This is a genomic window from Amycolatopsis sp. NPDC003865, assembly GCF_053605345.1.
The window spans coordinates 222,845-336,873 of sequence record NZ_JBSGJA010000005.1 but is presented as its reverse complement, the minus strand read 5'-3'; the positions used below and the strand labels follow the sequence as shown (position 1 = coordinate 336,873).

General features: G+C 71.1%; 101 protein-coding genes, 3 tRNA genes and 2 pseudogenes (2 of these 106 running past the window's edge). 67 read left to right on the top strand and 39 right to left on the bottom strand.

What is annotated here, in order from left to right; translation table 11 throughout:
• Together ACWEVP_RS15695 and ACWEVP_RS15690 are read right to left on the bottom strand one after the other, a co-directional pair.
• Positions 1-1,406 carry the 5' portion of a 4-hydroxyphenylacetate 3-hydroxylase family protein gene (locus tag ACWEVP_RS15695; protein WP_452063313.1) on the bottom strand. Its footprint begins 115 nt before the window's first position, so the window shows 1,406 of its 1,521 coding nt (coding positions 1-1,406); it begins with the start codon at positions 1,404-1,406; its stop codon lies off the left edge, out of view.
• Positions 1,407-1,709: 303 nt separating this feature from the next.
• On the bottom strand, positions 1,710-2,327 hold the full coding sequence (locus tag ACWEVP_RS15690) for a dihydrofolate reductase family protein (protein WP_452063231.1): 618 nt from the start codon (positions 2,325-2,327) through the stop codon (positions 1,710-1,712).
• A gap of 234 nt (positions 2,328-2,561) precedes the next feature.
• Here ACWEVP_RS15690 and ACWEVP_RS15685 point away from each other — a divergent pair, with 234 nt between their 5' ends.
• From ACWEVP_RS15685 to ACWEVP_RS15655, 7 genes are all read left to right on the top strand, one after another.
• On the top strand, positions 2,562-3,950 hold the full coding sequence (locus ACWEVP_RS15685; RefSeq protein WP_452063230.1) for a condensation domain-containing protein: 1,389 nt from the start codon (positions 2,562-2,564) through the stop codon (positions 3,948-3,950).
• 73 nt (positions 3,951-4,023) lie between these two features.
• Positions 4,024-4,836, top strand: a complete 813-nt coding sequence (locus ACWEVP_RS15680; RefSeq protein WP_452063229.1) for an SAM-dependent methyltransferase — start codon at positions 4,024-4,026, stop codon at positions 4,834-4,836.
• A 214-nt stretch (positions 4,837-5,050) separates the two neighbouring features.
• Positions 5,051-5,623, top strand: coding sequence for a YceI family protein (locus ACWEVP_RS15675; RefSeq protein WP_452063228.1), 573 nt, complete (start codon positions 5,051-5,053; stop codon positions 5,621-5,623).
• Between the two features lie 79 nt (positions 5,624-5,702).
• Positions 5,703-7,304, top strand: coding sequence for an MFS transporter (locus ACWEVP_RS15670; RefSeq protein ID WP_452063227.1), 1,602 nt, complete (start codon positions 5,703-5,705; stop codon positions 7,302-7,304).
• 254 nt (positions 7,305-7,558) lie between these two features.
• Positions 7,559-7,987, top strand: a complete 429-nt coding sequence (locus ACWEVP_RS15665) for a DUF6069 family protein (protein ID WP_452063226.1) — start codon at positions 7,559-7,561, stop codon at positions 7,985-7,987.
• 26 nt (positions 7,988-8,013) lie between these two features.
• Positions 8,014-8,370, top strand: a complete 357-nt coding sequence (locus tag ACWEVP_RS15660) for a YciI family protein (RefSeq protein WP_452063225.1) — start codon at positions 8,014-8,016, stop codon at positions 8,368-8,370.
• Between the two features lie 4 nt (positions 8,371-8,374).
• Positions 8,375-9,568: an RNA polymerase sigma factor gene (locus tag ACWEVP_RS15655; RefSeq protein WP_452063224.1), complete on the top strand. Its 1,194-nt coding sequence runs from the start codon at positions 8,375-8,377 to the stop codon at positions 9,566-9,568.
• Positions 9,569-9,631: 63 nt separating this feature from the next.
• Here the strand turns inward: ACWEVP_RS15655 and ACWEVP_RS15650 are convergent, their stop codons facing one another.
• From ACWEVP_RS15650 to ACWEVP_RS15630, 5 genes are all read right to left on the bottom strand, one after another.
• Positions 9,632-11,062 carry a trehalose-6-phosphate synthase gene (locus ACWEVP_RS15650; protein ID WP_452063223.1) on the bottom strand — a complete coding sequence of 477 codons (1,431 nt, stop codon included), beginning with the start codon at positions 11,060-11,062 and terminating at the stop codon, positions 9,632-9,634.
• Positions 11,059-12,273, bottom strand: a complete 1,215-nt coding sequence (locus ACWEVP_RS15645; protein WP_452063222.1) for an MFS transporter — start codon at positions 12,271-12,273, stop codon at positions 11,059-11,061. The genes ACWEVP_RS15650 and ACWEVP_RS15645 overlap by 4 nt, the downstream gene beginning before the upstream one ends.
• A 4-nt stretch (positions 12,274-12,277) precedes the next feature.
• Positions 12,278-13,054 carry a hypothetical protein gene (locus tag ACWEVP_RS15640; protein WP_452063221.1) on the bottom strand — a complete coding sequence of 259 codons (777 nt, stop codon included), beginning with the start codon at positions 13,052-13,054 and terminating at the stop codon, positions 12,278-12,280.
• A gap of 187 nt (positions 13,055-13,241) precedes the next feature.
• Complete coding sequence (locus ACWEVP_RS15635; RefSeq protein WP_452063220.1) at positions 13,242-14,786, bottom strand: 4-hydroxyphenylacetate 3-hydroxylase family protein; 1,545 nt, start codon at positions 14,784-14,786, stop codon at positions 13,242-13,244.
• Positions 14,783-16,033, bottom strand: coding sequence for an acyl-CoA dehydrogenase family protein (locus ACWEVP_RS15630; RefSeq protein ID WP_452063219.1), 1,251 nt, complete (start codon positions 16,031-16,033; stop codon positions 14,783-14,785). The genes ACWEVP_RS15635 and ACWEVP_RS15630 overlap by 4 nt, the downstream gene beginning before the upstream one ends.
• Positions 16,034-16,344: 311 nt before the next feature.
• Here ACWEVP_RS15630 and ACWEVP_RS15625 point away from each other — a divergent pair.
• Positions 16,345-16,725, top strand: a pseudogene (locus tag ACWEVP_RS15625) (epoxide hydrolase N-terminal domain-containing protein); the annotation flags it as partial.
• Between the two features lie 861 nt (positions 16,726-17,586).
• The gene (locus ACWEVP_RS15620; protein WP_452063312.1) at positions 17,587-18,819 is read left to right on the top strand and encodes a cytochrome P450 family protein; all 1,233 of its coding nucleotides are present in this window, start codon (positions 17,587-17,589) and stop codon (positions 18,817-18,819) included.
• 217 nt (positions 18,820-19,036) lie between these two features.
• Here the strand turns inward: ACWEVP_RS15620 and ACWEVP_RS15615 are convergent, their stop codons facing one another.
• The 4 genes from ACWEVP_RS15615 to ACWEVP_RS15600 form a co-directional block, all read right to left on the bottom strand.
• Entirely contained in the window at positions 19,037-19,243 is a 207-nt protein-coding gene (locus ACWEVP_RS15615) for a hypothetical protein (RefSeq protein ID WP_452063218.1), read from the bottom strand.
• Between the two features lie 341 nt (positions 19,244-19,584).
• Positions 19,585-19,661 (bottom strand) — tRNA-Arg (locus ACWEVP_RS15610).
• Between the two features lie 1,326 nt (positions 19,662-20,987).
• Complete coding sequence (locus ACWEVP_RS15605) at positions 20,988-21,362, bottom strand: peptidase inhibitor family I36 protein (protein ID WP_452063217.1); 375 nt, start codon at positions 21,360-21,362, stop codon at positions 20,988-20,990.
• A 174-nt stretch (positions 21,363-21,536) separates the two neighbouring features.
• On the bottom strand, positions 21,537-22,580 hold the full coding sequence (locus ACWEVP_RS15600; RefSeq protein WP_452063216.1) for a LacI family DNA-binding transcriptional regulator: 1,044 nt from the start codon (positions 22,578-22,580) through the stop codon (positions 21,537-21,539).
• Between the two features lie 52 nt (positions 22,581-22,632).
• Here ACWEVP_RS15600 and ACWEVP_RS15595 point away from each other — a divergent pair, with 52 nt between their 5' ends.
• The 3 genes from ACWEVP_RS15595 (at position 22,633) to ACWEVP_RS15585 (ending at position 25,826) form a co-directional block, all read left to right on the top strand.
• Positions 22,633-23,814, top strand: coding sequence for an MFS transporter (locus tag ACWEVP_RS15595; RefSeq protein ID WP_452063215.1), 1,182 nt, complete (start codon positions 22,633-22,635; stop codon positions 23,812-23,814).
• Positions 23,815-23,866: 52 nt separating this feature from the next.
• A complete protein-coding gene (locus ACWEVP_RS15590; RefSeq protein WP_452063214.1) occupies positions 23,867-24,436 on the top strand; it encodes a TetR/AcrR family transcriptional regulator in 570 nt (189 codons plus the stop codon).
• A gap of 238 nt (positions 24,437-24,674) precedes the next feature.
• Positions 24,675-25,826, top strand: a complete 1,152-nt coding sequence (locus ACWEVP_RS15585; RefSeq protein ID WP_452063311.1) for a sensor histidine kinase — start codon at positions 24,675-24,677, stop codon at positions 25,824-25,826.
• On the opposite strand, the gene ACWEVP_RS15580 is transcribed toward ACWEVP_RS15585, so the two are convergent.
• Entirely contained in the window at positions 25,800-26,438 is a 639-nt protein-coding gene (locus tag ACWEVP_RS15580) for a phosphoglycerate mutase family protein (protein WP_452063213.1), read from the bottom strand. The two genes, ACWEVP_RS15585 and ACWEVP_RS15580, sit on opposite strands and share 27 nt — an antisense overlap.
• 56 nt (positions 26,439-26,494) lie before the next feature.
• Between ACWEVP_RS15580 and ACWEVP_RS15575 the strand changes: the two genes are divergently transcribed.
• From ACWEVP_RS15575 to ACWEVP_RS15540, 8 genes are all read left to right on the top strand, one after another.
• Positions 26,495-28,513: a cytochrome c oxidase assembly protein gene (locus tag ACWEVP_RS15575; protein WP_452063212.1), complete on the top strand. Its 2,019-nt coding sequence runs from the start codon at positions 26,495-26,497 to the stop codon at positions 28,511-28,513.
• Between the two features lie 117 nt (positions 28,514-28,630).
• Positions 28,631-30,307 carry an energy-dependent translational throttle protein EttA gene (gene ettA / locus ACWEVP_RS15570; RefSeq protein WP_452063211.1) on the top strand — a complete coding sequence of 559 codons (1,677 nt, stop codon included), beginning with the start codon at positions 28,631-28,633 and terminating at the stop codon, positions 30,305-30,307.
• Between the two features lie 16 nt (positions 30,308-30,323).
• Complete coding sequence (locus tag ACWEVP_RS15565; RefSeq protein ID WP_452063210.1) at positions 30,324-32,945, top strand: hypothetical protein; 2,622 nt, start codon at positions 30,324-30,326, stop codon at positions 32,943-32,945.
• Between the two features lie 451 nt (positions 32,946-33,396).
• Positions 33,397-38,391: an NAD-glutamate dehydrogenase gene (locus ACWEVP_RS15560; protein ID WP_452063209.1), complete on the top strand. Its 4,995-nt coding sequence runs from the start codon at positions 33,397-33,399 to the stop codon at positions 38,389-38,391.
• Positions 38,388-38,807 (top strand): acyl-CoA thioesterase, encoded by a 420-nt coding sequence (locus tag ACWEVP_RS15555; RefSeq protein WP_452063208.1) that lies wholly within the window; start codon positions 38,388-38,390, stop codon positions 38,805-38,807. Before ACWEVP_RS15560 ends, ACWEVP_RS15555 begins: the two co-directional genes overlap by 4 nt.
• On the top strand, positions 38,800-39,435 hold the full coding sequence (locus ACWEVP_RS15550) for a hypothetical protein (RefSeq protein WP_452063207.1): 636 nt from the start codon (positions 38,800-38,802) through the stop codon (positions 39,433-39,435). The genes ACWEVP_RS15555 and ACWEVP_RS15550 overlap by 8 nt, the downstream gene beginning before the upstream one ends.
• 265 nt (positions 39,436-39,700) lie before the next feature.
• Complete coding sequence (locus ACWEVP_RS15545) at positions 39,701-39,949, top strand: hypothetical protein (protein WP_452063206.1); 249 nt, start codon at positions 39,701-39,703, stop codon at positions 39,947-39,949.
• Between the two features lie 52 nt (positions 39,950-40,001).
• Entirely contained in the window at positions 40,002-40,436 is a 435-nt protein-coding gene (locus ACWEVP_RS15540) for a hypothetical protein (RefSeq protein WP_452063205.1), read from the top strand.
• On the opposite strand, the gene ACWEVP_RS15535 is transcribed toward ACWEVP_RS15540, so the two are convergent.
• The 3 genes from ACWEVP_RS15535 to ACWEVP_RS15525 form a co-directional block, all read right to left on the bottom strand.
• Positions 40,433-41,983 carry a glycoside hydrolase family 13 protein gene (locus ACWEVP_RS15535; protein ID WP_452063204.1) on the bottom strand — a complete coding sequence of 517 codons (1,551 nt, stop codon included), beginning with the start codon at positions 41,981-41,983 and terminating at the stop codon, positions 40,433-40,435. The two genes, ACWEVP_RS15540 and ACWEVP_RS15535, sit on opposite strands and share 4 nt — an antisense overlap.
• The gene (locus tag ACWEVP_RS15530; RefSeq protein WP_072477289.1) at positions 41,980-42,363 is read right to left on the bottom strand and encodes a globin; all 384 of its coding nucleotides are present in this window, start codon (positions 42,361-42,363) and stop codon (positions 41,980-41,982) included. Before ACWEVP_RS15530 ends, ACWEVP_RS15535 begins: the two co-directional genes overlap by 4 nt.
• A gap of 144 nt (positions 42,364-42,507) precedes the next feature.
• Positions 42,508-43,494, bottom strand: a complete 987-nt coding sequence (locus ACWEVP_RS15525) for a mechanosensitive ion channel family protein (protein ID WP_452063203.1) — start codon at positions 43,492-43,494, stop codon at positions 42,508-42,510.
• 358 nt (positions 43,495-43,852) lie between these two features.
• Between ACWEVP_RS15525 and ACWEVP_RS15520 the strand changes: the two genes are divergently transcribed.
• Positions 43,853-44,350: an HNH endonuclease gene (locus ACWEVP_RS15520; RefSeq protein ID WP_329044121.1), complete on the top strand. Its 498-nt coding sequence runs from the start codon at positions 43,853-43,855 to the stop codon at positions 44,348-44,350.
• 160 nt (positions 44,351-44,510) lie between these two features.
• Here the strand turns inward: ACWEVP_RS15520 and ACWEVP_RS15515 are convergent, their stop codons facing one another.
• Entirely contained in the window at positions 44,511-44,882 is a 372-nt protein-coding gene (locus ACWEVP_RS15515; protein ID WP_452063202.1) for a hypothetical protein, read from the bottom strand.
• Between the two features lie 278 nt (positions 44,883-45,160).
• Between ACWEVP_RS15515 and ctaJ the strand changes: the two genes are divergently transcribed.
• Both ctaJ and ACWEVP_RS15505 read left to right on the top strand, forming a co-directional pair.
• The gene (ctaJ, locus tag ACWEVP_RS15510) at positions 45,161-45,415 is read left to right on the top strand and encodes an aa3-type cytochrome oxidase subunit CtaJ (RefSeq protein ID WP_452063201.1); all 255 of its coding nucleotides are present in this window, start codon (positions 45,161-45,163) and stop codon (positions 45,413-45,415) included.
• The gene (locus ACWEVP_RS15505; protein WP_452063200.1) at positions 45,402-45,890 is read left to right on the top strand and encodes a DUF5130 family protein; all 489 of its coding nucleotides are present in this window, start codon (positions 45,402-45,404) and stop codon (positions 45,888-45,890) included. The genes ctaJ and ACWEVP_RS15505 overlap by 14 nt, the downstream gene beginning before the upstream one ends.
• A gap of 258 nt (positions 45,891-46,148) precedes the next feature.
• Here the strand turns inward: ACWEVP_RS15505 and pepN are convergent, their stop codons facing one another.
• On the bottom strand, positions 46,149-48,716 hold the full coding sequence (gene pepN, locus ACWEVP_RS15500; protein ID WP_452063310.1) for an aminopeptidase N: 2,568 nt from the start codon (positions 48,714-48,716) through the stop codon (positions 46,149-46,151).
• A 161-nt stretch (positions 48,717-48,877) separates the two neighbouring features.
• Here pepN and ACWEVP_RS15495 point away from each other — a divergent pair, with 161 nt between their 5' ends.
• Complete coding sequence (locus ACWEVP_RS15495; protein WP_452063199.1) at positions 48,878-49,498, top strand: mycothiol-dependent nitroreductase Rv2466c family protein; 621 nt, start codon at positions 48,878-48,880, stop codon at positions 49,496-49,498.
• Here ACWEVP_RS15495 and ACWEVP_RS15490 read toward each other — a convergent pair.
• Together ACWEVP_RS15490 and ACWEVP_RS15485 are read right to left on the bottom strand one after the other, a co-directional pair.
• On the bottom strand, positions 49,495-50,304 hold the full coding sequence (locus ACWEVP_RS15490) for an MBL fold metallo-hydrolase (RefSeq protein WP_452063198.1): 810 nt from the start codon (positions 50,302-50,304) through the stop codon (positions 49,495-49,497). The genes ACWEVP_RS15495 and ACWEVP_RS15490 overlap by 4 nt on opposite strands.
• Complete coding sequence (locus ACWEVP_RS15485; protein WP_452063197.1) at positions 50,301-51,023, bottom strand: 2-phosphosulfolactate phosphatase; 723 nt, start codon at positions 51,021-51,023, stop codon at positions 50,301-50,303. Before ACWEVP_RS15485 ends, ACWEVP_RS15490 begins: the two co-directional genes overlap by 4 nt.
• A 45-nt stretch (positions 51,024-51,068) precedes the next feature.
• Between ACWEVP_RS15485 and ACWEVP_RS15480 the strand changes: the two genes are divergently transcribed.
• Complete coding sequence (locus tag ACWEVP_RS15480; protein WP_452063196.1) at positions 51,069-51,542, top strand: ribose-5-phosphate isomerase; 474 nt, start codon at positions 51,069-51,071, stop codon at positions 51,540-51,542.
• Complete coding sequence (locus tag ACWEVP_RS15475) at positions 51,542-52,348, top strand: Fpg/Nei family DNA glycosylase (protein ID WP_452063195.1); 807 nt, start codon at positions 51,542-51,544, stop codon at positions 52,346-52,348. The genes ACWEVP_RS15480 and ACWEVP_RS15475 overlap by 1 nt, the downstream gene beginning before the upstream one ends.
• Positions 52,349-52,414: 66 nt before the next feature.
• Here the strand turns inward: ACWEVP_RS15475 and ACWEVP_RS15470 are convergent, their stop codons facing one another.
• Positions 52,415-53,233, bottom strand: a complete 819-nt coding sequence (locus tag ACWEVP_RS15470; protein ID WP_436386935.1) for a hypothetical protein — start codon at positions 53,231-53,233, stop codon at positions 52,415-52,417.
• A gap of 146 nt (positions 53,234-53,379) precedes the next feature.
• Between ACWEVP_RS15470 and ACWEVP_RS15465 the strand changes: the two genes are divergently transcribed.
• The 3 genes from ACWEVP_RS15465 (at position 53,380) to ACWEVP_RS15455 (ending at position 56,352) form a co-directional block, all read left to right on the top strand.
• Positions 53,380-54,255, top strand: a complete 876-nt coding sequence (locus ACWEVP_RS15465) for a TIGR03619 family F420-dependent LLM class oxidoreductase (RefSeq protein WP_452063194.1) — start codon at positions 53,380-53,382, stop codon at positions 54,253-54,255.
• A 5-nt stretch (positions 54,256-54,260) separates the two neighbouring features.
• Positions 54,261-54,707, top strand: a complete 447-nt coding sequence (locus ACWEVP_RS15460) for a nuclear transport factor 2 family protein (protein ID WP_452063193.1) — start codon at positions 54,261-54,263, stop codon at positions 54,705-54,707.
• A gap of 82 nt (positions 54,708-54,789) precedes the next feature.
• On the top strand, positions 54,790-56,352 hold the full coding sequence (locus ACWEVP_RS15455; RefSeq protein ID WP_452063192.1) for a carbohydrate-binding protein: 1,563 nt from the start codon (positions 54,790-54,792) through the stop codon (positions 56,350-56,352).
• On the opposite strand, the gene ACWEVP_RS15450 is transcribed toward ACWEVP_RS15455, so the two are convergent.
• On the bottom strand, positions 56,331-56,690 hold the full coding sequence (locus ACWEVP_RS15450) for a winged helix-turn-helix transcriptional regulator (protein ID WP_452063191.1): 360 nt from the start codon (positions 56,688-56,690) through the stop codon (positions 56,331-56,333). The genes ACWEVP_RS15455 and ACWEVP_RS15450 overlap by 22 nt on opposite strands.
• Positions 56,691-56,757: 67 nt before the next feature.
• On the opposite strand from ACWEVP_RS15450, the gene ACWEVP_RS15445 reads away from it, so the two are divergent.
• Together ACWEVP_RS15445 and ACWEVP_RS15440 are read left to right on the top strand one after the other, a co-directional pair.
• Positions 56,758-57,537, top strand: a complete 780-nt coding sequence (locus ACWEVP_RS15445; RefSeq protein WP_452063190.1) for an NAD(P)H-binding protein — start codon at positions 56,758-56,760, stop codon at positions 57,535-57,537.
• A complete protein-coding gene (locus ACWEVP_RS15440; RefSeq protein ID WP_452063189.1) occupies positions 57,534-58,340 on the top strand; it encodes a haloalkane dehalogenase in 807 nt (268 codons plus the stop codon). The genes ACWEVP_RS15445 and ACWEVP_RS15440 overlap by 4 nt, the downstream gene beginning before the upstream one ends.
• 98 nt (positions 58,341-58,438) lie before the next feature.
• Here ACWEVP_RS15440 and ACWEVP_RS15435 read toward each other — a convergent pair whose 3' ends face one another.
• Positions 58,439-58,639, bottom strand: coding sequence for a hypothetical protein (locus tag ACWEVP_RS15435; RefSeq protein WP_452063188.1), 201 nt, complete (start codon positions 58,637-58,639; stop codon positions 58,439-58,441).
• A 146-nt stretch (positions 58,640-58,785) separates the two neighbouring features.
• On the opposite strand from ACWEVP_RS15435, the gene ACWEVP_RS15430 reads away from it, so the two are divergent.
• Positions 58,786-59,142, top strand: coding sequence for a hypothetical protein (locus ACWEVP_RS15430; RefSeq protein ID WP_452063187.1), 357 nt, complete (start codon positions 58,786-58,788; stop codon positions 59,140-59,142).
• Positions 59,143-59,404: 262 nt separating this feature from the next.
• On the opposite strand, the gene ACWEVP_RS15425 is transcribed toward ACWEVP_RS15430, so the two are convergent.
• Positions 59,405-59,481, bottom strand: a tRNA-Pro gene (locus ACWEVP_RS15425).
• 78 nt (positions 59,482-59,559) lie between these two features.
• On the opposite strand from ACWEVP_RS15425, the gene ACWEVP_RS15420 reads away from it, so the two are divergent.
• A tRNA-Gly gene (locus ACWEVP_RS15420) sits at positions 59,560-59,633 on the top strand.
• Here ACWEVP_RS15420 and ACWEVP_RS15415 read toward each other — a convergent pair.
• A complete protein-coding gene (locus ACWEVP_RS15415) occupies positions 59,585-64,249 on the bottom strand; it encodes a HAMP domain-containing protein (protein WP_452063309.1) in 4,665 nt (1,554 codons plus the stop codon). The genes ACWEVP_RS15420 and ACWEVP_RS15415 overlap by 49 nt on opposite strands.
• 139 nt (positions 64,250-64,388) lie before the next feature.
• Between ACWEVP_RS15415 and ACWEVP_RS15410 the strand changes: the two genes are divergently transcribed.
• From ACWEVP_RS15410 to ACWEVP_RS15400, 3 genes are all read left to right on the top strand, one after another.
• Entirely contained in the window at positions 64,389-65,942 is a 1,554-nt protein-coding gene (locus ACWEVP_RS15410; protein WP_452063186.1) for a SpoIIE family protein phosphatase, read from the top strand.
• 75 nt (positions 65,943-66,017) lie between these two features.
• Positions 66,018-66,560 carry a type 1 glutamine amidotransferase domain-containing protein gene (locus ACWEVP_RS15405; RefSeq protein WP_452063185.1) on the top strand — a complete coding sequence of 181 codons (543 nt, stop codon included), beginning with the start codon at positions 66,018-66,020 and terminating at the stop codon, positions 66,558-66,560.
• Positions 66,561-66,683: 123 nt separating this feature from the next.
• The gene (locus ACWEVP_RS15400) at positions 66,684-66,851 is read left to right on the top strand and encodes a hypothetical protein (RefSeq protein ID WP_452063184.1); all 168 of its coding nucleotides are present in this window, start codon (positions 66,684-66,686) and stop codon (positions 66,849-66,851) included.
• Between the two features lie 60 nt (positions 66,852-66,911).
• On the opposite strand, the gene ACWEVP_RS15395 is transcribed toward ACWEVP_RS15400, so the two are convergent.
• A complete protein-coding gene (locus tag ACWEVP_RS15395; protein ID WP_452063183.1) occupies positions 66,912-67,328 on the bottom strand; it encodes a hypothetical protein in 417 nt (138 codons plus the stop codon).
• Positions 67,329-67,485: 157 nt separating this feature from the next.
• On the opposite strand from ACWEVP_RS15395, the gene ACWEVP_RS15390 reads away from it, so the two are divergent.
• The 3 genes from ACWEVP_RS15390 (at position 67,486) to ACWEVP_RS15380 (ending at position 70,045) form a co-directional block, all read left to right on the top strand.
• Positions 67,486-67,908 (top strand): helix-turn-helix domain-containing protein, encoded by a 423-nt coding sequence (locus ACWEVP_RS15390; RefSeq protein WP_452063182.1) that lies wholly within the window; start codon positions 67,486-67,488, stop codon positions 67,906-67,908.
• Between the two features lie 64 nt (positions 67,909-67,972).
• Positions 67,973-69,067: a hypothetical protein gene (locus ACWEVP_RS15385; RefSeq protein WP_452063181.1), complete on the top strand. Its 1,095-nt coding sequence runs from the start codon at positions 67,973-67,975 to the stop codon at positions 69,065-69,067.
• A gap of 138 nt (positions 69,068-69,205) precedes the next feature.
• Positions 69,206-70,045 carry an SAM-dependent methyltransferase gene (locus tag ACWEVP_RS15380; RefSeq protein ID WP_452063180.1) on the top strand — a complete coding sequence of 280 codons (840 nt, stop codon included), beginning with the start codon at positions 69,206-69,208 and terminating at the stop codon, positions 70,043-70,045.
• A gap of 50 nt (positions 70,046-70,095) precedes the next feature.
• Here the strand turns inward: ACWEVP_RS15380 and ACWEVP_RS15375 are convergent, their stop codons facing one another.
• Positions 70,096-70,929, bottom strand: a complete 834-nt coding sequence (locus ACWEVP_RS15375) for an aldo/keto reductase (RefSeq protein ID WP_452063179.1) — start codon at positions 70,927-70,929, stop codon at positions 70,096-70,098.
• A gap of 23 nt (positions 70,930-70,952) precedes the next feature.
• Positions 70,953-72,137 carry an MFS transporter gene (locus ACWEVP_RS15370; protein WP_452063178.1) on the bottom strand — a complete coding sequence of 395 codons (1,185 nt, stop codon included), beginning with the start codon at positions 72,135-72,137 and terminating at the stop codon, positions 70,953-70,955.
• 136 nt (positions 72,138-72,273) lie between these two features.
• Between ACWEVP_RS15370 and ACWEVP_RS15365 the strand changes: the two genes are divergently transcribed.
• The 11 genes from ACWEVP_RS15365 (at position 72,274) to ACWEVP_RS15315 (ending at position 86,025) form a co-directional block, all read left to right on the top strand.
• On the top strand, positions 72,274-72,735 hold the full coding sequence (locus tag ACWEVP_RS15365; protein ID WP_452063177.1) for a MarR family winged helix-turn-helix transcriptional regulator: 462 nt from the start codon (positions 72,274-72,276) through the stop codon (positions 72,733-72,735).
• Positions 72,736-72,980: 245 nt separating this feature from the next.
• Positions 72,981-74,252 carry an ROK family protein gene (locus tag ACWEVP_RS15360; protein ID WP_452063176.1) on the top strand — a complete coding sequence of 424 codons (1,272 nt, stop codon included), beginning with the start codon at positions 72,981-72,983 and terminating at the stop codon, positions 74,250-74,252.
• A 142-nt stretch (positions 74,253-74,394) separates the two neighbouring features.
• Entirely contained in the window at positions 74,395-75,504 is a 1,110-nt protein-coding gene (locus ACWEVP_RS15355) for an inositol-3-phosphate synthase (RefSeq protein ID WP_452063175.1), read from the top strand.
• The gene (locus ACWEVP_RS15350) at positions 75,489-76,328 is read left to right on the top strand and encodes an SCO3242 family prenyltransferase (RefSeq protein ID WP_452063174.1); all 840 of its coding nucleotides are present in this window, start codon (positions 75,489-75,491) and stop codon (positions 76,326-76,328) included. The genes ACWEVP_RS15355 and ACWEVP_RS15350 overlap by 16 nt, the downstream gene beginning before the upstream one ends.
• Positions 76,325-77,146 (top strand): sugar phosphate isomerase/epimerase family protein, encoded by an 822-nt coding sequence (locus ACWEVP_RS15345; protein ID WP_452063173.1) that lies wholly within the window; start codon positions 76,325-76,327, stop codon positions 77,144-77,146. The genes ACWEVP_RS15350 and ACWEVP_RS15345 overlap by 4 nt, the downstream gene beginning before the upstream one ends.
• Positions 77,143-77,688 (top strand): EboA domain-containing protein, encoded by a 546-nt coding sequence (locus ACWEVP_RS15340; protein ID WP_452063172.1) that lies wholly within the window; start codon positions 77,143-77,145, stop codon positions 77,686-77,688. Before ACWEVP_RS15345 ends, ACWEVP_RS15340 begins: the two co-directional genes overlap by 4 nt.
• Positions 77,688-78,539: a TatD family hydrolase gene (locus tag ACWEVP_RS15335; RefSeq protein WP_452063171.1), complete on the top strand. Its 852-nt coding sequence runs from the start codon at positions 77,688-77,690 to the stop codon at positions 78,537-78,539. The genes ACWEVP_RS15340 and ACWEVP_RS15335 overlap by 1 nt, the downstream gene beginning before the upstream one ends.
• On the top strand, positions 78,536-79,663 hold the full coding sequence (gene eboE / locus ACWEVP_RS15330) for a metabolite traffic protein EboE (protein WP_452063170.1): 1,128 nt from the start codon (positions 78,536-78,538) through the stop codon (positions 79,661-79,663). The genes ACWEVP_RS15335 and eboE overlap by 4 nt, the downstream gene beginning before the upstream one ends.
• Positions 79,660-81,030 carry an alkaline phosphatase family protein gene (locus ACWEVP_RS15325; protein WP_452063169.1) on the top strand — a complete coding sequence of 457 codons (1,371 nt, stop codon included), beginning with the start codon at positions 79,660-79,662 and terminating at the stop codon, positions 81,028-81,030. The genes eboE and ACWEVP_RS15325 overlap by 4 nt, the downstream gene beginning before the upstream one ends.
• Positions 81,031-81,051: 21 nt before the next feature.
• A complete protein-coding gene (locus tag ACWEVP_RS15320) occupies positions 81,052-82,053 on the top strand; it encodes a sugar phosphate isomerase/epimerase family protein (protein ID WP_452063168.1) in 1,002 nt (333 codons plus the stop codon).
• 102 nt (positions 82,054-82,155) lie between these two features.
• Complete coding sequence (locus ACWEVP_RS15315; protein WP_452063167.1) at positions 82,156-86,025, top strand: carbohydrate-binding protein; 3,870 nt, start codon at positions 82,156-82,158, stop codon at positions 86,023-86,025.
• Between the two features lie 48 nt (positions 86,026-86,073).
• On the opposite strand, the gene ACWEVP_RS15310 is transcribed toward ACWEVP_RS15315, so the two are convergent.
• Positions 86,074-86,463 carry a VOC family protein gene (locus tag ACWEVP_RS15310; protein ID WP_452063166.1) on the bottom strand — a complete coding sequence of 130 codons (390 nt, stop codon included), beginning with the start codon at positions 86,461-86,463 and terminating at the stop codon, positions 86,074-86,076.
• 16 nt (positions 86,464-86,479) lie between these two features.
• Entirely contained in the window at positions 86,480-87,628 is a 1,149-nt protein-coding gene (gene xylA / locus ACWEVP_RS15305) for a xylose isomerase (RefSeq protein WP_452063165.1), read from the bottom strand.
• Positions 87,629-87,726: 98 nt separating this feature from the next.
• On the opposite strand from xylA, the gene ACWEVP_RS15300 reads away from it, so the two are divergent.
• On the top strand, positions 87,727-88,890 hold the full coding sequence (locus ACWEVP_RS15300; RefSeq protein WP_452063164.1) for an ROK family transcriptional regulator: 1,164 nt from the start codon (positions 87,727-87,729) through the stop codon (positions 88,888-88,890).
• Here ACWEVP_RS15300 and ACWEVP_RS15295 read toward each other — a convergent pair.
• Positions 88,878-89,900: a glycoside hydrolase family 99 protein gene (locus ACWEVP_RS15295; RefSeq protein WP_452063163.1), complete on the bottom strand. Its 1,023-nt coding sequence runs from the start codon at positions 89,898-89,900 to the stop codon at positions 88,878-88,880. The two genes, ACWEVP_RS15300 and ACWEVP_RS15295, sit on opposite strands and share 13 nt — an antisense overlap.
• Positions 89,901-90,033: 133 nt before the next feature.
• Positions 90,034-93,267 carry a S8 family serine peptidase gene (locus ACWEVP_RS15290; RefSeq protein WP_452063162.1) on the bottom strand — a complete coding sequence of 1,078 codons (3,234 nt, stop codon included), beginning with the start codon at positions 93,265-93,267 and terminating at the stop codon, positions 90,034-90,036.
• Positions 93,268-93,503: 236 nt separating this feature from the next.
• Between ACWEVP_RS15290 and ACWEVP_RS15285 the strand changes: the two genes are divergently transcribed.
• From ACWEVP_RS15285 to ACWEVP_RS15265, 5 genes are all read left to right on the top strand, one after another.
• Complete coding sequence (locus ACWEVP_RS15285) at positions 93,504-94,118, top strand: TetR/AcrR family transcriptional regulator (RefSeq protein ID WP_452063161.1); 615 nt, start codon at positions 93,504-93,506, stop codon at positions 94,116-94,118.
• Positions 94,119-94,120: 2 nt separating this feature from the next.
• Entirely contained in the window at positions 94,121-95,029 is a 909-nt protein-coding gene (locus ACWEVP_RS15280; protein WP_452063160.1) for an ABC transporter ATP-binding protein, read from the top strand.
• Positions 95,026-96,579: an ABC transporter permease gene (locus tag ACWEVP_RS15275; RefSeq protein WP_452063159.1), complete on the top strand. Its 1,554-nt coding sequence runs from the start codon at positions 95,026-95,028 to the stop codon at positions 96,577-96,579. Before ACWEVP_RS15280 ends, ACWEVP_RS15275 begins: the two co-directional genes overlap by 4 nt.
• Positions 96,580-96,890: 311 nt before the next feature.
• Positions 96,891-98,339: an amidohydrolase gene (locus ACWEVP_RS15270; protein ID WP_452063158.1), complete on the top strand. Its 1,449-nt coding sequence runs from the start codon at positions 96,891-96,893 to the stop codon at positions 98,337-98,339.
• 82 nt (positions 98,340-98,421) lie between these two features.
• The gene (locus tag ACWEVP_RS15265; protein WP_452063157.1) at positions 98,422-100,749 is read left to right on the top strand and encodes a GH92 family glycosyl hydrolase; all 2,328 of its coding nucleotides are present in this window, start codon (positions 98,422-98,424) and stop codon (positions 100,747-100,749) included.
• Positions 100,750-100,795: 46 nt separating this feature from the next.
• Here the strand turns inward: ACWEVP_RS15265 and ACWEVP_RS15260 are convergent, their stop codons facing one another.
• A complete protein-coding gene (locus tag ACWEVP_RS15260) occupies positions 100,796-102,160 on the bottom strand; it encodes an MFS transporter (RefSeq protein WP_452063156.1) in 1,365 nt (454 codons plus the stop codon).
• Between the two features lie 125 nt (positions 102,161-102,285).
• Between ACWEVP_RS15260 and ACWEVP_RS15255 the strand changes: the two genes are divergently transcribed.
• The gene (locus ACWEVP_RS15255) at positions 102,286-102,876 is read left to right on the top strand and encodes a TetR/AcrR family transcriptional regulator (RefSeq protein ID WP_452063155.1); all 591 of its coding nucleotides are present in this window, start codon (positions 102,286-102,288) and stop codon (positions 102,874-102,876) included.
• Here ACWEVP_RS15255 and ACWEVP_RS15250 read toward each other — a convergent pair.
• The gene (locus ACWEVP_RS15250; RefSeq protein ID WP_436387002.1) at positions 102,850-103,008 is read right to left on the bottom strand and encodes a DUF397 domain-containing protein; all 159 of its coding nucleotides are present in this window, start codon (positions 103,006-103,008) and stop codon (positions 102,850-102,852) included. The genes ACWEVP_RS15255 and ACWEVP_RS15250 overlap by 27 nt on opposite strands.
• Positions 103,008-103,853, bottom strand: a complete 846-nt coding sequence (locus tag ACWEVP_RS15245; RefSeq protein ID WP_452063154.1) for a helix-turn-helix domain-containing protein — start codon at positions 103,851-103,853, stop codon at positions 103,008-103,010. Before ACWEVP_RS15245 ends, ACWEVP_RS15250 begins: the two co-directional genes overlap by 1 nt.
• A 78-nt stretch (positions 103,854-103,931) precedes the next feature.
• Here ACWEVP_RS15245 and ACWEVP_RS15240 point away from each other — a divergent pair, with 78 nt between their 5' ends.
• The 3 genes from ACWEVP_RS15240 to ACWEVP_RS15230 are packed head-to-tail and all read left to right on the top strand — an operon-like array spanning position 103,932 to position 105,042.
• Entirely contained in the window at positions 103,932-104,126 is a 195-nt protein-coding gene (locus ACWEVP_RS15240; RefSeq protein WP_452063153.1) for a zinc finger protein, read from the top strand.
• On the top strand, positions 104,120-104,536 hold the full coding sequence (locus ACWEVP_RS15235; protein WP_452063152.1) for a hypothetical protein: 417 nt from the start codon (positions 104,120-104,122) through the stop codon (positions 104,534-104,536). The genes ACWEVP_RS15240 and ACWEVP_RS15235 overlap by 7 nt, the downstream gene beginning before the upstream one ends.
• Before the next feature lie 26 nt (positions 104,537-104,562).
• Positions 104,563-105,042 carry a DUF2127 domain-containing protein gene (locus ACWEVP_RS15230; RefSeq protein WP_452063151.1) on the top strand — a complete coding sequence of 160 codons (480 nt, stop codon included), beginning with the start codon at positions 104,563-104,565 and terminating at the stop codon, positions 105,040-105,042.
• Here ACWEVP_RS15230 and ACWEVP_RS15225 read toward each other — a convergent pair.
• Positions 105,039-105,749 (bottom strand): PP2C family protein-serine/threonine phosphatase, encoded by a 711-nt coding sequence (locus ACWEVP_RS15225; RefSeq protein ID WP_452063150.1) that lies wholly within the window; start codon positions 105,747-105,749, stop codon positions 105,039-105,041. The two genes, ACWEVP_RS15230 and ACWEVP_RS15225, sit on opposite strands and share 4 nt — an antisense overlap.
• Positions 105,750-105,845: 96 nt before the next feature.
• Here ACWEVP_RS15225 and ACWEVP_RS15220 point away from each other — a divergent pair, with 96 nt between their 5' ends.
• Both ACWEVP_RS15220 and ACWEVP_RS15215 read left to right on the top strand, forming a co-directional pair.
• On the top strand, positions 105,846-106,268 hold the full coding sequence (locus ACWEVP_RS15220) for a nuclear transport factor 2 family protein (protein ID WP_452063149.1): 423 nt from the start codon (positions 105,846-105,848) through the stop codon (positions 106,266-106,268).
• 50 nt (positions 106,269-106,318) lie between these two features.
• Positions 106,319-106,876, top strand: a complete 558-nt coding sequence (locus ACWEVP_RS15215; RefSeq protein WP_452063148.1) for a hypothetical protein — start codon at positions 106,319-106,321, stop codon at positions 106,874-106,876.
• Between the two features lie 39 nt (positions 106,877-106,915).
• Here ACWEVP_RS15215 and ACWEVP_RS15210 read toward each other — a convergent pair whose 3' ends face one another.
• Positions 106,916-108,763: an ArnT family glycosyltransferase gene (locus tag ACWEVP_RS15210; protein ID WP_452063147.1), complete on the bottom strand. Its 1,848-nt coding sequence runs from the start codon at positions 108,761-108,763 to the stop codon at positions 106,916-106,918.
• A complete protein-coding gene (locus ACWEVP_RS15205; RefSeq protein ID WP_452063146.1) occupies positions 108,763-110,019 on the bottom strand; it encodes a glycosyltransferase in 1,257 nt (418 codons plus the stop codon). Before ACWEVP_RS15205 ends, ACWEVP_RS15210 begins: the two co-directional genes overlap by 1 nt.
• An 87-nt stretch (positions 110,020-110,106) precedes the next feature.
• On the opposite strand from ACWEVP_RS15205, the pseudogene ACWEVP_RS15200 reads away from it, so the two are divergent.
• Positions 110,107-110,286: pseudogene (locus ACWEVP_RS15200) on the top strand (XRE family transcriptional regulator); the annotation flags it as partial.
• A 67-nt stretch (positions 110,287-110,353) separates the two neighbouring features.
• Complete coding sequence (locus tag ACWEVP_RS15195) at positions 110,354-110,584, top strand: hypothetical protein (protein ID WP_452063145.1); 231 nt, start codon at positions 110,354-110,356, stop codon at positions 110,582-110,584.
• Between the two features lie 44 nt (positions 110,585-110,628).
• Here the strand turns inward: ACWEVP_RS15195 and ACWEVP_RS15190 are convergent, their stop codons facing one another.
• Complete coding sequence (locus ACWEVP_RS15190; RefSeq protein WP_452063144.1) at positions 110,629-111,195, bottom strand: hypothetical protein; 567 nt, start codon at positions 111,193-111,195, stop codon at positions 110,629-110,631.
• Entirely contained in the window at positions 111,192-111,515 is a 324-nt protein-coding gene (locus ACWEVP_RS15185) for a hypothetical protein (RefSeq protein WP_452063143.1), read from the bottom strand. Before ACWEVP_RS15185 ends, ACWEVP_RS15190 begins: the two co-directional genes overlap by 4 nt.
• A gap of 280 nt (positions 111,516-111,795) precedes the next feature.
• Here ACWEVP_RS15185 and ACWEVP_RS15180 point away from each other — a divergent pair, with 280 nt between their 5' ends.
• The 3 genes in view from ACWEVP_RS15180 to dcd are tightly spaced (at most 11 nt apart) and all read left to right on the top strand, a layout consistent with a single transcriptional unit that may run on beyond the window.
• The gene (locus ACWEVP_RS15180; protein WP_452063142.1) at positions 111,796-113,073 is read left to right on the top strand and encodes a helix-turn-helix transcriptional regulator; all 1,278 of its coding nucleotides are present in this window, start codon (positions 111,796-111,798) and stop codon (positions 113,071-113,073) included.
• Positions 113,074-113,084: 11 nt separating this feature from the next.
• Positions 113,085-113,834, top strand: a complete 750-nt coding sequence (locus ACWEVP_RS15175; RefSeq protein ID WP_452063141.1) for a hypothetical protein — start codon at positions 113,085-113,087, stop codon at positions 113,832-113,834.
• Positions 113,835-113,839: 5 nt separating this feature from the next.
• Positions 113,840-114,029, top strand: partial view of a dCTP deaminase gene (dcd, locus tag ACWEVP_RS15170; protein ID WP_452063140.1) — the start only. The gene runs 395 nt beyond the window's last position; only the first 190 of its 585 coding nucleotides appear in the window; it begins with the start codon at positions 113,840-113,842; its stop codon lies off the right edge, out of view.

The window sequence follows — 114,029 nt, the reverse complement described above, 5'->3', positions numbered from 1 at the left end:
CCGTCGAGCTGCCCGTCGGCGAGCTGGCCGAGCAGCAACGCCACCCGGGTGTTTTCGTGGCTGCCCGTGTAGTTGCGTTCGTAGAGTTCGTGGCGGCCGCCGAATTCGGTGCCGACGGAGTCCCAGAGCAGCTTCATGACCTTGACGCGTTCGGTGGCGTCGATGCCGTGCGAGCCGCGGAGGTACTTGTCCAGGTATGGCCGGACGTCGGGGTTCTCGAAGTCCTTCGCGCTGGAATTGAGGTAGATGAGGCCGCTGGCGACGTCCTGGAGGACGATCTCGCGGATCCGGGCGTAGCCGAGCTGGGAGAACCAGCGGTAGGCCATCCCGTAGTCCGGGTTGGGGAGCACCGACCCGTTGCGCCATGGCACCGGGTTGCGGGCGGCCGCGTCGGAGAGGCCCCAGAGCAGGTTGCGCCAGGCGAGGACTTCGCCCAGCCGGGACTGCACGCCGCGGAAGTCGCTGACACCGGTGATCTCCAAGGCTTTCGCGAGCAGGCCGGCGAGGAATTCGAACTTCACGGCGAGCCGCGTGGCGCCGTGGAACTGGGCCCGCTCGTTGAAGCCCGACTGCCCGGCGAACATGCCCACCTTGGCCACGTCGCCGTAGATGAACACGTTCTCCCAGGGGACCAGCACCTTGTCCATCACGAGGACGGCGTCGTTTTCGTCCATCCGGGACGACAGGGGGTAGTCGAAGGGGCTGCCGGTGAGGGCGGAGGCCGCGGTGTAGGACTGGCGGCAGATGAGCTTCATGCCGGGTGCGTCCATCGCCACGGTGGCCACGATGTTGAACTTCCGGTCCTTGACCGGCAGCCGATCGTGGGCGATGAAGTTGTAGTGCGTGAGAGCCGACCCGGTGGCGACGACTTTCGCGCCGGAGACGATCAGGCCGTTGTCGGTTTCGCGCTCCACGTGGACGAAGACGTCGGCGACTTCGTGGGGCGGCCGGTCGCGGTCGACCGGCGGGTGCACGAAAGCGTGGTTCCAGTAAAGGACCTTCTCCTGCGATTCGCGGTACCAGCGGCGGGCGTTGTCGGCGAAGGGGTTGTAGAAGTCGGCGTTGGCGCCGAGGGTGCCGAGGAAAGCCGCCTTGTAGTCGGGCGATCGCCCCATCCAGCCGTAGCTGAGGCGGGACCAGGCGGCGATGGCCTGCTGGTCGGCGACGAGGTCTTCGGCGCTGTGCGGGGTGGTGAAGAAGCGGTGGGTGTAGCCGGTGCCGCCGGTGTCGGTGGCGGTGGTGAGCACGTCTTTGTGTGCCGGGTCGTGGAGGGCGTCGTAGAGCCGGGCGACCATCCGCGCCGGGTTGCGGAACGCGGGGTGTTCGGTGATGTTCTTGACGCGCTCGCCGTAGAGATAGATCTCGCGGTCGTCGCGCAGGCTCTCGAGGTATTCCGCCCCCGTCATCGGACGCGTCGGCTCGGTCACCGGGCCACCTCCGCCCCGGACTCGGCGTCCGCCGCCGGGTGAGTGCCGCGCTCTCGCGATGCGGGCCGGTGGTCGGCGTCCGGTACTGCGAGCGGTTGGGCCATCTGTCCCGTCTCCTCTGTCGGGCCGCCGGGTCGTCCGGCCGCTGGGCGAAGGTCTGCCACGGCGCCGAACCCGGTGAACGGCCGGGCGCGCGGGAAGGGGCGTCTTCGCCAGCATGCTGGAGGTGCCGATCGCGCCGCATCTCGTTGCTTGCTGGGGCGACGCCGCCCGTCTTCGCACTCAGGCGTCGGCCCTGGCGTACCGGGGACGGCCGTGGGGCCGGTAGGTCTGGAGCGTCATCCCCGTGGCGGTGGAGCGCGATTCGACCTGCTCGAGCACGGTGTCGAGGCCGGCGTCGGGGAACAGCCGCGTGCCCTGGCCGAGGATCACCGGAGCGATCAGCAGGATGATCTCGTCGACGAGCTCGTGGTCGAGCAGCCACCGGATCAGGGCGCCGCTGCCGTGCACCTGCAGTTCGCCGCCCGGCTTCGCCTTCAGCTCGCCGACGGCGGCGGCGAGGTCACCGGAGAGCACGGTCGTGTCCGCCCACCCCGGATCGGTCAGCGTGTTCGACGCGACGTACTTGGGCTTGGAGTTCAAGGCCACCGCGATGACGTTGTCGCCCGGGTCCGCGGCCATCGCACCCCACGAGCCGGCGAAGATCTCGTAGGTCCGGCGTCCGAAGAGGAACGCGTCGGCGCGTGCGTAGACGTCGTTCAGGAATGTTCCGGCCTCGTCGTCCCACAGCGGACCCTGCCACCCGCCGCGCTCGAACCCGCCCCGGCGGTCTTCGTCGGCCGCGCCGAGTCCCTGCATCACGCCGTCGACGGTGACACACGTCGTGGTGGTCAGTTTCACGGTCTTCCTGCTCTCTTCCGGCTTCTGCGGATGTCCTCTCGAATGCGCGCGCCAGAGTAGCGCGGCCTGTCCGTTTCGGTGCACTGAAGCGAATCCGCGGCAATTGCGGAGAAATCCCGGACCCGCACGAGGGACGGCCAGCACGGACCGAGATGCCCGCGTCCTGGCGGGCGGGCACGATGAACCGCACCGTCTTCACGGATGCGACCGGGCGATGAGAGGAATTGCAGTCCGATGACCCTCGAACAACAGTCTCCGGCCGCCGACGACGTCACCGACAGGCGGCAGCTTTCGGCCAGCCAGGCGTTCATGTGCGCTTTCGACCAGGGCAACGACGACTTCGGCGCGTTCGGGCCGCGGAACATCGTCTCCGCGGGCTGGCGCGTGCGCGGCCCGCTGGACCTGGACACCCTGCAGTCCGCACTGGACGACGTCGCAGCGCGCCACGAAGGGCTTCGCACGCTCATCGTCCGGAACGAAGGAGAGCCCTACGGCCGCGTCCACCCGCCGGGTTCCGTGCGGCTCGCGGTCAGCGACCTTTCCCCGGCGGTGACCGAAGCCGACCGGGAGCGGCGCGCGCACGAGTTCCTCAACGAGGTCGAGTGCGCCGACCGGTGCGACATCGGCGAGATGCCGCTGCTGCGAGCCAGCTTGGGGCGGTTCGACGACGGCGACGCCGTGCTCGTGCTCGTCACCCACCACTCGGTCAGCGACGCCTGGTCCATGCACCTGATCCTTCGGGACCTCGCCACCTGCTACGCGAACCGCCGGGGGTTCGCCGAACCCCGGCTGCCGGCCATGCGGCAGTACGGCGAGCACGCGAGCTGGCAGCAGGAGCAGCTGGCCGGCCGGCGCGCGGTCGGCGCGCGCGAATACTGGCGGACCAAGCTGGCGGGCGCGAAGTTCCTCACCGTCCCCACCGATCGGGTGCGGCAGCCGGGGCGCCGTCCGTCCTATTCGGTGTACCGGTTCTCGTTCGAGCCGGAGCTCTTCAGCGCCGTCAACGCGCTGGCGAGGTCTTCGCGGAGCTCGTCCTTCATGGTTCTCTACGCGTGCTACAACCTTTTCCTGCACCGGAGGACGGGTGCGACGGACATCGTGGCGTCGACCTTCATGGCCGGCCGCGAGGAGCCGGCGTTCGAGGACACCGTCGGCCTGTTCTTCAACCTCGTGCCGATGCGGACCGACGTCGCCGGCTGCGCGTCCTTCCGCGACCTGGTGCACCGGACCCGCGCCACGATGCTCGAGGCCATCAGCTACGAGCTGCCGTTCCGGGAGGTCCTGCTGCAGGCCGACCCGGGCCTGATGGAACCGTTCATGGATCCCCACGGGGTCGTCAGCACCTTCGAGGTCAACCACTACCCGCAGACGCTCGCGGAAGAGCCCATCGGCGATCTCCGCTACAGCGGCCTGCGCCGGCGCCTGCTGTCGGCCACGGACACGTCGGAAATACCGAACGGCAGCCTGTGGGACTTCGACCTGGATCCGGCAGGCGACATCCTGGGCCTGGTGAAGTACAACAGCTTCGAGTTCGACGAGTCCACGATCGTCGCGATGGTCGCCCAGTACCGGGAACTGCTGCGCGCGTCGCTGGCGTCCCCGGATGCGGCGTTGCCGGCGTGAAGCAACCGGGAGGACGCCGCACCGGGGGCACGCTGAAATCCTGTAGTCAAACCCGACGCCAGAGGGGAACCCCGTGAGCGAACTGAACTGGAACCCGGCCGAGGTCGCCGACTTCTACGACGGCGCGAGCGCGTTGGCCGACAAGTACTTCGGCGGCTACCAGCGGCAGGGTTACTGGTACGACGAGAACGACGACGCTTCGCTCGAAGAGGGCGCCGAGCGCCTCACCCGCAAGATCGTCGACACCCTCGGGTTGCGACGCGGAGAGAGCCTGCTGGACGCCGGGTGCGGTTCCGGCACCGCGTCGATCGACATCGCCGCCGCGTACGGCGTCGAGGTCACGGGCATCACGATCAGCCCGGTCGAGGCCGCGAACGCCCGGGCTCGGGCGGCCGCGAGTGACGTCGCCGGCCAGGTCCGGTTCGAGACCGGCGACTACCATTTCCTGTCCTTCCCCGAAAACCACTTCGACGCGATCGTGGCGTTCGAATCGCTCTTCAACGCCTTCGACCTCGAGAAGGCGCTCGGCGAATTCCACCGCGTGCTCCGGCCCGGTGGCCGCGTGGCCATGTCCGAAATCTCGAAGACGACGGAAGTCTCGCCGCTGAAGAAGCCGTTCCCCCTGGCGCGCGAGCCCATGACCGCGGAGGGCTGGACCAAGGCGTTCGAGGCCGCGGGTTTCGTGGTCGAGGAACGGATCCAGAGCAACCGCGTGTACGTGAACACCGGCAAGCGCCACACCGAGCACTTCGAAAAGGTGAGCGGCCGGCTCACCGAGGAATTCGGCGCGGAGATGACCGAGGGGATCCGGCAGGGGATGCGCGAGGCGTTCCACCTGGGGCCGGAGGACGTCACCTACCTGATCCTCTGCGCCAGGAAGCAGTAGCACCACCACGCAGGTGCGGCGGATGGCAGCGAGACCACGAATGGCCGGGTGACGTTCCAGTCACCCGGCCATTCGTCGTCCCGGCCGGCGGGCCGGGCATTCTCGAAGATGCCGGAGCCGGTCGCCTGCTGTGACAATCCCAAGGGACGGCTGCCGGTGCCCACACCGGCGCCTCGACGGGAAATCGGCATTCGTTGATTCGGGAGGAACAACTGTGAGCGAGACTGTGGAGACCGTGGGCCGGAGCCCGTTGCCCGGCGTGACCCCCGGCACGTGGGTGATCGACACGGCGCACTCGTTGGTCGGATTTTCCGTGCGTCACCTGATGAGCCGGGTGCGGGGTCGCTTCGCCGAGTTCTCCGGCGAGATCGTGGTCGGCGAGACGCTGGACGCGTCGTCGGTGCACGTGGACATCGAACTGTCCTCGGTGGACACCGCGAACGAGATGCGCGACAACCACCTGCGCAACAAGGACTTCTTCGACGTCGAGCAGTCCCCGAAGATGACGTTCGCCAGCACCGCCCTGCGTGCGGCCGGCGACAAGTGGGTGCTCATCGGAGATCTGACGATCCACGACATCACCAAGGCGGTGGACATCGAGGTCGAGTTCCTCGGCGTGGACCCGACGGGCCTGCAGGGCGAGCCGCGCGTCGGTTTCGCGGGCAAGACCTCCATCAGCCGCAGTGACTTCGGGATCACCTTCGGTGTCGCGGCCGACGGCGCGAAGGTCTTCGTCGGTGACCAGGTCGAGATCTCCCTCGAGGTCGAGGCCGTCTTCAGCGAGTGAGCGCGGCGACCGGCCGGGTCGCCATGACAACCGGATGAAAGCGCGTCGCTTCGGGTGCGCGCCGACGACAGGATTTGGTGTGACTACTGCAGACACGGGGCGCCCACCCGGGCGGCGGGAATGGCTCGGCTTGGCGTTGCTCTGCCTGCCCACGTTTCTCGTTTCGATGGACTTCTCGGTGCTGTACCTCGCTGTGCCGCACCTGACCGCCGACCTCGCGCCGAGCGGTGTCCAGCAGCTGTGGATCGTGGACATCTACGGCTTCGTGATCGCGGGTTTCCTGGTCACCATGGGAACCCTCGGCGACCGCATCGGGCGGAAGAAACAGCTGCTCGCCGGCGCCGCCGTGTTCGGCATCGCCTCGGTGGTCGCGGCGTTCTCCAGCAGCCCGGGCATGCTCATCGGCGCCCGCGCGGTGCTCGGTTGCGCGGGTGCCGCGGTGCTGCCGTCGGTGATGGCCCTGGTCACCGGCATGTTCACCGACCAGAAGGACCGCGGCCGGGCGCTGGCCATCTGGACGGCCTGCTTCATGACCGGTTCGACGCTCGGCCCGCTCGTCGGCGGCGTGCTGCTCCAGTACTTCTGGTGGGGCTCGGTGTTCCTGGTGTCCGTGCCGGGGATCGTGCTGCTGCTGGTGTTCGGTCCCGGCCTGCTGCCGGACCAGAAGAGCCCGTCGGCCGGGAAGCTCGACCCGGTCAGCGTGGTGCTGTCCCTCGCCGCGATCCTGCCGTTCGTCTACGGGCTGAAGGCGCTGGCCCGCGACGGCTGGGCGTGGTTCCCGGCGGCGGCGCTGGTGTTCGGGATCGCGGTCGCCGTGGTGTTCGTGCAGCGGCAGCGGCACCTGGAACACCCGCTGCTCGACCTGCGGCTGTTCGGCAACCGCATCTTCCGTTCGACGGTCATCATGTTCTTCATCTCCGCACTGGTGGGCGCGGGCAGCCTCCTGTTCGTCACGCTGTACCTGCAGAACGTCATCGGGCTCACCCCGCTCGCCGCCGGCCTGCTGCTGCTCGTGCCCAACGCACTGATGATCATCGCCAGCCTGACCACCCCGCGGCTGGCCAACCGCATCCGGCCGTCCTACCTGCTCGCGGGCGGTATGGCCGTCGCCGCGATCGGGTACGTGATCTTCACGTTCACCGGCTCGGCTTCCGGTCCCAGCACGATCTTCTTCGCGATGTGCGTGGTCATGCTCGGCACCGCCCCGCTGGCGGCGCTGGCCAACCACCTCGCGATGGGTGCGGTGCCGCCGGAGAAGGCCGGTTCGGGGGCGTCGATCGTCCAGACGGCCACGGAGTTCGCGATCGGGCTCGGCATCGCCACGCTCGCCACGGTCGGGACCGTCGTGTACCGGAACAACCTGGAAGGTTCGCTGGGCGCGGTCCCGGCCGGCTCGGCGAACGCGGCCAGGGAAAGCATCGACCGCGCGGTCGACGCGGCCAAGGGCCTGCCCGGCGCGCAGGGGAGCGGCCTGCTGGCCGCGGCCCGGGACGCGTTCACGTCCGGCCTGCACGTCGTGGGCGTGATCAGCGCCGTGCTCTGCGCCGGACTGTGCGTGCTCGTCCTGCGAGCGTTCCGGGATGCCAAGAACGCGCATGGCGGCGTGGACGAAACGACGCAGCAGCCGGCGGCCGCCGAACCGGTGGCCGAGACCGCGCCGGTCATCGAAGGAGCGGCGTAGGAACGGCGGGATCGCGTCAGCTGAACTGACGTCCGTGGATGGCGTACGGCTCGAAGCCGTACGCCATTCCGTCGTGAACGGGCGGTTTCCGTGCCGCTCCGCGGGACGGCACACCCCGTGGTTCATCCTTCACGACGAGTGGCGCCAAATGGAGAAGGAAATTTTTTCCGACCGGTGTCGAATGGTGTCGAGTCCGTTCGTAGTCATGATGAGAGACCGGAACAGAGCCGGTCGCCACAACACGGAGGCACACGTTGTCCGTCACCGCCAACACCGCGACCACCACCACCGCTGCCGCCACCACCACCTCGACGAAGTCCCTCGTGGTCGGCGGTCTCACCGCCACGGCCGTCGCGGCCGTCGCGACCACGGCCGTCGCCGGGCTGGGCAAGCTCGCCGGGAACAGCCTGGCCGTCGGCGGTGCGCCCATCCAGCTTTCCGGGTTCGCGCTGCTGACCGTCGTCTTTTCGGGACTGGGCCTGGTGCTGGCCCTGGTGCTCGCCCGGAAGGCCCGCCGGCCGCGCACGGCGTTCGTCCGCACCACCCTGGTGCTCACCGCCTTGTCGCTGGTCCCCGACCTCGTCGTGGACGCGGCCGTTTCCACGAGGCTGCTGCTGATCCTCGCGCACCTGGTGGCCGCCGCGATCGTCATCCCGGCGATCGCCCGGCGCCTGCACGTCTGATTCCCCCGGTTCGAAGGAGCTCGTCCGTGAAGAAGTACCTGCTCGCCGTCCACCTCGACGAAAGCGCGCCGCCGCCGTCCGAAGCGGACCTGCGGGCACACCTTGCCCGGACGGGGCAGGTCACCGACGAAATGCGGGCCGCGGGCTCGTGGGTGTTCGTCGGTGGCCTGCTGCCCTCCCACGCCACCACAGTCGTCCACCCCGGCAACGGCAGCTCCACGGTGACCGACGGCCCGTTCGCCGAGACGAAGGAACAGCTCGGCGGCATCTGGGTGATCCAGTGCGAGGACCTCGACCAGGCGCTGGGCTGGGCCGAGAAGTGCGCGGTGGCTTGCCGGTGCCCGATCGAGGTGCGCCCCTTCGAGGATTCCCGCCGGGCCTGAGCGCATGAACCTGGACAGCGTCTACCGGGCGGAGTACGGCCGGTGCGTGGCCACCCTGACACGCCTTCTCGGCGACATCGGGCTCGCCGAGGAGGCGGTGCAGGACGCCTTCGCCGTAGCCCTCGAAAAGTGGGGTGAGGCGCCGCCGCCCAACCCCGGCGCGTGGATCGTGACCGCCGCCCGCAACCGCGCGATCGACCGCCTGCGGCGGGAGTCGACGCGGGAAGCCCGCTACGCACAAGCACTTCTGCTGCACCAAGCCGACGAACCGGAGGAGGTGGGACCCGTGCGGGACGACCAGCTGCGCCTGATCTTCACCTGCTGCCACCCGGCGCTGTCCCCCCTCGCGCAAACCGCGCTCACCCTGCGGTTGCTCGGCGGGCTCGAGGTGGCGGAGATCGCCCGCGCGTACCTCGTGCCGGAAGCCACCATCGCCCAGCGCATCGTGCGTGCGAAGAAGAAGATCCGCGATGCCGGCATCCCGTACCGGGTACCCGCCGAAGCGGAGCTGCCCGACCGGCTGCCGCCGGTCCTCACCGTGCTCTACCTGATCTTCAACGAGGGGTACACGTCCACTTCGGGCGGATTGCTGCGGACGGACCTGAGCCTCGAAGCGGTCCGCCTGGCCAGGGCACTCGCCGAGCTGATGCCCGATGAGCCCGAAGTGCTCGGGCTGCTGGCGCTGCTGCTGCTCGTCGAAGCCCGACGCCCCGCGCGGGTGGGCCCGGCGGGGGAGCTCGTGGTGCTCGCCGAACAGGACCGGTCGCTGTGGGACCGCGAGCTGATAGCCGAAGGCCACGAGCTGGTGCGGCGCTGCTTGCGCCGCGGACAGCCGGGGCCGTACCAGCTGCAAGCCGCGATCAACGCCGTCCACACCGACGGGCCGGCCACCGACTGGGCGCAGGTGCTCGCGCTCTACGACCAGCTGCTGCGGCACAGTCCGACGCCGGTCGTGGCGCTCAACCGCGCTGTCGCCGTCGCGGAGGTGCACGGGCCCGCACTCGCCCTTGCCGCCATCGCCGAGCTCGAGCTGCCGGGCTACCACCTGCTACCCGCCACTCGTGCCGATCTGCTCGCCCGGCTCGGCCGGACCGCCGAAGCGGCCTCCGCCTACGACGAGGCGATCACCTTGGCGACGAACGCCACGGAGCGGGGCTTCCTGGAGAAGCGCCGGGCGCGGCTGGGCACCGGCGCCTGATCCGGCCGCGCGGTCCCGGCCACCGTCCGGGACCGCGCGGCGCGCCAGGCAACCGAGCCGCGGTCAGACGGCGATACCGAGCCGGCCCGCGCCCGGGTAACCCGCCGGGGCGAACACCTCCTCCAGCCACCGGCCCGCGCTCTCCGCGCGGAGCAGCGCCCGGCGTTCGGCGGCCCCGTCCGCTCGCGTGCCCCGCCCGCTGAGCGCGGTCTCCATCGCCGTGCTCGTCCCGCCGATGTCGAACGGGTCGATCGGGACGGCGAACCGGCCGAGCTGCTCGTACACGCCGGCGTTTTCCGACAGCAGGAGCGACGCGGAGTCGGGGAGGACCAGCGCCGCCTCCTTGGCGAACAGGTTGAGCCCGTCGTAGGTGGAGTTCACCAGCGCGGCGTCGCACATGCCGAGCGCCGCGATGACGCTGTTGCGCGAGCCGCCGCTCGTCCCCGGGTAGATCAGCGAGACGGCCTCCCGGTCCAGGCTGCCGAAGCGGTCGTTGATCCGCCGCACGATCGCCTCGTTCTCCTCGCGGTAGGCGTCGTGCCGGGCGCTCGCCCGGCTGGGCACGGTCGCGATCGACGCGAACCAGCATTCGTCCGCCAGCTCGGGGCGCCGTTCCAGCATCGCCTCGTAGGCCAGGAAACCCCGGGTCATGTTCTTCCAGAGGTCCAGCCGGTCGGCCCGGGTCAGGATCCGCCTGCCCCCGGCGAGCGCGGCGAGCCGGCTTTGCCAGCGAGCGGTCGCGGGCTCTTGGCGCACCCGCTCCACCGCGTCCACGTCGAGCGGGAAGGGCACGGCGACCATCCGCGTCGTCCGTCCCCGGTGACCGACCGTCCAGCCGTCGATCGTGGCGTCCGGCAGGTACCGGCGGCAGCAGGCGAGGAAGGCGTCCACCCACCGTCCCGAGTGGAACCCCACGACGTCGCACCGCAACAGGCTTTCCAGGATCTTCGTGCGCATCCAGGACGGCAGGATCGAGAAGTAGTCCGGCTCGCACCACGGCGTGCCCAGGAAGTACGCCAGCCGGTTCGCGCGCGTCCCCTGCTCGGCGTAGAACTCCGGCACCAGCATCAGGTGCGGGTCGTTGATCAGCACCAGTTCGTCCGCGGAGCCGCCCGCCAGTTCGCCCAGGCGGTTCGCGTAGGTCCGGTTGACCGCCTCGTACCCGGCCCAGGCGCCGGCCATGTCGCCGTCGACGACCGGTTGCGTGGACGTGTCGTGCAGGTAGTGCAGCAGGCCGAGCAGCAGTCCGATGGACACGGTGTCGTAGTGCTGCCGCCGGGCTTCTTCGGGTAGCTCCAGCGGATGCAGCCGGACTCCGCCGTCCAGGTCCACGGGGCCGGCCGGCGCGCTGCCGGGCGGCGCCGTGAAGACCCAGTGGCCGCCGTGTTCGGAGAGCAAGGAGATGAGCATCGGCACGAGCCCGCCGGGCGAGCGCGGCAGCAGCCCGCCGTCGTCCCACCGGGGGCAGCTGTTGCTGAGGGTCAGCAATTTCACGAGGGAATCCTCCTCAGGAAAAGGAAAACGGCAGCCGGTACACCGATGAGGCAGAAGGCCGCGTAGCCGCCGAACTCGGCCACGAGGCCGGACAGCGGCCCCGCGGCGGCCGCGGCGAGGCCCATCATCACTTCCGCGATGCCCTCCACGTGTGGCCGCGTTCCGGCGGGGACGGCCGCGCCGAGCAGCGTGCTGCCGCCGACGACGCCGCAGTTCCAGGCGACGCCGAGGATCAGGAGGTGAACCGTCATCACGAGGGCGCCGGAGTGTTCGACGAACAGGCCGCTCACCATGGCGACGGTCAGCAGCAGACCGCCCAGCCGGGCCACCCCCGCCGGCCCCTTCCGGTCGGCCAGCAACCCCGTCAGGGGCGCCACCGCGAACATGCCGGTGACGTGCAACGCGACGACGGCGCCGACCTGACCCAGCGAATGCCCGTGCTCGGTGAGGTGGACCGGCGCGATGGTCATGACACCGACCATGACGAAGTTCGTCGCGGCCAGGACGCCGACGGCGACGACCGCCGTCCGGCGGCGCACCGTGTCGGCGAGGACGGTCACGAGCCCCGGCCCCGGCTCGGGCCGCGACGCGGGCACCCCGGACCGGGTGGCGAGCAGCACCCCCGCGACGCCGAACGCGAGCACGGCCGCCAGGTACAGCCCGGCCAGGGGCGGCAGGCCCATCGCCCGCGCGACGGACCCGCTCGGGCCGAGCAGGGTGGGGCTGACGATGGCGCCCAGCGCCGTGGCGGCGAAGACCACGCCGATCGCGTGGCCCCGGGTGCCGTCGGTGGCGGTGTCCATGGCCGCGTACCGCGACATGAACACGGCCGAGTTCGCCACGCCGAGGAAGAAGCTGCCGGCGAGGAGCAGGGGCAGGTTCTGCCCGAGCGCGGCCAGGACGACGACCACCGCACCGGCCGCACCGAGGGCGTAGCCCAGCGCGAGTCCCCGCAACCGGCGGCCGATCGCCGCCTGCCGGGCGAGCAGCGGTGCGCCGGCGGCGGAGCCCAGGACGAGCAGTCCCAGCGGGACACCCGCCATCGCCGGTGTTTTCGAGATGTCCACGGCGAGCAGCGCGCCCGCCGTGCCGCCGGCGGCGAGCCCGGTGCTCCCGATCGCCGTCGCCACCGCCAGCAGGGCGAGCGCCCGGCGCCGTTGCCTGCTCTCGCCGGGGATCGAGGAGCGGGGGCCGGCTTGAGGCGTTTTCATCGGGTCACGCCGCCAACGCGTCTCCGGCCATGGGAACGGACTCGTAGCTCAGCCGCCCGGCCGCCGTGGCGTGGCGCATGGCCGCCGCCATCTTCAGGGGGTCACCGGCCTGGACCAGTGCGGTGTTGACCAGGGTGGCGGCCGCACCCAGCTCCATGGCGAGCGCCACGTGCTTCGCGCTGCCCAGGCCGCCTTCGACGATGACGGGGATGTCGCACTGCTCGATGATGGCGCGGATCGGCGCGGGGTCGACGATGCCGCGACCGGAGGCCACGGGGGCGGCCATCACCCGCAGCGCCGAGCACCCGAGCTCCACCAGTTCCCGGGCGACGCCGAGGTCGGGCAGGATGAACGGCAGCAGGTGCGTGCCGCCCGCGCGGAGTTCGGCCGCGGCTTCGACCGTCTGCCGGTTGTCCGGCATGTTGTCGTGGCCGCGCACGTCGAGCTTCAGGATGTCGATGCCCAGCGAATCGCGCAGGATCTGGGCGGTCCGCAGCGCGCTCTCCTTCGACCGGGAGAAGGATGTCGTGCCGATCCACACGAACTGGTCCAGCGGCAGCACTTCGTCGAGGTCCGACAGCAGCAGGCTGGAGCGCCTGCTGTCCGGGTCGACGGTCGTGATGAACACGTCGGCGCCCGTCGCCTCGAGCACGTTCTTGACATCGGTCACCGAATCGTACTGCTCGATCCCCACGATCAACCGTGACCGGAATTCGGCGTCGCCGATCCTCAGCCACGGTTCTTCGCTGCGTGCGGCTTTCAGGTCATGGATTGTGCCCACAACAACTCCCTTGTCCACGATGTGGTCGAATTTTCGGCAGGGGTTTCGTGAGGAGTAGCATGGTGCCGTCGCGGACGTATGAGCAACTTCGAGCATGCGTGCCTGCCGGCGCGGGTTTTTCGCTCACGCCAATGGATCCGGCGGGCGCGTGGCCCCCCGGATCCCTTGGCGGTGGTTCGGCCGCTGCTCAGCTGAGGAGATCGCGGCCCATCGCGCCGAGCTGGTCGAACGAAGCGAGATCGGGAACGGTCCAGCCGTCGAGGTCGTATTCGGCCAGGCAGGTCTCGACGAATTTCTTGTAGCCGTCGAGCTGACCGTCGGCCAGCTGGCTCTGGAGCAGCTCCACGCGGGTGTTTTCGTGGTTTCCGGTGTAGTTGCGTTCGTAGAGTTCGTGGCGGCCGCCGAATTCGGTGCCGACGGCGTCCCACAGCAGTTTCATGACCTTGACGCGCTGGATCGCGTCGATGCCGTGGGAGCCGCGGAGGTATTTGTCGAGATAGGGGCGGATGTCTTCGTTGCGGAAGTCCTTCGCGCTGGAATTGAGGTAGATGAGGCCGCTGGCGACGTCCTGGAGGACGATTTCCCGGATCCGGGCGTAGCCGAGCTGCGAGAACCAGCGGAACGCCATCCCGTAGTTCGGGTTCGGCAGCACGGCGCCGTTGCGCCACTGCACGGGGTTGCGCGCGGCGGCGTCGGAGAGGCCCCAGAAGAGGTTGCGCCACGCGAGGACTTCGCCCAGCCGGGCCTGCACGCCGCGGAAGTCGCTGACGCCGGTGATTTCGAGTGCTTTGGCGAGCAGGCCGGCGAGGAATTCGAGTTTGACGGCGAGCCGGGTGCAGCCGTGGAACCAGGCGCGCGCGTTGAACCCGGAGTGCCCGGCGAACATGCCCACCTTCACGACGTCGCCGTAGATGAACACGTTCTCCCACGGGACGAGGACCTTGTCCATCACCAGGACGGTGTCGTTTTCGTCGAACCGGGAGGAGAGGGGGTAGTCGAACGGGCTGCCGGTGAGCGTGGACGCCGCCGCGTACGACTGGCGGCAGATGAGCTTGAGCCCGCGAGCCCCCGTCGGGACGGTGGCCACCAAGGCGAACTTGCGGTCCTTGATCGGCAATCCCGTGTGGGCGATGAAGTTGTAGTGCGTCAGCGCCGACCCGGTGGCCACGACCTTGGCACCGGAGACGATCAGCCCGTCATCGGTTTCGCGCTCCACGTGGATGAACACGTCGGCGACTTCGTGGGGCGGCCGGTCACGGTCGACGGGCGGGTGCACGATCGCGTGGTTCCAGAAAAGGACCTTCTCCTGCGACTCGCGGTACCAGCGGCGGGCGTTGTCGGCGAAGGGGTTGTAGAAGTCGGCGTTCACGTTCAGCGTCCCCAGGAACGCCGCCTTGTGCTCCGGGCTGCGGCCCAGCCAGCTGTAGCTGAGCCGCGCCCACTCGGCGATGGCCCGCTGGTCGGCGACGAGGTCCTCGGCGCTGTGCGGGGTCGTGTAGAAGCGGTGGGTGTAGCCGCCGGGCCCGCCGGTGTCGGTGGCGGTGGTGAGGACGTCGCGGTGCTTCGGGTCGTGGAGCGCGTCGTAGAGCCGCGCGGTCATCCTCGCCGGGTTGTGGAAGGCGGGGTGCGCGGTGACGTCCTTGACGCGTTCGCCGTAGAGGTAGATTTCGCGGTCGTCGCGCAGGCTCTCGAGGTATTCCGCGCCGGTCAGCGGACGGGTGGGTTCGGTCATCGCGCACCCGCCAGGCCGAAGACGAGCTCGGCCAGCTGCCGGTTGGCCACCTTGGCGAGGAAGAGGCTCACCCCGGCGTGGCTCTGCAAAGTGGACATGTCCCGCCAGATCCGTTCGAGGCGTTCGCCGGCGCGCACCGCGCTCGACCCGGCGGTCGGGAAAAGGTGTTCGGACAACGCGGTCCACGACAGCCGGACGGCTTCCCGGCTGATCAACGAAAGCCGGACGTCCACCTCGCGGGTGAACGCCGCCGAACCGCGCGCCGCGGTGTCGTGCCACTGCCGGGCGCCGTCCGCCAGGGCCGCCTGCGCGGTGGCGATGCGGCCGGCGGCCTCGCCGAAGTGGAACTGGAAGTCGGGATCCTGGGCGCGCGAGGTGATCGGCGGGTAGATCGTCGTGCGGTCCCGCATCAGCTGGGTGTAGATGTCGAGGGCGCCGGCGACCATGCCGGTCGCCAGCGCACCGTTCTGGAACTGGATCATGCTCAGCACGCCACCGCCGTACAGGGGGTTGCCGTGCAGCTCCAGCCCCGGCGTGCCGTCCGCGACGGAGGCCAGGCCGATGTGCGTGCCAGGCAGCGCGAAGTGGCTCGGGATGTGCGCCTTCTCGATCTTGATGCTGTGCGAGCCGCTGCCCCGCAGGCCGAGCAGCCCGCCCCAGTCCTCCAGCCGCGTCCACTGGTCACGGGGCACGACGAACATCATCGGGCTCGGCTGTTCGCCGTCCTCGCCGGCCACGAGCGTGTGGCCGATGAAGTGGGTGGCGTACGGCGAGCCGGAGCAGTACCGATGGATGCCGTCGACGATCCAGCCGCCGTCGTCGGCCCGCTCGGCGAACCCGACCGGCCCGATCGTGCCGGGGCTGATGAAGTCGCCGCCCGCGAAGAGTTCGTCCTGCGCGGCTTCGCCGAACAGGGTCGCGGCGACGTGGGCGTGCGAGGCACCGAAGGTGTACATCCAGGCGGTGGAACCACAACCACGAGCGAGGGCGGCGACCACCCGCAGGTAGGTGTCGAGGCCGAACTCGTAGCCGCCGTACCGCCGCGGGACGAGCAGGCGGTAGAAGCCCGCGTTGAGGAATTCGTTGTGCGTGTCGAGGCCGTAGTACCCGCGCTCTTCCGTTTCCTGCTGACGATCGACGAGGTCGACCGCGATGCGCTCCGCACGCGCCACGACCTCTTCCGCCGTCAGTCCCGGCTCGGGTGGAGGCGGATAGCCGTCTGCGGGCAGACTCCTGGCGGCAGTCATGTCGTCTCATCCCCTTCGGCGAACGTGGTCCGTCATCGAGGATCACATCGGTGTCCGGAGTTGACATCCTTGGGAATGCGGTGCTTCGAACGCCGGATTTCCGGCCCGCAAAAGAGAAGACGCGCGAGCCCCCGGACCAGGGCAGGCTCCGAACCGGAATATCCGGTGACCTCGCCTGCGAAATCCGCGCGCCCGGGGAGGGGTCCGATGTGGACCGCGTTCGCGCCGGCTCCGGCTCGGCAATCCAGGAGACGCACGGGAATCGCGCGCGGCACTCCGGGCCCAGCGGCCAAGACGCGGCAACGCAAGAGATGTGCCGCATTCGGCGCGGCGCGAGGATGGTCGCGGTTCCGTATCAGCCGCAATTGCACCGATCTGAGGCGAGCATGCAGCCGTACCGAGTCGAAATCCCGCAGGCAGCCATCGACGATCTCCGCGCGCGGCTGGCCCGCACCCGCTGGCCGGAGGAACTGCCCGACGCGGGGTGGGACCGAGGGGTTCCGCTCGCCTACCTGAAGGAGCTCGCCGAGTACTGGCGCGGCTCCTACGACTGGCGCGCCACCGAAGCGGCGCTGAACAGCCACCCGCAGTTCGTCACCGAGATCGACGGCGCACCCGTCCACTTCATCCACGTGCGCTCGCCGGAGCCCGACGCCCGACCGTTGCTGCTCACCCACGGCTGGCCCAGCTCCGTCGCCGAGTTCCTCGACCTGATCGGCCCGCTCTCCGACCCGCGCGCGCACGGCGGCGACCCGGCCGACGCCTTCCACCTCGTGATCCCCGCGGTGCCCGGCTACGGCTTCTCCTCACCGCTGCCCGCGACCGGGTGGGACGTTTCGCGCATCGCCTCGGCCTGGGTCGAGCTGATGCGCCGGCTCGGCTACCGCGGCTACCTCGCCCAAGGCGGCGGCATCGGCTCGGTGATCTCCACGGCGGTGGCGACGATCGACCCGGGGAACTGTGCGGGAGCGCACGTCACCATGCTGCTGACTTTCCCGAGCGGTGACCCGGCCGAGGTCGCCACGCTGAACGACGGCGACCGGGAGCGCCTCGACCTGCTCGGCAAGTTCGTCCAGGAGCTTTCCCCCTACGTGAAGCTGATGGAGACCCGCCCACGGACGCCGGCCTACGCGCTCACGGACTCGCCGATCGGCCTGCTGGCCTGGATCGTGGAGCGCTTCAAGGAATGGACCGACTGCGGCGAGGTTCCCGAGGACGCGATCAGCCGCGACAAGATCCTCGACGCGGTCTCGATCCTCTGGCTGACCGCCACGGCCGCTACGTCCGCCAATTTCTACTACGAGGGCGCCGCCGCGATGCGCGCCCTCGCCGGCGAGAAACCGCCGCCCCCCGCCGTCCCGGTGGCGGTCGCCGTCTTCCCGCGCGACCTCGTCCTGCCGATCCGCAGCTTCGCCGAGCGCGACCTGCCGACGCTCGCGCGGTGGACGGAGTTCGACCGCGGCGGCCACTTCCCGGCGCTCGAGCAGCCCCGCCTGCTCATCGACGACGTCCGAGCCTTCGCCCGTTCTCTTCCGTCTCCGAAAGGCCAGCCCATGGAAAGCCGTTGCCCCATCCTGGACACCACGGGACATGACATCCACGGGGAGGCCGCCCGCCTGCGTGCTCGGGGCCCGGCGACCCAGGTCGAGCTGCCCGGCGGGGTCCTCGCGTGGTCGGTGACCCGTGCGGACGTGATCAAGAAGCTGCTGACCGACGCAAGGGTCACCAAGAGCGCCCGCAACCACTGGCCGAAGTTCATCAACGGCGAAATCCCGCCCGACTGGGAGATGATCAGCTGGGTCGCGATGGACAACATGGTCACCGCCCACGGCAAGGACCACGTCCGGCTGCGCCGCCTGGTCGGGAAGGCCTTCACCCCCAAGCGAACCGAGGCCGTCCGCCCGCAGATCGAGGCGCTGACCAACATGCTGCTCGACGGGCTCGCCGCCGGCGATCCGGACGAGGTGGTCGACCTGCGCGAGCGGTTCGCTTACCCGCTGCCGGCCATGCTGGTCGCCGAGCTGATCGGGATGGACGAGCAGGCCCGCGCGGCCACGGCCAAGGTGATCGACATGATGGTCGACACCACGGTCACCCCCGAGCAGGCCCAGTCCGTCCTGGCCGGCTGGCGCTCCTCCATGGCCGAGTTGATCGCGAACAAGCGCGCCAACCCCGCCGAGGACATCACCAGCGACCTGATCGCCGCACGCGAGGAGGACGGCTCGCGGCTGACCGAGCAGGAGCTCGCCGACACGATCTTCGCGATCCTCGGCGCCGGTTCGGAGACCACGATCAACTTCTTCGACAACGCGATCACCGCGCTGCTCACCCACCCCGACCAGCTGGCGCTCGTCAAGTCCGGGGCGGCCACCTGGAACGACGTGATCGACGAGACCCTGCGCGTCGAGTCTCCGCTGGCCTCGCTCCCGCTGCGCTACGCGGTCGAGGACATCGACCTCGGAGACGGCGTTACGATCCCGAAGGGCGACGCGATCCTGGTCAACTACGCCGCCATCGGCCGTGACCCGTCGCTGCACGGCGAATCGGCCTGCGACTTCGACATCACCCGCGCCGACAAGGAACACCTCTCCTTCGGTTTCGGCCCGCACTTCTGCCTCGGTGCCGGCATCGCCCGCCTGGTGGCGGCCATCGGCCTGTCGACCCTGTTCGACCGGTACCCCAACCTGGCCCTGGCCGTCGACCCCGCCGACCTCGAGCCCCTTTCCACGTTCATCATGAACGGCCACCGGGCCCTCCCGGTGTACCTGAAGGGTGCCGGCCGGTAATCCTTCGCTCTCGAAAGGGCGGCTTCTGCGCGGCGCTCGCCGCACGGACGCCGCCCTTCCGCACGCCGGCGATCGGTACACCACCGCAGCGTTCCACGTCCACCCGGAAATCTGCGTGCCGCCGGAGCCAAGCGCGACACCGAGTCCCGGGCAGTGGGGAGCCGCCCGCGGCGGTGGCCCCGTATCTCTCGCGCATCGTGGGGTGGCCAGCGCGGGGTCAGGCGGCGTCCGATGTGGAGGACGATGGTTCGGTCACCGGGTCTGGCGCCGGTGCCGGAGCGGATTTGCCGCGCTCGGCGAGGTACTGCAGCTTGATCAGGTGCCGCCGGACGAGACCCGCCCGCCGCGCCTCGTCGAACGCCGCGCGCGCCGCGCGGTTGTTCCGGCGCCGCCGGTGCCGTCCGCGGGCTTGGTCGTGGTCCACGGTTGACCGCCTCCTCGGTAGTCGGTGTTGGTTCGCTCGATCGGGTGGAAGCGTCGGGATCGCAGCCGTAGCGGCGGCGTCATGGCTCGCCGTGACGGTTCGGTGACGAGGAAACACACCGGCTGCCCGGCCGATCAGGTAACAAGGTTGTCTCGAGACGAACTCGGTCGGGCCCGTTCCGCCACCTGGCGGCTCACGCGGTGCGACGTCCGGCCCTGGGTGCAACCGGAAGGGTGACCACCACCGTCCACAGTGGGGACGTCGGGAAAGGGGCTCCGAGGGCGGGCCGGGCACGGTGACCGGGAGACGTCGTGCGCAGCCGCGCACGACGTCTTCCCTGGTGGCGCCCCCGGCAGGACTCGAACCTGCGACCTAGAGATTAGAAGGCTCTTGCTCTATCCAGCTGAGCTACGAGGGCCCGCGCCGACGGCTGCTGCCGGCAACCCGGCACTGGCAGCTTAGTCGTCGCCATCCTCTCGATCGTTCGACACCGGCGAATCGTTTCAGGTCTCGTTCGACGGAATTCGGAAGTTCGGTGGAAGCGCCGTCGAGAGCGTGGTGTAGACCTCCTTGAGTGTCGGGTGCGGTGCTGAGGGTGACCGGACGGGCTTCCGGACCGGCTCCGAACCTGTAACCTGGCGATCAGAAGGCTCTTGCTGTGTCCAGCCCGACCACGCTCGCCCGCACGTCCCTGCGGCCGGGCAGGTAGCGCCGCGAGCGTCCGCACGCCGCTGCTTGCCCGCCGCGGCGGGCGGCGCGGGGGTCTCCTCACCAGCAGGTTTGCCTCGTAGTGGCTTGCCTTGATCGATTGATGAGCTGTTCTGCTGGGTCGCCGCCTCGGCCCGGCGGCCGAAGTGCGCGGTTCGTGGGGTTGTCTTTGCGGTGGGTGGTGGCGGTCGGCTGACTGCATTCGTCGGTCGAGGGGTGTCGGGGCAGTTGGTTGTCGACGGTCGGCTGCGGTGAGGTAGCTGGGTGGGTCGCCGCCTCGGCTCGGGGGCCGAGGTGCGCGGTTGGTAGGTCGGCGAGCTGTTGGTGCGGTTCGTGGGGGTTGTTTCCACAGTGGGTGGGTGGCCGCCTCGGCTCGGGGGCCGAGGTGCGCGGTTGGGTGGGTTGGTGAGCTGTCGGTGCGGTTCGTTGGGGCTGTCTTCGCGGTGGGTGGCGGCCGGCTGACTGCATTCGTCAGCGGTGGGCCGTCGAGGAGGCCGGTTGTCGATGGTCGGCTGCGGTCAGGTGGCTGGGATGCCGATGGGTTGCTGGCGGACGCCGGTCTCTCGGGAGTGGATGGGTCCGCGAGGCGCCGGTTGTGGGTGGCTCCGGGGCAGGTGCCCAGCCGCTGGGGCGAGGGACCGGGCCTGTCGGGAGTGAACGGGTCGGCGGGAAGCCGCTTGTGGGTGACCGGCCGCCGTGAGGTGGCCGGGCGGGCGGTCTTGCCCGCCTGCGGTGGTCGGCGAGAGACCGAGGCAGCTTCTCCCGCCCTCCTGGGCGGTCGCCGGTAGGGCGGGGCCGCGACAGCTCGGCCGGGCGTCTCATGGCCACGCTGGGCCCGCCCGCGGCCCTGAGAGGTGCCCGGGCGGGTAGAGCACCCCGCCGAGACCCCCTGGGAAGCCCGTGGGCGCGCCCCGCCGCTGGGGCGCGCCCACGGGGTGGGGCCGCTGTCGGGGGAGCGGCCCCGGTCGGGTCCGGCCGCCGCCGCGAGCCGGCTCCCCCCTTGGAGCGGACGGCGGTGCGGGCCCGGGTCAGCGCGTCACTCCCAGAGCTGGATCCCGCGGACCAGGAACGGCGCGTCCGGCACGAACGTGCCGCCACCCGGGTAGGTGACGAAATCTCCCTCCGTCGAGCATTCCTCGCTCTGGTACACCGTGACGTCCCGCGTCAGCAGATTCGCGAACGACGCCCCGGCGAATCCCTCGGGCAAGGGAATGCATTCCCCTGGATTCGCCGTGCGCAAGTCGATTCGCGAGATTTCGCCGCCGTAGCCGGTCGCCGACCACAGGCAGAATTCCCCCTTCTGGCACCCGGGATCGGACGCGGCCTGAGCGGTTCCGACACTGGTCAGGAGCCCCAACGTGGCCAGGATCAGCAAGTGCGGCAACCGGGCGCGGAAACGGCGTGCGGACATCGTGGATTCCCCTCTGGATTCGCGGCCTCCGGGCCGCGGTGAACTGGTGATTCCAGATTGGCGGGTGGGGGAAGATTTGTCAGCCCCGCGATTTCGGATCTGTGGACAGGTCGGCGCTCGGAGTCCGGTTGTCCACAGATCCGCGAACGGTCTTGCGGGGGCGCGGACCCGGTGCTAGGCGGGGCCCGTGCTGCCCCGCACCACCAGGGAGACCGGCACTTCGGCGGGCGCCGGCACCGAGCCGCCGCCCAGCAGCCGCAGCACCAGCTCCCCGGCGATCCGGCCCTTCGCCGCGAGGTCCTGCCGGACCGTGGTCAGCGGCGGTGACGACCACGACGCCGGCGGGCTGTCGTCGAACCCGACCACCGAAAGCTCGTCCGGGACACCGATCCCCAGCTGCCCGGCCGCCGCGAGCACCGCCAGCGCGAGCTGGTCGGACATGCACAGCACCGCGCTCGGCCGCGGCGTCGCCCGCAGCAGCGAAAACGCCCCGGGCAGGGCGCTCTCCACGCTCAGCCCGGCCGCTTCCTCCACCACGACCGGAGCCGGACCCAGCTCCGCCAGGTACCCGGCGAGCCGTTCGCGCGTGTCGTGGAAGACCGCGGCCGAAGCAACCGGAACCGGACCCCCGCCCGGCGTGATCCGGCTGGCCGCGGCGAAGATCCCGAACCGCCGGTGCCCCAGCGAAACGAGGTGCCGCGCCGCCAGCGCCGCCCCCGCCCGGTCCGCGCAGCCGATGCGCGCCGCGCCGGGCAGCAGCGGCTGGTCGATCACCACCAGCGGCAACCCCCGCGCGCGCACCGAATCGAGCGCCGGGGTGCCGTCGGCCAGCGAATACGCCACCGCGATGTCCGCCTGCGCCGTCAGCACGCGTTCGGCGGCCGGCCCGCCGGAAGGCCCTCCCGGCAGGAGCAGCAGGGCGTGGGGGTCGACGACCCGCGCCAGCGCGTCCAGCGTCACCGACAGCGCGGGGTCGGAGAACGCCGCCGACAGCGACGTGTCCAGCAGCACCGCGACGGCCCCGGTCCGGCTGGTGGCGAGGCTGCGCGCGGTCGGGTCCGGGCCGGCGTAACCGAGCGACGCGGCCGCCCGCAGAACCTGCTCACGCAGCCGGGAAGACAGCTGGTCAGGCCGGTTGTACGCGTTCGACACGGTGGCCCGCGAGACGCCGACGGCCGACGCGACGTCGTCGAGCGTGGGACGGCGGCGCCGGGTCATCCGCGCAGTGTAGCCATGGACTTTCTGAAGCGCTTCAGTCACGCTGAGGGCCATGCAGCGGGATCGGATCGCGGTGTTCGTCGTCTTCGCGCTCAACGGCCTCGCACTGGGGTCCTGGGCGTCGCGCACGCCCGCGCTCGCGAGCCAGGTGCACGCCTCGCCGGGCGTCTTCGGCCTGGCGCTGCTCGGTGCCAGCGTCGGGATGCTCGCCGCCGCGTCGGTGTCCGGCCGGATCATCGAACGGGCCGGTGCGCGCGTGGTCGTCGCCGGCAGCACCGTGAGCGCGGCCGGCTCGATGGTGCTGGTCGGGTTCGCGCCCACCGTGCCGCTGCTGGCCGTCGCCCTGCTCCTGATCGGCGCGAGCGTCGGGATGCTCGACGTCGCCATGAACGTCGCCGCGGTCGCCGTCGAACGCCGGATCCGCCGCGCGATCATGCCGGAGTTCCACGCGGGCTTCAGCTTCGGCGCGCTCGCCGGGTCGCTGGCCGCGGGCCTCGCCGCCGGCCACGGCTGGTCGCCCGGGCGGCACCTGACCGTGGCCGCCGTCGCCGCCGTGGCGGTGCTGCTCCTCGTCGTCCGCGCGGTCCCCGGCAGCCGGCCCGAGCACCACGAAGCGAGCACGCCGAGCCGGGCGCCGATCCGCCGCCCGGTGCTGTGGCTGCTCGCCGCGGTCGCGTTGTGCTCGGCGATCGCCGAAGGGGCGTCGTCGGACTGGTCCGCGCTGCTGATGACGGTCGAACGCGGCGTCGGCCAGGGCGCCGCGGCGCTCGCCTTCGCCGGCTTCCAGCTGGTCATGGCCCTGACCCGGCTCGCCGGCACGTACGCGCAACGCCGCTTCGGCCCCACGCGCTGCCTGGCCGCGGGGTCGGTGCTGGCCGCCGCCGGGCTGCTCGCCGCGGCCGCGATCCCGGTCGCCGCGGTCGGCTACGCCGGGTTCGCGCTCGCCGGCGCGGGCCTGGCCGCTTCGTTCCCGATGGCCCTCAGCCTGGCCGGCGACGCCGGGAAGCGCGGCGACGGCACCGGCGGCGAACGCGAGATCGGCTTCGTCACGGCCATCGCCTACACCGGGTTCCTGGGCGGCCCGCCGATCGTCGGCGGCATCGCCCAGGTGACGGACTACGGCATGGCGTTCGGGTTCGTCGCGCTCGTCGCCGCGCTGATCCTGCCCGCCGCCCTCGGTGCCCGCCGCGCGCGGAACCGGGAGGAAGCGGCCGCCGGTCAGCTCGCCGTGTAGTACTTTGCCTGTAGTGGTTATCCGTCGAGCACTGAGGCTGGAGTGGTGACGAGTGGCGCGCAACCCCGGGCGGCGGGCGGCCCTGCTCGACGCCGCCATCGAAGTCTTGGCGGCCGAAGGCGCGCGCGGGCTGACGTTCCGCGCGGTCGACCAGTGGGCCGCGGTGCCCGCCGGGACGGCGTCCAACTACTTCGCCGGCCGCGAAGAAATCCTCACCGGTGCGGGTGAGCGCGTCTACGAACGGCTGGTGCCGGACGAGGCGACGCTCGCCGCGCCGTTCGAAGGCCCGCGTGACCGTGCCCGCCTCACGCAGCTGATGCACGAGCTGGTCGAGCGCGTGGCCGCCTTCCCGACCGGGTTCCTGGCGCTGCTCGAACTGCGGCTGGAAGCGGCCCGCCGGCCGGAGTTGCGCGCGGTGCTGACCCGGCGGATCCGGGCGGACCTCGACTTCAACGTGACCAGTCACCTGAAGACCGGCCTGCCGGGGGACGCGACGACGGTCAAGCTGCTGTGGCTGGCGTTGAACTGGCTGATCGTCGAGCGGCTGACACTGCCGGACCTGCTCGGCCCCGAGGAACGCCGTGCCCTCGTCGAGGACCTCGTCGAACGGCTCATCCCGTAACCGGATGGCCCAGCGCCGCGACGCGCTGACGCCCGAATCGTGACGTGCGACCGGGATCCGGGCGCTTCGGACGTGCGTCTCTTCCGTACGGCCCCTACCGCCGTGGCCCCGTTGACAGTGCGGAACCGTGCGGGGCAAGCTGAGCGCGTCGTAAGCTGAAATGAATGATCCGACGTTACGAGTTCAGGTGGGCTGGTCAGGGTAGGGGCCTTGACCCGGGGAGGACGTCGTGAGGGTTGTGCTGCTCGGCGGCGCGGGGGCGCTCGCCGGCGGAGCCGGGCTCCCGCTCGTGCAGGGGGCGGTGCCGAGGCTCGTGCTCGTGCCGGTCGCGTTCCGGCTCGCGCTGTTCCTGCAAGCGATCTGGGCCGGGGGCCCGCTGGGCGCTCCGGTGCTCGGCCTGGCCATCGCGCTGTACCTCGTGCCGAACCTGGCCGAGGTGGCCTGGGTCTTCCACCGCAGCACCGGCATCCGGCCGGTGCTCGCCGCCGATACCGCGTACACGCTCGTCACGAGCTTCGCCGCGGCGCTGTTCGCACCGGCGCTGCTCGGCCTGACCTGGCCGAACATCATGGGCACGGTCATGGTCTGGACGCTGCTGCGCGGCGCCCCGGCCGGCGCCGTCGCGATCACCGGCGCCGTGCTCCTGCGCTACGGCATGGCCGCGGTGTCCGGGACGTCGGCGCCCGCCACGTGGATCGTCCTCGCCCTGGTCGCGGCCGCCGCGACGGCGCTGGCGATCGTCGCGCTCGTCGCCGGTTCGATGCGGTTCGCGCACCGGCTGGGGGAGCAGCGCGGCCGGGCCGCCGAACGCGAGCGGCACCGGCGCGACGTCCACGACACCGTGCTGCAGGTGATGGAGTCGCTGGCGTTGCCGGCGCCCCGCGACGCCCTCGACCCGGTCGGCAGCCTCGACCAGGTCCGCAGCATCGCCCGCGCGCACGCGCTGCGCCTGCGGCTGAGCCTCGACGGCGACGCCCCCGCCGAGCCCGGCGGCCTCGAACACCGGCTCGGCGCGCTCGCGGTCGAGATGACGGCGGAAGGCCTGCGCGTCGACCTCGTTCCCCTCGCGAAGCCGTCGGAAGTCCCCGAGAGCGTCGTCAACTCCTTGCACGACGCCGCTCGCGAAGCGCTGCGAAACACGTTGAAGCACGCGAAGACGTCGAAAGCCGTCATGTGCCTCGAAGAGCACGACGGCGTCGTCACGGTCTCGGTGCGGGACCACGGAACGGGTTTCGACGTCGGCGCGCGCCGCGGCGGCTTCGGCATCGAGCACTCGATCCACGCCCGGATGGCCGAGATCGGCGGCACCGCGCGGATCGACTCGGCGCCCGGCCAGGGCACCCGCGTCGTCCTGACCGCGCCGTTAGAGCTGGGTTTCCCCGTCGGGTGAGTCGCGCCACTGCGCGAACGGCCGGTCCAGCGACCACTTGCCGCCGGACTCGGAAACGACGCGGTGTTCGCAGGTCCCCGGGTTGGACAGGGATTCGAACAGCTCGATGCTCCAGCCGAAGAGCCGGCGGCACAGCAGCCGCAGCGTGAGCCCGTGCGACACGATCAGGACCGTCTCGGGGTGACTTTCGTCGCGCACGCGCAGGTCCGACAGGAACGCCGCGACGCGGTCGTCGACGTCCGCGCCCGACTCGCCGAACGGCAGCCGGTAGAAGAAGTGCCCGAACTCGTGGCGCCGCGCCTTCTGGATCTCCTGGTCGGCCGGGTCCTGGAGGTTGCCCCAGTCCTGTTCGCGCAGCCGCGGCTCCTGCAGCAGCCGTTCGCACGAGGCCTCGATGTCCAGCAGCCGCAACGTCTCCCGCGTCCGCAGGTACGGGCTGACGTAGACCGCGGGCCGCTCGCCGTCGAGCAGCCGGGCGATCCCCGGGCCCGCGGCAAGCGCTTCCCGCCTGCCCTTTTCGGTCAGCGGCAGCGCGTGGTCGGGGATCCGCGTGTAGGCGAGCTCGTCGACGTTGCCCAGCGACTCGGCGTGCCGCAGCAGGATCATCTTCACGCTCCCATCCTGCCCGTCACACGGGCCTGACCGGGGCTGGGCATACCCTCAGTGGCGTGTCCGCGACGAAATCCGACGTCCCCACGCAGCGCCGGGCCAGTGTGCTGCCCCTGCTCGCGGTCGGCGTGCTGCTGGCCGCCGTCGTCGCGATCGGGCTGATCGCCCTCACCGGCGGCGCCGGGTACGCCATCGCCGGCCTGCCGGATCCGGGGCTGGTCACCAAGTACGGCATCACGGTCATGCGCGTGCTGTCCGAAGCCGCGTCGGTGATCTGCGTCGGGTCGCTGCTGCTCGCCGCGTTCCTGGTGCCGCCGCAGAAGTCCGGCACGCTCGGCCCGGAGGGCTACGGCGCCCTGCGCGCGGCGGGGATCGCCGCGTGGGTGTGGTTCGGCGCGGCGCTGTGCTCGGTCGCGTTCACCGCCGCCGACACCGCCGGGAAGCCCTTCGGCGACGTCCTGGACCCGCAGACGCTGCTCGACCTCGTCGGCGCCATCGAGCAGCCGAAGGCCTGGCTCTGGACGGCGCTGATCGCCGTCCTCGTCGCCCTCGGCTGCCGGCTCGCGCTGTCCTGGGGCTGGACGGCCGTGCTGTTCTTCCTCGCCGTCGGCGGGCTGGTCCCGGTCGCGGTCACCGGCCACTCGGCGAGCGGCGGCTCGCACGACGTCGCCACCAACAGCCTGCTGTTCCACCTCGTCGCCGCGTCCTTCTGGGTCGGCGGACTGATCGCGCTGCTGGCGCTGGGCTACCGGCGCGGCAACCACCTGAGCCTGGCCGCGCGGCGGTTCTCCCGGCTGGCGCTGGTGTGCTGGATCGTGATGGCGATCTCCGGCGTCGTCAACGCCCTCGTCCGGATCGGCCTCAACGACCTCTTCACCACCGACTACGGCCTCCTGGTCGTCGCCAAGACCGTCGCGCTGCTGCTGCTCGGGGTCTTCGGTCACCAGCAGCGGCAGAAGGGCGTCAAGGACCTCGTCGACGGCAAGGGCGGCGCGCAGCTGCTGCGCCTGGCCGCGGTCGAGATCCTGATCATGTTCGTCACGATCGGGATCGCGTCCGGGCTGGCCAGGACGCCGCCACCGGCGGACGCGATCACCCAGCCGTCCACCACCGAGCTGCTGATCGGCTACAACCTCGACGGCCCGCCGACGGTCTGGCGGCTGCTCTTCGACACCCGCTTCGACCTGGTCTACGGCACGCTCGCGCTGGTCCTCGGCGGCCTGTACCTGGCGGGCGTCCGGAGGCTGCTGCGCCGCGGCGACACCTGGCCGGTCGGCCGCACGATCGCCTGGATCGCCGGCTGCGTGGTGCTGCTGATCGCGACGTCGTCCGGCATCGGCCGCTACGCGCCCGCGATGTTCAGCGTGCACATGGGCAACCACATGCTGCTGTCGATGGTGGCGCCGGTGCTGTTCGTGCTCGGCGGGCCGGTGACGCTCGCGCTGCGCGCCCTGCCCGCGGCCGGCAAGGACACCCCGCCGGGACCGCGCGAGTGGATCGTCGCGGCGGTGCACTCCCCGGTGTCGCGGTTCCTGACCCACCCCGTCGTCGCGCTGCTGCTGTTCGTCGGGTCGTTCTACGCGCTGTACTTCTCCGGGCTGTTCGACACCGCGCTGAACTACCACTGGGCGCACCTGGCGATGAACGCGCACTTCCTGCTCGCCGGGTACGTCTTCTACTGGCCGGTGATCGGCGTCGACCCGTCGCCGCGGCGGATCCCGTACCTCGGCAGGCTCGGGATGATGTTCGCCGCGATGCCGTTCCACGCCTTCTTCGGCGTGATCCTGATGAGCAAGCAGACGGTGATCGGGCAGGCGTTCTACAGCCAGCTGCACCTGCCGTGGGTGACCGACCTGCTGTCCGACCAGCGGCTCGGCGGCGGCATCGCGTGGGCGTCCGGCGAGCTCCCGGTGCTGCTAGTGCTGATCGCGCTGCTGGTGCAGTGGTCGCGCCAGGACGAGCGCGAGGCGAAGCGGCGTGACCGGCGCGAAGCGGCCACCGGCGACGAGGAGCTGAACGCCTACAACGCCATGCTGAAGAACCTCGCGGAGGGGAAGCGACCCTCGGGTTCCAGTTGAGGTTGAGGGCTCGGCCGGGCGCGGAAAACAGCGCTTCCGGTGACCCGGGACTGACTTTCGGTAGTCCGACGGTGACCGGCGTCGAGCCGCGATCAGGTGCGCTCTACGATCGTCGGTATGGCCGAGTTCATCTACACCATGAAGAAGGTGCGCAAGACCGTCGGGGACAAGGTCATCCTCGACGACGTCAGCACCGCGTTCTACCCCGGCGCCAAGATCGGCGTGGTCGGGCCGAACGGTGCCGGTAAGTCCACCGTTCTCAAGATCATGGCGGGGATCGAGCAGGCCAGCAACGGCGAGGCGTTCCTCCAGCCCGGTGCGAGCGTCGGCATCCTCATGCAGGAGCCGGAGCTCAACGAGGAGAAGACGGTCCGCGAGAACGTCGAAGAGGGCCTCGGCGAGGTCAAGGTCAAGCTCGACCGGTACAACGAGGTCCTCAAGCTCATGGAGACCGAGTACACCGAAGAGCTGATGGAAGAGATGGGGCAGCTCCAGGAGGAGCTGGACCACGCCGACGCCTGGGAGCTCGACTCGACCGTCGAGCAGGCCATGGACGCGCTGCGCTGCCCGCCGCCGGACGAAGGCGTCACCCACCTCTCCGGTGGTGAGCGCCGCCGGGTCGCGCTGTGCAAGCTGCTGCTCTCGGCGCCCGACCTGCTGCTGCTCGACGAGCCCACCAACCACCTGGACGCCGAGAGTGTCCTGTGGCTGGAGCAGTTCCTGGCCCGCTACGCCGGCGCTGTCCTCGCCGTCACCCACGACCGGTACTTCCTCGACAACGTGGCCCAGTGGATCATGGAGCTGGACCGCGGCCGCGTCGTCGGCTACGAGGGCAACTACTCGACGTACCTGGAGAAGAAGCGCGAGCGCCTCGAGGTCCAGGGCAAGAAGGACGCGAAGCTCGCGAAGCGCCTGAAGACCGAGCTCGAGTGGGTCCGGTCCAACGCCAAGGCACGCCAGACCAAGTCGCGCTCGCGCCTCGACCGCTACGAGGAGATGGCGGCGGAGGCGGACAAGCACCGCAAGCTCGACTTCGAAGAGATCCAGATCCCGCCGGGCCCGCGGCTGGGCAACGTCGTGGTCGAGGTCGAAAAGCTGCAGAAGGGCTTCGACGGCCGCGTGCTCATCGACGGGCTGTCCTTCAACCTGCCGCGCAACGGCATCGTCGGCGTGATCGGCCCGAACGGCGTCGGCAAGACCACGCTGTTCAAGACGATCGTCGGGCTCGAGGAGCCGGACAACGGCGTCGTCAAGATCGGCGAGACCGTCAAACTGTCCTATGTGGACCAGAACCGCGGCGGCATCGACCCCAAGAAGACCGTGTGGCAGGTCGTCTCCGACGAGCTGGACTACATCCACGTCGGCCAGACCGAAATGCCGTCGCGCGCGTACGTCAGCGCGTTCGGGTTCAAGGGCCCGGACCAGCAGAAGCCGGCGGGCGTGCTCTCCGGTGGTGAGCGCAACCGGCTCAACCTGGCGCTGACGCTCAAGCAGGGCGGGAACCTGATCCTGCTCGACGAGCCGACGAACGACCTGGACGTCGAGACGCTGGGCTCGCTGGAGAACGCGCTGGAGCAGTTCCCCGGCTGCGCCGTCGTGATCTCCCACGACCGGTGGTTCCTCGACCGGGTCGCGACGCACATCCTGGCCTGGGAGGGCACGGACGAAGACCCGGCGAAGTGGTTCTGGTTCGAGGGCAACTTCGAAGGGTACGAGAAGAACAAGGTGGAGCGGATGGGCGCCGAGGCTGCCCGCCCGCACCGTGTCACCCACCGCAAGCTGACCCGCGACTGAGGGGGCGGGTTTCCCCGTGGAAGCCAGCGAACAGCACCGGACGGGCCCGTCCTCCCGCGGGGAGGGCGGGCGCTCCGTCCATGCCGGGGAAACCCTCTCCGCAGTCGGCCGGCTGATCGAACGCGCGGACGCGCTGCACCTGCGCGCGCCCGAACTCGCACTGGTCCTCGGCGAGCGCGCGGCCGCGCTCTCGGAGGCCGCCGGCGCCGACGAACAGTGGATCCGGGCCGAGAGCCTGGTCGTCTCCGCGCGCGTCCGGCTGGGGATGCGGCCGGGCACGGTCGGGCGCGCGGTCGCGGCCCTGCGCGCGGCCGAGCACGCCGGCTACGGCGACATCGCCGCCCGGCTGCGCATCGACCTCGCCGTGTGCGCCCGCAGCCTGGGCGTGCCGCTGACCGGGCTCGCCGCGCTGCGGCCGGTGCTCACCGACCCGGTCGTCTCGCCGGTGCACCGCGCCGCCGCGCTGACGCACCTGGTCGGCTGCCTCGGGTTGCTGGGGCGGAAGGCCGAGCTGGACCGGGTGCTCGTCGAGGCGGACAAGCTCGTCCTCGGCGACGAGTCGCTGGGCGCCGACACCCAGCTGCTGGTGCGGGCGCTGCTGCGCGTCGGCACGGCGTCGCACCGGCGCCGCCACGGAGATCTGACGGCGGCGGCCGACGCCGCCCGGACCGGGCTGGGCTTCCTGGAGAAGCTGGGCAACCCGGCCGACGACGGCGGTCTCGTCCGGATCCGGCTGGTGCTGCTGCTGGTCAGCACGCTGCTGGACCGCGGCGACACGGAAATGGCGTACGAGATCGCCGAGCCGGTGCTGGCCGAGCCGGTCCGCGCGGCCGGGGTCGCGCCGATGGGCTGGCTGCGGCTGGCCGTCGCGACGCGCATCCACCTGCCCGCGGGCTCCGGAGAAGCGGCCACCGAGCTGGTCCGCGAAGCCGTGGCGAGCACCGACCGGCACGGGCTGTCCGCGGTGACCGCGCGGCTGTGGCTCGAGCTGGCGCAGCTGGAGGAGCGGTTCGGGCAGGCCGAGGAGGCCATCGCGTGCCTGTACCGCTCGCGGGCCGCCGAGCAGCTGCACGCGCGGTCCCGGCGGCAGGCGTGCAGCGTGCTCGCCGGCGAGTTCGGCACGGGGGAGCCCGCGTCGATCGACCTCGACGAAGTGCTGAAAGCGGTGCCGTCCGGGGCTTCGCCCCGAGCCGGGGGCTCCGCCACCCGGACCCCCGAAAGCAGCGTGCCGTCGCGGCCGGTCCCGGTCGTGGCCCCCGAGCCCGCGGCGGCCGAACCGCCGGCGCCGAAGGCACCGGCTTGGTCGTTCGGCCGCGAGGAGCGCGAGGAGAAGGCGGAGCCGCGGCAGCCGGCGCCCGCGTGGTCGTTCGAGCGGCCGCGGGTGACCGCCGACGCCGCCGAGACGTCCGTGATGCCGGCGGTGCGGGACGAACCCGCCGAGCCGCGCGTGCGCCCGGAGCCGGTGGTCGTGGAGCGACGGCGACCCGAGCCGGGCGAGGCCAAGCCGACCGGACGCCGGCGCGAGCCGGAGCGCCGTCCGGAGCCGATCGAGGTCCGGTCGGCCCCGGTCGAGCCGGAGCGCCGGCGGGATCCCGAGCCCATCGAGGTGCGGTCGGCCCCGGTCGAGCCGGAACGTCGGCGGGAAGCTGAGCCCATCGAGGTGCGGTCGGTCGAGCCGGAACGTCGGCGGGAAGCCGAGCCCATTCAGGTCCGGTCGGCCGAGCCGGAGCGCCGGCCTGAGCCCGTCGAACCCGAACGCCGGCGTGAGCCGGTCGAGGTGCGGTCGGCCGCCGTCGACCCGCCGTGGCGGCGGGAGTCGCCCGGCCAGGCACCGCCGATTCCGGCGGAACCCGCCGAGGCGCAGCCGTCCGGACGCCGGCGTGCGCCGGAACCGCCCGCCGAGCCGGCCGAGGTCCGCTCCGCCGCCGCGGAGCCACCCGCGCCGGCGGAACCCGAGAAGCCCAAGTTCTCCTGGGCGGCCCTCGCCGAAGCGCGGCTGCGGGAAACCGCCGCCGAACGCGAGTCGGCGCCCACGCGCGTCACGCCCGCCTTGCCGCTCGCGCCCGAGCCCGCCGCCGAGCGGGAGCCGCGGCGGGAACCGCAGCCGTCGACCCGGCACGACGCCGAGCACGGTTCGGAGGCCGCCCGGTCGGTGCTGGACCGGCTGGGGATCTCCTCCTCGGGCGGAGCGAGCGGTGGGCGCCGCCGCGCGGAGGACGCCGAGAGCCGCGCCGACGAACCACCACCACGGCCCGAGCCGGAGCTGGCCCCGCCGCCGCGCCCGGAGGACGTCCCGCCGTCGGTGCCGGACTACCGCGACGAAGCCGAGCCCTGGCTGCCGCGGCTGCGGATGCCGCCGTCGCTGGAGCCGATGGAGGACTTCGGCCACTGGACGCCGGCGACGGCCCCGTTCCCGGAGAGCTACGCGCGCGCGATTTCGGAGGACGAGCCCCCGCCGGACGCGGGGCTCGCCGACCTCCTCGCCCGTGCGCTGGCCGAGCACCAGGCGGGCACCGCGAGCGCGGCCGCGCTCGTCAAGCAGCTGGGTTCGCAGGACACGGGCCGCCGCAACGGGCACGGCCGCAACGGCCACGGAGCCGAGGTCTCGGACTCCCGCCGCCACGGCTCGGGCGACTGACCCCGGCTCCGCGCCGCCGCGATCCTGAACGACTCGTTCAGGACGCCGCCGAAGGTCGGTCCGATCGGCCTCCGGTCGCCGAGACACCCCTATTCGTCGCCGACTCGCCACCGGGCCGGGCGAGTGGTGTCCGTCGCACCCCGAAGGTCGCCGACCGGCCGCCGGGCTTCGCCGAACGGCACCCACCCGCCTCGACTGAACCGATCACGTTGGCTCCGCAGCAGGTAATGCCCGTCGAGCCCGGCTGGTCAGCGCCGCGGACAGCGCCGGAACGCAACCCGTCAGTAGCTTGACCGATCACGCGAATCCGCTGGCCGGGAAGGGTTTTCCGGAACTGGGGAACCCCCGGGTCTTCATGTGATCCCCGACCGCGGCGCATTAGTGTGGGGTGGTCCGGTTCACCGCCGAGCCGGCACGGTGCCACCTCACGCATACTGGAGAGTTGCCTCAAATGAGCTCGACCGGAGTCTCGTCCCCACCCGGAACCGGAGCCGAAACCGAACCGGAGTTCGGCCGGCGTTCCCCGGCCAGCCCGGAGCAGATCAGGGACGACCTGATCGACGCGGCCGCCGGGCTGGCGCCGGAGATCGGGGAGCTCATCCGGCTCTACTACCGGCACATCCCGGCCGAGGAGATCGTCGGCGACGAGCCCGTCAACCTCGTCGGCGCGGTGCGCTCGCACCTGCAGCTCGCCAAGCACCGGATGCCCGGCCGCCCGGCCGTGCGGCTGCTCAACCCCACCGTCGCCGAGGACGGGTGGGCGCGCGAAGCCACCGTCGTGCAGGTCGTCACCGACGACATGCCCTACCTGGTCGACTCGATCGCCGCCGAGTTCGCCCGCGACGGCGTGCAGGTGCAGCGGATCGTCCACCCGATCGTCGTCGTCAGCCGCGACCTGACCGGCGAGCTCCAGGAAGTCCACCCCGACGCCGACCCGGCCGAGCCGCCCGCGAACTCGGCCGCCGAGTCGTGGATGTACATCGAGATCGACTTCGTCACCGACCCGAACCGGGCCCGCGAGCTCGACAACCGCCTCTCCAGCGTCCTCGGGGACGTCCGCGAGGTCGTCGAGGACGCCGAGAAGATGGCCCAGACGGCCTGCCAGCTGGCGAGCGAACTCGAAACCGACCCGCCGCAGCTGCCCCAGGCCGAGGTCGCCGAAGGCGCCCGCCTGCTGCGCTGGCTCGCCGACGGGCACTTCACCTTCCTCGGCTACCGCCGCTACGAACTGGTCGAGAACCCGCACGCGGAGTCCGAAGAACACACCGCGCCCGCCCTGCGCGCGGTGCTGGCTTCCGGGCTCGGCGTGCTGCGCCAGGACAGCCTCGCCGCCCGCGGCCTCACCGCGGGCCCGGACACCGCCGCGTCGGCGCTGGCGCCGTCGCTGCTGGTGCTGACCCAGGCGAGCGCGCCCTCGACCGTGCACCGGCCGGTCTACCCGTACTACGTCGGCGTGAAGACCTTCGACGCCGAGGGCAAGGTCACCGGCGAGCACCGCTTCCTCGGCATGTTCACCACCACCGCGCTGCACGAGAACGTCCTCGACATCCCGGTGGTCTGCAACCGCGTGCGCGAGGTCATCCACCGCGCCGGGTTCCCGATGGAGTCCTTCTCCGGCCAGCGGATGCTCGAGGTGCTGCAGAACTGGCCGCGCGCGGACCTGTTCTCCGCCGACACCGACTCGCTGTACTCGACGACCACCGGCGCGATCACGCTGTCGGACCGCCGCCGGCTGCGGCTGTTCCTGCGCCGCGACCCCTACGGCCGCTTCTACTCCTGCCTCGTCTACCTCCCGCAGGACCGCTACACGACGCGGTCGCGGCTGGCGATGCAGGAAGTCCTGCTCGAAGAGCTCGAAGGCACCCAGCTCGAATACAGCGCCCGGATCGGCGAGACCGTCCTGGCCCAGGTGCACTTCATGGTCCACACCGATCCCGCGCGCCGGCTCGAGCCGGACACGGCGAAGATCCAGGACCGGCTGAACGACGCAGTCCGCAGCTGGGACGACCGGATGGTCGAGGCGGTCCTCGACGAGCGCCGCGAGCAGTCCGACGGCGGTGTCGCCGTCGGCGTCCTCGGCGAGGAATCGGCGACCGAGCAGGGGCAGCGCTTCGCGAGCGTTTTCCCGGAGGGCTACAAGGAGGACTTCTCGGCCCGCGAGGCGCTGGCCGACCTGCGCTCGCTCGACTCGCTGACCGACGAAGGCGATCTCGCGCTGTCGTTCTACCGGCCGTCCGACGCCGAACCGGGCGAGCGGCGCTTCAAGCTGTACCTGCGCGGCGAGGGCGTCACCCTGTCGAAGGTGCTGCCGGTGCTGCAGGCCATGGGTGTCGAGGTGGTCGACGAGCGGCCGTACGAGCTGCACCGTGAAGACGGCGGTGCCTGCTGGATCTACGACTTCGGCCTGCGCGTCGCCCAGAAGATGCTCGACGAAGCCGACGACCACGCGGTCGACCAGCTGCGCGGCCGGTTCCAGGACGCCTTCGAGGCCGCCTGGCGCGGGGACGCCGAGGTGGACGGGCTCAACGGCCTGGTCCTGCGCGCCGGGCTGACCTGGCGTCAGGTGGCGGTGCTGCGCGCGTACTCGCGGTACCTGCGGCAGGCCGGCAGCGCGTTTTCCCAGGACTACATCCAGAACACGCTGCTGAACCACACGCAGGTCGCCACGAAGCTGCTTCGGCTGTTCGAAGCCCGCTTCGACCCGAAGCTGGGCGACGCCGACCGCGAGGCGGCCACCGAAGCGCTCGCCGGTGAGCTGAGCGCGATGATCGACGAGGTCACCAGCCTCGACGAGGACCGCATCCTCCGCCGCCTGATGGCCGTCATCCGCGCCACGCTGCGGACGAACTACCACGTCCGCGACCACGACGGGAACGCCCGTCAGTACCTGTCGATCAAGCTCGACCCGGCCGGCGTGCCCGACCTGCCCGAGCCGCGGCCCAAGTTCGAGATCTTCGTGTACTCGCCGCGTGTCGAGGGCGTGCACCTGCGCTTCGGCGAAGTCGCGCGTGGTGGCCTGCGCTGGTCGGACCGGCGCGAGGACTTCCGCACCGAAATCCTCGGCCTGGTCAAGGCGCAGGCGGTGAAGAACGCGGTGATCGTGCCGGTCGGCGCGAAGGGCGGCTTCGTCGTGAAGCGCCCGCCGGCCGCGACCGGCGACGCGAGCATCGACCGCGACGCCCAGCTCAACGAGGGCATCGCCTGCTACCGCATGTTCATCTCCGGCCTGCTCGACCTGACCGACAACCGGATCGAGGGCAGGACCGTGCCCGCGCCGGGCGTCGTGCGGCACGACGCCGACGACTCCTACCTGGTCGTCGCGGCCGACAAGGGCACGGCGAAGTTCTCCGACATCGCCAACGAGGTCTCGGCGCAGTACGGCTTCTGGCTGGGCGACGCGTTCGCCTCCGGCGGCTCGGTCGGCTACGACCACAAGGCCATGGGCATCACCGCGAAGGGTGCCTGGGAGAGCGTCAAGCGGCACTTCCGCGAGCTGGGCAAGGACACCCAGACCGAGGACTTCACCGTCGTCGGCATCGGCGACATGATGGGCGACGTCTTCGGCAACGGCATGCTGCTGTCGGAGCACATCCGGCTGGTCGCGGCGTTCAACCACATGCACGTCTTCCTGGACCCGCACCCGGACGCGGCGACGTCGTACGCCGAGCGCCGCCGGCTGTTCGACCTGCCGCGCAGCTCCTGGGACGACTACGACCGTTCGCTGATCAGCGAAGGCGGCGGGATCTATCCGCGCACGGCGAAGTCGATCCCGATCAGCCCGCAGGTCCGCGCGTCGCTCGGCCTCGAGGAGGGCGTCACCGCGCTCGCGCCGATGGACCTCATCCAGGCCATCCTGCTGGCCCCGGTCGAGCTGCTGTGGAACGGCGGCATCGGCACGTACGTCAAGGCGGAGACCGAAACCCACGCCGCGGCCGGCGACAAGGCCAACGACGTCATCCGCGTCGACGGCAAGCAGCTGCGCGTCAAGGTCTTCGGCGAGGGCGGCAACCTCGGCCTGACCCAGCTCGGCCGGATCGAGTTCGCCCGGAACGGCGGCAAGATCAACACCGACGCGCTGGACAACTCGGCCGGCGTCGACTGCTCCGACCACGAGGTCAACATCAAGATCCTGCTCGACCACCTCGTGCAGACCGGCAAGCTGGAGCACGCGCAGCGCAACGAGCTGCTGGAGGAGATGACCGACGAGGTCGGCGCGCTGGTGCTCAAGGACAACTACCGGCAGAACGCCGTGCTCGGCGTCAGCCGGGCGCACTCCGCGCCGATGCTGTCGGTGCACGCGCGCCAGGTGCAGGCGCTGGTGTCCGCGGGCGCGTTCGACCGCAAGCTCGAAGCCCTGCCGAGCAACTCGGAGTTCCGCGAGCTGGAGAAGGCGGGCAAGGGTCTCACCTCGCCGGAGCTGGCGACGCTGCTCGCGCACGTCAAGCTGGAGCTGAAGGACGAGCTGCTGGCCAGCGACCTGCCCGACTCGAAGGTCTTCGCGGCCCGGCTGCCCGAGTACTTCCCGAAGCCGCTGCGAGAGCGGTTCCCGGACGCCATCGGGGAACACCCGCTGAAGCGTCAGATCATCACCACGCTGATCGCCAACGAGGTGGTCGACGGCGGCGGCATCTCCTTCGTCTACCGGCTGATGGAGGAGATGAACGCGACCGCGACCGACGCCGTGCGCGCGTACGCCGTGGTGACGCAGGTGTTCGACCTGCCCGCCCTGTGGGCGGAGATCGACGCGCTGGACAACGTCGTCTCGACCGACACCGCCGACGCGATGGTGCTGGAGACGCGGCGGCTGCTCGACCGGGCCGCGCGCTGGTTCCTCACCAACCGGCCGCAGCCGCTGGCGCTGCTGTCGGAGATCAAGCGCTTCGGCCGCGTGCTGGGCAAGCTCGTCCCGAAGATCGGCGACCTGCTGCGCGGCCGCGAGGCGGAGTCGGTGCAGAAGCACGTGGACGAGCTGATGGCCGCGAAGGTGCCCGAGGGGCTGGCCCGCCGTGTTTCCCTGCTGCTGCACACGTACGGCCTCCTGGACGTCACGGAGGTCGCCGAGCTCGCCGAGCAGCAGATCGGCGTCGACGCCACGCACAGCCCGGCGGAGACGGCGGAGCTGTACTACGCGCTCTCGGCGCACCTGGACATCGACTCGATGCTCACCGAGATCAGCAAGCTCGAACGCGGCAACCGCTGGCACGCGCTCGCCCGGCTTTCGCTGCGCGACGACGTCTACGGTTCGCTGCGCGCGATCACGCTGGACGCGTTGCGGCACAGCGATCCCGGCTCGTCGGGCGACGCGAAGATCGCCCAGTGGGAGAAGACCAACGCCTCGCGGCTGCAGCGGGCGCGCGTCGCGCTGGACGAGATCACGAAGTCCGGCCGGCTCGACCTGGCGACGCTTTCGGTGGCGGCCCGGCAGATCCGGAGCACGGTGCGGTGACCTACGTTTCGCACGTCCGCCCGCGCTGGACGGACATGGACGTCTACGGCCACATCAACCACGCGAAGATGGTGACGCTGCTCGAAGAGGCACGGATCCCGCTGCTGTTCGAAGGGGCCGTCGAGGCCGGGCTCGAACAGCTCCCGAAGGGCATCGTCGTGGTGCGCCTGGAGGTGGCCTACAAGGCACCGATCGTGGTGTCGGGACAGCAGCTGCGCGTGGAGATCGACCTGACGGAGCTGCGGGCGGCGAGCTTCACGCTGGCCTACCGCGTGCACACCGGCCCGGCGGAGTCGGACCCGGTGGCGGTGACGGCGGAGACGGTGCTGGCGCCGTACGACACGGTCGCGTTGCGGCCGCGTAGGCTCATCCCGGCCGAGTCGGAGTTTCTGAAGCAGGGGTTCGCGGATGCCTGAGTTGTTCGTGCCGGACGCGGCCGACCGGGAGACCCTGGGCGCGTTCGTCGCGCGCGCGGTCCGGCTGGACGGCGCCACCGCCGTCCGGCTGCGGCAGCGCGGCGACGGAGTGGTCGAGGCCTGGACGGCGACGCCGTTCGAGTGCTTCGCGACGCGCGCGGTGGCGGGCGACGTGACCCCCGGCGACGTGACGGTGTCGGGCAACGAGCTGCTGGCGGCGCTGACGGTGGCGGGCGGACCGCGGATGGACCCGGGCCCGGCCCGCGACCTGCTGTGGCACGGCGAGCTGCCCCCGTCGGGCCGCTGGCCGCTGGTCGACTCGCTGCCGGCGCGGGTGGTCGCGGAGCTCGCCGACCGCGGCGTGACGCTGGCCAGGGAAAACGCCGGCCCGCACGGCAACCCGCCGGCGTCGCTGATGGACCAGGCGGTGCTGACCGTGTCCGGCGAAGCGGTCGAGGTGAAGGTCCAGATGCGCTGCCTGTTCGCGATGTCCGGGATGGGTTTCGTCGATTCGGACCTGGCCGAGGACGTGGTCCGCGTGTCGGCGACGGATTCGTGGCTGCGGCTGGACGCTCGCTACGGCGCGATCGTCCGGCGGCGGCACGCTTTGCTGCCGTTGCTGTTCTGACGGGCTCGGTCTGTCACCGATCGGCGGCGCGAGCGACCTCCGGGCAGGCGAAACGGGAAGCCCGCCCCGCCGAGCAGAACCCCGCCCTCCCTGGGGGCCGAGCCCGTTCCCAGCGTATCGGCGCTCGCCGACGAAATCCCGGCGCAAGCGGGCCCTCGCCGAATGTTGTCCACAACTCCGCGTGGCTGGGGACAACCAGCTCGACACCATGACGGATCCCTTACGGCAACCACCGTTCCCCGCCGAACGGTGGCACGCTGGAAGCATGCCCCCGGAAGAGGACCCCACCGCGGAGTTCCTCGACGCCGTCCGCGCCGAGGAGACGCCCTGGCGGCGTGACCGGCCGCCGGGGGAGCAGGCGCCGGAGCGCGCCGAGCGTCCTGAGAGGTGGGGTCGCGCGCGAGCGGCGGGCCGGGCGGCCGCCCAAGCCGCGCCCTACCTCCAGGCCGCCGCGCTCGTCGCGTGGCTCGCCGGCGGCGCGTTCGACGACGGGCCGGGCGACCAGAGCGGCTGACGTGTTACAGTCCGCGCCTCCCTGGGGAGGGATGGCGAGAGTGAGCCGAGCGATGAGGTTTCCGGCGTTCACCGTGACCGTGACCCGTGAGGCCGGCCTGTGGATCGCGAAGACAGCCGACGGTGTCGAGGCCGCGGGCGAGTTCACGCGCTTCCCCGACGTCGATCCGGGCATGCGCAAGATCATCGCGAACCTGACCGGCCTGCCACCCGAGCGGTTCTACCTCCGCTGGCGCTACGAGTTCGACGACCAGGACGCCACCGACCTCGTCCTGCAGTACCAGGAGGCGCACCGGATCGCCGAGGACGTCGCCGAGTGGCGGGAAGGCGTCCGCGCCCGGCTGGTCTCCACCCTCAACGGCCAGATCTCGCAACGCGCCATCGCCGATCTGCTCGGCCTGTCGCACCAGCGCGTCAACCAGCTCGCGCGCGGCCCCGCACCCGAGGCGGCGGACGTGGTCAAGCCCGGCCGCTGGGTGCCGCTCTAAACCAGCCAGGCGGCCGAGTCCGCCGGCAGCTTGCCGTCCACCAGCGGGCTGCTCGACAGCAGCACCTCACCCGGCGGCAGCGCGATCGGCGACGCCGACGTGTTCAACGCGCACACCAGCCCGCCGCCCTTGCGCCGGAACGCGAAGCAGCCCGCCGGTGCGCCGTACCACTCCAGCTCGTCGCCGCTGAACGCCGGATGCGTCTTCCGCAGCTCGATCGCGGCGCGGTACAGCGAGAGCGTCGAATCCGCGTCCTCGATCTGCTTCTCCACCGTCAGCGCGGCCCACGCGGGCGGCATCGGCAGCCACGTCCGCGGGTTGCGCGAGAACCCGAACGGCGGCAGGTCGCCTTCCCACGGCAGCGGCACCCGGGAGACGTCGCGCCCGAACTCCGCGCCGCTCGTCTTCGCGCGCGGGTCGGCCATGTCGGACGGCGCCAGCTCGACGTTCGCCAGCCCCAGCTCTTCGCCGTTGTACAGGTACACCGCGCCGGGCAGGGCCAGCTCCACGAGCGCCATCGCCCGCGCGCGCCGCACGCCGACGGCCCCGCCGCCGTAGCGGCTGACCTGGCGCCAGACGTCGTGGTTGCCCAGCGTCCACGTCGCCGGCGCGCCCGTGCGGGCCGGGACCGACAGGGAACGGTCGATGGCCGTGCGCATGGCGTCCGCGTCGAAGTGCGTGAGCACCAGGCGGAAGTTGAACGCCAGGTGCAGCTCGTCGGGGCGCAGGTAGCGCGACAGCCGCTCCTCGTCGGTCACCCAGATCTCGCCGACCGCCATCGCGTCCGGGAACTCGTCGAGCACCTTGCGGATCATCTGGTGGATCTCGTGGACGCCGTCGTGGTCCCAGCGCGGGTCGTAGTAGTGGCTCGGGCCCAGCGCGTCCGCCCGCGGGTCCATGTCCGGCAGGCCCGGCGGCTTGGCCATGCCGTGCGCGACGTCGATGCGGAAGCCGTCGACCCCGCGTTCGAGCCAGAACCGCAGCGTCCGCTCCAGATCGGCGGCGACCTCGGGGTTGGTCCAGTTCAGGTCCGGCTGCTGCGGCGCGAACAGGTGCAGGTACCACTGGCCGTCCGGCACGCGCGTCCACGCCGGGCCGCCGAACGCGCTGACCCAGTTGTTCGGCGGGTCCTCGCCCTTCGGGCCGACGCCGTCGCGGAAGATGTAGCGGTCGCGCTCCGGGCTGCCCGGCTTGGCCGCCATCGCCGACTTGAACCAGGCGTGCTGGTTGCTGGTGTGGTTGGGCACCACGTCGACGGTCACCTTGATGTTGCGCTTGTGCGCCTCGGTCAGCAGCACGTCGAAGTCGCCGAGGGTGCCGAACATCGGGTCGACGTCACGCGGGTCGGCGATGTCGTAGCCGTGGTCGGCCATCGGGGAGCGGTAGAACGGCGTCAGCCACAGCGCGTCCACGCCCAGCAGCTCAAGGTAACCGAGCCTGGAGTGGATGCCCTCCAGGTCTCCGACGCCGTCACCGTCCGAATCGGCGAACGAGCGCACGTAGACCTGGTAGAAGACGGCATCGCGCCACCAGGCGTCCTGTCTCATACGAAGCTGTTCATCATGCTGTGCGCCGCCATTTCCAGGTAGGCCCAGAGCTGACCGCGATACGGCTCTTCCAGGTTCTCCTCGTCGACGGCGATCCGGATGCAGCGCAGCCAGGCGTCGCGCTCGATCGGCCCGATCTTGAACGGCGCGTGGCGCATCCGCAGCCGCGGGTGCCCGCGCCGGTCGGAGTAGGTGTGCGGGCCGCCCCAGTACTGCATGAGGAACAGCCGGAAGCGTTCCTCGGCCGGGCCGAGGTCCTCCTCGGGGTAGAGCGGGCGCAGGATCTCGTCACGCGCGACTTCCTCGTAGAACCGCGCGACGATCCGGCGGAACGTGGGTTCGCCGCCCACCGCTTCGTAGAGGTTCGCCGGTTCGCTCACTGCAGACACGCCTTCCATTTTGCCCTTCCGGTACGGGTCCCCGACGCCCGGTCCCGCCCCTCGCCGGAAGGTCGCGAACCCGTTCCCCAGCGTAACCACCGCGGCCGGGTCGTGACGCACTTCACGACCCGGCCGCGGGGCCCGCTACTTCTCGACGGCCGTGGCCGCGCCGGGGAAGAGGCGGCCGAGCGGGGGCTCGAAACCGGCCTCTTCCAGGGCGGCCAGCAGCTGGGCGCGCAGGGCCCGCTGGACCGCCCACTGCTTGCCCGGCCGCACCTTCACGGTCAGGCGCAGCTGGATGCCCTCCGGCGTGACGCTTTCCACGCCCAGCATCTCCGGCGGCTCCAGCACGTTGTCCTTCAGCAGGTCGCTTTCCGCGGCCGTCGCAGCCGCTTCGCCGAGCACGGTGGTCGCGCGCTCGACGTCGGCGGTGTAGCCGAGGGGGACGTCGACGACCGCGACGGCGAAGCCCTGGCTCGAGTTGCCGACGCGCAGCACCTCGCCGTTGCGGACGTACCAGACCGTGCCCTTGAGGTCGCGCAGCGTGGTGATCCGCAGGCCGACCGCCTCGACGGTGCCGGTCGCCTCGCCGATGTCCACGACGTCGCCGACGCCGTACTGGTCCTCGACCATCATGAAGATCCCGGACAGGAAGTCCTTGACGAGGTTCTGCGCGCCGAACCCGATCGCGACGCCGATGATGCCGGCCGAGGCGATGATCGGGCCGAGGTTCAAGCCCAGCTCGCCGAGCACGAGGATGAACGCGAGCCCGTAGATCAGGAACGTCGCCATCGACTTGAGCACCGAGCCGATGGTCTGGGCGCGCTGGCGCCGGCGTTCGATCACGGCCGAGCCGAGCACCTCGGGGGCTCGCTCACGCAGGGGACGGAGCAGGGCGGGGAGCTTCCCGCTGCCTCGGGGGAGCGTCGTGACCCGGTTGATCAGCCGTCTGATCAGCAACCGCACGACGAACGCGATCACGATGATCATCAGGATCTTGAGCGGCTTGGTCAGCAGCCAGTTCGTCGAGCCGGCCAGCCACTCGTTGCCGGTGGCCTTGTAGACCTGGGAGCACAGGGTGCTCAGGTCGTCGACGCACGGCGTCTTGGCGGAGGACAGCAAAAGGGACACGGGAGTTCGATCATCCTTCCGATCGGGTCGGTCACGCCAACTTCAAGTGGATGTTGGGTCGCGCGGATGTGACACGTCTTGTAACACACGTGCGCTGGGGGCCTGTTCTGTGGTCGACTATGCCTACGCCCCTGGAGGTGGTCGAGTGCCAGACCGACAACCCAGCCCCCGCGGCGCCTCCGGCCAAGCCATGGCCGACGAGACGCCAGAGGTGGTCCTGCGCGCCTATCCGGGGGGTTCCGCATCCGGCGGAGCCGTCCCGGCCGGGCCGGGGAACCGCCCAGGGGGAATTACCCGCCCGCCCGGACAGCGTAGTAGAGGCCGTGATCCGGCAGCCCCGGCCTGGGGCCGGCGCCGGGTGCTGTTGCTCAACGCCACCTTCGAGCCGCTGACGGCGCTACCGTTGCGGCGGGCCGTGGTGCTGGTGATGTGCGGCAAGGCCGAGGTGGTGCACGGCGATCCGGGCGGCATCGAGCTGCATTCGGCCAAGGTGTCGCTGCCGGTGCCCTCGGTGATCCGGCTCAGCACGTACGTGCGCGTGCCCTACCGGGCGCAGGTGCCGCTCACCCGCGCCGGGCTGATGCACCGCGACCGGTACCGCTGCGCCTACTGCGGGGGGCGGGCCGAGACGATCGACCACGTCATCCCGCGCAGCCGTGGCGGACCTCACGCCTGGACGAACTGCGTCGCCTGCTGCGCCAAGTGCAACCACCGCAAGGCGGACCGGCTGCTCTCGGAGATCGGCTGGCGGCTGCGCGTCGTCCCGCGGGCGCCCCACGGCCCGCACTGGCGGCTGCTCGCGCACTCCAAGGAGGCCGATCCGCTCTGGCGTCCGTATCTGGGCTCCGCGGCCTGAGTTCTTTTCGGGGGCTCCGGGTGGCGGAGCCCCGGCAAACGCTGTGTCGGCCGGCTGACGGGGCCATGACATGCCGGCGCCCCGGCTGCCTGTGCGGCGGCCGGGGCGAGCCGGGTGCTTGCGCGTGTTCAGGTAGTGCGTGCGGCCCTGGAGGACGGGTTCAGGCGGCGAGCGCGTAGTCGCTCTGGCAGGTGACGCGGGTCCCCATGGTGACGCGCGTGCCGCGGGTCACCCGGGTGCCTCGCGTGACCCGGGTGCCACAGGTGACGCGCGTGCCCGCCGTGACGCGCGTGCCCATCGTGACCCGCGTGCCCCTGGTGACTCGCGTACCGCGGGTGACGCGCGTGCCCGCCGTCACCCGGGTGCCCGCCGTGACGCGCGTTCCCGCCGTCACGCGTGTACCGCGAGTGACGCGTGTACCCCGGGTAACCCTTGTGCCCGCCGTCACACGCGTTCCGGGCACGAATTCGATGTCGCTGGGTGACGAGAAGGTCTCGGTGATCGCCTGTGCGGGGGTGTGGGCGCTGTTCATGGCAAGGCCTCCTGGGACCGGTGCGTTACCTGCTGGGGCTGGGGAGCGGGGCGCAAGGCCCGTACAGGTGAAAAAGCTACGAGGATTTCAAGGCTGCGACAAGACGACAGCGGCGGGTGCGGCCGCCTGTACGTTGAGTTGCAACCTTTCGGCCCGACGGTCTTCGCCCCAACGTTCCAGTGGCCGCGAGCCAAGCGGCGGACGGCACTCGGCTTACGACGAACGGTCGAGTGCGGCGGGCGCGGTGGGTGCGGAGGTCATCCGATACGCTCAGCGCCGTGAACGTTGTCGAGACGATCGTGGTCTTCGCCGTGATCCCGCTGGCCATCTACGGTCTCGCCGGGCTGCTGACGCTCCGGCGCAGGTCCGGCGGCGCCACGCGGTACCGGTCCGGCCAGGCCTGGGAGTACCCGGCCATGTGGTGGAGCGCCAACCCCGAAGGGGTCGGCGCGGGGCACCGGCACGCCGGGGCCGAGAACAGCGCGCCCGAGGGCGCCCCGACCGCGGCGGGAGGCGCTCGTGGCAACTGGTGAGCTGACGAAGCGCGTCGACGAGTCCGAACTGGGCTACGGCGAGGCTCTGACGGCGAGCGGCCGCGTGTCGGCCGCGAAGATGTACGAGCCCGAGGCGCCGACGAGCCCGTTCACCACCCGCCAGCTGGCCCGCCTCGACGAGGCGCTGACGTTCGCGAGCCGCGAGACCGGCCTCGACTTCAGCCTGTACCTCGGCGAGCTGGGCACCGACAGCCGGTCGGCGGCGGAGAAGCTCCACTCGACGACGACGAACCCGGCGAACTCGGTCCTGATCGCGGTCTCCCCGGGCGAGAAGCTGATCGAGATCGTGACGGGCAAGACGGCGTACGTCCGCCTCCCGGACCGCGGCTGCAAGCTGGCGGTGGCAAGCATGGTGGCGTCCTTCAAGGAGGGCGACCTGGTCCGCGGGCTGGTGAACGGCCTGGTGAACGCGCTGCGCATGCTGTCCGACCAGGCGGGCCCCGCGCCCCGCTGACGTGTCTTGACGAAGGGCCCCGCACTTGCAGGTGCGGGGCTTTTCGTGTTCGGCGGGGGCGAGTTGTGCACAGTTTGGCCGTGATGTGGACAAGCGGGCCGTGGGCGTCGTCGTTTGCCCGGTTTTGTCGGCCGTCGGCGATACGCTGGAGGCGGGGGCAGCCCCCAGGGGAGGGCGGGCCGTGCCGGAGAGCAGGCCGTGCCGAAGAGCAGGCGCCGGAGGGCGGGCCGCGCCGGAGCACGACCCGCCCGTGTCCGGTCAGGCCTGGGCGTCGAAGTCCCGCGCCGCCAGCGCGCGCACGATCCCGGCGCGGCCCTCGGAAACCAGCCGGCGCAGGGCGTGCGAGTGCTCGCCCTCCAGCCACTTGTCCGACGCCGTCACCGTCTCCGGGGCCACCGCCCACGACGGGTACAGCCCGATCGCGATCGGCTGCGCCCGCTCGCTCGACCGCCGCTGCCACACCTCGTCGATCACCTCGAAGTACTGCCCGACGTACGAACCGAGCAGCGCCTTCTGGCCCGGGTGCGAGAAGCCCGAGATCAGCGAGTCGCTGACCGCGTTCGGCAGCTCGTCGTCGTACACCGCGCGCTGCCACGCGTCGGCCTTGGCCTCCGCCGTCGGGCGCAACGCCCGGGCTCGCTCTGCCTGGCGGCGGCCCGTCGCGGTGTTGTCGCGGGCGAGCTCGGCGTCGATTTCCGGGGCCGACGCCTCGCCGTGCGCGACCAGCGCGTGCAGCAGGCGCCAGCGCAGGTCCGTGTCCACCGTCAGGCCCGGCAGCGGGGCCGAGCCGTCGAGCCAGCCGGACAGCACCGACAGCGCGGCGGCGTCCAGCACCGACCCGGAGAGGGAGTTGACGAACGCCAGCTGGTGGTCCGAACCCGGCTCGGCGGCGCGGGCCAGCTCCAGCAGCCGCCCGGTGAACGCCGGCCAGCCGGTCGAGGCCGCCCACTCCTGCTCGGCGTAGGAGTTCAGCGCCGTCTGGGCCTGCAGCAGCAGCCGCTGGACGACGCCGACCTCGCTTTCGGTGTGGATGCCGCGCTGCACCAGCGTGACGAAGTCGCGGGCCTTCAGCTCGGCCTCGCGGGTCATCTCCCACGCCGCCGACCAGCACAGCGTCCGCGGCAGCGGCTCGGTGATGTCGGCGATGCGGTCGATCAGCGTCGTCAGCGACGCCGGGTCGAGCCGCATCGTGCAGTACGTCAGGTCGTCGTCGTTGACCAGCACGAGCTTGCCCGCGGGCCGCCCGACCAGCGCCGGCACCTCGGTGCGCTCGCCGTCGACGTCGAGCTCGACGCGCTGGGTCCGGACGATCTTGCCCGAGCCGTCCTCGTCGTAGATCCCGACGGCGACGCGGTGCGTGCGCAGCTCACCGGCGCCCGGCTTGGCGCCGGACTGCACGACGGCGAACGAGGTGAACGTCCCGTCCGCGCCGACCTCGTAGCGCGGGCTCAGCGAGTTGAGCCCGGTGGTCTCCAGCCACTGCGCGCTCCACCACGACAGGTCGCGCCCGGACGCCTCTTCCAGCGCGCCCAGCAGGTCGGCCAGGGTCGCGTTGCCCCAGGCGTGCTTGCCGAAGTACACCTTCAGGCCGTCGAGGAAGTGCTCCAGCCCGACGTAGGCGACGAGCTGCTTGAGCACGCTCGCGCCCTTGGCGTAGGTGATGCCGTCGAAGTTCACCTCGACCGCGTGCAGGTCGACGATGTCGGCCGCGATCGGGTGCGTCGAGGGCAGCTGGTCCTGCCGGTAGGCCCACGACTTCTCGATGTTCGCGAAGCTGGTCCACGCGTTCTTGTACTCGGTGGCCTCGGCCTGGGCCAGGACGCTGGCGAAGGTCGCGAACGACTCGTTCAGCCACAGGTCGTCCCACCAGCGCATGGTGACCAGGTCGCCGAACCACATGTGCGCCATCTCGTGCAGCAGCGTCTCGGCGCGCCGCTCGTAGGCGTAGCGGGTGACGCGGCTGCGGAAGACGTAGTCCTCGAGGAACGTCACCGCGCCGGCGTTCTCCATCGCGCCCGCGTTGAACTCCGGCACGAACAGCTGGTCGTACTTGGAGAACGGGTAGGGCGTGCCGAAGTTCCGGTGGTAGAACCCGAAGCCCTGCTTGGTTTCGGCGAAGAGCCGCTCGGCGTCCATGTGCTCGGCCAGCGACGCGCGGCAGTAGAGGCCGAGCGGGATGGTCTTGTGCTCGTCGGTGTACTCGTCGCGCCACTCGGCGTACGGCCCGGCGATCAGCGCGACCAGGTACGTCGAGAGCCGCTCGGACTCCTTGAACACCGTCCGGACGGCGCCTTCGGGCGTCTCCTCCGACGATTCGGCCGCGGTGTTCGAGATGACCTTCCAGTCCTTCGGCGCGATCACGGTGAGCCGGTAGACGGACTTGAGGTCCGGCTGGTCGAAGCAGGCGAACATGCGCTTGGCGTCGGCCGTCTCGAACTGCGTGTAGAGGTAGACCCCGTCGTCGACCGGGTCGACGAAGCGGTGCAGGCCCTCGCCGGTGTTCATGTACCGGCAGTCGGCGGTGACCGTGAGCTCGTTCGCCTCGGCCAGTCCGGCCAGCGCAATGCCCTTGTCCTCGACGTACGCGCTGACGTCGACGTCCGCGCCGTTCAGGGTGGCCGAGTGCACGCGGTCGGCGACGATGTCGACCCACGTGTCTTCGCCGGCCCGGGCGCTGGAGAACCGGACGGTCGTCGTCGACGCGAAGGTCTTCTCCCCGGGGCCGCCGTGGCCGTCGGTGAGATCCAGCTCGATGTCGTATCCGGTGACGTCGAGCAGGTCCGCGCGCAGCTTGGCTTGGTCGCGGGTCAGGTTGGGGGCGGGCACAGGCACCTCTGGTCGTTGGTATCGGTTTTCAACTCCCCGCATCCAATCATGCGGACGGCCCGGCGGGCGACGGGGAACAAGCCCGGGCCCGGCGGTGTTGGCCCGCTGTGTGGGGGTGTGTCCGCCCCCGGACCGGACCTGACTTCGCACAGGAGTACCTGATGACCGCTGCCGAGCAGCCCACGAAGGTCGACTTCTACTTCGACCCGATCTGCCCCTTCGCCTGGATCACCTCGCGCTGGATCCTCGAGGTCGAGAAGCACCGCAACCTCGACCTGAACTTCCGGATCATGAGCCTGTCGGTGCTGAACGAAGGCCGCGACGAGCTGCCCGAGCAGTACAAGGAGCTGCTGTCCAAGGGCTGGGGCCCGGTGCGCGTGGCCGTCGCGCTTTCGCAGCTCAAGGGCGAGGAGATGCTGCGCGAGTACTACACCGAGTTCGGCATCCGCTACCACAATCAGGGCAACAAGGACCGCGACCAGGTCATCAAGGAGGCGCTGGCCGCCATCGGCGCGCCGGCAGAGCTCTTCGACGCCGCGGACTCCACGGAGTACGACGAGGCGCTGAAGAAGAGCCACCACGAAGGCATGGACCCGGTCGGCCAGGACGTCGGCACCCCGACGATCCACATCGACGGTGTCGCGTTCTTCGGCCCGGTGCTCAGCTCGATCCCGCGCGGCGAAGACGCGCTGAAGGTGTTCGACGGCGCCGTCGCGCTGGCGAGCTACCCGGACTTCTTCGAGCTCAAGCGGACCCGCACGGGCGAGCTGAACTTCGACTAAGGCGTCGCGAGGGCGGCCAAGGTGACGTCGCTGGGGTAGCGGGAGGCTGCCACGGCGGCCGCCTCGGTCGTCTCGCCGCGGCCCATCGCGGCCTTGAGCGCGATCAGCTCGTGCAGGCCGTGCCGGTGGTAGCGCACGAAGTCGGCGTCGACCGGGTCGCCGTGGCCGGGCACGATCACCCGTGGCCGCAGCTCGAGGAGCCGGTCGAAGGTGTCCGGCCACGCCGTCAGGTCCGACTCGGCGCTGAAGGAGAACGCGCTGAAGCCGTGTTCGGCGTTCTCGACGACGTCGCCGGCGAAGAGCACGTCCACGTCCGGCACGTGCACGACGACGTCGTGGTCGGTGTGGGCACGTCCCGGGTGCAGCAGGACGGCCGTCCGGCCGCCCAGGTCGAGTTCGGTCCGGTCGGTGAACAGGTGGTCCGGCATCACGAACGTGGTGCGCGCGATCGCGTCGGCGGTGTCCGCCTTGCCCTGTTCGCGGTAGTAGCCGATCCACTTGGCCCGGGCGGCCTCGGCGTACTCGGCCAGTTCGGCCCGGCAGCCCTCGTGGGCCCAGACGGCGCACGAGCCGAACGCTTCGGTGCCCCAGGTGTGGTCGAAGTGCGCGTGCGTGAAGACGACCGACCACGGCAGCGGCGTCAGCTCGCGGACCGCCGCCGCCAGCTCGGCGCCCTGCTCCAGATCGCCGCGGGTGTCGACGACCAGGCAGCGTTCGCCGCCGGTCACCAGGCCGACGGTCAGGTCCAGCTCCTCGTAGCGGCGCGCGTGCACGCCGTCGGCGACCTCGATCCAGCGGCCGGTCATGCCAGCACTCCCTCACGCATCATCGGGGCAGCATCGCTCACGTCGAGCCGCGAGGCCAGCGCGACGTCGCCGCCGTGGCCCGCCTCGGTCAGCTCACGGCCGGAGACGCAGGACACCAGGGCTTCGACGTCGACCGATCGGGCGGCGAGCGCGGCTTCCGGGGACAGCTTCGCGCCCAGCACGGCCAGGGCGGCGGCGATCGCGCCGGCGCCCACCTGGTCTTCGACGCAGGGCCGCAGCGGCCCGAACGCCTCGCCGTGGCCGAAGATGTCCACACCCCAGCGTTCCCCGGCGGCGACGAGCCCAACCGGCCCGCCCAGTTCGCGCGCCTTCGCGGCGACGGCGGAGGCGTTGCGCAGGCAGCCCGCGAGGACGTGCGCGCCGGTCGCGGCGGCGGCGTCGCACAGCGTGGCGCCGTTGGGCGAGGGGAGCGCGAGCAGCGTCCCGGACGGGATTTCCGTCACAGAAGACGGCCTGAGGGTGAACGCGCCCTCGCCCGCGACGACCGCGCCGGCCGCTCGCGCCCGGGCCACCCCGCGCTCGTCGCGCCACCGCACCGGCAGTACGCGCCCGCCGCGGCCGGCCACGAAATCCGTGGTGGTGCTGAAGGAAAGCACGTCGACGACGACCAGCACGGCGCATTCCCGGCCGAGCGCCGCCACGCCTTCGCCGCCCCAGTCGAGCCGGACGTCGTAGCCGGATTGCTCCCAGATGCCCACCCCCGGAGCATGCCCGAGCGCGGGCCTGATGGCAGACTCCCAGCCGTGCGTGTCTACTTGGGATCCGACCATGCCGGTTTCGAGCTGAAGAACCACCTGGTGGCTCACCTGGAGAAGCAGGGCCACGAGGTCACCGACATCGGTCCGCACGTCTACGACGCGGCCGACGACTACCCGGCCTTCTGCGTCGAGACGGCGCTGCGCGTCGTGGCCGACGAGGGCAGCCGCGGCATCGTGGTCGGCGGTTCGGGCAACGGCGAGCAGATCGCCGCCAACAAGGTTCCCGGCGCCCGCGCCGGCCTCGCGTGGAGCGTCGAGACCGCCCAGCTGTGCCGCGAGCACAACCACGCCCAGCTGATCGGCGTCGGCGCCCGGATGCACACCGCCGAGGAGGCGACCGAGATCGTCGAAGCCTTCCTGGCGACCGAGGTCTCGCCGGAGGAGCGGCACGCCCGCCGCGTGCAGCAGCTGCTGGACTACGAGCGCACCGGGACGCCGCCGGCGCTGCCGGAGGCCTGATGCCCGAGGGGCACACGCTCCACCGGCTCGCGCGGCTGCACAAGCGCCGGTATGCCGGCGCCCCGGTCGCGGTGAGCAGCCCGCAGGGCCGGTTCGCCGCCGAGGCGTCCCGTTTGGACGGTCGCGTGTTCGCCGGCGCCGAGGCGTACGGCAAGCACCTCTTCCACGACTACGGCCCGGCCGGGATCGTGCACATCCACCTGGGGCTCTACGGCACGTTCGGCGAGTCCCCGCTGCCCGCGCCGGAGCCGGTGGGGCAGGTCCGGCTGCGGCTGGCCGGCCGGACGCACTGGACGGACCTGCGCGGGCCGACCCGCTGTGAGCTGCTGTCCCCGGACCAGGCCGACGCGATCAAGGCCCGGCTCGGACCGGACCCGCTGCGCCGCGACGCGAAACCCGAGCGGGCGTGGGAGCGCATCTCGCGTTCGAAGACGTCGATCGCGGCGCTGCTGATGGACCAGGCGGTGCTGGCCGGCGTCGGGAACGTGTACCGCGCCGAGGTGCTGTTCCGCCACGGCGTCGCGCCGCTGACGCCGGGCCGTTCGGTGGACCGGGCGCTGTGGGACGACATGTGGGCCGACCTGGTGGCCCTGATGCGCGACGGCGTCCGCGTCGGCCGCATCGACACGGTCCGCCCCGAGCACCTGCCGGAGGCGATGGGCCGCGCGGCGCGGGTGGACCGCCACGGTGGCGAGGTGTACGTCTACCGCCGCGCGGGCGAGCCGTGCCTGGTGTGCGGGACACCGGTGGCTTCGTCGGAGCTGGTGGGCCGCAACCTCTACTGGTGCCCCACCTGCCAGAACTGACCTGAACGACTCTTTCAGGTCGTCACACGACCTGAAAGAGTCGTTCATCGCGTCGCGGGCGGACGGTCAGAAGTCGAAACCGCCGCCGTCGAAGCCCCCGCCGTCGAAGCCCCCGCCATCGAAGCCTCCGCCGCCCCAGTCGCCGCCGCCCATGTCGCCGCCGTCGCCACCGAAGTCGCCGCCGCCGTCACCACCGCCGTCGCCGCCCATGTCGCCGGACTCGAGCGCGTCCTGCTGGCCCGCGTCGTAGCCCGACTCCCAGGCCGACGCGCTGGCGATGCCGCTCATACCGGAGAACATCGCGCTGAACAGGAACATCGACCCGAGACCCCAGGCGCCGGCGACCAGCGCGGGCTTCCACCACGGCTCGCTGTACCAGCCCTGCGGCACCGGCCGCCCGGCCACGCGCCCGCCCGGGTAGTAGTACGGCGTGTCCTGCCCGGCCTCGGGCGAGGCGGCGTAGTGCTGGCCCTCGACGTCGACGTCCCGGCGCTCGGTGACCTTGCCGGCGCGCTCGCGCTCGGCCTCCTCCGGCAGCTGCGGCCCGGGGTCCATGCCCATCGCGACCCGCGCCGCGCGGACGTAGTAGAGGCCTTCGACGGCGGTGTCCTTCACCAGCCGGGCCTGTTCGATCGTGCGGGCCTGCTCCAGCTGCGAGCCGGCGGCGTTGTAGCGCTCGCTCGCGTCGGCCATCGCCTGCATCGACGCGGTGTCGTTGCCGTTGAGGTTGAGGACCTGGCCGCCGAGCCGTTCGACGAGGCGCCGGGCGTCGGCCTTGGCGTCGTCGAGCTCCCGCTGCCGGGCGGCGGCGCGCTGCCGCGAGAAATAGAGGCCGCCACCGACGATCACGACGACGAGCACGATCAGGAAGATCGCGGTGCCCATGGACCACTCCCAGAAGTTCGGGGCTCGGTGACCGGAAGTCACCTTTGAATCGGACAACGCGGACGCTACGCGGAGGGTTCCCGCCGCGTGATCCGGCACACCGTGAGAGCTGGCCGAGGAAACTAGAACACGTTATAGTTCGACGCATGAAGTTCACCCTGTCGATCGCGATGAACCCCCTCGATCAGCTGGGCGAGCTCGCCCGGGCCGCCGAAGAGGCCGGCTTCGCCTCCATCGCCCTGCCGGACTCGCTCTTCTACGCCGAAACGGTGGACACGGACTACCCGTACACCCCCGACGGCAGCCGCTTCTGGACCGCGGAGACGCCGTGGGTGGACCCGCTCGTGGCGACCGCGGCGATGGGCGCGGTCACCAGCCGGATCCACTTCTACACGTCCGTGCTCAAGCTCGGCTCGCGCAACCCCGTGCTGCTGGCGCGCCAGGTCGGTTCGGCTTCGGTGCTCACCGGCGGCCGGTTCGGCCTCGGGCTCGGCGTCGGCTGGCTGCCGCAGGAGTTCGAGTACTGCGGTGTCCCGTTCGAGCGGCGCGGCAAGCGGGTCGACGAGGCCATCGACGTCCTCCGGCTGATCCTCGACGGCGGGATGGTCGAGTACCACGGCGAGTTCTACGACTTCGACAAGATCCAGATGAGCCCGGCGCCGCCGTCGCGGGTGCCGTTCTACATCGGTGGCCACACCGAGGTCGCGCTGAAGCGCGCGGCCCGCGTCGCCGACGGCTGGTCCTCGGCGATGATGAAGCTCGAGGAGCTGCGCGACACCATCGCGCGGATCAAGGAGCTGCTGGCCGAGCGCGGCCGCGCCGACGACCCGTTCGAGTACCAGGCCGTCTGCATCGACAAGTTCGGCCTCGACGGCTACCGCGAGCAGGCCGAGGTCGGCGTCACCGACGTCATCACCATGCCGTGGGTGTTCGACGGCGTCGGGTTCGACGCGCCGATCGAGCCGAAGCTCGAAGCGATCCGCAGGTTCGGCACCGAGATCATCGCGAAGTTCGAGGGGTGAGTTCCATGGGCGTGCAGGTCAGCTGGGACACGGCGGCGGAGCAGCCGCCGGCGCGGCGCGCGGCGTTCGCCTCGATGACCGCGGTGACGGCGGGGGACAAGGACGCTTGGCTGGCGCTCTTCGCGCCGGACGGCGTCGTCGAGGACCCCGTCGGGCCGTCGTTCTTCGACGAGGAGGGCAAGGGGCACCACGGCCGCGACGGGATCAGCGCGTTCTGGGACAAGGCGATCGCCAACGTCGAGCGCTTCCAGTTCACCATCCGCGACTCGCACGCGGCGGGCGACGAGTGCGCCAACGTCGGCACGATCACGACGTACCTGCCGGGCGGCTACCGCGTCGACACCGACGGGGTGTTCGTCTACCGCGTCGGCGAGGACGGACTGATCACGTCGATGCGGGCGTTCTGGGAGACCGAGCGCGCGATGGCGACGGCCCGGCAGGTGACGGAGTAGCGTCCCGGCCAGCGGAAACCCAATTTCATATCTGATACATGATACCTTGACCCGGCGTTGAGCAGGACTCTTTACTAACTGCATGTCCGTCTTACGCCGAACCCGAACCGCGCTGGCCGTGCTCCTGCTGGCGGCCGGTGGCCTCGTCCTGTCTCCGCCCGCGGCGCCCGCCCTCGAGAACGGGCTCCTGCGCACGCCGCCGATGGGGTTCAACAACTGGAACTCCACGCAGTGCAAGGCCGACTTCTCCGAGACGATGATCCGGGGTATCGCGGACATCTTCGTGAGCAAGGGGCTCAAGGACGCCGGCTACACGTACGTCAACATCGACGACTGCTGGGCGCTGCCGGACCGGAACTCGAAGGGTGACCTGGTCCCGGACCCGGTCCGCTTCCCGCACGGCATCAAGGCGCTCGCCGACTACGTCCACGGCAAGGGGCTGAAATTCGGCATCTACACCAGCGCCGGCACGCACACCTGCAACAAGGCGGGCTTCCCTGGCGCGCTCGGTCACGAGCAGCAGGACGCGAACCTCTTCGCCTCCTGGGGCGTCGACTACCTGAAGTACGACAACTGCAACAACCAGGGTGTCGACGCGCAGCAGCGGTACAAGGCGATGCGGGACGCGCTCGCGAAGTCCGGTCGCCCGATCGCGTACTCGATCTGCGAATGGGGCCAGAACAAGCCGTGGACGTGGGCCGCACCGGTCGGCAACTTGTGGCGCACCACCGGGGACATCTCCGACAAGTGGTCGAGCATGATCGCCAAAGCTCAGACGAATCGCGGTCTGGCGCAGTACGCCGGCCCGGGGCATTGGAACGACCCGGACATGCTGGAGGTCGGCAACGGCGGCATGACCGCGGCGGAGTACCGCACGCACTTCAGCCTGTGGGCGATGATGGCGGCGCCGCTGCTCATCGGCAGCGACCTGCGCAAGGTGTCCGACGACAGCTTTTCGATCCTGAAGAACACCGACGTGATCGCGCTGGACCAGGACCCGCTGGGCAAGCAGGCGACGGTGCTGCGCGCCGATGCGGGGCTCGTCGTCTACAGCAAGGTGCTGGCGAACGGCGACCGCGCGGTGGCGCTGTCCAACGAAACGACGGCGACGGCGACGATCAGCACTTCGGCCGCGGCGACGGGCATCGGCAGCGCGTCGTCGTACACGCTGAAGGACCTGTGGAGCAAGGCGGTCCGCACCACGTCGGGGACGATCAGCGCTTCGGTGCCTTCGCACGCGACGGTGCTGTATCGCTTGTCGCCGGGTGCTTCTCGCTACGAAGCGGAGTCGGCGGCACTCTCGGCGGGCGGCACGATCGACTCGAACCACGCGGGCTTCTCGGGAACGGGCTTCGCGAACGGCGCGAACGCGGTCGGCAGCTACGTCGAGTGGCAGGTGAGCGGACCGGCGTCGACGCTGACGTTCGGCTACGCGAACGGCACGACGGCGGCGCGCCCGGTGGACATCGCGGTGGACGGAACGGCGGTGGCGACGGGAGTGCAGTTCCCCGCGACCGGCTCGTGGACGACGTGGAGCACGGTTTCGCGGCCGGTGGCTCTGGGCGCGGGCCCGCACACGGTCCGGTTGACGGCGACGACCGCGGACGGCCCGGCGAACCTGGACTACCTCGACTTGGCGTCGTAGGCCTGCCGAGCGGCTTCGACCTTGCCGAGGTTGGGTGACCAGTCGGCGAGGCTGGCGAAGAGCGGGCCGAGGCTGCGGCCCAGTTCGCTGATCTCGTACTCGACGCGCGGCGGGACCTCGGCGTGGTAGGTCCGGGTGATCAGGCCGTCGCGTTCCATCTGGCGCAGCCGCTGGGTGAGCACCTTCGGGGTGATGGTGGCGATGCGGCGTTCGAGTTCGACGAACCGCTGGCGCCCGTATTCGTTGAGCGTCCACAGGATCGGGGTGGTCCAGCGGCTGAAGACGATGTCGACCACGGGCGCGATCGGACAGGCCAGCTCGGGTGTGGTTCCGGTCACTTTCGGGGCCTCCAGCCATTACTTTCCTCTAGGTATCTACTATACGTCGGAATGTAGCGTCGCTCCCATGATCGTTGTTACGGGAGCTACGGGCAATATCGGACGGCCGTTGGTGGAGGCGCTGACGGCGGCGGGTGAAGAGGTGCGGGCGGTGTCCCGCGGCGGGCCGGTCCCGGCCGACTTGACGGACGCGGCGTCGTTGCGCCCGGCGTTCGCCGGCGCGTCGGCGGTGTTCCTGCTGCTGCCGCCGGGTTTCCGAGGACCGCTTTCGCCGGTCTTGGAGGCGGTCGACGGGGCGCGAGTGGTGTTGTTGTCGTCGCAGGGTGTCGGAACGGGCCGTCATCCGGCGTTCTTCGAAGACGCGGTGCGCGGCTCGGGCCTTCCGTGGACCGTGTTGCGCCCGGGCGGTTTCGCGTCGAACGCGTTGCAGTGGGCGGAAAGCGTCCGTGCTTCGCGGTCTTTGGCGGCCCCGTTCGGCGACGTGGGCCTGCCGGTGATCTACCCGTCGGACATCGCGGCGGTGGCAGCGGCGGCGCTGGTGGACGCCTCGCACACGGGCCGGACGTACGAACTGACGGGTCCGTCCCCGGTGACGCCCCGCGCCCAGGCGGCGGCGATCGGCGAGGCGCTGGGGGAGCCGGTGCGGTTCGTCCCGCAGACGCGTTCGGAAGCGTTCACGGCTTTCACGAGGTTCATGCCGCCCGAAGTCGCGGAGGCGACGCTGGACATCCTGGGCGCGCCGACGCCGGCGGAGCAGCGAGTGAGCCCGGACGTCTCGCGGGTGCTCGGCCGCCCGCCGCGTCCCTTCTCGGAGTGGGCCGCCCGCAACGCGGCGGCGTTCAAGTGACCGAGCTGTCCTATGGAGACACCGGAACCGGCGCGCCGGTGGTCTTCCTGCACGGCAACCCGACGTCGTCCCACTTGTGGCGCAACGTTGTGCCGTCGGTCCCGGGCCGCCGCCTGGCCCCGGACCTGATCGGCATGGGCGCCTCGCCGAGGCCGCCGATCGAGTATTCGTTCGCCGACCACGCGCGGTACTTGGCGGAGTGGTTCGACGCGCTGTCGTTGGAGGAGGTGGTCCTGGTGGGCCACGACTGGGGCGGAGCGCTGGCGGCGGACTGGGCTTCGCGGCACCCGTCGCGGGTCCGCGGGCTGGCGTTCACTGAGGCGGTCCTGAAGCCGATGACGTGGGAGGAGTTCCCGCCGGCGGGAGCGGAGGTGTTCCGCGCGCTCAAGACCCCCGGGGCGGGCGATCCGATGATCGAGATGTTCCTGAAGTCGCTCCCGCCGGAGTACGAGGGCATGTACCCGACCGCGGAGTCGCGGATCCCGTTGCTGCGCTGGGCCCGTTCGATGCCGCTGGGCGGTTCGCCGGCTGACGTGGTGGCCCGGATCGAGTCGTTCGACGCTTGGCTGGCGTCCTCGCCGGAGGTCCCGAAGCTGCTGATGACGTTCGACCCGGGCCCGGACACGATGCTGACCCCGCCGATGGTGGAGTGGATGTCGTCGAACTTCGCGGCGCTGGAGGTGGTCCACCACCCGGTGCTGGCGGGCCACCACACGCCGGAGGAGCAGCCGGAGCTGATCGCGTCGACGCTGGCGACGTGGCTGGCCGGCGAACGTCTCGCGGTTGCGCCCTCATCTTCGTGAGGTTCGTGCCCGGATGGCTCGGATCGTCATGCCGTTTCGAGCCATCCGGGACAGCGGAAGCCCCTTTCGCGGCGGCTGGCCGCGACCGGTTTCACGTGCTAACGACGGGGCTTGTCGTCCTTCTGCACGGTGTTCTTCAGGGCTGCCTTGCCGAGCTCCCTGCTCAGGTCGCGGCGTTCCTTGGGCTTCTGTTCGCCGGATTTCTCCGGCCAGGTCTCGGGGTTCCTGGGCATCGCAACCGCCTTTCCGTGGTTCGAGCCGTGCGGCTCGCGATGCCCCAGTCGCTTTTCGGTGTCCACGGTGTTTCGGATATCCGGTCAGCGATACGTGTTCGAGACCTGGCTGGTGCGACTGGGCGGCGGATGGGCCATCACCTGTAACAGCTTCCAGGGACGCGGCGACTTGTCCGTCGTTCCGTACGACAGGACCGTCTCGGAGAGTCGACATGAATGCCGCAACTTTTTTCGGGCTCGCGTACTTGGTGGGTGTTTTCGTGAGTTGGGCGATCTACTCGCGAAGGGCGGGCCTGGCCGAAATCAAGCACGAGCAAGGCGTTACGTGGCATGAGTTCCTACTGCGCAACCCCGTGTTCTTCGTTCTCATGTGGTTGAAGTCGATCTACTGGTTGCCGGTGCTGGTGACGTGGGTGGTGCTGTCGGCACTCGGGATGTCGCGGTGTCCCTGGAAAGCGGCGACGTCGTTCAAGGGTCGCCCCGTGCGGAAGGTTTTCCGTATTGGGTACCGGCGAGCGATACCGGAACTGAAAGTGCCGGGAGCGGGGACCGTCTCGGCGCAGGAATGAAGCCACTGTCAGTGGTCGATGACTGGAGGTAAGAATGTGTGCTTGTGTCAAAGCCGGCAAGTCCAAGTGTGCGTGGTGCAAGGAGGCGGAGCACCTGAAGCGACCGCCGGCCCGGCACAGCTGCCAGTGGGGCCGCTGTTCCTGATGTCGCGCCGGACGGTGCTCGTCCGGCGCCCGACGAGTGCCGTCCGAACCCACCGTCTGGTGTGAGAAGAGCCGGTATGGCCTGAGCGGAGGGTGGGCCGTCGTCCACCCTCCGTGCTGGTCGGGATGACAGGATTTGAACCTGCGACCCTCCGCTCCCAAAGCGGATGCGCTACCAAGCTGCGCCACATCCCGTGACACCCCCAGGGGGGTGTGTGATCAGCCTAGCGGGTCCCGCTAAACTACCCACGCACCCGGGTCCCTCGGGGGCACGCGGGTGTAGCTCAATGGTAGAGCCCTAGTCTTCCAAACTAGCTACGCGGGTTCGATTCCCGTCACCCGCTCCACCGTACGACGCGGCGTCCGCCTCCAAGGACGCCGCGATCACGTCCAGCAGCTTGTCCGTGTCCACCGGCTTCGTGATGTAGTCGTCCGCGCCGCTGGCTAGCGTCCTGGCCCGGTCCTCCGGGGTTGCCTTGGCCGTCACCGCGATCACCGGCAGGTCCGCGTTGGTCGCTTCCGCCCTGATCGCCGCGATCGTCGCGTTGCCGTCCAGCTCCGGCATCATCACGTCCATCAGCACCAGCGCCGTGTCTTCGTGACGCTCGAGGGCCCGGATCCCGTCCACGCCCGTCTCCGCGTAGACCACCTCCAGGCCCGCCTGCTCCAGGACCGCCGCCAAGGCGAACACGTTGCGCAGGTCGTCGTCGACGATCAGGACCTTTTCGCCGTGGAAGCGCTTCGGTGTCACGTCCGGGGCCGCCACCAGGACCGTGCTCGGCACCGAGGGCAGCCTGGGCGACGACAGCGCCGTCACCGCCGGGTCGACCAGGTTGGCCGCCGCCACCGGGAGGTACAGCGTGAACGTCGAGCCCACTCCCGGCTCGCTCACGACCCGCAGCTCGCCCCCGAGCAGCTCGGTCAGCTGCTGGCTGATGTTGAGCCCCAGGCCCGTGCCGCCGTACTTGCGGCTCGTCGTGCCGTCCGCCTGGCGGAACGCCTCGAAGATGACCGCCAGCTTCTCCTCGGGGATGCCGATGCCCGTGTCTTCGACCGCGAAGGCGATGATTCCCGGGGCGTTGCGAAGCGCCTCCTGCTCGACCTCCGCCGGGTCCGCCGCGCGGATGTGCAGGCGGACGCCGCCCTCGTCGGTGAACTTCGCCGCGTTCGACAGCAGGTTGCGCAGGATCTGCTGGAGCCGGTGCTCGTCGGTGTGGACGCTGCCCGGCACCGGCGGGTCGATGTGGACCGCGAACTCCAGGCCCTTGTCCGCCGTCAGCGGGCGGCACAGCGACTCGACGTAGTCGACCAGCTCCGGCAGCGTGATGTCGGTCATCTGCAGGTCGAGCCGGCCCGCTTCGACCTTCGCCAGGTCGAGGATGTCGTTGATCAGCTGCTGCAGGTCCGACCCGGCCGCGTAGATCGTCTTCGCGAACTGGATCTGCTTCTCCGTCAGGTTCCCTTCCGGGTTCTCCGACAGCAGCTTCGCCAGGATCAACGCGCTGTTCAACGGCGTCCGCAGCTCGTGCGACATGTTCGCCATGAACTCGGTCTTGTACTGCGACGCCACCGTCAGCTGCCCGGCGCGCTCCTCCAGCTCCTGGCGAGCCTGCTCGATCTCGCTGTTCTTGACCTCGATGTCGCGGTTCTGCTGGGCGAGCAGCGCGGCCTTCTCGGCCAGCTCCGTGTTGGACCGCCGCAGCTCGCCCTGCTGGGCCTGCAGCTGCTCCGACCGCGCCCGCAGCTCCTGCGCCAGGCGCTGCGACTCCGTCAGCAGCGCTTCGGTCCGCGAGTTCGACAGGATCGTGTTCACGTTGACGCCGATGGTGTGCCGCAGCTGCTCGAGCAGGTCCTGGTGGACCGTGCTGAACTCGTTGACCGACGCCAGCTCCAGCACGCCCAGCACCTCGCCCTGGAACAGCACCGGCAGCACGATCAAGTTGACCGGCGCGGCCGAGCCGAGCCCGGAGGACACCAGCGCGTACTCCGGGGGAGCGTTGTGGACCAGGATCGTGCGGTGGTCGACCGCGGCCTGGCCGATCAGCGACTCGCCGAGCGCGAACCGCAGGCCGGCGCGGGACTGGGCGAGCCCGTACGCGGCGATGCACTCCAGCACCGTGCCGTCGCGGTCGTCGTCGCGGGCCAGGAAGAACGCGCCCTGCTGGGCCCGGACCAGCGGGGCCAGCTCGGACAGGATCAGCGCCGCGACCGACGCCAGGTCGCGGTGCCCCTGCATCCGCCCCGACAGCTGCGCGAGGTTCGTCTTCAGCCAGTCCTGCTCGCGGTTGGTCCTCGTCGTCTCCTTGAGGTTCGCGATCATCTGGTTGATGTTGTCCTTGAGGTCGGCGACCTCACCGGACGCGTCGACCGTGATGTGCCGGGTCAGGTCGCCCGCCGTCACCGCCGTCGCGACCTGCGCGATCGCGCGGACCTGGGTGGTCAGGTTCCCGGCCAGCTGGTTCACGCTCTCGGTGAGCCGCTGCCAGGTGCCGGACACGCCGTCGACCTCGGCCTGGCCGCCCAGCTTGCCCTCGGTGCCGACCTCGCGCGCCACGCGCGTGACCTCCGAGGCGAACGCCGAGAGCTGGTCGACCATCGTGTTCATCGTGGTCTTCAGTTCGAGGATCTCGCCGCGGGCGTCGACGTCGATCTTCTTCGTCAGGTCGCCCTTCGCGACCGCCGTGGTGACCTGCGAGATGTTGCGCACCTGGCTGGTCAGGTTGTGCGCCATGAAGTTGACGTTCTCGGTCAGGTCCTTCCACGTCCCGGCGACGCCGGGCACGCGGGCCTGGCCGCCGAGGATGCCTTCGGTGCCGACCTCGCGGGCGACGCGGGTGACCTCGTCGGCGAACGCGCGCAGCGTCTCGACCATGCCGTTCAGCGTCTCGGCCAGGGCCGCGACCTCGCCCTGGGCCTCGATGCGGATCTTCTTCGACAGGTCGCCGTTGGCCACCGCGCTCGCCACGGTGGCGATGTTGCGGACCTGGTCGGTCAGGTTGTCGGCCATGACGTTGACGTTGTCGGTGAGGTCTTTCCACGTGCCCGCGACGCCGCGGACGCGGGCCTGGCCGCCGAGGATGCCTTCGGTGCCGACCTCGCGCGCCACTCGGGTCACCTCGTCCGCGAACGCGGACAGCTGATCCACCATCGTGTTCAGCGTGGTCTTGAGCTCGAGGATCTCGCCGCGGGCGTCGACGGTGATCTTCTGGGTCAGGTCGCCCTGCGCGACCGCCGCCGTCACCTGGGCGATGTTGCGGACCTGGTCGGTCAGGTTGTTCGCCATCGAGTTGACGTTGTCGGTGAGGTCCTTCCAGGTCCCGGCGACGCCGGGCACGGTGGCCTGGCCGCCGAGCTTCCCTTCGGTGCCGACTTCGCGCGCCACCCGGGTGACCTCGTCCGCGAACGCGGACAGCTGATCCACCATCGTGTTGAGGGTGTCCTTCAGCTCCAGGATCTCGCCGCGCGCGTCCACGGCGATCTTCTGGGTCAGGTCGCCCCGCGCGACCGCCGTCGCGACCTGGGCGATGTTGCGGACCTGGGTGGTCAGGTTGTTCGCCATGAAGTTCACGGACCCGGTGAGGTCGCGCCACGTGCCGGCGACGCCCGGGACCTGCGCCTGGCCGCCCAGCTGACCCTCGGTACCCACTTCGCGTGCCACCCGGGTGACCTCGTCCGCGAACGCGGACAGCTGATCCACCATCGTGTTCATCGTGGTCTTGAGCTCGAGGATCTCGCCGCGGGCGTCGACGGTGATCTTCTGCGTCAGGTCGCCCTTCGCCACGGCCGTGGTCACGTGCGAGATGTTGCGGACCTGGTCGGTGAGGTTGTCGGCCATCTGGTTGACCGAGTCGGTGAGGCTGCGCCACGTCCCGGCCGCGCCGGCCACCTCGGCCTGCCCGCCGAGCTTGCCCTCGGAACCGACCTCGCGCGCCACGCGGGTGACCTCGCCGGCGAACGCCGAGAGCTGGTCGACCATCGTGTTCAGGGTGTTCTTCAGCTGCAGGATCTCGCCGCGGGCGTCGACGTCGATCTTCTTCGTCAGGTCGCCGTTGGCCACCGCGGTCGCCACCTGCGAGATCCCGCGGACCTGGTCGGTCAGGTTGTCGGCCATCAGGTTGACCGAGTCGGTGAGGTCGCGCCACGTCCCGGCGACGCCCGGCACCTGGGCCTGGCCGCCGAGCTTGCCGTCGGAGCCGACCTCGCGGGAGACGCGGGTGACCTCGTCGGCGAAGGCCGACAGCTGGTCGACCATGGTGTTGATGGTGTTCTTGAGCTCGAGGATCTCGCCGCGGGCGTCGACGTTGATCTTCTGGGTCAGGTCGCCGCGCGCGACGGCGGTGGTGACCTGCGCGATGTTCCGGACCTGCTCGGTGAGGTTGTCGGCCATGAAGTTGACCGAGTCGGTCAGGTCGCGCCAGGTGCCGGACACGCCCGGGACGACCGCCTGGCCGCCGAGACGTCCCTCACCCGCGATCTCGCGCGAGAGCCTCGTCACTTCGGCGGCGAAGCGCGACAGCTGCGCGATGAGGCCGTTCACCGTCTTGGCCAGCGTGGCGTACGCGCCCTGCAGCGGACGGCCGTCCAAGGTCAGGGTCATCGGCTGCGAGAGGTCGCCCTCGGCGACGGCGCCGAGCACCCGGTCCAGCTCGATCGTGGGCCGGGTGAGGTCCTCGACCAGGCCGTTCACGCTGTCGACGGCCGTGCTCCAGCCGCCGGGACCGACCTCGGCCTCGACCCGCTCGCTGAGCCTGCCGTCCTGGCCGACCGCCGCGCGCACCCGCAGCAGCTCGCTGACCAGCCGCTGGTTGCGTTCGGCGATGTCGTTGAACGCGACCGCGAGCTGCGCCGAGATGCCGTCGCCGTGCGGGACGAGCCGCCGGCGGAAGTTGCCGTCCCCGAGATCCCGCACCGCCACGAGCAGCCGCTCCAGCGCCGCCGCCTCGCTCTGGGATTCCGTTGTCATGTGTGCCGACCCTCTCCACCACGCATGCGCCAGCCATGGTCCACGACCCAGCGTGTCATGATTCGCCCTACACTTCGAGCCAGTCCGCCCGCTCACGCGGTAGCCGTGCGATAGCAGTCCGGAGGCAGGAGGTCCGTGCATGGTGTCACGTCCGGCCCCGGCGTCGGCGGCCCTGCCACCGATGACCGGTGAGGACGCGCCGCCGGGCCTCGACGCCTTCGGGCGGGCCGTCCTCGAAGACGTGCGCGACGCGGTGTTCCTCACCGACGCCGAGAGCGTGCTGCGCTGGGCCAACCCGGCCGCGCGGACGCTGACCGGCGGCGCCGAGCCCCGGCTGCACCCCATCGCGGAAACCTCCGGCCACATCGAAGTGGCCGGTAATCGTCGTCCGGCCCGCATCCGCGCCCTCCCCGGCGGCTGGCACGCGTGGACGGTGCCCGCCGAGGAGGTCCCGCAGCGGCACGTCGGCGACTTCCTCGCCGAAGCCGGACCCCGGCTGGCCGCCGCGCGCGGGCGCCACGGCACCGCGCGGGTGATCGCCGAGCTGGCCGCGTCCGCGCTGGCCGAAACCGTCTTCGTGCTGCTGCCGACCACCCGCGGCCGGTGGGAGTGGTGGAGCTGCGAGCGCCCGTCGGCGCACGGCCACGGCCGGATCCGGCGGGTCCCGGCGCAGGTCGCGCCGGTGCTGGCGGCGACGTTCGGGACCACCGGCAAGCCTGAGCTCGCCCAGGTTCCCGCGCCCGAGCTGGCCACCCTGCCCCCGGTCGTCGCCGACCGGTTCGCCGGGCACGCCGAGGTCGCGGTCGTGTCCCTGGGCCCGAGCGCCGGCGCCGGTGTCACCGGCGCGCTGCTGCTGGGCCGCCGCGGCGACCCGGAGTTCGGCGCCGAGCAGAGCCGCGCGGTCGTGGAGTTCGCGAAGGCCGCCGGGACGGCACTGGTCAACGCGCAGCGCTACGCCCGCCAGGAGGAGGCCACGCGCGGCCTGGAGACCACGTTGCGCCCGGTCGACCCGCCCGAGCTGGACGGCGCCCGCTTCGAGACCTGGTACGAGCCGGCCGGCGGCGTGCTCGCGGTCGGCGGCGACTTCTTCGACGTCCTCGCCCACGACGACGGCAGCGCGTTCCTCGTGCTCGGCGACATCTGCGGCAAGGGCGCCGAAGCCGCGGCGCTGACCGGGCGGGTCCGGCACGCGCTGACCGCGCTCGCCATGGTCGAGCGCGACGGCCGGACGCTGCTGCGGCTGCTCAACGAGCTGCTCATCGCGGGCGGCAGCAGCCGGTTCGCGACGCTGGTGCTGGGCTCGGCCCGGCCGTCCGACGGCGGCGTCGACCTGACGCTGGCCTCCGGCGGGCACCCGGCGCCGCTGATCGTGCGCGGGGGCGGCGTCGTCGAAGAGGTCACCGTTCCGGGGACGCTGGTCGGCATCTCGCCGCAGGCCCGGTTCGCCGAGGCGCGGGTGCGGCTCGAGCGCGGCGACGTCTGCCTCCTGTACACCGACGGCATCACCGAGGCCCGCAACCGCCACGACCAGACGGAGCTGTTCGGCGACGACCGGCTGCGCGCGGTGCTGGCGACCGCGGCGGGGCAGCCGGCCCGCGAGGTCGTGCGGCGGCTGCGCCAGGCGGTGCGCGACTGGCTGGGGAGTTCGGCCCACGACGACATCGCGGTGCTGGCCATCGAGTGTTCCGACTGAGTCCACTGTGGACCGGGTTTGACCGGCTTTCGAGCGGGTAATTCGTTCGTGCATTGATCCCGACGGAGGGTTTCCATGGCGAACGCACTGCAAGGACGCCGCGTCGCGATCCTGGCCGCGGACGGCGTCGAACAGGTCGAACTGGAGAAGCCGCGCCAGGCCGTCCTCGACGAGGGCGCGACGGTGGAGCTGGTGTCCCTGGACACCGGCGAGATCCAGGCGATGAACGGCGACATCGACAAGGGCGACCGGTTCGCGGTCGACCGCAAGGTGGCCGACGTCGAGGTCGGCGACTTCGACGCGCTGCTGCTGCCGGGCGGCACGATGAACCCCGACAACCTGCGCACGGACGACGCGGCGGTCAAGTTCGCCGGCGACTTCGTCCGGTCGGGCAAGCCGGTGGGGGTGATCTGCCACGGTCCGTGGACGCTCGTCGAAGCGGATGTCGTCCGTGGCCGCACGCTGACGTCCTACCCCAGCATCCGGACCGACCTGCGTAACGCCGGCGCCACGGTCGTCGACGAAGAGGTAGTGGTCGACAACGGCTTGGTGTCCAGCCGCAACCCGGACGACCTGCCGGCGTTCTGCCGGACGGTCGTGCGCGAGTTCGCGGGCTGAAGTCCTTTGTAGACATTCACCCGGCCGTGTGTTAAGTCCCGCTTAAATCTGTTGGCTTTCGGCGTCCCGGCGGAGGACGCTGAGGGTGTGACCAGGATCGCCCGTGGAGAGGAGGTGGACGCGATGACAGTGCAGGCCCGCCGTTACGGCCGCTGGTGCCGGGAGCACTTCGACGTGGTCGCCGCCGCCCAGGGCGTTGTTCCCGCACCCCGGGGCGCCGACTCCGCGGAGGTTCCGCCGGAGCCCGAGCCGCAGCCCGAGAAACCGGTGGCCGAACAGCCGCACGGTTAGTGCTCGAAACGTGAAGAAGGCCTCCCCGGCTCGGCCGGGGAGGCCTTCTTCACGTGCCGGTCAGTGGTAGCGGTAACCGCGGCGGTACCAGACCCGCTTGGGGCCCGGCACCCCGATCCGGGTGATCACGTCCGTCAGGATCGCGCCGATGACCAGCCAGATCACCGCCGCGAGGCCGTCGTTCAAGAACGTCGCCAGCTTCTCCGAATCCGGCGTGAACAGGTTGCGGAGGCCGAGGGACACGCCCGCGGACCACTCGTTGATCATGTGCGCGAAGCCGTTCGCCATGTTCGCGTCGCCCAGCACCAGCACGATGTGGACGGCGAGCACCAGCGCGAACACCGCGCACACGAGGTGGATCAGGGCGTTGACCGTCCGCACGATCCGGATGCGCGGATGGGTGCGCTCCACGACTTCTTCGGCCTCGGCCGCGTCGTAGGGCGGTTCGTACGGCTCCTGGGGAGGGGGATACGGCATCGTCGGCGCCGTCCTTTCGACTGTCCGATGTGGACGTATCTGGGCGAGCGGTGGCAATGGTGGGGAATTACCCGGGACCCGGGTGGGCGAACCCCCGCTTCCGCAAACTTCCCTGACAAGCGGCATGGTACGGTAATTTGCGGAAACGAGGAGGGTGATGGAGGTCTTCTCCGTCGACCAGGTCGCCGCGATGCTCGGGCTGCACGTCCGGACCGTCCGGAACTACGTGCGGGACGGGCGGCTCAAGGCCGTCCGGATCGGCAAGCAGTACCGGATCACCGCCGACGATCTCGAGGCCTTCACCGGGCTTCCGGTGACGGAACCGCGGCCGGACCGGCCCGTCGCCGAGCTTTCGAGCGTCGTCGAGGTCTCCGGCGTCGACCGGGCGGCCGCCGACCGGATCGCCGCCGTGGTCGCGGGGGCGGCGGCCGGACCGCGGGACGCCGGCGCGCGGCCCCTGCGCGTCGAGACCATCCACGACCCGGACCGCGCCACCGTGAAGATCATCGTGCTCGGTGACCTCGCCGCCGGCGCCGATCTGCTGCGGTTCGTCGCCTCGTTCACCGAGGGACCGGCGTGACTCGCTGAGCCACGCGGCGGAACCTCGCGACGCCGCGCAACCCCGGCCGCCGCGGCACGTCCAGGTGATCATGAGAATCCCGGCGCTGCTGGCGTCCGTCCTCACCATCCTGGCCCTGTCGGGTTCGCCCGCGACGGCGGAAACCGCGGTCCCGCAAGGGTTCCGGCCCGCTTCGACGAGCTGGACCAGCTCCGCCACCGGGTACGTCCTCGGCTACTCGCCGTGCGCGAAGGGGTGGTGCCCGGCGCTGCTGGGCACGACCGACGGCGGAACGCACTGGCGGCGCCTGGGCGCGCCGCCGATGCCGTTGCCCGACAACCACAACCACGTCGCGCTGACGGTCACCGGCGAACGCATCGCCTACGTCAGCGACGGTGTCCACGTCCTCACCACGCGCGACGGCGGCGCGAGCTGGCACCCGGTCGGCCTGGTCGGCGCGCGGGAGCCGTACTACCTCTCGAAGCTCACCGAAACCGGCGGCCGCGTCTTCGCCGTGCTCACCACCTACGGCGAAGGCCGCGGTTCGACGCGGCTGTACGCCGGCACCGCCGGCTCACCGGTGCTGGTCCCGGTGCCCGGGTTCGCGGTCACCGGCGGGCTCACCTACGGCGACCTGGCCGTCGGCGGCGGCCTGCAGGTCGCCCTCGGCGCGGATTACGGCACCGAGCAGTACTGGACCTCGCACGACGGCGTCCGCTTCACCCCGGCCGCCCCGCCGTGCCCGGCCGGGACGGTCGCGTCGCTCGCCGGGGTGCGCGACCGGCAGGTGGTGGCGTTGTGCAGCGGCAGCCCCGGCTCGCCGCAGCCCGGCTCGACCGAGCGGCGGCTGCGGCACGCGGGGCGGCTCGGCGGACCGTTCAGCGGCGACGACTCGGTGCCCTACCTGGGGATCAACCAGGGTTTCGCCGCCGCGTCGCCGACGGCCGCGACCGTCGCGGCCGAAGGCGGCGGCACCGGGTTCCTGCACAGCACGACCGACGGCGGCCGCACCTGGACCACCACCGAGCTGCCGGACCGCGGGTTCAGCCTGACCGATTTGGACTTCCCGGGCGGCGGCACCGGCGTGGTCGTCGACGGCCAGCCGGACGCCGACGGCGGCTCGGCCCTGTACCGCACCACGGACGGCGGACACATGTGGCGCGAGCTGACCATCGGGTAATAGTGCCTGGCAGGTAAGGCCCTTCGGCCCGGTTCACTTGGTGAACGGCATGTCGTAGTCTGAGCACTGTCCGTTGCCGGACACAGGTGGCCGGACCCGGGCAGGGGGCCGGCACCACACGACGAGGGAGAACAGCCGATGACGCCTGGCGACCTGCGGTCCGGAACCGAGGGGGGCTCGGCGTCCCTCGATTTCTCCAAGGCGAGCCTGGCCCGGTTGTCGGACGCGTTGCTGGGCGGGCACGACCACTACGAGGTCGACCGCGAAGCGATGCGGCGCCTGCTGGCCATCGCGCCGGGCGCGCGCGCGATGGCGAAGGAGCACCGCGACTGGCTGGTGCGCGCGGTCCGGTTTCTCGCCGGGAAGCGCGGCATCGACCAGTTCCTCGACCTCGGTTCCGGCATGCCCACGGCGGAAAACACCCACGAAGTGGCGCAGCGGTACAACCCGGACGCGCAGGTGGTGTACGTCGACAACGATCCGGTCGTGCAGGTGCACGGCCGGGCGTTGCTGGAAGAGAACTACTTGACTCACGTCACCGGCGCCGACCTCACCAAGCCGGCGGAGACGCTGAAGGACGAGGTCGTCAAGGAGTACCTCGACTTCACCCGGCCGGTCGCGCTGATCCTGACGTCGATCGTCCACCACATCGACGACTACGAGCGCGCGAAGTCGATCGTCGCCGAGTACGTGGCGGCGCTCGCGCCGGGCTCGTACCTGCTGCTCACGCACCACTTCGACCCGGAAGAGGACTCGCCGCGCCAGGAGCTGGCGCGGCTGCTGGAAACGAGCTTCCAGGGCACCGGCCTGGGCAGCGTGCACCGCACGCGGGAGCAGATCACGGGCTTCTTCGACGGCACGGAACTGCTCCGGCCCGGCCTGGTCTACCTGCACGAGTGGTGGCCGGACGGCCCGCGCCTGCACCCGCTGAGCGAGCTGAACTTCCTCACCCTCGGCGGAGTCGGCCGCAAGCAATGACGTGAATGACTCGTTCCCGTCTTCAGAAGACGGGAACGAGTCATCCGGGGTCAGGCGGCGTTGAAGGTGTCCGGGTCCGGGCCGGTGCGCTCGCCGCGGTCCAGCGGTGCCAGCGACTCCAGCTCGTCCTCCGACAGGGTGAAGCCGAAGACGTCGAAGTTCTCCTCGATCCGCGACGGCGTCACGGACTTCGGGATCACCACGTTGCCCAGCTGCAGGTGCCAGCGCAGCACGATCTGCGCGGGCGTCCGGCTGTGCTTCACCGCCAGGTCCGCGACCACCGGGTCGCCCAGCAGCGAACCGCCCTTGGCCAGCGGGCTCCACGCCTCCGTCGCGATGCCGTGCTTCGCGTCGAACTCGCGGACCTCCCGCTGCTGCAGGTACGGGTGCAGCTCGATCTGGTTGACCGCCGGGACGACGTCGGAGGCGTCCATCAGCCGCTCGAGGTGCGCGGGCTGGAAGTTGGACACGCCGATCGCGCGCACGCGGCCGTCGGCGTACAGCTTCTCGAACGCCTTCCAGGTGTCGAGGTACTTGTCGCGGCCGGGCGTCGGCCAGTGGATCAGGTACAGGTCCAGCTGCTCCAGGCCGAGCTTCCGCATGCTTTCGTCGAACGCCTTGAGCGTCGAGTCGTAGCCCTGGGCGGAGTTCCACAGCTTGGTGGTGATGAACAGCTCGTCGCGGGCGACACCGGCTTCGGCGATGGCCCGGCCGACGCCCTTCTCGTTGCCGTAGACGGCGGCGGTGTCGATGCTGCGGTAGCCCGCTTCGACGGCGGCCTTCACGGCGGCGGTGGTCTCGTCGTCCGGGACCTGGAACACGCCGTAGCCCAGTTGGGGCATCCGCACGCCGTTGTTGAGTTCGATCACGGGCACGCTGGTCACGATTGTTCCTTTCGGTGGGTGGTTCATCGGGCGGGTACCCGTTCCCCGGCTTCGAAACTAGCCGGGGTCCTGCGGTCGAGCAGGCCGGAGACGACCGCCACGGCGAGGCCCGCCGCGGCGAGCACGGCGCCGATCCAGTTGGGGGCGGTGTAGCCGAGGCCGGCCTCGATGGCCTGGCCGCCGAGCCACGCGCCGCCGGCGTTGCCGAGGTTGAACGCGGCGATGTTCGCCGCCGAGGCCAGCGCCGGCGCGCCCTCGGCCTTGGCCAGGACGCGAGCCTGCAGCGGCGGCACCGTCGCGAAACCGGCCGCGCCGAACAGCGCGATGGTGATCGCGGCCGGGACCTTCGCGTGCGCGGTGAAGACGAACGCGACCAGCACGATCGCCAGCGCGGCGAGGATGACGTAGAGGCTCGGCATGAGCTTGCGGTCCGCGGCGCGGCCGCCGAGCAGGTTGCCCGCGAAGAGGCCACCGCCGAACAGTACGAGCAGCCAGGTGACCGCACCGCTCGAGAAGCCGGCGACCTCGGTCATCATCGGCGCGATGTAGGTGAAGGAGGCGAACACGCCGGCGAAGCCGAGCGCCGTCATGACCAGCGCGAGCCACACCTGCGGGCGGCGGAACACGGCCAGTTCGCCGCGCAGGCCCGCGCCCGGCTCGGGTTCCTGGTGCGGCACCAGCGCGAGGATGCCGATGGCGCCGGCCACGCCGAGCGCGCTGACCACCCAGAACGTCGAGCGCCAGCCGAAGGCCTGGCCGAGCGCGGTGCCCGCGGGGACGCCGAGGACGTTCGCCACGGTCAGCCCGGTGAACATCAGCGCGATCGCGCCGGCCTGCTTGGCCGGGGCGACCAGCGACGCGGCGACGACCGAGCCGACGCCGAAGAACGCGCCGTGCGACAGCGCCGCGACGACCCGGCCGGTCATCAGCAGGCCGTAGCTCGGAGCCAGTGCCGAGAGCACGTTGCCCGCGATGAACAGGCCCATCAGGGCGACGAGCACGGTCTTGCGCGGCACCCGCGAAGCGAGCGCGGTGAGCAGGGGGGCGCCGACGACGACGCCGAGCGCGTAGCCCGAGATGAGCAGGCCTGCGGACGGGATCGAGACACCGAAGTCGGCCGCGACCTCGGGCAGCAGGCCCATGATCACGAACTCGGTGGTGCCGATCCCGAAAGCGCTGATCGCCAGTGCTAGCAGAGCGGCGGGCATGGACTTCCTTCTTCCGGAGGTAGACTGAGGGCGTTGGCAACTACGAGCGTCCGAGATAGTTGCAGACGCCGTATATTGCACAGGCTTGATAGTGCAGCGTGCAAGGGAGCACGCGCAAGCCGGGGAGAGGTGAACCGTGTCACTGGACGACGACGCCGTCGAAGCGCGCGCGCAGGGCTGGCGGACGCTGGCCGCGCTGCACGCGCGGATCGAGGACAGGCTGCAGCGCGCGCTGGAGCGCGACCACGAGCTTTCGGTGAGCGAGTACAGCGTGCTCGACGCGCTGGCCCGCCAGGACGGCTTCCACCTGCGGATGAACCAGCTCGCCAACGCCGTGGTGCTCAGCCAGTCGGCGACGACCCGGCTGGTGACGCGGCTGGAGGGCCGGGGGTTGCTGGCCCGGTACCTGTGCGCCGACGATCGCCGCGGCATCTACACGGAGGTGACGCCGGCGGGTCAGGCGTTGCTGACGGCGGCGCGTCCCACGCACGACGCGGCACTGGCGGAGGCGCTCACGGACGCCGAGAACTTGCCGGAACTTTCGCCGCTCGTCGCCGCGCTGAGCAAGCTTTCCTTCCCGGCGGTGCCGTCGGCCTGACGCAAACTTGCGCAAGCTCCGCCGACACTCCCGCTGAACGGTACGGGCCCGATCGGTGGGCGGATTACGGCGTCCGCGCGCCCTAACTCCTGCTCCATCCGTGGGACACTTTTGCTTGCCGCGTGCGATAGTTGCGCTGGTCAGCACCGTTTGTCCGGCTTTCGCCCGCGGTCCTGGCGCGTTGACCGGATCGTTTCGCCCGCCCTAATTTGTTGTTCCACCAGACGAACCGGGGCGGTGTCGGCGTGGACTCCTCCTTCTCCCTCAAACCGGTGCGCCCGGCCGACCAGGCCGCCGTCCGCCGGAGCAACCTCGCGCTGGTGCTGCGGCACCTGCGAGACGCCGGTCCCCGATCGCGCGCGGCGATCGCCGCGGACACCGGGCTCAACAAGGGGACCGTGTCGAGCTTGGTCTCGGAACTCGTCGGCCGCGGGCTGGCGCGGGAAGGCGAGCGCGAACGCGCCGGCGCCGTCGGACGTCCCGGCACGATCGTCGAACTGGACGGCCGCGGCGTCGGCGGCATCGGCGTCGAGATCAACGTCGACTACCTGACCGCGCTCGCCCTCGACCTCACCGGCACCGTCCTGTTCGAGCAGCGCGTGGCGCTCGACGTCCAGGCGCTCCCCGTCGCGAAGGTCCTCGACGCCGGCGCGGAGCTGACCGCGCGGGCGCTGCGGGAGTGCCGTCGCCTCGGCGTCGTGCCGGCCGGGGTGACCGTCGGGATCCCGGCGCTGGTCGACGTCGCGAGCGGCACGGTCGCCTTCGCGCCCAACCTGCACTGGACCGACGTCCCGGTGGTCCGCGGCATCACCGACCGGCTGACCCGGCGGCTCGGCCCGCCGTCGTTCCCCATCCGCACGGCCAACGACGCCAACCTCGGCGCGCTCGGCGAACACGCGATGGGCAGCGTCGCCGGCACGGCCGACCTGGTCTACCTGACCGGCGAGATCGGCGTCGGCGGCGGGGTGATCTCCGGCGGCAGGCTGCTCGGCGGCGCGGAGGGGTTCGCCGGTGAGATCGGGCACATCCAGGTCGATCCGGCCGGGCGCCTCTGCGGGTGCGGGCGCCGCGGCTGCTGGGAGACGCTCGTCGGGCTCGCCGGGATGCTGCGCATGGCCGCGTCGCCCGCCGACCCGGTGCACGACCCGTCGCTCGACCTCGAACAGCGGCTCGACATCATCCGCCGCCGCGCCGAGCGGAAGGACCGGCGGACGCTCGACGCGCTCGCGCGGGTGGGCACCGGGCTCGGCGTCGGCGCGGCGGTGCTGGTCAACGTCTTCAACCCGCGGGTGGTGCTGCTCGGGGGCTACTTCGCCCAGCTCGGGCCGTACCTGCTCGGCCCGATGCTGGCCGAGCTGGAGACCCGGGTGATCGCCCCCGGCATCGGGGGCTGCCGCGTCGAGCTGTCGTGGCTCGGGTTCTCCGCGGCTTCGCGCGGCGGCGCGCACGTCGCGCTCCAGGCGGTGTTCGACGACCCGGCGCTGGTGCCGGCCGGTGCGGAAAGGGACAGCGGATGATGCTCCGGCTGACCGACCGGAAACACCCGATCGGGTACCGCGATGTAGATCAGGTGGACCCGCGCGTGGGGAGCGGGATCTCCAGCCGCGGCACGCCGGGGGCGGTGGGCCGGGGCTGACCCGAGAACAGGTGGAGGAATTCATGAGGAAGATCGGTGTCTGGCTGATCGGTGCCCGGGGATCGGTGGCCACGACCGCCGTCGCCGGGGCGGCCGCCATGCGTGCGGGACTGGCCGCGCGCACGGGGTGCGTGACCGAACTGCCGGACTTCGCCGGGGCGGACCTGCCCGGGCTGGGGGACCTGGTCTTCGGAGGCCACGACGTCGTCGACACGCCGCTGGTCAAGCGGGCCGAACAGCTCGCGGCGGCCGGGGTGCTGCCGGCGACGCTGCCCGGCGCGGTGAGCGCGGAGCTGGAAGCGGCGGAGGCCCGGCTGCGCCCGGCGCCGTCGGGAGGTGGCCGCGCGGCCGCCGAGCAGATCGTCGCCGACCTCGCGGAGTTCCGGGCAGGTCTGGACCACGTCGTCGTGGTCAACGTCTCCTCGACCGAACCGCCGTGCGCTCCGCACCCGGCGCACGCGTCCCTCGCCGCGCTGGAGGGCGCGCTGGACACGCTGCCGCCGAGCGCGCTGTACGCCTACGCGGCCTTCCGCGCCGGGTGTGGCTTTGTCGACTTCACCCCGTCGACCGGTGCGCGCCTGCCCGCGCTCGACGAACTGGCCCGCGCGACCGGGCAGCCCTACGCGGGCCGGGACGGCAAGACCGGCGAGACGCTGCTGCGGGCGGTGCTCGCGCCGATGTTCGCCCAACGGGGGCTGAACGTCCTGTCGTGGTCGGGCACGAACCTGCTCGGCGGCGGCGACGGCGCCACGCTCGCCGACCCCGGCGCCGCGTCCAGCAAGAACGCCTCGAAGCAGCAGGTCCTCGAGCAGAACCTCGGGCACGCGGTCGACGGCGAGGTCCACATCGACTACGTCCCGGCCCTCGGCGACTGGAAGACCGCCTGGGACCACGTGCTGTTCGAAGGCTTCCTCGGCACGCGCATGACGCTGCAGCTGACCTGGCAGGGCTGCGACTCCGCGCTCGCCGCGCCGCTGGTGCTCGACCTGGCCCGGCTGACCGGCAAGGCCTGCCGCGACGGCGTCGCCGGCCCGGTGGCCGAGTTCGGGTTCTTCTTCAAGGACCCCGTCGGCGACGGCCCGCACGACCTCGCCTCCCAGTACGCCGCTCTGCGCGAGTGGGCGAACCGGTGAAGGCGCTCGTCGAACTCGTCCGCGCGCCCGCCGCACTGACCGTGCCCGGGGACGCCGTCGCCGGTGCCGCCGCGTCGGGCTGGCCCTTCGGCCGCCGCACCCTGGCCCTCACCGGCGCGTCCGTCTGCATCTACTGGGCGGGCATGGCGCTCAACGACTACGCCGACCGCCACCTCGACGCGATGGAACGGCCCGAGCGGCCCATCCCGTCGGGCCGGGTTTCGCCGGGCACGGCGCTCGGCGTCGCGACCGGGCTGACCGCGGGCGGGCTGGGCATCGCCGCGGCCGCCGGCGGGAAGCGTGCCCTGCGCGTCGCGCTGCCGCTGGCCGCGACCGTCTGGGCCTACGACTTCGTCCTCAAGGAGACCGTGTTCGGGCCGGCGGCGATGGCCGCGGCCCGCACGCTCGACGTCCTGCTCGGCGGGGGCGGGGCCCGGGCGGCCGTGCCGGCGGCACTGACCGTCGGGGCGCACACCTACGCCGTGACGGCGTTGTCGCGGTCCGAAGTGGACGGTGCGAAGCCCGCGCTGCCGGCGGCCACCCTCGCCGCCACGGCCGGGGTGCGCGTCGCCGCGGGCCGCGTCGGGCCGCTGGCCTCCGCGCTGCTCGGGACATACGCGCTGACCACCGGGCGGGCGCAGTACGACGCCGTCCGCGACCCGGCCGCGCCGAAGATCCGCCGTGCGGTCGGCGCCGGGATCCACGGCATGATCCCGTTGCAGGCCGGGCTGATCGCGCGCACCGGAGCCTGGCGCTCGGCGCTGGCCGTCGCGGCCGCGTTCCCGATCGCGCGGGCGCTGAGCCGGAAGGTGTCGCCGACATGAGGTTCGGGTACGGCACCAACGGTTTCGCCAACCACCGCCTCGGCGACGCCCTGCGCGTCCTGGCCGACCTGGGCTACGACGGCGTCGCGCTGACGCTCGACCATCAGCACCTCGACCCGTTCGGGCCGGACCTCGCGAGCCGCGTCGCGTCCCTGGCCGGCGAGCTGGACCGGCTCGGGCTGGCCGTCGTCATCGAGACGGGGGCCCGGTTCCTGCTGGATCCGTGGCGCAAGCACTCGCCGACGTTCCTCGACCCCGACCGCGCGCGCCGCGTCGAGTTCCTGACCCGGGCCGTCGAGATCGCCGAGGACCTGGGCGCCGAGGCCGTGTCGTTCTGGAGCGGGAACAAGCCCGCCGACCTGTCCACTGAGGACGCTTGGGCGCATCTGGTCGACGGGTGCGCCGACGTGCTCAAAGCCGCCGACGAACACGACGTCAAGCTCGGCTTCGAGCCGGAGCCGGGCATGCTCGTCGAAGACCTGGACGGCTACTTCGAGCTTTCGCGCAGGCTCGGTGACCCGGAGCGGTTCGGGCTGACCCTGGACATCGGGCACTGCCGGTGCAACGAGTCCGCGTCCGTGCCCGACTGCGTCCGGCGGGCGCTGCCGCGGCTGGTGAACGTGCAGATCGACGACATGCGCCGCGGCACGCACGAGCACCTGGAGTTCGGCCGCGGCGAGATCGACTTCCCGCCGGTGCTCGAGGCTTTGACGCCCTACGCCGGGCTCGTCGCGGTGGAACTGCCGCGGGACAGCCACGCGGCCCCGCGGATCGCCCGCGAGTCCCTCGCATTCCTGCGGAAGGCGGTGACGGCGTGAACGCCTGGCTGGAAAAGGCCCTGCACGACGTCGCGGCCGACGCGACCGCGCTGCGCACGGTGTTCCCCGGGGTCGGCCGCCGGGTCGGCCGGGGCCCGTCGGACGTCCCCGGCTGGACGGTCGACGACGTGGCCCGCGTGGAGCTGCTCAAGGCTTCGCCGGGCGCGGCCGCCGAGATGCCGGACCTCTACCGCTACGGCGACGCCGCCGAGAAGCGGGCGGTCCTGCGTGGACTGTCCGTTGTGGACATCGGTGCCGCCGGGCTGGACCTGGTCGCGGACGCCCTCCGCACCAACGACACCCGGCTGGTGACCGCCGCGATGGGGGAGTACGCCGCCGAGCACCTCGATGACGCCGCCTACCGGCACGGCGTCCTCAAGTGCGTCTTCATGGGCATCCCCCTCGCCGAAGTCGCCGGTCTCGACCGCCGGACCGACGAAGAGCTGCTGCGCATGATGCGGTCCTTCGCCGCCGAGCGCACCGCCGCGGGCCGTGACGTCCCCGCCGACCTCCGCCCGCTGCTGAACGAACAGGACGCCTGATGCGCATCTTCGACCCGCACATCCACATGAGCTCGCGGACCACCGACGACTACGCGGCCATGTACGCCGCCGGCGTCCGCGCGCTCGTCGAACCGGCGTTCTGGCTGGGTCAGCCCCGCACCAACGTCGGCAGCTTCACCGACTACTTCGACGCGCTCGTCGGCTGGGAACCGTTCCGCGCGAGCCAGTACGGCATCGCCCACCACTGCACGATCGCGCTCAACCCCAAGGAGGCCAACGACCCGCGCTGCGCGCCGGTGCTCGACCTCCTGCCGCGCTACCTGGAGAAGGACGGCGTCGTCGCGGTCGGCGAGATCGGCTACGACTCGATGACCGCCGACGAGGACAAGGCGTTCGCCGCGCAGCTCGCGCTGGCGATCGACCACGACCTCCCGGCGATGGTGCACACCCCGCACCGCGACAAGGCCGCCGGCACCGAACGCAGCATCGCCGTCGTCCGCGAGTCCGGTATCGCGCCGGAACGCGTGGTGCTCGACCACCTCAACGAGATGACCGTCGCGATGGTCAAGGAGTCCGGCTGCTGGATGGGCTTCTCGATCTACCCGGACACCAAGATGGACGAAGAGCGGATGGTCGCGATCCTTCGCGAACACGGCACCGAACGGGTGCTGGTGAACTCGGCCGCGGACTGGGGCAAGAGCGACCCGCTCAAGACCCGCAAGACCGGCGACGCGATGCTCGCCGCCGGCTTCACCGAGGACGACGTCGACCGGGTGCTGTGGCGCAACCCGGTGGCCTTCTACGGCCAGAGCGGGCGGCTCTCGCTCGACGAGACCGCGCCGGAAGCCGAGTTCGCGGGCAACTCCATCCTGCGGGGTGCGCGCAAGTGAGGTTCCGGCACCGCGACGGCACGCTCGTCCACCTCGCCTACTGCACCAACGTGCACCAGGCCGAGGACCTCGGCGGCGTGCTCGCCCAGCTGGCCCGCTTCGGCGAGCCGGTGCGCGAGCGCCTGGGCGTCGACCGGCTCGGGCTGGGCCTGTGGCTGGCCCGGCCGGTGGCCTCCGAACTGACCGCCGACCCGGGGGCCGTTTCCTCCCTCCGCAAGGAACTGGCGGCGCGCGGACTCGAGGTCGTCACCCTCAACGGGTTCCCGTACCAGGGGTTCCACGACCCGGTCGTCAAGCACAAGGTGTACCGGCCGGACTGGTCGACGCCGGAGCGGACCGCCTACACCCTCGACCTGGCCCGGCTGCTCGCCGAGCTGCTGCCGGACGACGCCGCGCGCGGCAGCGTTTCGACGCTGCCGCTCGGGTGGCGCACCGAATGGCGGGACGACCGCGGCCAGCTCGGCCTGCTCGCCGAAGGGCTGGCGAAGAACGACCGGCCGGTGCGGGTGGCGTTCGAACCCGAACCCGGGTGCGTCATCGAGACGACCGCGCAGGCGGCGGCGTTGCTGTCCGGTGTGGACACCGAATGGCTCGGGGTCTGCCTCGACACCTGTCACCTCGCGGTCGGGTTCGAGGACCCGGCGGCCGCTTTGAGCAGGCTCGAAGCCGCCGGGCTGGACGTCGTCAAGCTGCAGGCGTCCGCGGCCCTGGCGGCCGCGTCGCCGAGGGACCCCGCGACCCGGCGGGCCCTGGAGTCCTTTGTGGAACCGCGGTTCCTGCACCAGAGCAACGAAGGTGCCCCACCGGGCGCAGACGACCTCGACCTCGCTCTGGCCGGCGGGCTGCCCGGCGACGGGCCCTGGCGCGTGCACTTCCACGTCCCGCTGCACGCCGACCCGGCACCGCCGCTGACGTCGACCCGGCCGGTGCTGGCCGCGACGCTGGCCGAGCTGTTCGGCGGCGAGCGCGCCCGCACCGACCACGTCGAGGTCGAGACCTACACCTGGCAGGTGCTCCCGGACGCACCCGCCGACGACGCCGGTCTGGTCGCGGGCATCGCGGCCGAACTCGACTGGACCCGGCGTTCCCTGATCGAACTAGGCTTGGAAGAGGTTTACGAATGAGTTTGCTCGTCCTCGACGTCGTCGGGCTGACGCCGCGGCTGCTCCCGCACATGCCCAACCTGCGCAAGATGGCCGAGCGCGGCTTCACCGCGCAGCTGGGCACCGTGTTCCCCGCGGTCACGTGCTCGGTGCAGTCGACCTTCCTCACCGGCCTGCAGCCCGCCGAGCACGGCATCGTCGGCAACGGCTGGTACTTCCGCGACCTCGGCGAGATCTTCCTGTGGCGCCAGCACAACCGCCTCGTCCAGGGCGACAAGTTCTGGGACGCGGCCCGCCGCGCCCAGGCCGGGCATCGGGTGGCGAACGTCTGCTGGTGGTACGCGATGGGCATGGACGTCGACCTCACGGTCACCCCGCGGCCGATCTACCACGCCGACGGCAAGAAGTCCCCGGACGCCTACACCCACCCGCCGCAGCTGCACGACCGCCTGGTCGGGGAGCTCGGGGAGTTCCCGTTGTTCACCTACTGGGGTCCGACGGCCGCGATCACGTCGTCGAAGTGGATCATCGCCGCGGCGCGGAAGATCATGGCCGAAGACAAGCCCGACACCACGCTCGTCTACATCCCGCACCTCGACTACGACCTCCAGCGCTTCGGTCCGGACGCCCCGCAGGCCGCGGCCGCCGCGCGCGAGATCGACGCGGCCCTGAAACCGCTGCTGGACTTCGCGGCCGCGGGCGGGCACACCGTCGTCGCGCTCTCGGAGTACGGCATCACCAACGCGAGCCGGCCGGTCGACATCAACCGGGCGCTGCGCCGTGAAGGCCTGCTCAACGTGTATGTCCAGGCCGGCATGGAGTACCTGGACCCGTGGACGTCGCGGGCGTTCGCGGTGGCCGACCACCAGGTGGCGCACGTCTACGTCGCCGACCCGGCCGACATCCCGCGGGTGCGCGACATCGTGGCCGGACTGTCCGGAGTGGACGTCGTGCTGGACCGCGAGGGTCAGGTGCCGCTCGGCATCAACCACGAGCGGGCCGGTGAGCTGGTCGCGATCGCCGAGCCGGACGCCTGGTTCACCTACTACTACTGGCTGAGCGACGACCGCGCGCCGGACTTCGCGAAGACCGTCGAGATCCACCGCAAGCCCGGCTACGACCCGGCCGAGCTGTTCTTCGACCCGAACGACCCGGCGGTCAAGCTGAAGGCGGCGTCGGCGCTGGCGCGCAAGAAGCTCGGCCTGCGGTACTCGATGCAGGTCGTCCCGCTCGACCCGGCGCCGGTGCGCGGCAGCCACGGGCGGCTGCCCGACACCCCCGAGGACGGGCCCGTGCTGCTGTGCTCGGACCCGGCGCTCGCCCGGGAGAAGATCCACGCCACGGAGGTCAAGGAGCTGCTGCTCGCGGCGGCTGTCCGTACCGAGTAACCGCACCCAGGAGGTCACGAGATGGCACGACCGTTGACGTTGTTCACCGGGCAGTGGGCCGATCTGCCGTTCGAGGAGGTGTGCGAGCTGGCGAGCGGCTGGGGTTACGAAGGCCTCGAGATCGCTTGCTGGGGCGACCACTTCGAAGTGGATCGCGCGCTTTCCGAAGACGGGTACGTCCCGGCGAAACGGGAAACGCTGGCCAAGTACGACCTCAAGGTGTGGGCCATCTCGAACCACCTGGTGGGCCAGGCCGTCTGCGACCACCCGATCGACGAGCGGCACGAGGGCATCCTGCCCGCGCGGATCTGGGGCGACGGCGAACCCGAAGGCGTCCGGCAGCGGGCGGCGGCCGAAATGCAGGCCACCGCCCGCGCCGCGGCGAAGCTCGGGGTGTCCACTGTGGTCGGTTTCACCGGCTCGTCGATCTGGCACACGGTGGCGATGTTCCCGCCGGTGCCGCCGTCGATGGTCGACCGCGGGTACGCCGACTTCGCGACGCGCTGGAACCCGATCCTGGACGTCTTCGACGAGGTCGGTGTCCGGTTCGCCCACGAGGTGCACCCCAGCGAGATCGCCTACGACTACTGGAGCACCGTCCGGACCCTGGAGGCCATCGGGCACCGCGAAGCGTTCGGGCTGAACTTCGACCCGTCCCACTTCGTCTGGCAGGACCTCGACCCGGCCGGGTTCCTGTGGGACTTCAAGGACCGGATCTACCACGTCGACTGCAAGGAGGCCCGCAAGCAGCTCAACGGCCGCAACGGGCGGATGGGCTCGCACCTGCCGTGGGCCGACCCGCGCCGCGGCTGGGACTTCGTCTCGACCGGCCACGGCGACGTCCCCTGGGAGGACGTCTTCCGCATGCTCAACGCCATCGGGTACGACGGCCCGATCTCCATCGAGTGGGAGGACGCGGGCATGGACCGGCTCACCGGCGCTCCCGAAGCGCTGGAGTTCGTCCGCAAGCTCAACTTCACCCCACCCACGGCGGCGTTCGACGCCGCGTTCTCCTCGAAGTAGCGCTTCTGTTCAACGGGTGACCGCCAGCCCCGTCGGAAGGTGATCGAAACCGGCTTCGCGCCACACCGGGGCGAAGCACGCTCAAAATCAGGAAGGATCCACATGTCTCCGTCCCCACCGAAGTGGGCGAGGCTGTTCGGCGCCGCGGTACTGGGCGCCGGCCTCCTGCTCACCGTCGACACCCCGGCGCGCGCGGATATCCCGCCCGCGGACTACCAGCAGGTCGCCCTGGCCACCGGCGCGGCCGAGCTGGGCGAGGCGATGTCGCTCGCCGTGCTGCCCGACCGATCGGTCGTGCACACCTCCCGCGACGGCACCGTCCGGGTCACCACCGCGGCCGGCGCGACCTCGGTCGCGGCCAAGCTGAACGTCTACACCCACGACGAGGAAGGCCTCCAGGGCGTCGCCGCCGACCCCGGCTTCGCGACGAACCGGTTCGTCTGGCTGTACTTCTCGCCGCGGCTGTCCACACCGGACGGTGACGCGCCCACCGACGGCACCGAGGCGGACTTCGCGCCGTTCAAGGGCGAGCTGCACCTGTCGCGGTTCGTCCTCAAGACCGACAACACCCTCGACCTGGCCAGCGAGAAAGTCGTGCTGAAGGTCGCCAACGACCGCGGCCAGTGCTGCCACGTCGGCGGGGACATCGACTTCGACGCCGCCGGCAACCTCTACCTGACCACCGGCGACGACACCAACCCGTTCTCCTCCGACAGCTACTCGCCGATCGACGAGCGGACCACGCGCAACCCGCAGTTCGACGCGCAACGCTCGTCCGGCAACACGAACGACCTGCGCGGCAAGCTGCTGCGGATCCACCCGGAGGCCGACGGGACGTACACGGTCCCGGCGGGGAACCTCTTCGCGCCGGGCACCGCGAACACGCGGCCGGAGATCTACGCGATGGGCTTCCGCAACCCGTTCCGGATGAGTGTCGACAAACCGACCGGCGTCGTCTACCTCGGCGACTACGGCCCGGACGCCGGCACGACCGACCCGAACCGCGGGCCGCAGGGGCAGGTCGAGTTCGACCGGATCACCGGGCCGGGCAACTTCGGCTGGCCCTACTGCACCGGCTCGAACACCACGACCGAGACGTACAACCACTACACGTTCCCGAGCGGCCCGTCGGGCGCGAAGTACGACTGCGCGGGCGGGCCGACCAACTCTTCGTTCCGCAACACCGGTCTCGCCAAGCTGCCGGTGCCGAAGCCGGCGTGGATCAAGTACGCGGGCGACGAGGGCTCGCCGCCGGAGTTCGGCAGCGGCTCGGAGTCGCCGATGGGCGGGCCGGTCTACCGGTACGACGCCGCTTCGACGTCCACCGTCAAGTTCCCGCAGTCCTTGGACGGCAAGTTCTTCGCGGGGGAGTACGGGCGCAAGTGGATCAAGGCGGTGACCGTCAACGCGGACGGGACCCGCGGTGGGATCGAGGACTTCCCGTGGACCGGCACGCAGGTGATGGACATGGCGTTCGGCCCGGACGGCGCCCTGTACGTCCTCGATTACGGCACCGGGGACGACAACCAGGCGCTCTACCGGATCGAGTACCTGGCGGGCACCAACCGCAACCCGGTCGCGAAGGCCGCGGCCGACAAGACGTCCGGACCGAATCCCTTGACGGTGGACTTCTCCTCCGCGGGAAGCACCGATCCCGAAGGCGGGGCGTTGACCTACCGCTGGGACTTCGGCGACGGCGCCACGTCGACGGCGGCGAACCCGGCGCACACCTACACCACCAACGGCACGTACTCGCCGACGTTGACCGTGTCCGATCCGGAAGGGCTGACCGGCACGGCCAGCCTCGTGGTGACGGTCGGGAACACGGCGCCGTCGGTCACGCTCGGATCCCCTGTGGACGGTCAGCTGTTCTCCTTCGGTGACACCGTGCCCTTCCAGGTGACGGGCAGCGATCCGGAGGACGGGCCGCTGGACTGCTCGAAGGTCAAGGTCACCTACCTCCTCGGCCACGACAGCCACGAGCACCAGATCACGCAGGCGACCGGGTGCAGCGGCTCGATCGCGGTCCCGGTGGACGGTGAGCACGACGCCGCGGCCAACATCTACGGCGTCTTCGACGCGCAGTACACCGACCAGGGCGGGCTGACCTCGCACAGCGTGCGCAAGCTGCAACCGCGGCACCGCCAGGCGGAGCACTTCGCGGCGCAGTCCGGCATCCAGCTCGCCGACCACAGCGCGGCGGAGGGCGGCCGGACGGTCGGCTACACCGACAACGGCGACTGGATCTCGTTCACGCCGTACGCGCTGGGCAACGCCACGTCGATCAGCGCGCGGGTGTCCTCCGGCGGGCCTGGCGGCACCCTGGAGGTCCGGGCCGGCTCGCCGACCGGCACCCTGCTGGGCTCGGCGGCGGTGGCGAACACCGGGGACTGGGACACGTTCCAGACCGTCACGGCGAACCTGGCGAACCGGCCCTCCGGGACGACGGCGCTGTACCTCGTGTTCGCCGGCGTCACCGGGCAGGGGAACCTGTTCGACCTGGACGCGTTCACGTTCACGACCGCGTCCCCGGCGATCGAGGGCGAGTCGTTCACGTCGGGCTCCGGCGTGCAGATCGCGCCGCACGCCGCGGCGAGCGGTGGCAACACCCTCGGCTACCTCGAAGACGGCGACTGGGCCGGGTACGCGTCGGTGAGCACGGCGGGCGCGCGGTCGTTCTCGGCGCGGATCTCCTCGGCCGGCGCCGGCGGCACGATCGAGATCCGGTCCGGTTCGGCGACCGGGCCGCTGCTGGGGTCGGTGGCCGTGCCCCCGACCGGGGACTGGGAGACCTTCCAGAACGTGACGACGTCGGTGTCGGGTGGTTCGGGGCCGTTGTTCCTGGTGTTCCGCGGCGGTTCCGGTTCCCTGTTCGACGTCGATTCCTTTACGCTGAGCGGTATGCCGACGCAGGTGGACCCGTCGTACGACGTGCTGGTGTTCTCCAAGACGGCGGGCTTCCGCCACGACTCGATCCCGGCGGGGATCCAGGCGATCCGGGAACTGGGCGAGGCGAACGGCTTCACCGTGACGGCGACCGAGGACGCGTCGGTGTTCACGGCCGCTTCGCTGGCTTCGTACGAGGCGGTGGTGTTCCTCTCGACCACGGGTGACGTCCTGGACGCGACGCAGCAGGCGGCGTTCGAGTCCTATGTGGAGGGAGGCGGCGGCTACCTCGGGATCCACGCCGCGGCCGACACCGAGTACGACTGGCCGTGGTACGGGCAGCTGGTCGGCGCGTGGTTCAAGAGCCACCCGGCGATCCAGCAGGCCCGGTTCGTGACGGAGGACGCGACCCATCCCGCCACGGCGAACCTGCCCGCGGTGTGGACCCGCACGGACGAGCTGTACAACTACCGCACGAACCCGCGCGGCAGCGTCCACGTGCTCCAGACGCTGGACGAGTCGAGCTACACGGGCGGCGAGATGGGGGCCGACCACCCGATCACGTGGTGCCACCCACAGGGGAGCGGCAGGGCGTTCTACACCGGCCTTGGCCACACGATCGAGTCGTACTCGGACGCGGTGTTCCGCACCTCGCTGCTGGGCGCGATCCGGTACGCGGCGGGGGTCGCCCCGGCGTCGTGCGGGTCTTCGTCGTCCACTGTGGAGGGTGAGTCGTTCACGTCGGGCTCCGGGGTGCAGATCGCCCCGCACGCCCCGGCGAGCGGCGGCAACACCCTGGGCTACATCGAGAACGGCGACTGGGCCGGCTACGCGTCGGTGAGCACGGCCGGGATTTCGCGGTTCAGCGCGGTGGTGTCGTCGGCCGGCGCGGGCGGCACGATCGAGATCCGCGACGGCTCGGCGACCGGCGCCCTGCTGGGCACGGTGACGGTGCCGAACACGGGCGGCTGGGAGACGTTCCAGACGGTCTCGACCGCGGTGACGCCGGGCTCGGGCCCGCTCCACCTGGTCTTCCGGGGCGGCTCGGGTTCGCTGTTCGACATCGACACGCTCACGGTGTCGTAAGTCCGTGCAGGGCGCGTTGAGGGCCACTCAACGCGCCCTGCACGGCTTTCAGGGGGTCACTTCGGCGATCCCGAGCATGTTGCCCTCGCTGTCGCGGAACCACGCCGCGCGTTCGCCGCTGCCCTTGCTCGGGTAGTTGCCGCGGATGTCCATGATCCCGTTGACACAGCCCTCGTACTCCTCGAACACCACACCGCGGGCCCGCAGTTCGGTGACCGCCGCCTCGATGTCGTCCACGTAGAAGCCCATCTGCGTGAACGAACCGTCGGACGCGCCGGCGGAGGCGAACAGGCAGAACACGCCCGACGCGCCTTCGTAGCGCAGGCCGCCTTCGCGCTCCTCGGCCGCTTCGAGACCGAGCTTCTCCGCGTACCACCGGCGCGCCCGGGCCAGGTCCTGGGTGGGGATGCGGGCTTCGAACTTCGCGTCGCGCAGCATCCCCCCAGGCTAGCCGTCAGCGGACGCCGAGCAGGTGCTCCAGGGCGAGCTGGTTCAGCCGGGTGAAGTGGTACCCGCGCTGGGCCGCCGCCTCCACGTCGAAGTCGTCCTTCAGGACGTCGTCGAACGTCTCGCCCGGGGCCAGCGTCGGCGTGGCCAGGTCCGGGACGCGGGAGGCGGCGAGGGCTTCGACGACCTCCGGGTCCGAACGGAACTTGGCCGACTTCTCCTTCAGGATCAGGTAGGTCCGCATGTTCGCCGCCGCGGACACCCACACGTCCGCCGGGTCCTCCGTGCGCAGCGGCTTGTAGTCGAAGTGGCGCGGACCCTCGTAGCCGCCGTTCTCCAGCAGGTCGACCAGGAAGAACGCGCTCTTCGTGTCGCCGTGGCCGAAGATCAGGTCCTGGTCGTACTTCGGGCCGTGCTGGCCGTTGAGGTCGATGTGGAACAGCTTGCCCTGCCACAGCGCCTGCGAGATGCCGTGCACGAAGTTGAGGCCGGCCATCTGCTCGTGCCCGACCTCCGGGTTCAGCCCGAACATCTCCGGCCGCGACAGCTGCGAGATGAAGCCCAGCGCGTGCCCGATCGTCGGCAGCAGGATGTCGCCGCGCGGCTCGTTCGGCTTCGGCTCGAGCGCGAACCGCAGCGAGTAGCCCTTCTCGACGACGTAGTCCGCGAGGAGGTCGAGACCCTCCTTGTAGCGGTCGAGCGCCGCCCGGACGTCCTTGGCGGCGTCGGACTCGGCGCCTTCGCGGCCGCCCCAGACGACGTAGGTCTCGGCGCCGAGCTCGGCCGCGAGGTCGAGGTTGCGGCGGACCTTCCGCAGCGCGTACCGCCGGACGTCGCGGTCGTTGCTGGTCAGCCCGCCGTCCTTGAACACCGGGTGGGTGAACAGGTTGGTCGTCGCCATCGGGACCTTCAGGCCGGTCTCCGCGAGCGCCTTGCGGAACCGCTCGATCGCCGTGTCCCGGTCGGGCTCGGTGGCCAGCAGGTCGTCGTCGTGGAACGTCACGCCGTAGGCGCCCAGCTCCGCGAGCCGGTGCACGCTCTCCACCGGGTCCAGCGGCGGCCGCGTCGCGACCCCGAACGGGTCGTTCGCGGGCCAGCCCACGGTCCAGAGGCCGAAGGTGAACTTGTCGGCCGGCTGGGGAGCGTAGTCGCTCATGACTGTCCCTTCATTTAGTTCACGTTGTAGACTAAATATGCGCCGCGGGGGTCCCGGGCGTCAAGGGGCCCGGTTAGAGTGCTTCTCGGGAGGACGCGATGACCCAGGCCGTGCGGCACGATTCGATGCGCGCGCGCAACCTCGAGGTCGTGCTGGGCGCCGTCGGCCGCGGCGGCCCGCTGACCCGCGCCGCGCTCGCCGAACTGACCGGCCTGACGAAGTCGACGGTCTCGAAGCTCGTCGGCGACCTGGTGGACGCGGGCCTGCTGGCCGAGACCGGGCCCGCGCGCGCGGGCGAACGCGGCCGGCCAGGAGTGGAGGTCGTGCTCAGCGGGGCGCGCGTGGCGTCGCTGGGACTGGAGATCAACGTCGACTACCTCGCGGTGCGCGTGCTCGACCTCACCGGCGGCGTCCGGTTCGCCGCCCGCCGCGAGCGGGACAACCGCGGATCGCGGCCGAAGAAAGTCCTCGCCGAACTCCAGGCACTGGCGGCCGAGGCGCTGGCCGAAGCCCACCGGCTGGGGCTGGAGGTGGCGGGGGCGGTGCTGGCGGTGTCCGGCCCGGTCGGCGACGGCGTGCTGTTCAGCGCCCCCAACCTCGGCTGGCAGGACGTCCGCGCGGCCGACCTGCTGCGCCTGCCCGTCCCGGTGGAGCTGGACAACGAAGCGAACCTGGCGGCCCTGGGCGAGCTTTGGTACGGCGACGGCGAGCGCGACTTCCTCTACGTGTCGGGCGAAGTGGGCATCGGCGCGGGACTGGTCGTGAACGGCACGCTGTTCTCGGGCGCCCGCGGGCTGGCGGGGGAGCTGGGCCACGTCGTGGTCGCTCCGCAGGGGCCGCTGTGCCGGTGCGGCGGCAGCGGGTGCCTGGAGACGTTCGCGGGCCAGGAAGCATTGCTCACGGCGGGGGAGGCGGCGTCGCTGCCCGCGTTGCTGACCGCTCTCCAGCGCGACGACCGGGTGGCGCTCGAGGCGTGCGAAGCCGCGGGGAACGCTCTGGGCCTCGCTCTGACGTCGGCGGTCAACCTCCTGGACGTGGACCGGATCGTGCTGGGCGGGGTGTTCACGCAGCTGTACCCGTGGCTGTCCGGCCCGGTGTCGGAGGTGCTGTCGGCCCGGCTCGGCGGCCTCCGGGGCGAGCCACCGGTGCTGTCGGCGTCACGGCTGGGCGGAGCCGCCGCGACACTCGGTGCGGCGGGCCGGGTGGTGCACCGGGTGCTGGCCGATCCGGCGCCGTTCGTGAGCCGGGCTCAGGAGGCGTAAGCCGCCGGGGCGGCGAGCCGGGTGGTCCAGTAGCGGGTCCGATCCAGGTAAGCCGTCTCCGACGCCGGGCCGGAAGTCCCATAGGCGCCCGCGAAAGTCTCGTACCCCGAAGCAGGCGGAGCCGAGCGAGCCGGTTCGATGGCCGATCCCTCGTGCCACTCGTTGAACGACGTCACCGAAACCCAGTCCGCCCCCGACGCGAGCGCGTTCTGCCACTCCCGGTCGTAAGTCGCCCCGTCGTCACGGCCCAGCGTCGGTGTCGTGTTGCCCGGCACCGCGCGGTCGTCCACGTACCCCGGCCCCACCGAGGGCGCCCACACCAGGCCGTTCGCCTCGCAGTACGCGCTCGCACCCGCCCAGCCGGGCGCGGTGGCCCCGGCGATCGCGTCGTAGGTGTACATCCCGCCGAAGTGCGCGACCTTGCTCGTGTCCGTCGTCTGCGCCAGCACGATCGCCGACGGCCGGACCTGGTCCAGCTCGGTCCAGTCCGTGGTGCGCAGGCTTTCGAAGACGTAGAACGCGCCGCGCCCGCCCTCGCGGTAGTACGCCGGGCTCGAACCGTAGCGGCTCTGGATGTAGTTCACATCGGCCACAGTGGACGCCGCCGTCCGCCCGCTGTACGGCTCGAGGTGCCACGCGACCTTGATCCCGTGCCGGGCCGCGGCTTCCAGCACGCCGGCCGCCAGACCGTCCTCATAGGACCCCTGGCCCCACCAGCTGTAGACGATCACCCCGGCGCCGGACTGCTCGATCCACCGCATGTGCTGCTCGACGGCCCCGGAGTAATCGCCGGAGTCGTACGGTCCCAGCACCGGGTAGAAGTTCGCGCCGATGTCGGAGGGCGGCGTGTGGCCGCCTTGCGTCCAATGCCGGTAGCCGGTGGAACCGCCGCCGTACCACGGGTAGTAGAACAAATGGGTACGACCGGAAAGTTCCGCCGCGTGCGCGGCACCCGGCAAAGTGGCCGCCAGCAAGAGAAGTGCGGCGAAGAACGTCGAAATCCGGCGCATGTTCGGAGACCATACGGACACGCACCGAAGGTGGACAAGAGTTGACCGCACATACGCAAACTTGCGTCGGAAACCCACCAGCGGATACGAAAACCGCCCCGGGCGCACCCGGGGCGGTTTCCGTTGAGCGGGACTAGCTCACCGCGTTGACCAGCACCAGCGAGGAGCCGACCGTGACCCCGGTGTCGGTCTGCACGGTCAGCTGACCGCGCAGGATCCGGCCCGCCGCGGGGGCGGCCGTGGCCGTCACCGTCGCCGGCACCGTCCACGACGTGCCCGACGCCCGCGCCGCGTTCGCGTCGGTCACCGCGACCGAACCGAACGCCGGGTTGGTGAACACGTCGAGGTAGTCGTACTCGGTGGTGCCGGCGGGCACGGCGTACCCGTCGACCAGCGCGACCCAGATGCCCGCCGCCGGGTTGGCGATGGTCACCGACTCTTCCGAGTCACCGTCGGCGCTCTGGCCGGCCACCACGCAGGTACCGGTCGTGCAGTTGTACAGCACCAGGTCCAGGTCGGCGCCGACGTCGGACGTCTTGCCGATGGTCGCGGTCAGCGACGTCGAACCCGGCGTCACCGCGATCTGGTACTGCTGCTGCGCGCCTTCGGCGATCGACGGCCGCGAGACCTTCGCGCTGCCCAGCGTGGCGCCGTTCAGCTTGCCGGTGAACGCGCCGAGCGTGTTCTGCACGGTGTAGGACCGCGCGACCGGCTGGCCCAGCGTGGCCGAGGCGATCGTGTCCGGGTTCGGCGTGATCGCCGTGCCCAGCACCGACGCGCTCAGCTTGTACGCCGCATTGTCCACATCGGACGTCCGGCGCGCTTCGACGACGATCTCCCACACGCCCGGCAGCGGGTTCGCGAACGTCCGGCTGGTGGGCGTGCCGCCCGGGCAGCCGGCCCCCGCGTCGGGGAGGTAGCAGTACGTCGTCGAGGTGCTCGCCTCGGCCGGTACGCCGGTCGGGTCGTAGCGCAGGAACCGCACCTGGCCCTTGCCCGGGGCGCCGGCGCCGGCGTCCAGGTCCACCTTCAGCGCGCTGGCGCCCTGCGGCACCCGCACGAAGTAGCTGGTCGCCTGGTTGCGGGCGATCTTGCCGGACACGTCGACCTGGAAGCCCTTGCCGGCGGTGAACTCCTGCGGCGCGAAGACCGTGTTGAGGGTCTGCACGTCGATGCCGATCGTCAGCGGGTTGTCCAGGTACAGCAGCGCCGAGTGGACGCCCGCGTTCTTCGGGTTCACCTTGACGTCGAACTTCACCGGCGTGTTCAGCGGCAGGACCACCGTCGACGCCGAGGAGAACGTCCCGTCGTTGCCGGTCCACCGCGCGAAGTACGGCACCGGGTGCGCCGAACCCGTGGTGCGGGTGATCGTGTACGTGCGGGTGTAGGCCTTGCCCGTGGTCACGCCTTCGCGGTCGTGGATGCCCACGCCGGTGTTCGGCTTGGCCAGCAGGCCCGACAGCGCGGTGTGCACCTCGACCGACGTCGAAACGGCGTCCGGCTTCGGGTTGAGCGACAGCGCGACGAACGCGGCCGGGACGTTGAACAGGCCCGCGCCCTGGGCGTACGCGCCGATGCCCGGCACGAACCGCGCGGTCGACTTGATCGCCGAACGCAGCTGCGCCACCGGCGGCCGCTGGCCGTTGTGCGTCGCCTTGTACGCGCTCACCAGCAGTGCCGCCGCGCCGGTCGCCTGCGGCGCTGCCATCGACGTGCCCTGCAGCATCGCGTAGCCGGCCGGCAGGGTGTACGTGCCGGCCACCGGGCCCGGTGCTTCCCAGCGCGGGGTGGTGGAGATCGCCGCGCCGGGCGCGATGATGTCCGGCTTGAAGCCGCCGTCCTCACGCGGGCCGCGCGAGGAGAACGGGTGCAGCGACTCGGCGTTCTGGGTCTTCGAGCCGTAGTTCGAGAGCCAGGTCTCCTTGGTGATGTACGAGCCGACCGAGATCGCGTCCGTGGCCACCGACGGGTCGCCGACGGTGTTCGCCCCGGCGCCGCTGTTGCCCGCCGAGATGAAGATCTGGACGTTGTACTCGGCGATCGTGCGGTTGTAGAGCTCCGCGCGGGCGTTGTTGCCGTCGTTGAGCGCCGGCAGGCCGCCGATCGAGATGTTGATGACGTCGGCGCCGTGGCTCGCGGCGTAGACGACCCCGTCGACGAGGCCGGAGGAGGTGCAGGCGCTGCCGGTGAGGCAGACCTTGACCGCCAGGACCTTCGCGCCCGGGGCCGCGCCGTCCATCTTGCCGCCGAACAGGTCGTTGCCGGTGGCGATGCCGGCGACGTGCGAGCCGTGCTCGGCGCCGGCGATGCCGATCCCGACGTAGCCCGGCTTGTCGGTCTGGACGACGAAGGCCATCCGCTCGGCGATGTCGGTCGCCGGGTTGTCGGTGCCGAAGAAGCCGACGTCGTACTTCTTGGCGTAGTCGGTCATCGGCTTCTCGTCGGTGAAGTCGCCGTTGCCGTTGAGGTCGACGCGGACCTCCTTGGTCGCGCTGTCGAGCAGCACGCCCCAGGAGTCGGCGCGGTCGCCGTCGCGGTTGATGTCACCGCCGGTCTCGCTGTCCGCCGCGCCCAGGTCGCCCGCGGTCTCGCCGAACACGCCGAAGGTGTACGGGCCGCCGGTCGCCGGAGCCGTCCAGCTCTTGCCGTTCGCGGTGAACGTGCCGGTGTAGGTCTGGGTGGACTGCTTGACCCAGGTGCCGTCGCCGGAGTTGGTGGCGTTGGCGTTGTACCAGTCGACGATCTTGCGTTCGCCGTGGCTGGTGGTGGCCAGCGCGGGGGAGTCGAGGTCGACGCCGGAGTCGAGCACCGCGACGGTGGTGTCCTTGCCGTCCCAGCTGGGCAGGACCTGGCCGAACTGCGCGGCGTAGGTGTCACCGGTCGGCAGGTACGGGTTGACGCGCGGGGTGTCCTTGCCCGGGGCCGGCTGCGGCAGCGGGGTGGTCGCGCCGTCGGGCTTCGGGTCGTCGCGGTAGACGAGGCCGTCGACGTCGACGGCGTTGACCGCCTTGAGCTTCGCGGCCTTCTCCGCCTTTTCGGGCGCGATGGTGACCTTGACGTAGTCGAGCTTGGTGTCGGTGGACTGGACGACGCCACCGAGCGCCTTGAGCTGGTCGACGGCCGCGCCGGTCTGGCCCTTCTCGGCCGCGATCAGCAGCGTGACGTCGGGCTTGCCGGCCTTCTCGGCTTCGGCGACGAGCGCGCGGTCGTGCTCGTCGAGCGTCTTGCCGTCGGCCGCGCCCGAGGTCGGCGGGGCGGTCTGGGCGGCGGCCACCGGAACGGCCACGCCGAGGACGGAGGCGCCGAGTGCGGTGGCGAGGACGGTGATCCCGGCCCGCCGTCTCCAGCGCGATCTGAGCTGTGTCACTGAGAACGACCCTTCGTGAAGAGATGCGTCCGAGAAGTACACATCGTGAGATCTTCGTCAGCAATCAGACAGTTAGCCCATCGACCGCAATTGGTTGTGGGCCGAATGGCCCAACGTGATCACCGGTTAGGCGGCAACCGGAACCGGCACTTTCACGTGAAAGTGCCGCCTTGCTATACGTGCGTGTAGCGCGCTATATTTGCGTGTAGTCGACTACACGCACGTATAGGACCTTCATGAGCACCGAAGACTTCACCGCACGGGCCCGGATCCGGGACGCCGCCATCAAGCTCTTCACCGAGCGGGGCATGGAGAAGACGTCGATCCTCGACATCGCGGGGGAAGCCGGGGTCTCGGGTGGCCTGATCCGCCACCACTTCGGCTCCAAGGAAGGTCTGCGCGAGGCGTGCGACGACTACGTCTTCGACGAGCTGGTGAAGTTCAAGGAGGAGGTGCTGGCGAAGGGGGCCGCGAACCCGGGCTTCCTCCCGACGTTCGACGCCCGCCAGCTGCTGTACCGCCGGTACCTGGGCCGCGCGATGATCGACGGCTCCGATGCCGCCGCCGCGCAGTTCGTCGAGATCGTCGACAACACCGAGCGCTACTTCCGCGAGCAGGGCCTGGACATGCCCGACCCGCGCGGTGTCGCGGCCGCGCTCGCCGCGATGACCGGCGGGCTGATGATCCTGCAGGACCACGTCGCCCGCGCGCTCGGCGAACAGCCGGGCACGAGCGAAGCGATGCTGCGGATGTCGGCGGCCGCCGGGCACCTGTTCATGAACCCGCTCGCCACCCCCGAAGTCCTCGAAAAGGCCCGCGAAGCGCTGGCCGCCTACCAACGGAAGGAATGACGATGGCCGAAGCGATCACCGCCGACGGCCTCACCAAGGCGTTCGGTCCGGCGATTGCCCTCGACGGGCTCGACCTGACCGTCCACACCGGCGAGGTGCACGGGTTCCTCGGACCCAACGGCGCCGGCAAGACCACCACGATCCGCGTCCTGCTGGGGCTGATGCGGGCCGACGGCGGCCGCGCCACCCTGCTCGGCGGCAACCCCTGGACCGACGCCACCGAGCTGCACCGGCGGCTCGCCTACGTGCCCGGCGACGTCACGCTCTGGCCCAACCTCACCGGCGGCGAGGTCATCGACCTGCTCGGGCGCCTGCGCGGGGGGCTCGACACCGCCCGCCGCGCCGAGCTGATCGAGCGCTTCGACCTCGACCCGCGCAAGAAGGGCCGGACGTACTCGAAGGGCAACCGGCAGAAGGTCGCGCTGGTCGCCGCGCTCGCGTCCGAGGTGGAGCTGCTGATCCTCGACGAGCCGACGTCCGGGCTGGACCCGCTGATGGAGGAGGTGTTCCGCGAGGTCGTCGAAGAGGAGCGGCGCCGCGGCGACCGGACCGTGCTGCTGTCCTCGCACATCCTCTCCGAGGTCGAGGCGCTCTGCGACCGCGTCACGATCATCCGGGCGGGGAAGACCGTCGAGTCGGGGACCCTGGACGAGCTGCGGCACCTCGGGCGGATCACGATCGACGCGTCGCTCGCCGACGTTCCGGCGGATCTGGGTTCGCTGCCGGGGGTGCACGACCTGAGCTCGTACGGCTCGCACGTCCACCTGTCGGTCGACCAGGCCGCGCTGGACGACGTCATGCGGCACCTGGCGGCGGCGGGCCTGCGGAACCTGGTGAGCCGGCCGCCGACGCTCGAAGAGCTGTTCCTGCGCCACTACCAGCACGACGAGCCGGTCGGAGCGGCGCGATGACCGGGACGTGGTCGTTGCTGCGGCTGGTGCTGCGCCGTGACCGGCTGCTGATGCCGCTGTGGATCGTCGGCCTGGCGATCGCGCCGATGGGCTACCTGTCGTCGATCGAGGCGGCCTACCCGGACGCGGCGGCGCGGCAGCACTTCTACGATCTCAACGCGTCCAGCGCGACGTTCGTGGTCCGCAACGGGCCGCTCTACGGCTCGTCGGCGGGGAACCTCCTGGCGTGGCAGTGCGGGTTCGTCCCGGTGATCGTCGGGCTGATCGCGGTGCTCACGGTGGTCCGGCACACCCGGACCGAGGAGGAGGCGGGCCGCCGCGAGCTGACCGGCGCGACGGTCGTCGGCCGGCACGCGGGCTTGGCGGCCGCGGTGCTCGCTTCCTGCGGCGCCTGCCTGGTGTTCGGGATCCTGGTCGGGCTCGGCGTCGGCGCGCAGGGCGTTCCGTTCGCCGGGGCGTTCGCGCTGGGCTTGGGCTTTTCCCTGGCGGGGTGGGTGTTCGCGGGCGTGGGGGCGGTCGCGGCGCAGCTGACGTGGGGGGCGAGCGGTGCGCGGGGCCTCGGGATCGGCGTGCTGGTGCTCGCGTTCCTGCTGCGGGCCGCGGGGGACAGCGGTTCGGCGGGGTGGCTCGCGTGGCTGTCGCCGATCGGCTGGGCGCACCGGATGCGGCCGTTCGCGGGGGAGCAGTGGTGGGTCTTGCTCTTGGCGCTCTTCGCGACCGGTTCGCTGGTGGTGCTGGCGGTCGCGTTGTCGGCTCGTCGCGACCTCGGCGCGGCGCTGTTGCCGGCCCGGCTGGGGCGTTCCGGCGCGCGGGCGTCGCTGCGGTCGCCGTTGGCGCTGGCGTGGCGGCTGCAACGGGGGACGCTGCTGGTCTGGACCGTCTGCCTGGCGCTGGTCGGGCTGCTGATGGGCGGGGTCGCGCAGAACGTCGCGGAGATGATGCGGGACAACCAGGCCGTCGCGGACGTGCTTTCGCGCATGGGCGGCGGAGGCGGGGTGATGGACGCGTACCTGGCGGGCACGATGACGCTGTTCGGGTTGGCAGCGGCGGGCTACGCGGTCCAGGCGACGTTGAAGCTGCGGGCGGAGGAAGCGGCGGGCCGGGCGGAGCCGGTGCTGGCAACGGCGGTCGGCCGCACCGGCTGGACACTGGCGCACCTGACGTTCGCCTTGGCGGGCTCGGCGTTCCTGCTGGCGGTCACGGGCCTGGCGACCGGCGCGGCGTACGGCTCGTCGCTGGTCCCGGCAGCACTGGCCCAGTTGCCGGCGGTGTGGGTGCTGGCGGGACTGTCGACGTTGCTGATCGGCTTCTTGCCACGTTTCGCGGCGGCGGCCTGGGGTCTGCTGGGCGCGTTCCTGCTGCTGTCACTGGTGGGATCGGCATTGCAGTGGAACGACGCGGTACTGGGGATCTCGCCGTTCCAGCACCTGGCGCGCCTGCCGGGAGGAACGTTCTCGGTCACACCGGTGGTCTGGCTGGTCGCGATCGCCGCGGCGGCCGGCGCAGGAGGCCTGGCCGCGTTGCGAAGGCGTGACATACCGGTGGGCTGACAGCGAAAGGTGACCACGGCCGGGGGTCCAGGGGGCTTGCCCCCCTGGCGGGGTCTGGGGGTTCGACCCCCAGGAGACACCGCGAGGCGAGGCCAGGTTCGCGCTTTCCGCGAACAGACCTCGCCCCGAGAATCGCTCGCGGCAACCGAGGGAGTCGAACCCTGCGCGGCTTGTGAAGGCGGCGCCCATGGACCGGCCCTGACCCTTCGGCGGGCGACGGCTGCCATCTCGTACAACGGTAGCTAATACCCATCTCATTCCCATCTCACTCCGTGCTTCACCCGGACGGGTCCGCCTGGCAGGGTGGTCGCATGGATGATCTACTGCTGCGCCGCGTGCGGGTGGGGCTCGGCGGGGAGCTCGCGGACGTCCGGGTGAACGACGGCCGCGTCGCGGCGATCACCGAGCCGGGTTCGGCGGGGTTCGCCGCGCGGGTCGTCGACGGGCACGGCGGGACGCTGTTGCCCGGGCTCGTCGACGCGCACGTCCATCTGGTGCAGTGGGCCACCTTCCGGCGCCGGATTCCGCTGGACGCGGCGCGGTCGGCGGGGGAGGCGGTCGAGCTGTTGCTGGCGCACCTGCTGGCGACGCCGTCACGGCCGTCGGAACTGGTGGTGGGCGCGGGGTTCCGCGACGCGCTCTGGCCGGACAAGCCGCACAAGGACCTGCTGCAGCGGGCGCTGCCCGGCCGGGCGGTCGCGTTGTTCAGCGCGGATCTGCACACGCTGTGGCTGAGCCCGGCGGCGTTGCAGCTGATCGGCCGCGACCACCCGACGGGTGTGCTGCTGGAGAACGAGTGCATGAGCGCGACGGCCCAGTTGCCGACGGCCGCGATCGACGTCCAGGACGAGTGGGTGGCGGAAGCGGTGTCCGCGGCGGCCGCGCGCGGGGTGACGCAGATCGTCGACTACGAGTACGCGGACACGGTCGCGGACTGGATGCGCCGGGGTGCCCCGGCGGCGCGGATCTCGTGCGTGATCGCGCGGCACCTGCTGGACCGGACCATCGAACGCGGGCACCGCACGGGTGACGTCCTCCCGGATTCGGACGGGCTGCTCACGGTGGGCCCGTTCAAGCTCTTCGTGGACGGATCCCTCAACACCCGCACGGCTTATTGCCACGACCCCTATCCCGGCGGGGACTCCACGGGGCTGCTCGAGCTCCCGCCGTCGGAGCTGGTTCCGTTGATGGAGCGGGCTTTCGAGCACGGGCTGATCCCCGCGGTCCACGCGATCGGCGACCGGGCGAACACGATCGCGCTGGCCGCGTTCGAGGAGGTGGGCTGTCCCGGCCGGATCGAGCACGCGCAGCTGCTCTCGGCGTCCGACGTCACGCGGTTCGCCGAGCTGGGCGTGATCGCGGCGGTCCAGCCGGCGCACCAGCCGGACGACCGCGACGTCGCCGACCGTCATTGGCACGGACGGACTTCCCGCGCGTTCCCGTACCGCTCGTTGCTGGAATCCGGGGCCCGCCTCGAATTCGGGTCGGATGCCCCGGTGGCGCCGCTGGACCCGTGGGACGGAATCGCGTCGGCGGTGTTCCGCACCGACGACGACCGGCCCGCGTGGCACCCGGAGCAGTCCATCCCGTTCGCCGACGCGCTGGCGGCGTCTTCGGGCGGCCGCCGGGGGATCGCGGTGGGGGACGTGGCGGACCTGATGGTGACGGCGGCGGACCCGTCGACGTTGTCGGCCGCGGACCTCCGGGCCCTCCCGGTGACGGCGACCGTCCTGAACGGGCACGTCACACACCAGAGCTGACCGCCCTCCGGGGCTTGATTTGTCCACCGGACAACGGAAAAGATCGCACACGATATGTGACAACGTTGTCAGGAGGACACGGATGAGAACGCGCACGCGCGTCCTTGCCACCCTGCTCGCCGGGGCCACCACGATGGCCCTCGCGACCCCCGCCGAAGCGAGCGCGAGGTTCGCCGGCGACCCCACCACCCTCGTCGACACCTCGATCGGCAACAACGGGGACGGCACCACCTTCCCGGGCGCCACCACCCCCTTCGGGATGGTGCAGCTGTCCCCGGACACCCAGCTCAAGAAGTACGCGTCCTACGACTACGCGCAGGACACCACCCTCGGCTTCAGCCACACCCACCTCTCGGGCGTCGGCTGCCAGACCATGGGCAACTTCCGGTTCATGCCCACCACCGGCGCCGTCACCAGCAGCGACCCCGCCCAGTACGGCGCGAAGTTCAGCCACGCCGACGAGACCCGGGAGCCCGGGTACTACGGCGTCAAGCTCGCCAACGGCATCGAAGCCGAACTGACCGCCACCCAGCGCAGCGGCCAGCACCGCTACACCTTCCCGGCCGGCGCGAGCGAGAACGTCCTCATCGAGGTCGGCGAGAGCAACGGCTACACCTACGCCGGCGACGTCCACGTGGTCGGGGACGACACCGTCGAGGGCTGGTTGCAGGGCGGGAACTTCTGCTGGGAGACGCAAAAAGAGCGTTACAAGGTCTTCTTCTCCGCCAAGTTCGACCGGAAGTTCACCGGCTTCGGCACCTGGACCGACGACAAGCTGACGCCGAACCAGCGTGACGCCGCGCTCGGCACCCAGCGCACCGGCGCCTGGCTCAGCTTCGGCAGCGACAAGAGCCAGGTCGGGGCCTCCGTCGGCCTGTCGTACACCTCGATCGACGGCGCTCGCCTCAACCGCACCGCCGAGCAGCCCGAGTCGTTCGACAAGGCGCGCGCCGCGGCCCACGACACCTGGAAAGACGAGCTGAACCGCCTGCGCGTCGCCGGCGGGACGACCGCCGACCAGCGGACCTACTACAGCGCGCTGTACCGGTCGCTGCTGCACCCCTCCGTCGGGTCCGATGTGGACGGTTCCTACCGCGGCTTCGACGACGCCGTCCACCGCGGCCGGGACACGTACTACCAGATGTTTTCGCTGTGGGACACCTACCGGTCGCAGAACCAGCTGGTCGCGCTGCTGCACCCGGACAAGGCCGCGGACATGACCAAGTCGGTCCTGAAGATCTACCAGGACGGCGGCTGGGTGCCGCGCTGGGCGCTGGCCGGCGGCGAGACGAACGTGATGAGCGGCGACCCCGTCACGCCGTGGGTGGTCGACAACTACCGCCGCGGCCTGCTCGACGACCGGACCGCGCGGCAGCTCTTCGACGCGTTGTGGCGCAACGCCAACGAAGTCCCGGCCGACCAGTCGGTCTTCCGCGGCCGCGACGGCAACCCGACGTACGTGAAGAACGGCTGGATCGGCTACCAGGACCTGCCGGGCTACACCTACGGCGACACGCGCCAGGCCGGTTCGGCCACCCTCGAGTACGCCCTCGCCGACTGCGCGCTGTCCACCATGGCGGCCGGGCTGGGCTACCGCGACAAGGCGGCGACGCTTTCCGCTCGCTGCGGCAACTTCGCGAAACTGTGGGACACCAGCGTCGAATCGCACGGCTTCACCGGGTTCCCGCGCACCCGCGCGGCGGACGGCACCGGCGTCGGCGACCCGGACCCCGCCCAGTCGACCGGCTTCCACGAGGGCACGCCGTGGCAGTACCAGTGGCTGGCCCAGCAGGACACCGCGAAGCTGTTCGGTCTGATGGGCGGCCCGGCGCAGGCCGAAAAGCGGCTGGACACGTTCTTCGACACGCCGCTGCTGCTCACCGACCCGGCGAAGGCCGCCAAGGACTCCTGGGTCCACGGCGCGTACGACTACCACAACAACTTCGCCTTCAACCCGAACAACGAGCCCGACCTGCACGCGCCGTGGATGTACAGCTGGACGGGCGCGCCGTGGAAGACCTCGGCCGTGCTGCGCGCGGCGCGGACATTGTTCACCGACACGCCGTACGGCATGCCCGGCAACGACGACCTCGGCACCATCTCGTCGTGGCTCGTCTTCGGCATGACGGGCGTCTTCGAAGCCCAGCCGGGCTCCGGGACGTACCTGCTCAGCACGCCGATGTTCGAGAAGGTGGAGATCCGCCCGGCCGGTGGCCGCAAGATCGAGATCGAGGCGCCGGGCGCGAGCGCGGCGAAGCTGCAGTACACAAAGGACGTCCGGATCGGACACCGGAGCTACGACCGCAGCTGGATCTCGCACGCCGACCTGCTTCGCGCGGGCAAGATCCGCTTCTCCCTGAGCGACACCCCGACGGCGTGGGGCACGAAGGCCGCCCCGCCCGCCATGTGATTCAGGAGGGGCACCTTCACGGCCGTGAAGGTGCCCCTCCTGGCTTTCAGGCCCGGCGTAGGGAGGGCAGCAGCGCGGCCACGCCGAGGACGGCCACGATCAGCGGCACCACGAGTGCCGCCTGGAGGCCGCTGGTGGCGGTGACCGCGGAGACCACGCCCAGGGTCAGGGCCGGGCCGATCTGGAACGCCGTGTTCACCAGGCCGCCCGCCAGGCCCTGGTCGGCCGCCGGGACGCTGTCCGCCGCGGCCATCGTCAGCGGACCGTACGTCAGCGTGAAAGCCAGGCCCACCAGCAGGAACGCGGGGAGCATCAAGGTCGCGTAGCCGCTCGAAGCGTCCAGGGACAGCAGCAGCGCATAGGCCGCCGCGGACGAAGTCAGGCCGGCTAAAGCGACGCGTCCCGAACCGAACCGGCCGACCAGTGGTGCCGCGATCCGCGGCGCCAGAATGGCGACGACCAGGCCGCTCGGGCACACGGCCAGCCCGGTTTCCAGCGCCGACCAGCCGCGGACGTCCTGCAGGTACAGCGTGACGAGGAACAGCGCGCCGACCCAGCCGCCCAGCAGCGACATCGCTCCGACGTTCGCCCGCACCAGCGCGCCGGACCGCAGGATCCCGAGGCGCACCAACGGGCTCGCGACCCGGCGTTCGATCACGGCGAAGGCCGCCAGCAGTGCCGCGACGGCCACCAGCGAGCCGAGCGTCCGCACCGACACCCAGCTCGCGTCCGGCGCCTGGACCAGCGTGAACACCAGGAGCAGCATCGCCGCCGTGACGGTCGCCGAACCCGCGACGTCGAACCCGCGACCCGGCGCCGGAGCCGAGCGCGGGACGACGGCGAACGCGCCGGCCAGCGTGGCCAGGGCGACCAGGACCGGCGCGTGGAACACCCACCGCCAGCTGACCTCGGTGAGCAGCCCGCCCGCGACCAGCCCGAGCGAAAACCCGGTGGCGCCGGTGGCGGTGTAGATCGACAGCGCCTTGTTGCGGACAGGCCCCTCGGTGAAGCTCGTCGTGATGATCGAGAAGCCGGCGGGCGCGCTGAAGGCGGCGCTGATCCCGGTGACGAACCGGGCGGCGACGAGCAGCGGGCCGCTGGTCGCGAAGCCGCCGAGGGCGGTCGCGACGGCGAACACCACCAGCGCGCCGATGAGCATCCGGCGCCGGCCGAGCAGGTCGGCGGCGCGCCCGCCGAGCAGCAGGAACCCGCCGAAGCCGAGGACGTACCCGCTGACGACCCACTGCAGGGAGCCGGGGGACAGGCCGAGCTCGGCGCCGATCGACGGCAGCGCGACGCCCTTCATCGAGACGTCGAGCGCGTCGAGGAACATCGCGCCGCAGAGCACGAGCAGCAGGACGCGGGCGCGCGGGGTGAGGCGGTCGTGGACCGCGGGAGCGGAGCTGGTCAAAGGAACCCCCAGATGAGTCGGACCGATCGGTCCGGGACCGAACGGTCCGAATCATGGCGAGGGTCGGAAGCCGTTGTCAAGCGGGGACCCAGAATGTGGACCGTTTGGTCCGGTACGATGGCGCCATGCCGCGCAAGCCGACGCCGGACGCCCGCGAGCGGATCCTCGAGACCGCCACCCGGCTGTTCAACCGCCACGGGGTGCACGCCGTCGGGATGCAGCAGATCATCGACGAGTGCGGCTGCGGCAAGAACCTGCTCTACACCCAGTTCACCGGCAAGGACGACCTGGTCGTGGCCTACTTGAGGCGCTGCAGCGGCGACTGGGACACGATCGTCGCCGACGCACGCGCGGCCGCGGGGAGTGCCGAGGGACAGCTGGTCGAGCTGGTGCGCGAGGTGGGAGTGCGGGTGAACGTGCCGGGCACGCGCGGTTGCCCGCTGCGCAACACGTTCGCGGAGTTCCCGGAGCGCGAGCACCCGGCCCACCGCGTGTCGATGGACCACTTCGTGCGAGTGCGGACGCAGCTTCGCGAGCTGGCGGCCGAGACGGCGGCGCCCGACCCGGAGCGGCTGGCCGACCGGATCATGTTCATCATCGACGGCCTGTACACGAACGGCCCGATCTTCGGCGAGGAAGGAACGCGCACGGCGGTCGCGTTCGCCGAGGACGTGGTGAAGTCGGAGACCTCAGCGAAGCCGGCGAAGAGCCGCTGACCAGGCCTGACGCGAGACGGTGAGCTGACCGGCGGCGGGAGCCTTGCTGTCCCGCACCCCGACGGTGCGCTCGATCGCCACCTCGACACAGTCGCCTTCGTTGCCGCTGTGCGAGGACTTGCGCCAGGTCATCAGGCCTCCGGCTGTCGGGTCACCTCCGCGATGAGTTCACGGGAGGCTTCTTCGCTGAGGGCATTGCCGGACACCATCTTAGCGAGCTGGCGATAGGCGGTGATGTGTTCTTTCTCCGAGAGGAACACGCTCCCGCTGTAGTTCTCGAGGAAGGCGATCGGCGGCAGGTCCTCGTAGTCGTAGAGGAGGAAGCTGCCCAGCAGGCCGGGGTGGTACCCCTCGCCCGACCGCAGGATCCGCAGCGAGACGTTCGGCAGCCGGGACATCGCCAGCAGGTGGTCGTACTGGTCGGACATGATGTCCTCGTCGCCGACCGGCTCGCGGAACGCGGCCTCGTAGAGCACCGCGCTCAACCGGATCGGATCGGGGCGGGTGAGGATCTTCTGCCGGCCGAGCCGCACCGCCAGCCGCGCATCGGCCTGTGCCACGGTGAGGTTGGAATTGCTCAGCAGAGCGCGGGCGTAATCAGCGGTCTGCAGCAGTCCGGGAATGATTCCGAGTGCCCAGTTGGTAACCGAGGTGGCAGATCGCTCGCATTCGAGCAGGCCGCTGAGCGGCTCGGGGATTTCGGGAGACCCGGCACTGACCCAGTCGGGATCTCGGGCGGTCCTCGCCAATTCCAGAAGGTGTTTCTGCTTTTCGCCTCGAACCTTGAAGAAGCCGAGGATGAGGGCCACGTCCGCCACGGACGGCAGTCTCAGCCCCTTCTCCCACAACGACAACACTTGCGGCGCGAAGCCGAGTATGCGCGCCAGCTGGCGCAACCCCACTCCGTGCGCTTCGCGTACTTCGCGCAACCCGGCGGCCAACGCGCGGGCGCGCGGCGTGGAAGAAGTCGCTTTCATGGCGTCGATAATACGAACGCCGTCCATCACTCCATCAGCGTGTTGGTGTCTACCGGATCGGACAGATTGAATGGTCCCATGTTGAGGTGGCAGCAAGCGGAGGGAAAGCGCCACGCGCTCGACGGGGCTTTCCCGCCGCGTCCCGAAGAACAGTTCACGACCCTGTGCGGGGCGGAGGTGACCGTCGCGGTGCGCGATGTTCCGCAGCTCGGCGGGAACTGGTTCGACCCGACCTGCGCCGAATGCCGGGCCGCGTGGCTGGCGCGGTGCTGACCGAAGCCGACCGGGACGTGCGGCTGCTCGACCGCGTCCGGGACCTGCACACGTCGCTCGCGCTGGACGTCGCGTGGCTGGCGCGCACCCTCGACGACGAGACACCCCGCCCCGACATCCTCCGCGACCTCGGCGAACGGCTCGCCGACCTGGGCGCGGACCTGATCGCCCGCGCCGACGAGCTGGATGCCCGCGTCCGCGCCACCCTCCCGGACCACGGCTGGCTCCCCGAAGCGGGCGCACGGCGGCGCGCGCTGGCCGTCGCCCACCAGGTCGGCCCGCACCCCCTCCGGTGCGGGCCGATCTTCCTGGCCGTCTGCGGCGCGGCGTGCTTCCCGTTCTACGGCACGGACCCGACCGGCCGGACAGCTCGGCACGAACGGTGCGAAAGGTGCCTCCACGTGCGCTGACCAGCCGTTCGTGCTGAGCTGGGGGCATGTCGGAGACGAAGACGACCGCGACCGAGAAGTTCTTCCGCGTCGCGATCGCGATCAAGGGCCTCGACGGCGCGCTGCAGGTCGTCGGGGCGCTGATCCTCGCGTTCATCCCCGCCTCGACCGTCAGCGGGTTCACCCACGCGGTGATCACGCGCGACCTGCTGGGCGACCCCTCGGGCACCCTCGCCCGCCACCTGCAGTCGGCGACCGAGAACTTCCTCCACGGCGACACGAAGACGTTCGCCGTCGCCTACTTGCTGGCCCACGGCCTGATCAAGCTCGGCCTCGTCTGGGCCCTGGCCCGCAAGATCGTCCGCGCGTACCCGGTCGCGGCACTCATCCTCGCGGCGTTCGTCGTCTACGAGATCTTCCGGGCGATCCACACCCACTCGATCGCGCTGCCGTTCTTCGCCGCGCTCGACGTCGTGATCATCGTCCTCGTCCTGCGCGAGTACCGGCAGCTCAAGCGCGAGCGCTAGGCGGCGACGGGAAATCGCACCGTCGTGACGTCGGCCTCCAGGGGTTCGACGTAGACGGCGGTCGCGTTGTCCGAGCCGCCGCGGGCCAGCGCCGCCTCGACCAGCTCCGCCGCCCCCGTGCCCGGCCGGGCCAGCACCGCGCGGATGCCGGTGCTCGCCAGCGGTTTGTGGACGCCGTCGCTGGTCAGGAGCAGGCCCGCGCTCGTCGTCTCCGCCGTGCCGATCTCCTCCGGCTTCGCCGTGCGGACGCTCGTGGTGACCACGTGCTCCATCCGCGGGGTCACCGGCTGGTGCCGGGCGCGGAAGTACTCGGCGAGCGTGTGGTCGGTGGTCAGGCAGGCGAGAGTGGTGCCGTCCCAGGCGTACGCGCGGGCGTCCCCGACCCAGGCGATGCGGTACCCGCCGTGTCCGGCCGGCATGGCGACGACGAGCACCGCGTCCCCGAGCGTCTGCTCCCGCACCGCGCGCTGCGCGGCGAGAACCGCCTCGACCGGTCCTTTGTGGACAGGCGTACGGGCCGCGGCCGCGGCGGCGGTACGGGCGGCACGAGCGGCGGCGGGATCGTCCCCGACCCCATCGGCGAGGGCGAACACGACACCGGGCCCCCCGGCGGCGGCATAGGCGCCGACGGCATCGGCATTGAGCGAGCGCGGCCCCTGGGCGCTCGCGGTGTGCCAGCGCGGGTAACCCGGACGTGTCGTGATCATCGCGGCCTCCTCATCCCTCTGAAACCCATGATCCGCGCCGAACCTGTGGGCCGTCTGAGACTTTCCTGTGCCGGCGGTGTCGATACGATCGTTTTCGTGGACGACTACCGCGCGCTCGAAAACCTGGTCTATTCCTACGCGTCGCTGGTCGACGCTGGGGATTTCGACGGCGTGGGCGAGCTGTTCGCCGACGGCGCGTTCATCGGCAGCGTGGGCTACTTCCGCGGCGCCGAGGTCGCGCGGATGCTGCGCGACACGGTGATCGTGTATGACAACGGCACCCCGCGTACCAAGCACGTCACGACGAACCTCGCACTCGAGGTGGACGGCGACACGGCGTCCGGTCAGGCCTACTTCACGGTGTTGCAGGCGGTCGTCGGGTTGCCGTTGCAGACGGTCGCCGCGGGCCGGTACGCCGACCGGTTCACGCGCACCGCCCGCGGGTGGCGATTCACCGAGCGCCGGGCGACGGTCGACCTCGTCGGGAACGTCGGCCAGCACCTGCGGCCCCGGCCGTAACGAGCCGCTGACCTGCGACGACTTCGGTTACACGACCGAAGGAGCCGACGATGGGCGCAGCGTCGCAGGACTCACTGCCGCTGATGGTGTACGGCCTGCGCTTCCCCGGCGCCACGGTGGACGAAGGCGATCTGCTCGCCGTGGTGGAGCTGCAGGCTCAGCTCGGGTCGGCCGTGCGGCTCGTCGAAGCCGGCGCGGTCACGGAAGAAGACGTCCGGGACGACCTCATCCTGATCGGTGGCAATTCCCTGACCGAAAGCGTTCTCGAGCGGCTGGACGGCGTGCTCTCGCTCGGGTTCGCCGAACACGGCTCCGCGGTCTACGACCGCAAGTCCGGCTTCGCGGCCTCGCCGCGCTACGACGACGCCGGTGAGCCACGCGTCGACTACGGTCTGGTCATCCGCGCGGCGAACCCCTTCGCGCCGGAAACGTCGGAAGTCGTGGTCGTCGCCGGGTGCGGGGGCTACGGCACGGCCGCCGCGGCCGAGGCGTTCGACGAGGCCGAAGCCCTCGGCGGGTACCGGCACTTCGAGGCTCTCGTCGAGACGACCGTCTTCCGGGGCGCCCACCGCGACACCTTCGTCCGCGAAGCCCGCGGGATCGCGTGAAAGGGCCCGGGCTTCCGAAGAAGCCCGGGCCCGGGGAACTCACTTCTGCAGGTCGTAGACCGTCTGGCCGTCGACCGTGGTGGCGGTGAAGTTCGCCGTCACCCAAGCGGTGATCTCCGACGAGCCGCCGCCCGGGCCGCCGCCGCGGCCGCCGTCGATGTAGTACTCGATCTCGCCTGCCGCGACGTACGCCTTGAACTCGTCCAGCGTGGGCGCCGGGTCGGAGCCGCTCCAGCCGCCGATGCCGATCACCGCCCTGCCGCCGGCCAGTTCCAGCGACGCCGCGTTCTGCGAACCGGTCGTCGCCGCGGCCCACTTCGTCGTCGTCTTCGCCAGCAGCGCACCGATCGCGTCCGACGACGACTCGGGGTCGCCGCCGAAGCCACCGCCCATCGCGCTCGACGTCGGCCCCGAGGTCGGGATCGAGCCGCTGTGCGCGACCGACGCCGTCTCGACGCCGTAGGCCGCCGTCGACACGCCCAGGGTCAGGACCACCGCCGTCGCCACGACCGCGGCCGCCTTGCGGACGGTCGGCACACCCATCACGAGCACCGTCCCGACGAGGACGCCGAGCACCGCGACGATCCAGCGCAGCGCCGGGAACCAGTCCGGCGTCCGGTCGAGGAGGATGAACGACCACACCGCCGTCGCGACCACCATCCCGGCCAGCGTCGCCCGTGGGGCCAGGTTGGCCCGGCCCTGCCACAAAGCGCGGCCCGAGATCGCGACCAGCGCGGCGATCGCCGGGGCGAGCGCGACCGAGTAGTACGGGTGCACGATGCCGCTCATGTAGCTGAACACCAGCGCGGTGACGACCAGCCAGCCGCCCCACAGCACCAGCGCCAGGCGCGTGGAGTCGGTGCGCGGCGCGCGGCGGGTGAACCAGAGTCCGGCGACCAGGCCGATCAGCGCGGCCGGCAGCAGCCACGAGATCTCCGTGCCGAAGCTCGACCCGAACATCCGGAACAGCCCCGACGCGCCGCCGAAGCCGGTGTTGCCACCGCCCATGCCGCCGCCACCGCCGGGTCCACCGCCGTCGCCGCCGCCGAAGATGCGTGACAACCCGTTGTACCCCAAGGCGAGTTCGAGCAGACTGTCCCCTTCGGACCCGCCGATGTAGGGACGCGACGCCGTCGGCCACAGGTCGACCAGCGCGATGTACCAGCCCGCCGAGACGATCAGGGCCACCACCGCGCCGCCGAGGTGCAGCAAGCGCTTGGGCAGCGACGTCGGCGCCGCGATCAGGTACACCAGCCCGAACGCCGGCAGCACCAGGAACGCCTGCATCATCTTCGTCAGGAAGCCGAACCCGATCGCGACACCGGCCAGCGCGAGCCACTTGGGCGACGCCTTTTCCGTGGCCCGCACGACAAAGTAGGCGCCGGCGACCATGAGGAGCACGAGCAGCGCGTCCGGGTTGTTGAACCGGAACATCAGCGCGGCCACCGGGGTCATGGCCAGCATCGCGCCGGCGAACAGCCCGGCGACCGGGCCCGAAGTCCGTTTCACCGTCAGGTAAAGGATGCCGACGGACGCGACGCCCATCAGCGCCTGCGGGGCGAGCACGGTGAAGCTGGAGAAGCCGAAGATCCGCGCGAAGGCCGTGGCGACCCACAGGGCCGCGGGCGGCTTGTCGACGGTCAGCACGTTGCCCGAGTCGAGCGAGCCGAACAGCCACGCCTTCCAGTCCTGCGTTCCGGACTGCACGGCGGCGGCGTAGAAGCTGTTGCCGTAGCCGGAAGCGGTGAGGTTCCAGAAGTAGAGAACGGCGGTCGCGGCCAGCAGCCCGAACACCGCCGGGCGGACCCAGCGCGGCGGCGCGTGCGCCACGGTTTCCTTGCGGTGACGCGGTTCCTGCGTCACGGTGCCGGACAGGACGGCGGTCATCAGGACTCCTTCCGGGTGGCGGCCTGGCGGCGCGGGTTGAACACCCAGCCGCGCAGGAGCAGGAACCGGAGCACCGTCGCGGCGAGGTTCGCCAGCACGAGCACGGTGATCTCCAGGACCAGGCCGGGGGTGGTGGATCCGTTGAGCAGGGCGAGCGCCCCGCTCGTCAGGGCGAGGCCGAGACCGAAGACGATCAGGCCTTCGAACTGGTGGCGCCCGGCGCCGCCGCGGCCGCGGATGCCGAACGTGAGCCGCCGGTTCAGCGCGGTGTTCCCGATCGCGGTGACCAGCAGCGAGGTGAAGTTCGCCGCCTGCGCGCCGACGACCGTCCGCAGCAGCAGGAACAGCACGAGGTAGGCGAGCGTGCTGCTGACGCCGATGGCGGCGAACCGCACGAGCTGCGTCACCAGCCGCGGCGGCACCCCCGGCGCGTCGACGCCGATCGGCCGGCGGCCCAGCTGTTCGCGCAGCCTGCTGATCGGGATCTCGCCGGTGAAGGTGGCCTTCGTGACCCGGGCGATGCCCTTGAGGTCCGCGGCGGCGGTCTTGACGATGTTGACCGAGGAGTCGGGGTCGTCGACCCAGTCGACGGGCACCTCGTGGATCCGCAGCCCGGCGCGTTGCGCGAGGACGAGCAGCTCGGTGTCGAAGAACCAGCCGGTGTCCTCGACGTGGGGGAGCAGCTCGCGGGCGACGTCGGCGCGGATGGCTTTGAAGCCGCACTGGGCGTCGCTGAACTTCGCGGCGAGGGTGGACTTGAGGATGAGGTTGTAGGCGCGGGAGATGAACTCGCGCTTCGGCCCCCGCACGACTCGCGCCCCCCGGGCGAGCCTGCTGCCGATGGCGAGGTCGGAGTGCCCCGAGAGCAGCGGGGCGACGAGCGGCCCGAGCGCGGCGAGATCGGTGGAGAGGTCGACGTCCATGTAGGCGAGGACGGCGGCGTCGGAGGCCCGCCAGACGGCGTTGAGCGCGCGGCCGCGGCCCTTCTCGTCGAGGTGGTGGACGGTCACCTCGGGGAACTCCCGGGCGAGTCGTTCGGCCACCCGCAGCGTCTCGTCGGTGCTCGCGTTGTCGGCGACGGTGATCCGGTAGGGGTAGGAGACGTGGTCGGCCAGGTGGGCGTGCAGCCGTCGGATGCACGGTTCGAGGTCGGTCTCTTCGTTGAAGACCGGGATGACGACGTCGAGAACGGGGCGCGGCCCGGCCAGATCGACCGGGACGGTCCCGGGCCGTGCTGCGGAGGCGGTGGCTGTCATGGGTACTACGGTCGCGGGCCCCGCTTTGGTGATCGTGTGATCGCCCTGTGCGGTTGCTGTGCGCCCGCGCCCGGCCGGGTGACTCACCACTTCACTTCCGCCTGGGTTCTCCAGGTGCCGGTGGCCAGGTTGAACCGGGCGCTGATCTCGTTGTGGGAACGCTACGAGCCTTCGCGCGGTCTGTGGGCTTGGGGCAGTGGCGATCTCCCGATCTGGATGACGCTCGACGCCGTGACGGCTCTGCGCGCCGTCGCTCCCGCCGAATGACAACCACACCTTTTCGCAGCATCTGCAGCTTCGGTACCGCGCTCCGCCCGGTGGAAAGAGGTCGATCATGAAGCCTTGGCTGCAGGCGTTGTCGCAGGCCTTGAGAGCCGGTGGCCCGGCGGGGGTCATCAACCCCGTACTGATCGTCGCGCTGGCCTGCGTGGTCTTGGAGACACCCGCTGCGGCCATCTACGCCATCGCTGTCCTGCTGATGGCCGCCGCTTTCCTGACCATCGCCGCAGTCGTGGTTTTCCGGTTCTCGAAGACGGCCGACACCGGGGAAAAACCAGAGGACTGACCGCGCCGCGCCCGGCGTCCAGCACCTGGACGCCGGGCGCGGACTCAGCTGTGCGCCCGCAGCGGGACGACCTCGCCCGGGGACACCGCGCGACCCGGCTCGCTGCGGGGCGCCTTCGCGCAGATCGTCAACGTCACCAGCGCTCCGTACTTCGGGTGGCGGTCCACGTAGATCTCCGACGCGAAGCACGCGTCCGCCAGCACGTCGCGCCGCGAGTGGATCTGGTCGAAGCCGATGCCCGCCGGGCAGAACAGCGACACCACGACGTCGCCGTCGAGCGGGCGGGTCCACAGGATCGCCGGGCGGCGGCCGTCGACCGTGCAGATGCGGGCGCTCGCGAACGCCGTGCGCAGCCGGTGCTGGACCACGATCGCGCGCAGCCGGCCGCGGACGTGGCGGCGGGCCGCGCGCCAGTAGAACACCCAGTTGAACGCCGCCGCCAACGCCACCAGGGACCAGACCGGCCCCAGCCACAAGAACAGGTTGACCAGTGCGTACGGCAGCAGCGTGGCGGCGAGGATCTCGTAGCGCCAGTGGTAGAGCCACAGCAGCGGGTTGGGCCGCTTGACGGGGGCCAGCTGCCGGGCCAGTTCAGGGATTTCGTGGGTCATGACCGTGCTCCTTCGCAGCCGTCGGCGACCGGGACGGCGGTCGCTGGTGCCCGGCGGACGACTCCGGTTCCGGCGCAGCCCGGGCAAGCCGTGCCATCGGAGGGGGTGCGCCCGTGGCCGCCGCACGCGCCGCAGGCGTGCACGGTGTCCCAGCGGGGATCGCGGTAGACGCGGGTGCCTCGGGCTCCGCGCCGGACTTCCCAGCCGCGCGCGGTCGCGCGGGCGTCTTCGTCGGCGGCGAACAGCCACTCGCCGAGGCGGAGCAGCAGCCGATCGAACCACTTACGTTGGCGGGACGTAGGTAGGTTGTGGTCTTGCATCGTGACACCCCCGGAAAGAACGCACGGACTCGGACGGGCGGCCCGGCACGGGCGCCCACGGGCGGCTCGGGGAGGCCGCCGGGCACATTCCGTAGTGCCCCAGGTGCGCGTGGTCGCGTGTCGCTACGACGACTAGGGGGTCCGCGAGCTGGGGCTGCAACCCGTTCGGGCGAGTCGACCCCAGTCCGCACCAACAAAGAGTGCCCGATGGGATAAGGTGCGCTCTGTGTCCACATATTGTCACCTCCCCTACGTGGGCCTACCTGAGTAGGTAAGGTAGATGTCGAGTGCTTACCTACATTCTACGGCCGCGCGGCGGCCGTTAGGTAGTGATGATGTGGTAACAACCGAGCACGTCGGCGCCGAACTGCGCCGGCTGCGCAAGGCTGCCCGGCAGACGCAGGCCGACGTGGCCGCGATCGTGGGCGTCGCCCGCGCGAACCTGACCCAGTGGGAAGCAGGCCGGTACCTGCCTTCGGCGGAGAACGCGCGGCTGCTCGACGATCACTTCCGGGCCGGGAATTCCCTGGTGGACATGGTCGAAGCGGCCCGCTCGCCCGCCCCTGCGGCGGCCGGGGCGCTGACCACGGCGGGGTCCCTGCTCGAGGTCTTCCGCCGGGCCGGGACCAGCCTCGCCGACGAGCTGATCCGCGACGGGGACGGCCGCGCCGTCGGCTGGCGCCACAACCTGCAGAAGCGGGGCGCGCACACGACGCTCGCCACCGCCTACGGGATCTCGGCGATGGTCGTGGTAGGCGAGCCCTACATCGACCTACATACGGTCGTGAAGGACCTCTACGAGCGGCGTTCCGACTTCGGCTGGCAGGGCCGGTCGGAAGGCCGCCGTCCCGAGGTGACCGCGGCGGTCGTGGGCGCCCTGTTCCAGGCCAGCACCATCCTCACCGCCGAGGAAGGGCTGAGCTACCTCGAGAAATCGCTCGACGACCGCACCCGGACGCGGCCGTTCCTGCTCTCCGCCGCGTTGCGCACTTCGGTCCGGCTCGCGCCGGACGCGCCGCTCACCCGGCGCCTGACCGACGACCTCCTCGCGGCCCGGCTCGACTTCGACGGCGTCCCGCTCTGGGGCGAGAAGAAGGAGGAGGGACTGGTCGCGCCGGAGCCGTCGACCGCCCACACGGCACGGGCGCTGGTGGCCCTGCGCGAACTGCAGCGCTCCGGACGCGGCAGCGACGAAATCTCCGACGCCGTCGACGTCGGCACCCGGTGGCTCGTCGAGCGGGTCCACCCCGACGACGGCGTCTCCGAAGACCTCGCACTGCCGCAGCCGCAAGGGCGGCCGGACGTGCGGGTCACGATCAAGCACTTCACTTCCGCCTGGGTTCTCCAGGCGCTGGCCGAGGCGCCACAAGTGCCGGTGGCCAGGCTGAGCCGCGCGCTGAATTCGTTGTGGGAACGCTACGAACCTTCGCGCGGTCTGTGGGCTTGGGGCAGTGGCGATCTCCCGATCTGGATGACGCTCGACGCCGTGACGGCTCTGCGCGCCGTCGCTCTGGCCTTCCCGGCCCCGCAGTTCCTTCCCCCGACAGCCGCAGAATAGAGATTCCCGCGATGAGCACGACCCCCCTGGTGGGCAACGGCGATCACCCGTTCCCGCGGCAGCTGGCGGAAGCGTTGCGCGGCAACGGTTCCCACCCCGGCCTCGCCCGGCTCGAAGCGGCGGCCGCGTACGTCCGCGCCCACCGCCCCGCCTTCGCGGCGTGGCTGCGCGACCTCGCCGGCGACCCCGCCGCGACCGCCGAAGTCGCGAAACGCTCTTACTGGCACCCCAACGGTTTCGCGAAGATCGTCCTGCACGCCGGCATCGAGCCGGAGTTCCGCGTCCGCCTGCACGTCTGGCCGAGCAGCGACACGGTCTCCCGCGGCGAGTCGAACCCGCACAGCCACCGCTGGGAGTTCGCCTCCCACGTGCTGACCGGCACCGGCATGCACATGGTCGAGTTCGCCGAGACCGCCGAGGGCGGCAAGCCGTTCCGGCGCTACCGCTACGGCGCCGACCCGGCGAACCCCGCGGCCCTGGTCGCCGACGGCGAAGTCCGCCTCAAGCGCCGCGCGTCGCCGCACGTCCAAGGCGGCGACGTCTACACCTGCGACACCTCGATCGTCCACACGGTACGGCCGGTCGACGCCGGGCTCACCGCGACCGTCGTGGTCCAGGGACCCCGCCGGACCTCCACCACGGTCGTCTACTGCGAACCGGGGGAAAGCGACGACCAGCCGAACTTCGACCTCACCCCAGCGGACTTCGAGGAACTCGTGACCGCCGTACTGGCGAAGCTCGACAGCGGGGTCGCACCATGAGGCCCGTGCGGCCCGACCAGCCCGGCGTCCTCACCGACCGGGCGATCCGGCGGGCGTACGAGACCGGGCAGCTGCGGGTCGACCCGTTCGACGCGGCGCTGGTGCGGCCGGCCGCGCTCAGCCTCCGGCTCGGCCGCGAAGCGTTCTCCCTCGTGACGCGCGGGCCGGTCGACGTCGCAGACCGGGCGACCCACC

Coding starts and splice junctions, on each gene's coding strand:
- ACWEVP_RS15685 (WP_452063230.1), top strand. CDS start 2,562: ATGACCCTCGAACAACAGTCTCCGGCCGCCGACGACGTCACCGACAGG.
- ACWEVP_RS15655 (WP_452063224.1), top strand. CDS start 8,375: ATGAACCTGGACAGCGTCTACCGGGCGGAGTACGGCCGGTGCGTGGCC.
- ACWEVP_RS15645 (WP_452063222.1), bottom strand. CDS start 12,273: ATGAAAACGCCTCAAGCCGGCCCCCGCTCCTCGATCCCCGGCGAGAGC.
- ACWEVP_RS15635 (WP_452063220.1), bottom strand. CDS start 14,786: ATGACCGAACCCACCCGTCCGCTGACCGGCGCGGAATACCTCGAGAGC.
- ACWEVP_RS15630 (WP_452063219.1), bottom strand. CDS start 16,033: ATGACTGCCGCCAGGAGTCTGCCCGCAGACGGCTATCCGCCTCCACCC.
- ACWEVP_RS15620 (WP_452063312.1), top strand. CDS start 17,587: ATGGAAAGCCGTTGCCCCATCCTGGACACCACGGGACATGACATCCAC.
- ACWEVP_RS15605 (WP_452063217.1), bottom strand. CDS start 21,362: ATGTCCGCACGCCGTTTCCGCGCCCGGTTGCCGCACTTGCTGATCCTG.
- ACWEVP_RS15600 (WP_452063216.1), bottom strand. CDS start 22,580: ATGACCCGGCGCCGCCGTCCCACGCTCGACGACGTCGCGTCGGCCGTC.
- ACWEVP_RS15595 (WP_452063215.1), top strand. CDS start 22,633: ATGCAGCGGGATCGGATCGCGGTGTTCGTCGTCTTCGCGCTCAACGGC.
- ettA (WP_452063211.1), top strand. CDS start 28,631: ATGGCCGAGTTCATCTACACCATGAAGAAGGTGCGCAAGACCGTCGGG.
- ACWEVP_RS15560 (WP_452063209.1), top strand. CDS start 33,397: ATGAGCTCGACCGGAGTCTCGTCCCCACCCGGAACCGGAGCCGAAACC.
- ACWEVP_RS15550 (WP_452063207.1), top strand. CDS start 38,800: ATGCCTGAGTTGTTCGTGCCGGACGCGGCCGACCGGGAGACCCTGGGC.
- ACWEVP_RS15545 (WP_452063206.1), top strand. CDS start 39,701: ATGCCCCCGGAAGAGGACCCCACCGCGGAGTTCCTCGACGCCGTCCGC.
- ACWEVP_RS15540 (WP_452063205.1), top strand. CDS start 40,002: ATGAGGTTTCCGGCGTTCACCGTGACCGTGACCCGTGAGGCCGGCCTG.
- ACWEVP_RS15535 (WP_452063204.1), bottom strand. CDS start 41,983: ATGAGACAGGACGCCTGGTGGCGCGATGCCGTCTTCTACCAGGTCTAC.
- ACWEVP_RS15515 (WP_452063202.1), bottom strand. CDS start 44,882: ATGAACAGCGCCCACACCCCCGCACAGGCGATCACCGAGACCTTCTCG.
- ACWEVP_RS15495 (WP_452063199.1), top strand. CDS start 48,878: ATGACCGCTGCCGAGCAGCCCACGAAGGTCGACTTCTACTTCGACCCG.
- ACWEVP_RS15490 (WP_452063198.1), bottom strand. CDS start 50,304: ATGACCGGCCGCTGGATCGAGGTCGCCGACGGCGTGCACGCGCGCCGC.
- ACWEVP_RS15475 (WP_452063195.1), top strand. CDS start 51,542: ATGCCCGAGGGGCACACGCTCCACCGGCTCGCGCGGCTGCACAAGCGC.
- ACWEVP_RS15470 (WP_436386935.1), bottom strand. CDS start 53,233: ATGGGCACCGCGATCTTCCTGATCGTGCTCGTCGTCGTGATCGTCGGT.
- ACWEVP_RS15465 (WP_452063194.1), top strand. CDS start 53,380: ATGAAGTTCACCCTGTCGATCGCGATGAACCCCCTCGATCAGCTGGGC.
- ACWEVP_RS15460 (WP_452063193.1), top strand. CDS start 54,261: ATGGGCGTGCAGGTCAGCTGGGACACGGCGGCGGAGCAGCCGCCGGCG.
- ACWEVP_RS15455 (WP_452063192.1), top strand. CDS start 54,790: ATGTCCGTCTTACGCCGAACCCGAACCGCGCTGGCCGTGCTCCTGCTG.
- ACWEVP_RS15445 (WP_452063190.1), top strand. CDS start 56,758: ATGATCGTTGTTACGGGAGCTACGGGCAATATCGGACGGCCGTTGGTG.
- ACWEVP_RS15430 (WP_452063187.1), top strand. CDS start 58,786: ATGAATGCCGCAACTTTTTTCGGGCTCGCGTACTTGGTGGGTGTTTTC.
- ACWEVP_RS15415 (WP_452063309.1), bottom strand. CDS start 64,249: ATGACAACGGAATCCCAGAGCGAGGCGGCGGCGCTGGAGCGGCTGCTC.
- ACWEVP_RS15410 (WP_452063186.1), top strand. CDS start 64,389: ATGGTGTCACGTCCGGCCCCGGCGTCGGCGGCCCTGCCACCGATGACC.
- ACWEVP_RS15405 (WP_452063185.1), top strand. CDS start 66,018: ATGGCGAACGCACTGCAAGGACGCCGCGTCGCGATCCTGGCCGCGGAC.
- ACWEVP_RS15400 (WP_452063184.1), top strand. CDS start 66,684: ATGACAGTGCAGGCCCGCCGTTACGGCCGCTGGTGCCGGGAGCACTTC.
- ACWEVP_RS15395 (WP_452063183.1), bottom strand. CDS start 67,328: ATGCCGTATCCCCCTCCCCAGGAGCCGTACGAACCGCCCTACGACGCG.
- ACWEVP_RS15390 (WP_452063182.1), top strand. CDS start 67,486: ATGGAGGTCTTCTCCGTCGACCAGGTCGCCGCGATGCTCGGGCTGCAC.
- ACWEVP_RS15380 (WP_452063180.1), top strand. CDS start 69,206: ATGACGCCTGGCGACCTGCGGTCCGGAACCGAGGGGGGCTCGGCGTCC.
- ACWEVP_RS15370 (WP_452063178.1), bottom strand. CDS start 72,137: ATGCCCGCCGCTCTGCTAGCACTGGCGATCAGCGCTTTCGGGATCGGC.
- ACWEVP_RS15355 (WP_452063175.1), top strand. CDS start 74,395: ATGAGGAAGATCGGTGTCTGGCTGATCGGTGCCCGGGGATCGGTGGCC.
- ACWEVP_RS15345 (WP_452063173.1), top strand. CDS start 76,325: ATGAGGTTCGGGTACGGCACCAACGGTTTCGCCAACCACCGCCTCGGC.
- ACWEVP_RS15335 (WP_452063171.1), top strand. CDS start 77,688: ATGCGCATCTTCGACCCGCACATCCACATGAGCTCGCGGACCACCGAC.
- ACWEVP_RS15325 (WP_452063169.1), top strand. CDS start 79,660: ATGAGTTTGCTCGTCCTCGACGTCGTCGGGCTGACGCCGCGGCTGCTC.
- ACWEVP_RS15320 (WP_452063168.1), top strand. CDS start 81,052: ATGGCACGACCGTTGACGTTGTTCACCGGGCAGTGGGCCGATCTGCCG.
- ACWEVP_RS15315 (WP_452063167.1), top strand. CDS start 82,156: ATGTCTCCGTCCCCACCGAAGTGGGCGAGGCTGTTCGGCGCCGCGGTA.
- ACWEVP_RS15310 (WP_452063166.1), bottom strand. CDS start 86,463: ATGCTGCGCGACGCGAAGTTCGAAGCCCGCATCCCCACCCAGGACCTG.
- xylA (WP_452063165.1), bottom strand. CDS start 87,628: ATGAGCGACTACGCTCCCCAGCCGGCCGACAAGTTCACCTTCGGCCTC.
- ACWEVP_RS15300 (WP_452063164.1), top strand. CDS start 87,727: ATGACCCAGGCCGTGCGGCACGATTCGATGCGCGCGCGCAACCTCGAG.
- ACWEVP_RS15295 (WP_452063163.1), bottom strand. CDS start 89,900: ATGCGCCGGATTTCGACGTTCTTCGCCGCACTTCTCTTGCTGGCGGCC.
- ACWEVP_RS15285 (WP_452063161.1), top strand. CDS start 93,504: ATGAGCACCGAAGACTTCACCGCACGGGCCCGGATCCGGGACGCCGCC.
- ACWEVP_RS15280 (WP_452063160.1), top strand. CDS start 94,121: ATGGCCGAAGCGATCACCGCCGACGGCCTCACCAAGGCGTTCGGTCCG.
- ACWEVP_RS15275 (WP_452063159.1), top strand. CDS start 95,026: ATGACCGGGACGTGGTCGTTGCTGCGGCTGGTGCTGCGCCGTGACCGG.
- ACWEVP_RS15270 (WP_452063158.1), top strand. CDS start 96,891: ATGGATGATCTACTGCTGCGCCGCGTGCGGGTGGGGCTCGGCGGGGAG.
- ACWEVP_RS15265 (WP_452063157.1), top strand. CDS start 98,422: ATGAGAACGCGCACGCGCGTCCTTGCCACCCTGCTCGCCGGGGCCACC.
- ACWEVP_RS15255 (WP_452063155.1), top strand. CDS start 102,286: ATGCCGCGCAAGCCGACGCCGGACGCCCGCGAGCGGATCCTCGAGACC.
- ACWEVP_RS15250 (WP_436387002.1), bottom strand. CDS start 103,008: ATGACCTGGCGCAAGTCCTCGCACAGCGGCAACGAAGGCGACTGTGTC.
- ACWEVP_RS15245 (WP_452063154.1), bottom strand. CDS start 103,853: ATGAAAGCGACTTCTTCCACGCCGCGCGCCCGCGCGTTGGCCGCCGGG.
- ACWEVP_RS15240 (WP_452063153.1), top strand. CDS start 103,932: ATGTTGAGGTGGCAGCAAGCGGAGGGAAAGCGCCACGCGCTCGACGGG.
- ACWEVP_RS15230 (WP_452063151.1), top strand. CDS start 104,563: ATGTCGGAGACGAAGACGACCGCGACCGAGAAGTTCTTCCGCGTCGCG.
- ACWEVP_RS15225 (WP_452063150.1), bottom strand. CDS start 105,749: ATGATCACGACACGTCCGGGTTACCCGCGCTGGCACACCGCGAGCGCC.
- ACWEVP_RS15215 (WP_452063148.1), top strand. CDS start 106,319: ATGGGCGCAGCGTCGCAGGACTCACTGCCGCTGATGGTGTACGGCCTG.
- ACWEVP_RS15210 (WP_452063147.1), bottom strand. CDS start 108,763: ATGACCGCCGTCCTGTCCGGCACCGTGACGCAGGAACCGCGTCACCGC.
- ACWEVP_RS15205 (WP_452063146.1), bottom strand. CDS start 110,019: ATGACAGCCACCGCCTCCGCAGCACGGCCCGGGACCGTCCCGGTCGAT.
- ACWEVP_RS15195 (WP_452063145.1), top strand. CDS start 110,354: ATGAAGCCTTGGCTGCAGGCGTTGTCGCAGGCCTTGAGAGCCGGTGGC.
- ACWEVP_RS15190 (WP_452063144.1), bottom strand. CDS start 111,195: ATGACCCACGAAATCCCTGAACTGGCCCGGCAGCTGGCCCCCGTCAAG.
- ACWEVP_RS15185 (WP_452063143.1), bottom strand. CDS start 111,515: ATGCAAGACCACAACCTACCTACGTCCCGCCAACGTAAGTGGTTCGAT.
- ACWEVP_RS15180 (WP_452063142.1), top strand. CDS start 111,796: ATGTCGAGTGCTTACCTACATTCTACGGCCGCGCGGCGGCCGTTAGGT.
- ACWEVP_RS15175 (WP_452063141.1), top strand. CDS start 113,085: ATGAGCACGACCCCCCTGGTGGGCAACGGCGATCACCCGTTCCCGCGG.